Raw genomic sequence first — 87,627 nt, forward strand, 5'->3', positions numbered from 1 at the left:
CCATGTAGGCGCACGGAAATAGCAACAGTCCCGACCACCCGATGAATACAAATCGATCTCTTTTTAGCCAGTCATCAACGACGTCGAACCATCCTCGACTCGTTGCCTGTCCTACTGCTATTGTCATTGAACTATAATCCTCGCGGTCTACTAAAAATTGCAACTCATTTGAGGAATTAAATTTTTGACACTTTTCACTACGCTAAGTAGCAAAAATTTATGAGAAAATACCTGTAAACTTACGTTTACTCATATTCCTCATTGGCTTCGTCAAACAGCCCTTACCACTTTCTGGTTATCCAGTCTATGGTTCTTAATCTTTCTTAACTTATCACATTATTCACGCTCTGTAACCAGTCCAGCTATATGGGATTATGGTTTTAGCATTAGCTTCTTAATATAATAGATATCAGAAATTTTACAATTTGACACAAGTTTTCTCAGTAATGTAGGCAATTTGGCAAAATCTAATAACTTAACGTTTATTAAAGTTTTAGAATCAGCAGGGTAGATTAATGACTTTATCATCAACCAAGAATACGGGTGACTTTGCACAAGACAACTCTGCTTCTCAGGTTCTTTATCAAAAAGTTTTAGGTTCAAGGCGTTTTAGTAACTACTGGTGGGCAGTGGTTGTTTCGTTGGGTGCGACCGGCTTTTTACTGGCTGGGCTGTCGAGTTATCTCAAAATTAACTTACTGCCGTTTACTAGCCCTGAGGATATTATGTTTGTTCCCCAAGGTTTGGCGATGACTTTTTACGGTGCTACAGGCTTGCTACTAGCACTGTATCTTTGGCTTGTCGTCATTTTAGATGTGGGAGGCGGTTACAACGAATTCAACAAAGAAACAGGCAAAGTCCGCATCTTTCGTTGGGGATTTTTAGGAAAAAATCGACGAATTGAAATTGATTTTCCGACACAAGACGTGCAAGCAGTGCGGGTAGAAGTCAAAGAAGGGTTAAATCCACGTCGGGCTTTGTACTTGCGAGTAAAAGGTCGGAGAAACGTACCGCTCACGCGTGTAGGACAACCAATATCTTTACAAAAGCTGGAAACCGAAGGCGCACAACTCGCGCAGTTTTTAGGCGTACCGCTCGAAGGTTTATAATCAAATTTTGCAATGATGATGAAACACTCAAGTTGAGTGAATAGCATAATGCATCGAAAAATTCAGTTGTTGTTTGTTGTGTTACTAGTGAGTGGGTTAATGCTAGGAGGATGCACCCCCGATCAAGCTTCTGTATCTTCGCCAACTCCTCCAGCAACGCAGACAACATCGCCTACTACACCTACTACTCCAACGAGTAGTCCACAAATGAAATCACCTATATTAGAAGGAACTGCCACCGTTGTGATGACGGTTAATGGCTCGCCAATTACGATCGAAGTCGATGGAAACAATGCCCCAGTCACGGCGGGAAATTTTGTTGACCTCGTGCAGCGCGGTGTTTATAACGGATTAGTTTTCCATCGCGTTGTCCGACAGCCCGAACCCTTTGTCGTTCAAGGTGGCGATCCGCAAAGTAGAAACCCGAACTTTCCACCACAGCGCCTAGGGACTGGTGGATTTGTCGATCCGAACACAGGTAGCGAGCGCTTTATTCCTTTAGAAATCAAGCCAGAAGGCGCGGCTGAACCAGTTTACAGTCAAACTTTTGAAAGCGCTGGTATTTCAGCCCAACCACAACTACGTCATACACGCGGTGCAGTAGCGATGGCGCGATCGCAGCAGCCAGATTCTGCCTCGTCGCAATTCTACTTTGCTTTAGCTGATTTGCCGTTTTTAGACGGTAGTTATGCAGTGTTCGGTTATGTCACTGATGGGATGGATGTTGTCGATCAAATTCAGCAAGGCGATCGCATCGAATCAGCGCAAGTCACCCAGGGAGCAGAAAACTTACGCGGTGGTCAATAGAAAGAAGCTAAGGAGCGTTGAGTGTTAAATTTTGACTTTTAATTTCCTACTCACCCCTAAGTTGTGGATGTTGTTGTTACTGGTATTGGTTTAGTCTCGTCCTTGGGTGAAAGCCTAGAGGCAAGTTGGCAAAATCTCCTAGCCGGTCAATCTAGCGTTCGAGTACAACAACCGTTTATAGAACAAAAACCACGACCACTAGCACTGATTGCACAACAGCCAGCTGAGTTAGAAAATCTGACTCGGTTGGCGATCGCATCAGTAATCAAAGATGCAGGATTAGAGTTACCACTACCCGATTGTGGAGTCGTAGTTAGCTCAAGTCGCAGTCATCAAGCGGCATGGGAAAACTTTGCACGGCACATGCATGCAAAGAAAAGTCAAAGTGACATCGCACAACCGTGGCTGGCAACATTACCACACGCACCTGCAATCGCTGCAGCACGTCAAATTGGCGCAAAGAATTCAGTTTTAGCACCAATGGCAGCGTGTGCCACGGGTATTTGGACGCTGGCGCAGGCTTATGAACTGATTCAAACAGGGCAGTGTCAACGTGCAATCGCTGGTGCCGTTGAAGCACCAATAACACCACTGACATTGGCTGGTTTTCAGCAAATGGGGGCATTGGCACGAACAGGGGCTTATCCTTTCGATCGCGATCGCGAAGGACTCGCTTTAGGAGAAGGTGCGGCGATGTTTGTGTTAGAAACCGCCAAGCAAGCAAACGAACGTCAGGCAAAAATTTACGGGCAAATTCTCGGCTTTGGTTTGACGTGTGATGCCTACCACGCGAATACACCCGAACCCCAAAGTCGAAGCGCGATCGCTGCGGTCAAGCAATGTTTAGAACGTAGTAAACTATCTCCAACGGACATTGACTATATCCACGCGCACGGTACAGCAACTAAGCTCAACGATCAAAACGAAGCGAATTTACTCCAAATCTTGTTTCCACATGGCGTTGCTGTCAGTTCTACCAAGGGAGCCACAGGACACACTTTAGGTGCTTCTGGCGCGTTGGGTACTGCTTTTTGCTTAATGGCATTGCGCGACCGACTTTTACCACCGTGTGTCGGCTTACAAACACCAGAGTTTAATTTAGATTTTGTCACTACAGCACGCCGCAGTGACATTCGTACGGTTCTTTGTTTTAGTTTTGGTTTTGGCGGACAAAATGCTGTAGTAGCATTGAAAAAATTCGATGAGTAGAGCGCGCGACTTCCTCAATATTCTCCCATGAGTCTTACTGAAGAAATTCTCTCGCAATTGCCTGGCGATATCCTCGGCAGTTTGCGTCGTACCGATCGCCTGTTAGCATCCATCAGAGAAGGTAACAATCCCGTACCCCTAGTCATTCGTCAAGAGCAGGAAGCTTTAGGGACAGTTGATTGGGATGTGGTTATCTGTGGTGGAACTCTGGGAATTTTGATTGGCTGTACTTTAGCACAATTAGGATGGCGTGTAGCACTGATTGAAAGAGGAATTTTGCGCGGTAGAGATCAAGAGTGGAATATTTCGCGCCAAGAGTTGGCAGTTTTCTTAGAACTGAACGTACTCACTGAAGCTGAGTTAGAGCAAGCGATCGCTACCGAATACAATCCTGCCCGCGTTAGCTTTCACGATGGTGTTGAAGTATGGGTACGCGATGTTTTAAACATTGGTGTCGATCCCGTTTATTTATTAGAAACGCTTAAATCAAAGTTTCTTGCGGCTGGAGGTAAATTATGCGAAAACACGCCCTTTGCCAGTGCTACGGTACATCCCAATGGTGTAGCTGTCAAAACAGGAAACGACGCGCCACTCAATACGCGCTTGCTACTTGATGCCATGGGGTACGGTTCTCCCATCGTTCAACAAGCCCGCCAAGGAAAAAAACCTGATGGCATTTGCTTAGTCGTAGGAAGTTGTGCTGCTGGCTTTTCCGAAAATAACACCGGAGATTTACTTGTCTCTTTTACTCCGTTACAAAACCAATGTCAGTACTTTTGGGAAGCTTTTCCCGCGCGCGACGGTAGAACAACGTATTTATTTACGTACATGGATGCTCACCCTAGTCGCCCTACTTTAGAAGATCTATTTGAAGATTATCTGCGCTTAATGCCAGAGTATCAAAATGTAGCTTTAAATCAATTACAGCTACAACGAGCGCTGTTTGGTTTTTTTCCTTCTTATCAGCAAAGTCCTTTACGTCTACCTTGGAATCGAATCTTACCGATTGGCGATAGTAGTAGTAGCCAGTCGCCTGTCAGCTTTGGTGGTTTTGGTGCCACGATCCGTCACCTCAAGCGTTTAACATTTGGTATTCATGAAGCGTTGAGTTGCGATTGCCTTTCTGCGCAAGCTTTAGCACTACTACAACCTTATCAACCAAATATCAGCGTGACTTGGCTATTTCAAAAAGCCATGAGTGTGGGTGTCAATCAAAAAGTTGCACCCGATCAAATTAATCAACTCTTGTCAGCTGTATTTCAAGAAATGAATTTGTTAGGAGACTCTGTATTAAAACCATTTCTGCAAGATGTTGTACAATTTCCGGCATTAACAAAAACACTATTGAAAACAGGATTTAAGCATCCAGCCTTAGTTGCTAAAGTGATTCCGCAGGTGGGATTAAATAACTTATTTACTTGGACGCTTCATTTTTTGAGTTTAGGTGTTTATTCAGGTTTATCTCAATTAACCGCGTTACAAACGTGGAGCAAAAATCTACCTACTGTGCCGAGGTACTACTGTCAAAGATTGCTTGATGCCTGGAAATATGGTTCTGGAAATGATTACGTTGCATGATACCGTTTTACCTAATTTAGGCTGGTATTGTAAGTTTGTAATATTCTATATACCATTGAATAAATTTGTGCATACCTTCTTCAATTGATGTATTTGGTTTGAATCCCACATCCGTCATTAAATCTTCTACATCTGCGTAAGTTGCAGGAACATCGCCAGGTTGCATTGGTAAGAAATTCTTTTGCGCTTTTTTGCCTAATGCAGTTTCAATAATTTCAATAAACTTCATTAACTCGACGGGACGATTGTTACCAATGTTGTAGACTTTGTATGGGGCAGTAGACTCTGGCTGCATGTCTGTGCTGAGATCTTGTGCAGGTTGCGGGGGGTTGTACATCACTCGAACCACGCCCTCAATGACATCGTCTATGTAGGTAAAATCGCGCTGCATCTTGCCAAAATTGTAGACATCGATGGGCTTGCCTGCGGCGATCGCCTGTACGAATTTGAAATAAGCCATGTCAGGTCTACCCCAAGGACCATAAACGGTAAAAAATCGCAGTCCTGTTGTAGGTAAGTTGTATAAATGACTATAAACGTGCGCTATTAGTTCGTTAGCTTTCTTACTTGCAGCGTAGAGGGAAATCGGGCGATCGACGTTATCAGTTACCGCAAACGGAACTTTCTTGTTCGCACCATAGACGGAACTTGAGGAAGCAAAAACTAAATGTTTAATATGACTGCGGCGACAAGCTTCTAGTAAGTTAACAAATCCTGACAAATTACTATCAACATAAGCAAACGGATTTTCCAGCGAATAACGTACTCCAGCTTGCGCAGCTAAGTTTACGACATAATCAAACTCAACGTTTTGAAATAACTCAAATAGTCCCTCGCGGTCAATTAGGTCGAGAAACTGAAACGAAAAATTGGAATAATAATTAATTAGAGCTAATCTATCTTTCTTGAGTTTGACATCGTAATACTCATTTAAATTATCGATTCCGTAAACTTGAATACCTTCATTTATTAGGCGTTGTGCTAGATGAAATCCAACAAATCCGGCAACTCCTGTCACTAAGACTTTCATGGGCATTTTCTCCGGTAACTAAAGGATATTTGTGTGGGAAATAGACAAGTTGATTGCTTGACTTACAGGTAAGCTGTCTTTCAATGGATAGTGAACGACACTTAAACAACCAGACTTTAATTGCAAGCGCCAAAAATTACTAGCATCAAGTCCTAATATTTGACCTATAATACACTTGATAATGGCACTACTAGCAATAACTAATCCAGTAACTAACGTATTAGTTGCCACAGAAGAACAGCGCGAATCAATCGTTTGTTGCCATGCTAGCGGGAAATTGTGTCGAGATACTTGCAACTGTACTGTTGTCGGATGATGTTGCAAAAGATATGCAGTCATCTCTTGGGAAGTGCATAATTCGCTGGTGAGGCTAAAGTCTATCGATATGGGTTTGAGAAATTCAGCTAATTGCTGCAATTGACTTAAAGCGATCGCATCGACAGGCAAGAGTAACAAGCGTAACCCGTGCTTTCCAGCCTTGAGTTTGGGCAGTTCACCTAAATGCGACGTCAGATTTAAAGCACTTAGCTTGGCTGACAGGCTATTTGCCGGGAAATTAAGAATACTCACGCCACAGTTTGATTGCTGAATGGTATGATATCGTGCTGGTGACAAATTGAGGGCGCTGCTAATTAAGGCACGATTTGTACCGCCGTGGCTGACTACTAATATTGTTTTACCTAAATGACGTGGTAAAACGCTTTGCCAAAACTGTTTTGCTTGTTCGTAAAGGTTCAGCACCGGACAGGGCTTGATGGCAGTTGCAGTATTGCGATGGTAGCCTGTACTGAGGGGGTCTTGATTAATAATTTGAAATTTATGCGGACGTTGTTGCCAACATTGATAGTCCGCAGCGAAGTTTTGGCGCACATCCTCAAAAGTTTTTCCTTGCCATAGAGAAAGATCGATCTCTGTAAGATTAGGGTTTGTATTGATTGGGATTAAGGATTTAGTACTGATACCAATACCGTCGATAATTTGATGCGCTGTAGCGATCGCGCGTTGCAAAGGGCTTGTATAGATCGCGTCGATGGCTATTTTCTGCAGAGCAACTCCCGTTTGATAAGCTGATTGATATCCTTTCGCAGTTAACACAGACTCATCACTACGACCTTGGTATTTTCCTTCAGCGTTGAAGGTACTTTGACCGTGACGGACTAGAATGACACGGGTAAAACCCACCTCAGTATTAGACTGCGAGTCCATTGAACTTTTCCTTTCGAGAGTTGTCGGTGCTAATTGTCATACAAAGCATCAAATATTCTTCTTTGCAAGACAATACAGATTTGTTCTGCTGAACAACAGCGTTTCTCATTTAAAACACAGTCATGTTGCTTGCAACTGTGATTTCAATCCCAGACAATTCAAAAGATTTAAGTTAAGTAAGCGGGCATTATGAGAGCTAATTTATAAACAAAATGTTAAGCAGCTAGTCGTTTTAGCAATAACCGCAGCATACCAGCGTCAATCAAAGACTCGCTCACTGCTAGCAGCAGTTCAGAATTTTGGCTTTACCGTCTGGGGAAGACTTCAAACCGATCGTTAATGCACTTGACTACTTCTGTTCGCCACCGTCTCCAGAATCTAGCCAAATTAGCTCTGACGATTTGGAGCGATCGCACTCGTGTCATAGCGCCACCGTTCGTTGCTCCTCAACTACTACACTCATGAGTAGTCCTTATATAGTTAAATAATAAAAATAAAGACGGCACAGTTACGGTAAATAGATGGTGTAATTCTACTCCTCATGAATCAAAAATGAAGAATTTATGAGAAAAATTTCATACTTTTAAAAATTAAGCTGAAGGTTAAGCGATAAGAAACTAGAATGATACCTACAGTGACGTTTGTACAAAAGATGTATTTGTAGTGTAAAGCTACTTAAAAGAATGTGTCCAAGCTTGATTAACCGCGCAAACGATAACCAACACCACGAACTGTTTCAATAAATTGATTTCCTAACTTCTTGCGCAAGTAGCCGACGTAGACATCTACAATATTTGAGCCAGGATCGTAATCGTAGCCCCAGACACGGTTAAGGAGTTGTTCGCGACTTAAAATTTGTCCAGGATGGCGTAAGAAAGTTTCTGCTAGGGTAAACTCTCTAGCGGGTAATTCTACTAAGCGATCGCCTATAGTCGCTTTTCGCGTACGTAAGTCTAGAGTAATATCTCCTACTTTGAGTACAATTTCTTCACTCACTTTTGGTAGTTGCTTATCCCGCAACCGCAACCGCACCCGTGCTAACAATTCTTCAAAGCGAAAAGGTTTAGTAACGTAGTCATCAGCACCGCCTTCTAGCCCAGCAACTTTATCGTTAATATCGTCACGAGCGCTGAGAATGATAATTGGTAGCTGCTCGCCTAAACCACGTATTTCTTCTAAAACTTGCCAACCATCTTTACCAGGAAGACCGATATCTAACAGTAAAAGGTCAAAGCGATCGCTTTGGATCATCTGGATAACTTCATTGCCATCATTTGCTACTGCAGTAGTGAAACCCGCTGCTTTGAGTCCTTTTTCTAGAAAAGAAGCAATTCGAGGTTCATCTTCAGCAATCAGAATATGGCTCATGAGTCACCAGGCTATCTATTTCAAAGACAATTTTCAACAGGTCAAATTAAAACTGTGTCACCTTATAACGGTAAAAAATATTGAGAGGCAATTTTTTCTTCATACAGCGAATAGAAGCTTTAGTAATATGTGCTGACTTAATTCAATGAGCTTCGTAATAGTTGGTGTGAGAGGCGGTATTCACTGTGGTCGTCAAATCTTCTTGAAAATGAAAACCTGTTGTAGTTTCATCATAACAATCTGAAATATCGTACGAACTTGGTAACCGATGAAGAGTACGATAAATGCAAACTTCATCTAGGTACGAATGTTGCATCAATTGACTACTATAAACAATGTTGATAATGCCTCTAGAAACTGGAATATTGACACCACTAAATAGTGCAAGTTTCCTAGTTAGCAGAAAACTGATGTTTTTTGTGATTTCATTAAGCATTGACTGCATAGATTTTACAAGCAAGTTTTGCTACTTCTTCGAAATCGCAATCATCAGGTTCTATATTTCTAAAAATGTTGCATCTGGAGGTACGGAGTCTCGTAAATGTGACTTGGTATGAGGTAATCTCTTCTCACTAGAGATACCTATACCTGTGTCAGAAAGTTCGCTATCGAAAGTAGCGCAATAATGGGTTTGTATAAAAAATAGCAGGTTTTCGCTGTAATGCAATAGCGATCTTTTATACAAAAGTAATAAAATCATGCTGCACGTTGTAGTCAATTAAGCAACAGGAGAATCTACAGGAATGATAAGTGTAAAAGTTGTGCCAACGCCTGGTTGGCTAGAAAGTTCTACTTGACCGCCGTGCGCAGTGGCGATCGCTTGTACAATCGCTAAACCCAAACCCGCACCTTCCGAACGACGACCATTTACACCGCGAGCAAAGCGTTTAAAAATGCGCATTTGATCGCTATAGGCAATTCCTTCACCTGTATCGCTCACCCAGAAACGCGCTTTTCCATTCCTGACAATTGAACCGAGGGCAATCATATCTCCAGGCTGTGTATGCTGTGTCGCATTCTGCGCCAAATTGACAATCGCTTGCGTCAGACGTTGGCGATCGGCAACAATTGAACCACGTCCTTTACTATCAAGTCGCCAGTTACGGACTGCGAGGGTTCGCGCTTTGTTATATATTTCCTCCGTTAAAGACCCGACATCCAGCGTTTCTAAGCATAAAAATTTGGGTTGTTCAGCTTTGGCAAGAATCAGCAAATCATCAACAAAACGACTCATGCGATCGAGTTCGTCAGTAATTAACTCGATTGTTTCCCGCCTTTCTTGCGGATCGTCGCTCATGAGTTCGAGGTGTCCGCGAATAATTGTGATGGGTGTTCGCAGTTCGTGACTTGCATCATTGATAAAATCACGTTGACTGGCAAAAGCCTCCTCTAGCCGATTCATCATTTCGTTAAACGTCAGCGTTAATTCTGCGATTTCATCAGTTCCTCGTACTGGGATACGCTGCGTCAAATCAGAGTTTTGACTGATGGAAAGTGCGGTTTTTGTCAGTAAGTGTAAAGGTGCTAAAATTCTTCCTGCAACTACCCAAGCAAGTACCGACGCGGCGATGGAAACAATAGTTGTGGTTTCAACAACAACCGCGATCGCTTCATCGACTTCTTCGCGCTCTCCAGTGGTAATATGGGCAACAACAAAAACTCCTTGGTCTTCCCCAGTGCTTGCGAGTGGTTCAGCCTGATACGTAATTTTAACTGGCTGGGCAAAGTACAGCAGTTCCCCTAGCGTTGTGTCTACTTGTCCGCGTTCCGGTTTAGTCAGTTTACCCCAGTGTTGAATCAGTGGTGAGTCAGGCTGCAGTGGTTCAGGCAACGCTCTGGGACTATACTTGTACAATTTACCATTTAATATGGTCAATAAAAACTCATCATCGTCAGGAATATTCCGCGACACAAATAAGTCAAACAGCGGGGCGATGTCATTACCTGTAAACGGTTGATTTGTCTCTGGATTAACACTAATAGCTAGTTTGCGAAACTCCTCGACTTCTTGCGTAAGCGATCGCTGCACTCGGTCTTGGACGCGTGCGAACAACGCTTGCCGAATGGCAAAAACGGTTACTACCGAAGAGGTAGCCATCAAAATAATGTACCAGGCTAAAATGCGCGTTCTGGCACTGAGTAAAAACCTATGCCATTTGCGATTCTTCAAGTGCATGACATTTGTGTCAGTCTTGCAGTGATTTGATTAACTGAGCGGCTGCATAAACTTTATATTTTCTACCAAGATAGTTTTCTAGTTTAGGATCAATTGTAAAATTTACTTGCCACTCTAACTACATAGCAACTTAAAAGTAGCTCGATCTTCCTGTGTATGACCTGCGATTTATGTATTAAATATTACCACATACCAAGTATTCAATCGTCTTTGTTACTATTAGTCAGCCATTAAAATCCTTATGGATTTCCCCTTAGCACGCCAATATTTCTGGCAAGAAATTCATCAACCCGACGCTCAAATCGACTTAGCCAAAGCCGCACTTTACATCGCGCAAGAAGAGTATCCACAACTTGATGTTGAAGAATACCTGAATGCACTTGATACAATGGCAGCCGAAGTACGAGAACAACTGCCCAACGAACGATACCCCTTGCGGATTATTCAGACTGTTAATCGCTACTTGTATGACGATCTCGGCTTTACTGGTAATACAACGAGTTACTACGACCCGCGAAACAGTTTTTTAAATGATGTCATCGAGCGGCGTACAGGAATTCCGATTACACTCTCTCTCGTTTACTTAGAAGTTACTAAACGCATTGATTTTCCGATGTTGGGAGTGGGAATGCCAGGACATTTCCTCATTCGCCCGAACATCCAACAAATGGAAATCTTTGTCGATCCTTTTAATCGTGGTGAGGTGTTGTTTCCGGAAGATTGTCAAGAAAAACTTAGCCAAATTTACGCTCAGCCAGTGCAGCTACAAAGTTCTTTTTTAGATGCTGTCACGCATCGGCAGTTTCTGGCACGAATGCTGACTAACCTCAAATTTGCCTATCTGCAAAAAGAAGAGTTAGCAAAAGCCCTTGCTGCGGTAGAGAGAATCTTACTATTATTTCCTGATATACCAGTAGAATTGCGCGATCGCGGTTTACTTTATTACCAACTTGGCGACTCGAAGGCAGCAATTAACGACCTGCAAGCGTATCTCGCAAAAGTTCCCCAAGCCTCTGACGCACCTGTTATTCGTCGTCTTCTTAACCAACTAGGAAACTCTTAAGCCGGAATGATTTATTCTCCTTTGCCCGGCGCTGCTATTTCCTCTGCTAAGCGCTTCAAGCGACGTAACTGATCTTGCATATCTTTTTGTGTCAAAGCCAAAGCAAAAATATTGAAGCCCCAGCGAACTACAGGATGAGGAATTTCAAACTCAAAATTGTTGACAAGATGCGTTATGCGATCGCGTGGTTGACATTCCCAGCGGTCGCGTCCCTGGAAAAAACCTTGAAACTCCCACACTACTAATCCAAGCGATCGCTCGATGACGATATTATGCAAGGTAGGTTTGACAAAGGGAATTTGAATAACAAAGCGACTGCGGCTGCCAACATCAGTACTCCAAGCACCAACTGGCTCGCAACGAAGCAATGGATTGAGCCAACGATGCATCAATGTTCGATCCGTGATGCAGCGATCGACGACCTCTATACTGGCATTGATATCAATTGACTGTTTTATTTGACTAACAGGCATAAACGAGCCAAAGTAGTAATGAACGCTTGTAATGAGAAATTAAGAACAACTTACCAAATCAGCATCTCAAGCAAAAGTAATTCAGACTCTCTTGTCCAGAACGTTAACTTAATTTAAGGCAACTCCTTTTCTATGCACTAAATTAGGTTATTTGCTGTATTATAAGTTACCATTATTCAACTTAATCAAACAGTTTTAATCAAGACTTGCGACTAATAAAGATGCGGTGTCGCAGTAACAGCATTTTCTAGTGTTGAACTTGGTCTTAATTGTTGTAATTAACTTCAGCTGTTGTACAGCCTATTAGATATCAACTCTACTCAGCCGGAAAACAATTTTATTTTAGTGTCTCTAGTCAGACCTTAACGGTATTTAATTCCATTAAAAAATGAGAAAAAATTGAATTTTTAGAGCTAATTACGCATAGAGGTAGATGCCAAACGTTAAACTTCAGCATCAGTCTAAATATTGACGTAATATTCTATTTTTCTAGGTGGTTTACTCGTATAATGCAAGCGAAACAACCAACTCAAATGTAGGATTATTTACTGTAACCTAAATTTTGCAAGGAAAATTCGTATTCTCTCCTCACACCTGACGTTTACTCTAAAAAACCATGAATGGAACTTGGCAAGGTATAGCAAATGGAGTAAAAGTGCCAATCCTCAGCAATGCAATCCTGGCACAATTTCAACAACAAGCTCCCGCGGGGCAACCCCTACAGCAAACAGGACAAGCTGTACAGGATACGGTAGGCTTCACGACCGGCTTGCTAGCAGGTCTATGGGCATTTTTACCAAATTTATTAGCGGCACTGCTAGTATTAATCGTTGGTTGGATTATTGCAGCGATCGCCAAAGCAATCACCAAAGGACTTCTTAGCCGCACTAATATAGACAACCGCATTGCCGCCGGCATTGTTGGGCGTACCGACTCGGGCGAGCTACCCCGCGTTGAAAACCTAATCGGCAACATTGTCTTCTGGATCATCATCATATTCACAGTTGTCGCCGTTCTGCAAGCACTCAACTTGCAAGCGGTATCGCAGCCACTAAACAACTTTCTCAATCTTGTTCTAGGCTTTATACCGCGAATCATTGGCGCAGCAATTTTGTTTGGTGTTGCGTGGATTATCGCAACAATCGTCAAATTAATTACAACACGAGGATTGCAAGCATTACGGCTCGATGAACGTTTAGATCAGCGCGCGCCCGACGAACCGCGCGAACCAAACCGCATGTCATTGAGCGAAACAATTGGTAATGCGCTGTACTGGTTCATCTTTTTGCTCTTTCTCATTCCGGTTCTCGATACTTTAGGGCTGCAACAAGCGCTGCTCCCAGTCCAGAACCTCGTCAATGAAATTCTCTTAATTCTGCCAAATATCTTGGCAGCAATTTTGATTGCGGCTGCAGGTTGGTTACTCGCAACAGTTGTCCGGCGAATTGTCACCAATTTGCTCGCGTCAACTGGATTAGATAGAATGGGCGAACGGTTTGGGTTGGGCAGAACTCGCACCAGTACGTCAACACAATCGCTATCAGGAATCATCGGTACAATCGTTTACGTACTGATTTTAATTCCGGTAGCAATTGCGGCATTGAATGCGCTGCGAATCGAAGCCATTTCCGTTCCGGCGATCGCGATGCTGCAGCAAATCCTCAACGCGCTACCGGCAATTTTCACGGCGGCATTAATTCTGATTTTAGGTTACTTCCTCGGTCGCTTTGTAGCAGATTTGGTAACAAACATTCTTTCTAGCTTGGGCTTTGATAACATTTTCTCCGTCATTGGGTTATCGGGCTTGCAACGCCGTCGCATTCCTACAGATATCAGAAGAACCGAAGAAGTATTTGTGATTCCGCCGCCTGGTAGCGAACAAGAAACCACATTACAACCTGAGCGCACGACAGCTGAAACCGCAGCCGCTGCAATCTCGACGCGCACGCCATCAGAAGTTGTCGGAATCATTACCTTAGTGGGAATTATGCTGTTTGCAACAGTAGCAGCTGTCAACATCTTAAATATTCCCGCACTGACCGCACTCGTAAGTGGTTTAATTGTTATCTTTGGGCGCATTTTGGCTGGCTTGATCGTGTTTGCGATCGGTTTATTCCTGGCTAATCTGGCGTATAGCTTGATTGTCAGTTCCTCTAGCAACCGTCAGGCACAGGTTTTAGGTCAAGTCGCAAGAGTTGCCATTATTGTCTTTGTCTCAGCCTTAGCACTGCAACAAATTGGCATTGCGACAGAAATCGTCAACTTAGCCTTTGGACTACTTCTAGGGGCAGTTGCTGTAGCAGTTGCGATCGCCTTCGGTTTAGGTGGACGCGATATTGCTGCGCAACAAGTGCGTAACCTGTTGAGTTCCTTCCAAGAACAACGCAATCAACCACCACGTCCTTAGAAGAAAGCAGAGGAGCAGAGGTACAGAGGAACTAGTGCGGTGCGGAGGTTCCCTCCGTTGTAGCAACTGGCGCGAGCAGAGGTGCAGAGGGAAGAATACGGTTTTCTATCTATTCAAAACTCACCACTCAGAACCAATCACTCGTCACTTATCTCTCATCTCTCGCTCCTCACCCCTAACTTACTGCGCAATTCATCTTTAATTCGATTGATAATTGATGCTTCATCAAGTGACGCTAGGATACTCTGTACTACGGCTTTCGGACCTTCAGGTCCCCAAGTTGCCCCATTGGCAAGGTAAGTTTTCGTAACTTGTCCGATACCATACGACGACACTCCAGCCACTCCAGCTTGTGTCAATGCCACAGAAACATAGGGACCTAGTGAAAGACCGCCAGTTGCTGTTGCAGAAACGCCTAGTAAAGATTTCAGCGAACTTAAGCCCAAGTTTGTCAGTAACTCGCTAATGCTGATTCCACCCATACTGATGGCAATTTTTTGTAACAGTCCAACGGCACCCGTTTGCGTCATCGGAATATCATAGAGTTTCGATAGACTGAGGATTAACGCAATATCAATAACCGCACCACTCATCAAATCAACGACGGTTAAGGGATTGAGTGCGATCGCGGTGGCTTTAGTCATCACAGCACGCCAAATTAACTGATTCGCACTGCGATCGCGCTCTTCAAGTTTTCGCTGCACTAATCGCTCGTTGACGCGATCGGCATAAAGCATACTGTTGAGTGCTAGCAAAGCCTTGCCCTCGCGGCGCAAAATTTCTAGAATTTTTAGCTTGAGTTCCTCAACTTGTGGCGTACTTGCCCGCAGTTGTACGCCTCGCGTTCCATCAGGGCGCTGCACCGCCGTTCTGACCAGTGGTGAAGCCGCCGCCATCACAATTTCGTCAGGTGAAAGCAACTCGCGGACGCGCTCATCGCGAATTTTCTGGTAAATCGCTAGGCGATCTGCTTGCGGATACTGGTCGATTTTGTTAAATACAAGCAAAATTGGCTTGCCAGCTTCGCGCAGTTGTGATAGCGCTGCGTGTTCTACCTGCGTTATATCGCCAGCCACAACAAATAAGATCAAATCAGCTTGTGCTGCGACTTGTGTTGCTAGTTCAGCGCGAGTTTCGCCATCAACTTCATCTAACCCTGGAGTATCAATCAGTTCAACTTGCGAATTGCCAGCACCTGTCAGTGTTGCTTTTTGATACGAATCGCCGTTGATGGTTTCTTCGCTGACACTCCAAGCCACTCGCGATGCTGTGCGCGTGACACCGTGCAGAGGACCGGTGACAAATACAGGTTCTCCTACTAAAGCATTAAGTAACGATGACTTGCCTCTCCCTACCATACCAAAGGCAGCAATTTGGAGGACTCGACGCTCTAAATTGCTGAGCATCGTTTCTAACTGCTGAATTTCTGCTTCTAAACCGTGACGCTCTTGAGGAGAAAGATTGAGTTTTGTAACTAAATTGTGGAGTGTATTTTTTGCTTGTTGATAATTTAGTTCGGCTTGAATCTCTGTGACGCTAGAAATTGCCCGCTCTAATTCTGCATCATCGCAATCCTCTAAAAGCGAAGCCAAGCTTTCGCCAAGCGATTCTGATGTTTGCTGGCGCTGCTCTAAACTTTGAGACAATTTGTTTCTATCAGCAGTGGGATCGGGCGATGCAAAAGTCAAGTGGCTTACCTCCAAGTATCGCAAGTATCAGCAGTTGCGGAATGCTTCATCTCGATCCTAATCATCTTTGAAAGCAAAAGGTTGTTCGGTTGTTTCACCTCCCTTAGGAGGTGTAGAAAAAGTTGATCTTTGATTCCTGATTTCGGCTTTCTCTAAAACGATCTACCCTAGGAAGTGATCTAAATTTATATCTTTGTATCTTTGTTGTGAGTTGTCACCTATAGGCAAAATGGAAAGTTAGTCATTTAATCGTTCTTGTCGAAGTTGGGAAGCAAAGGATTGTGAGTCGTAAGCGATTACCTGAAACTACTGCCCATGTTAGGATTACACGACAATCCTGGCAATTTGGCTACTTAGAAGGAGAAGTGCGAGCCGGCGATTTTGAATGGCAGTTTCAATGGTGCTTTCGGCGCGGAGAATTGTCTGTCAAACCTTCTCAAGGTCGCGCGCTTATCAAAGAACCGTTAGGACGTTTTCTAGAACAGAAAGATTATCAACTCGAACCAGGAGGAGATTACGCCTTTACGATTCGTGCAGAGCTTTAGGAGGGATAAGCAGAAAGTGATTAGTGACTAGTGGTTAGTGAATGGTTTTGAATTATAGAAAATTTTCTCGCTTTTTACTCTTGCTGGACATTGGGCACTTAAAACTTGTAACTTCACGACTCAAAATTCAAAACACTCATTGTGCTAACCGATTGAGATATCTTTCGATTAACAAAATGGCGACAATATCATCGATGGGTTTTGGTGGTTGACGTAAACCGCGTGGGATGAGTTGTTGCAATCCGCGGGGAGGAAACATTTGCCAGTAGCGATCGCGCGCTTCTAAGCTTGTATACCGTTCGTCAACCATGATAATTGATGGCGGTTCGGACAGTTCTTGCTCTAGTTGTTGTTTCCAGTTTTTAGCAGTAGTTTGATCCCCGATAACGATTAATGAAATAGGAAATTGTTGACGAAGTTGTTTAATTGTGGCGATCGCTGCTGTTGCCGAGATAACTTGATGATAGTACAGTTGACGGTCTAATCCCATCACTGCTATTCCACACTTGTCGCGCCCTGGATCAAACCCTAAAATAGCTGGCTGCATCGATAAAAACCTTCTTCTGAAAAGTCGAGAATCAGAGGTCTGAGGTTTGGAAATTAACAGTGTTTTAATTCATAAGGAAACGCGAACGACTTTTTTACCAACGCGCAGCAATCGAGACAATCATCTGCTTCCCGACCTCCAACCTCTTCTCTTAGGTACGAAATATGACTTGTCCATTTTGCGTTGCTAACAATTCAACTTTCAAAGGTCCAGCAGTGTAAGTCACCTCTGCTGCTACTGCTTGAATTTCAACGGCTTGATTGTATTGTTTGAGTTGCTCGATAAAACCAATCAATGTTTCAATTCGATTATCTCCAATTTGGATGGTATCGCCTAGAATACCTGCTCTTTGGGCGCGAAAATTAGAAGCTCCTAAAAGAAGTTCGACCCGCTGTCGAAGTTCAGTGTCTGACATAGTCGCAGGATTAGCAGAAATTGCGGCTAAGACATCACCAGGACGAAAAACAACTTGATTTTGAGCCGCATCAGCGATCACTTGTACGGATCTTTCTCCCAAAACATAATTACCTGCTGATATAATTCGAACAACGTAGTCACGTCCATCATTAATCTGCGCAATAAGTTGGTCAACTTGCGCAGGCGAGATATTGACGACTTGCTCATTGACGTGTTCGATACCAGGTTGAGTAAATCGCAGCGCTACTCGATTTGCTTCTCCCAAGAGTTGATCGACAGCTTGACGCGCAGCTTTGGGATCGACAATCCGCACAACTCCACCAGCTAAAACTTGACCGCGAAACAACGCCACATTTCCACGCCGCAGTACTTGTAGGTTTCTTTCAAGGTTTTGTGCTTCTTGTTCGAGATAGTTTTGTTGAATTTCTAATTGTTTAAGGCGGCTTTCGCGCTGGGCAATCACGCGATCGCGTTGCGTAATACTTTCATCAAGTTTAGCAATTTCGCGATCGCGCTGGCTAATTTGTGCTTTGAGTTGATCGCGTTGTTCGACTAATTGCTGTAATTCAGATTGTACTTGTTGAATTTCGGCGCGTAATTCGCGCGCGCGTTGCGAGACTGTTCTCAACCTTGCTTGCGCTTGCTGAAACTGTGCAGAAACTTGATTTAACTTTTCTTGGGTTTGATTGAGTCGGGCTTGTGTTTGCGACTGTTGGACTTGGGTGCGGTTAAGTTGCGCTTGCGTTTGTGCTTGTTGTGTTCGTGCGGCTTGTAGCGATTCATTGATGGCTTCTAAACGTTGTTGCGCTTCGGCTTCGCGTCGTTGAGCTTCTCGCTGCTCGGCTCTTCGTTCGGCTCTTGCTTGAGCGAGTTCCTGTTGAACTTGTGTTTTTTCTTGAGTTGTTGCTTCGAGTTGTTGACGCGTGGCTTCGAGTTCCTGGCGTCTGTCGCGCAGTTCGCTTTGAATTTCTTCGAGTTCAAACACGCCAGTACGCAGTCGTTCATCTGCTGCAAATAAGATTGCTAACGTCGAAGCTGAAATGATACTTCCTGTCAAAATCGTAATTAATACCGCGGTGTTACGCGGACGCAGATTAAATAAGCTTAAGCGTGCTTTACCAACTCGCGTACCAAGGCGATCGCCCACCGTTGCGATTACGCCTCCTAAAATCAAAATCGATGCAATTAAAATGTATCCGGTGGTCATTTTTAGCTTTTTGTTACCCCTCCAGATACAGCCTACTACCTTTTAGAAGTAAGTTAAGTTCAGTCAAGAATTTGAGAGAAAATTACAGTTGCTAGTGGCTAGTTACTAGCGCTACTAACCACTTTTCCAATCGCTCAACTAAACTGTTGACTTAGCGCTACTGGATTATGTACGGTAATTTTCTTCTTGTGTATAGAAATCATGTTTTCCTGACGCAAGTCTCCGAGCAGTCGCGTGACAGTGACGCGTGTTGAACCAATGGCTTCAGCGATCGCCTGATGCGATAGCTTCAAGTCGATTGTGATCCCGTCTGCATTGGGAACGCCAAAGTCGCGACACAAAATTAACAAAAAGCTGACTAAACGCGAACCCATATCGCGGTGTGCTAAGGTTTCAATCATCATTTCTGTTTGCAAGATCCTTGATGATAAGCCACGCAGCATCAACATTGATAATTCGGGATTATCTTTTAACGATTGCTCGACTTGTTCTATCGGTGCTGATAACAATTCGACGGGTGTAAACGCGACAGCGTGATAAAACCGATCGGAACGGTTCCCCGTCAGCAGTGACAAAACCCCAAAAACACTGTTCTCGCGCAGTAGCGCTACCGTGATTTCCTCTCCCGCTTCATAAACGCGCGAAAGCTTCACCGCACCTTTAATAAGAAAATAAACTCGTTCTGCTGGATCGCCAGGAAAAAATATCGTTTTACCTCGTTCAAAAGTTTCCACAACTGGTGGAAATGAGCCAGCGCCCACTTGACGAAATACAGCTGCTAACGGTCTATCTTGCGTCACGACCATATATCCTTGCCCTTACCGATGCTCGAAAGCCTACACCAATTCAACACATTCCACACGCGAGTTTGAGACTTTAAATCAATTAAGCCGACTTGCATTCGGGATTTTGTAGTCTAGTTTACATAAAATCTAAAATTACAAATTCCCTGTCTTAAATCAAGACTTTAGACTAATTTACATACAATTCGTTCAACTACTACTAGTTAGCATAACTTGTCAACCTCTTAAGTGAGAAACTAAGCTTTTACAAGGAAATGTGTGCCATTTTCTTTGTTCGTTACGGTGAATGCAAATCATCCGTGAAAGTTAGAGCTGTAAAAAAGCTCCTGAATTTTCCCACCTGTGAGAAACTAAAGTAGTTGGGAAGCTTTCTACCTCGTTCTCAATTCTGGAGGATGAAAACAAGGAGAATGTTTCTTTGAAGGGTTGAAAGGCAAATCTAAGCTTTTGAGGTTTGATATAAGCGATGTACGCACGAGCCATCGCCCTAAAAAAGCTTCCCAGATTCCAGTATCCTCAAGAAGGTTGCATAAGTTAACTACCATGCTAGATTTAACTGGAAAAAATGCTTTAGTAACGGGCATTGCTAACAATCGCTCGATCGCCTGGGGAATTGCTCAACAACTGCACAAAGCAGGAGCCAACATTGGTGTAAGTTACCTTCCGGATGAAAAGGGCAAGATGGAAAAAAAAGTAGCGGAACTTGTTGAACCGCTCAACCCTAGCTTATTTGTTCCCTGCGATGTCCAAAATGAGGCACAGATTCAGTCTACCTTTGCAGCAATTCAAGAAAAATGGGGCAAACTTGATATTTTGATTCATTGTCTGGCGTTTGCCAATAAAGAAGATTTAAGCGGAGAGTTTAGCAATACCTCGCGGGCTGGATTTGCCAAAGCTTTAGAAATTAGCACCTATTCGCTTATTCAGTTGAGCGCAGCTGCCAAGCCTTTGATGACAGAAGGTGGAAGTATTTTGACATTGACTTATTTAGGCGGCGATCGCGTTGTCCCCAACTACAACGTCATGGGAATTGCCAAAGCGGGATTAGAAATGAGTGTCCGCTATCTAGCATCAGAACTTGGTCCGCAAAATATTCGCGTCAATGCGATTTCTGCAGGTCCTATCCGAACGCTTGCTTCTTCAGCCGTTGGTGGTATTTTGGAGATGATTCACCATGTCGAAGAAGTTGCACCTTTGCGGCGTACCGTGACTCAATTAGAAGTCGGTAATGCAGCCGCTTTTTTGTGTAGCGACCTCGCAAGCGGGATCACCGGACAAATTTTGTATGTCGATGCAGGCTACGAAATTATGGGGATGTAGTTAAATTAGCATTGTGGGGAAGCAGGCATCTCGCCTGCCGTTCGCAAAATTGTAGCATGGTATTAGAGTTGTTCTTGTTAATTTTGACTCCATGCAGTTAAGCGATCCTCCAGAGCGGGGCGACACCCTACAACAAATCTCCAACATTGCCGTAGCGCGAACAGCTTCGATTCACCGCACTACCGGCGAAACGGATGTCCAAGTGAATTTAAATCTTGACGGTACAGGCAAGTGTACAGCAGCAACGGGCATACCGTTTCTTGACCATATGCTGCATCAAATCGCGTCACATGGTTTAATTGACTTAGATGTCCGCGCAACAGGCGATCTCGAAATTGACGATCACCATACCAACGAGGATGTTGGTATTACTCTGGGACAAGCGCTCAACAAAGCATTAGGCGATCGCAAAGGAATAGTTCGTTTTGGTAACTTTCTCGCGCCTTTAGATGAAGCTTTGGTACAAGTGGCGCTAGACTTCTCAGGACGCCCTCATCTCAGCTACGGCTTACAAATTCCAACTCAACGCGTAGGTACGTACGACACTCAACTCGTGCGGGAGTTTTTTGTGGCGATCGTCAACCACAGTCAAATGACACTCCACATTCGCCAACTTGATGGTATCAACTCGCACCATATCATCGAAGCTACATTTAAAGCTTTTGCCAGAGCAATGCGCATGGCGCTAGAAATTGATCCCCGACGTGCAGGAACAATTCCTAGTTCAAAAGGAGTTTTATGACGCTTAGTACCCTGATTGAATCGAGTGGAAGAGTGTAATTGAGGAGCGTCTTCACTCAACACTCACCATTGAGAAATTATAACTATCTATCTCCTCTGCACCTGAAGCTTCCTCTGCTTCTTCAACTCTCTGACTCCTTCTTTGACACGGGGGTTACACATCCTAGGGTAGATGGATACTATAGTAAGCATTGATATTTATTAAGAATTATCAATGTTTATTTCTCCTAGCGGTACGAGTTTGAAAAACTCCTTGACAAAAACACTGTTTTTTGGTCACGAACCCACTCCAGAGTTACTTGGCATCTTAGTGGTTTACTTTGTGCAAGGTATTCTGGGGTTATCGCGGTTAGCGGTGAGCTTTTTCCTCAAAGACGAGTTGGGCTTGAGTCCAGCAGAGGTATCAGCACTGTTTGGGATTGTGGCGTTACCTTGGATCGTTAAACCTCTGTTTGGGTTCATCTCCGATGGTTTGCCGATTCTCGGATACCGACGACGTCCTTACCTGATCTTGTCAGGAATCTTAGGCTCGCTTTCTTGGGCGGGGTTAGCAACAATCGTCCACACTTCTGCTGCTGCCACTTTAGCACTCGCAATTGGTTCGCTGTCAGTCGCGATCGGGGATGTGATTGTTGACTCGCTTGTCGTAGAACGCGCGCGCGCCGAATCACAAGGAGAAGTCGGCTCGTTACAATCGCTGTGTTGGGGTGCTTCAGCGTTCGGTGGCTTGATCACTGCGTATTTTAGTGGATTACTCCTCGAACTCTTTTCCACGCGCACCATCTTCTGGATTACGGCTTCTTTTCCGTTGATTGTCTCCATAGTCGCGTGGTTAATTAGCGAGTCTCCTGTTAGCGAAAAACCAGATCTATCGACTATTAAGCATCAACTGGGGGAATTACGTAAGGCGATTACACAAAAAGCCATTTGGTTACCCACCGCATTTGTCTTTATTTGGCAAGCAACTCCTACGGCTGATGCCGCTTTCTTTTTCTTCACAACGAATGAATTGGGATTTGAACCAGAGTTTTTAGGAAGAGTCCGCCTCGTTACGAGTATCGCTTCGCTTGTTGGCGTGTGGGTATTTCACCGCTTTTTGAAAAGTGTCCCGTTTCGCGTCATTTTTGGGTGGAGTACCGTACTCTCAGCGGTTCTAGGGATGAGTACGCTGCTACTTGTAACGCATACTAACCGGGCTTTGGGCATTGATGACCATTGGTTTAGCATTGGTGACAATCTGATCCTCACGGTGATGGGGCAGATTGCATATATGCCAGTTCTAGTGTTGGCAGCACGTTTATGCCCTCCAGGCGTGGAAGCAACCTTATTTGCACTGTTAATGTCAATTTCTAATTTAGGAGGTCTGCTTTCCTATCAATTAGGCGCCTTACTTATGCATTGGATGGGGATTACGCAAACTAACTTTCAAAACCTTTGGCTACTCGTTGTCATTGCCAACGTCAGCACATTGTTACCATTACCGTTTCTCAATTGGCTACCCGCAACTGAAATCACAACCCGGACAATTGAACCTAATGCAGAAACTGATGCTGATGCAACTTCTACCAAGCTTGGACAAGGACGATTACCAGAATTGATGTCTGAGTTAGTTCCGCAGTCACTCTTGCAACAGCCCGCCAAAGAACCCGCAGAGTAGATTTTAGCTTTATAGTCTTTAACCATTAGCCATTACAGCTATGCAACTTCACGAACGCGCATCTACAGTACCTATCCACTCCTATCAACGCCAAGACTGGCAAGGAGGATACAAGTCGCTCAAAACTGAATACGATTACTGGATTGACGACATTGAAGGGCAAATTCCACCAGAATTGCAGGGAACTTTGTTTCGCAATGGTCCAGGGTTATTAGATATTAACGGTATGCCAATCCACCATCCGTTCGACGGCGATGGTATGGTTAGCGCGATCGCCTTTAAAGATGGTCGCGCGCACTTCCGTAACCGTTTTGTCCGTACTGCTGCGTTCTTAGAAGAACAAAAAGCTGGCAAAATCCTCTATCGCGGTGTTTTCGGTACGCAAAAGCCTGGTGGTTGGCTAGCAAACGCCTTCGATCTGCGCTTGAAAAATATCGCCAATACCAACGTTGTCTATTGGGGCGGTAAACTTTTAGCATTATGGGAAGCTGCCGATCCCCACCGCCTCGATCCGGCAACGCTGGACACCTTAGGTAAAGACTCACTCAACGGTGTTTTAGCTGACGGCGAAGCTTTCGCTGCACATCCTCGTATCGATCCTCGGTGTAACCAAGATGGTGGCGCACCGTGCATGGTGAACTTCTCGATCAAGCCTGGTTTGTCTTCAACAATTACGATTTTTGAGTTAGATCCAGCGGGAAACGTAATTCGCCAACACGCGCACAATGTTCCTGGGTTCGCATTTATTCACGACTTTGCCATTACCGAAAATTACTGCATCTTCTTCCAAAATCCGATTGCATTTAATCCGATTCCTTTTGTTTTAGGTTTGCGCGGTGCGGGAGAATGCATTAAATTCCTTCCTAACCAACCAACCCGCATTGTTATCATTCCAAGACATAAATCGCGTCACGTACAAATTCTAGAAACGCAATCTGGTTTTGTTTTTCATCACGCGAATGCATTTGAGCAAGGCGATGAAATTTTTATCGACTCGATTTGTTACGAATCTTTTCCTGAAGTTGAAGCTGGAAGTGACTTCAAACAAGTTGATTTTGATGCGCTCAAACCAGGACAGCTCTGGCGCTTTCATGTCAACTTGCAACAGCAAACCGTAGCGCGAGAATTAATTGAACCACGTTGTTGTGAATTTCCGACGATGCATCCTGACAAAGTTGGACGTGCTTGTCGGTATTTGTATCTGGGGGCGGCGCATGCTGCGACTGGAAATGCACCTTTGCAAGCCATTCTCAAAATCGATTTAGAATCAGGGCAGCGACAATTGTGGAGTGCTGCACCGCGCGGTTTTATTAGCGAACCAGTTTTTGTCGAACGCCCTGGCGCTGAAAGTGAAGATGATGGCTGGATATTGGCGTTAGTTTATGATGCAGCGTATCATCGTTCCGATGTCGCGATCTTAGATGCACGTAATTTAGAGCAAGGTGCGATCGCGCGTCTCCACCTCAAGCACCATATTCCTTATGGATTGCACGGCAGTTTTACGCCGGAATTATTTATATCAAATGACTAAGTAACAACCACAAAAATAGAGCTTGCGTGCTTGCCTTTAATAAGTGCGCAAGTGCTTTTATTAAAACTTATAGTTAAAACTGAGTAAAAATAATTACTTTAATTGATATAAACTAACATCACGGCTGAGAAGCTATTTATATTTTTTCACTCACATCTAATACACATCATACATCTGCAGATAAAATAAGCTGAGGGTTACTAATACACTAGCTGCGTCATGCGCTCCAAAAATTAGTAGCCTTCTTTTTTTCAGTTTTAACGTTTAACTTGCTTTATGCCTTATTTTGCAGAAAGTAGGGTATTTACTATATCTTGAAGTAAGATGGCTCAAACAACCTAAGAAGGTGAAATCGCAATGCAACCAATGCAACTCAGTAATCAAGGATCAAATCAATGAATACACCCGAAGAAGAACACATTGCGTATGTAGTAGTAGAACAAATAAACACTAATCCAGCGCCGACTGTAAAAAGGATTAAATTGATGAACACGCCAGAAGAAGAACAAATTACATATATTGCAGTTGAACCGAATAAATCAAATACGATGCAAATACGATGCAAACAATGAAACCACAACTAACGGCTGGAGATAGTTCTGGTAATGGAAACTTAGAAAAAGTTAGGGATATTTTATTTGGAAATCAAATTCGGGAGTTTGATAAAAAGTTTAATCGGTTAGAAGAACGTTTCCTTAAAGAATGTACGAATTTACGTAATGATACAAAAAAACGGCTAGACTCCCTAGAGGCATATATTAAACAGGAAATAGAATCTCTGACTATAGAAATTAAAACTCAGCAAACTGCTAGCGAAGAAGCATTAAAAGAGCTAAATCAAAGTACCAAAGATATTACTAAATCTCTAGAAACAGAAACTAAAAAGCGTTTAGAATCTCTAGACTCTTAAATAAAGCAAGAATTTAATACATTAACTGAGCAAATTAAAAGCGAACATGCTGAGCGAGACGAAGCAATAGAAAAAGTAACACAACATATCCAGGATACAACAAAAAACTTAGAGAAAAGAATTGCTCAATTAGACGAGCAAACAGCACAAAAGCAACGAGAGATGCGCCAGCAAATTCTGGAACAAGCTAATAACTTTGATAATGAAATACAAGCGAAATATGCACAAATTGTTGCTTTAATTGAAAAGGAAGTTCAGGAAGTACGCAATGAAAAAATGGATCGAGTAACTTTAGCTAATTTACTTACACAAATGGCTATGCAACTAAATAATGAATTTGACGTGCTCGGAAATGATTAATTAAGTACGCTACTAAAGTTTAAATTATTATTAGTTTAGCCCAGAAGTTTAAGCTTTTGGGCTACCAGTGCATAACGATAAGCAGTATTTAAATTAGAAATTATGTAAGCGATGACTGAATTTTCTACGCACGAACCTACCACAAATTCGTTAGACACAAATGATGATTCAGAAATAGATGCGATCGCTGAATTGCGCAAGCTGTTAATTTCTCCTGAACAAGAGAAACTCGAACAAATACAGAAACGATTAGACGATCCGCAAATTCATGCAGAAGATATCAGCCGCGTTCTTCCAGAAGCTATTATTTTGCGATCGCTCCAAAACGACGAACAACTTACTCAAGCGTTATTACCTACTGTAGAAGAAGCAATTCAAGCTTCTGTCAAAAAAGATCTACACGTCTTAGCTAATGCTATTTTCCCTATTATTGGACCAGCAATTAGAAAATCTATTGCGACAACTTTAAGCACAATGCTCCAATCACTCAATCAAACATTGGAACATAGCTTTTCGATACAAAGTTTTAAATGGCGGTTAGAAGCCCGTCAAACAGGCAAATCCTTTGCGGAAGTAGTGCTGCTACGGACTCTCCTTTACCGCGTCGAACAAGTTTTTCTCATTCATAAAAAAACAGGCTTATTACTGCAACACGTGACTGCTGATTTAGTTGCTACTCAGGATGCAGATCTAGTATCAGCAATGCTAACAGCAATTCAAGATTTTATTCAAGATTCTTTTCCAGTGAAAGCTGGTGAAAATTTAGAAACTTTACAGTTTGGCGAGCTTACTATTTGGATCGAACAAGGTCCGCAAGCAGTATTGGCAGGTGTTATTCGTGGCAATGCACCTGAAGAGTTGAGGTTAGTATTTCAGCAAGTAATCGAAACCATACATAGAGAATTTCAACGAGAACTCAAGATATATGAAGGTGATGATTCTTTATTTGAATCTAGCCGAAAATATTTGGAAAGTTGCTTGCAATCTCAGTATTCTGTCAAAGAAGAGAAACATTCTCCAGTTTTATGGATTCTCCTCGGTTCGCTACTTTTTGCTACTGGTTTGTGGAGCTTTCTTTCTTGGCAAAGTAGACACCGTTGGCAAACTTATTTAACACGGCTAGAAGCACAACCTGGAATAGTTGTTATTACAACAGGAAGGCGCCATGGTAAGTATTTTGTTTCCGGATTACGCGATCCGTTGGCGATAAATCCTCTCACTCTTTTGCAAGAATCAAATATTCAGCCCCAAACAGTCGTTAGTCAGTGGGAACCTTATCTTTCTTTTGAATCAAACTTTATATTACAAAGAGCAAAACAGGTTTTACAACCTCCAGAAACTGGAACTTTAGCAATTAATGAAAATGGCGTACTTTCAGCCACGGGTTCAGCACCACAGCAATGGATTACTGAAGCTCAAAAATTGGTACGTACTATTCCAGGAATTACTCAATTACAAACAAAAAATTTAACTGAAACTGACTTTCAAGAATTAACACATAGCCAACAGCAGATTGAAAATCAAATTCTCCTTTTTGGAGAAAATAACACTGAACTTCTGCCAAGCCAAGATAACAAATTATCGATTCTCTTTAAAGAACTTCAAAATTTATCCAAATTAGCACCCTATTATCATAAGCAAATTTATCTTCAAATTATAGGGCGTACTGACGAGCAGGGTAATAATGAAAAAAACCTTGTGCTGAGTCAGGCACGAGCATATAAAGTTTTATCAATTTTAAATTCTCAGAACTATTCATCTATTAATATGAGTGCCGTAGGAATAGGAACAAAACAACCTTTATTTAATCAATATATGCAAAAAGAGCAAGCACTTAATCGCAGTGTATCTTTCAAAGTTTTTATTACTGACGACACCACCAGCAACAAGTCTTTATAGTTATGATTCAAAAGAAAATTTGTATGGTAGGTGCTTTTGCTACAGGAAAAACCAGCCTTGTAGCGCGATTTGTCAAAAGTATTTACTCTGACACTTACCACACTACAGTAGGGGTCAAAATAGATAAGAAGTTAGTGAATATTCAAGAGCAAAAAGTTAGCTTGATTATTTGGGATATTCACGGAGAAGACGACTTTCAAAAAATAAGAATGACTTATCTGCGAGGCGCTTCCGGTTATTTTTTAGTCGTTGATGGAACGCGACAGGAAACATTAGATAAAGCTTTATCTTTGCAAGAAAAAGTGGAAGAAACAGTTGGCAATATTCCTTTTATTATCATAGTTAATAAAGTAGATTTAATCAATGATTGGGAAATAGAAGATGCAGTCCTAGAGCAATTGCTCCAGAAGCCATGGACAGTAGTTAGAGGAAGCGCTAAAACCGGTGAAGGTGTTGAACAAGCCTTTTTTACCCTTGCTAAAAAGATGCTAAATTAAATGACATTTCCTATCCCAGTTCTCAATTATATCCAAGCATTCACTGTCGGAGAGCGCGATTTAGCGTACCTGTTAGTCAATAATCAGGGGTTAATAACACAGTGGGGAGGCAAGTTAGAAAATTATGGAATAAAAAATTTACAACAAGGAGATTGTCTGGAAGAAAAGGTCTTTTTTTTAGAAGGAATTCTGCCAATTGACAATTCTCCTATTTTTTTACCATGTGTTAAAACTGAATGCGGGGTTGCAGCAGATATTCATATCTTTTCGAGCGATGTAGGAAACTGGATTTTATTTCTTGATGCTTCTCAAGAAGAAAGCCAGCATTGGCTGAGCCAACAAATTAATAACGAGTTGAGTTTAGTATCTCAACGGCAAATAAAATTTCTCAAGCAAAGTTTAGTGAATCGAGAAAAAAGGTCAAATCATCTCAACTTTAAATCACTAGAGTATCAAAATAAAACTGTTTTATCTGCTAATATTCGCGATTACATTGCTTATATAGACAAATACCCTCCTGACACTATTTTTAGCACTTTCAATCTGTATCTCTTGACACTAACTAATTTAATCCTTGAGCACGGCGGACTAGTGAGCAATATATTTGGAGATACAGCGATCGCCTTGTTTGGTATTTTGCCCTCAACAAGTTCTCTATCCAAGCGTGCAATCGAGGCTGCATTGAGTATGATTAACGCAGTACAGAAACTCGGCAAAGCTCAACAAGCAAATAATTTACCAGTTTTGAGTATTGGTATTGGTATTGCCTCAGGTTCACTAATAATAAGTACAAATAACTATCAAAAATCGCAAAAATTCAACATATTAGGCTACCCTGTCTATGTAGCTGCAATATTAAAAGATCAAGCTTGTTCTGGAGAAATTTTAATAGATGAAAATACGTTTCACCGAATTGATCGACTTCAAAAGCATTTTTCATTAAGTTCATCAGAAATTAACGATACCACTAAACCTATTAAAGTTTATTCTTGTTTGCCGCACCATGATTGATGAATCTACTATTCTCGACTTATTTGCAGCTTTAAATGTTGTTGTACTCACACGCTTAGATAACAAAGCGTTTAAATTAATAGGAAATCCTCCAGCTTGGTTCTTACAATTCTATCCTGAAGTTGTACAAACAGAAAATTTAGTTTTAGAAGACAAATTCATATTTTTAGAGAATTTTTTATTTGATGCAGAAAAACACTGGCAAGAGCAGAATAAAGGAACTCTCAAGTCAGGTTTGTGGATAGAAACAGACGATTCTGGAAGCGAACACTACTTAGAAGCCGTAGCCGTAAACGCTTTGTCTCAAAAATTTCTACTGATTTCTTTAGGAGAACTTACTGTAAATGAAGAAAAGCAGTTATTAATACAACAAGCTAGAGAGAAAAGTTTAAATTATCAAGCTTTAATTAAAGAAACTCAAAAAAAAGAATTTCTCATTCATTGTATTATTCATGATTTAGCTGGACCTTTAACCGGAATAAGGTATTGCTTAGATCTTATAGAGCTACAAGATATAACAGACAAAGCTAAAGAATATCTAGAACTAGGTAAAATCCAAGCTCAACGGCAAGAATTTCTAATTCAAAATATTCTAGATACTTTTGCTGCGGAAGTTGAATCAATTCAATTCGCTTCAGATTCACACTTCCCCGATGCTCTTGAGTGCACTACTAAAATGATTAGTCTTTTGTCACCGCTATTCGTTTTCGGCAAAAAGCGTTTAGAACTGGATAGTAGAATCGATCCCCAACAAGATTGGAGAGTGATTGGTGACAAAGCTCGCTTAGAACGAGTGCTATCTAATTTAATAGAGAATGCGTGGCGACATACTCCGCCCAATACTGCAGTTACAGTGAATATTCAGTCACAGCCAGAATCGATTCTGTTTACTGTTGACGATCAAGGTCCTGGCGTCGCACCTGAGTTAGCAACAAGGTTATTTCAAAAATTTACTCAAGGTAAGCAAAACACCGGAAGAAGTGGTCTTGGTTTGTACTTTTGCCGAATTACAGTAGAACGTTGGGGTGGCAAGATTGGCTATCTTGCTCGTGTTGAAGGAGGTTCGCGATTTTGGTTTTCGTTACCTAAAGTCCTGGCAAGTAGAAAATAAATTTTGATTTACTTGTGTTTTTGTAACTTACAAATCGATTTTAGTGTTAAACGAATTAATGCCTATTTAAATGTCTTTTTAGATTCACGAATAGGTTGAAAAATCGATTATTTATTTGACTTCACCTATTCGTGCTTAAGCAATTAGTTAATAACTAATTAAGTGTAATATGTCGCGTAAAACGCTGTAGCCGGCTAAGTCCCAGAGTAGATATGCAAGAAAGCCAATCATGGCTAAGCGTCCGTTCCAAAGTTCAGCTTGTGGATTCCAGCCGAAAAGAAAAGCATTGCGATCTTTGCCGTTATATTCTTTAGCAACTGAAGGTAGATTTGTATTGCTATTGCTATCCATATTTTGCTCCTAAAAAATTTGCTGCTGCTTTTAACTGTATCGAGCTATTTCTGTGCTGCTTTCTATCTACAGATACAAACTTCAACCAGGTCTAAAGAGCGAGCATTGAGATATTTTTAAAAGTAGTAATTCTACCATTGGAGGGTGTAAGTCTTTAAAGATTTCAATAAAGTGTTACATCCTACCGTAGGTTAATAAAGTTAGAGTAAAGAAAGCAACTAGACTTTATTGATTTTTATGCTTACCTGCTTTTGTTTAGAAGACAGCTTTTCAGACCTTAGGGGGATGCTTTAGCCTATCCGATTCAAAGACTCTGAGCTAGAAAGTTGAGTATTGCTGAAGATACAGAGTTTTTTCTCATGTAATCTTATAATTTACCCTGATTTAGGCTTTGACGAAGGGATATCATGTTTGAGAATACGGAAATACTACTGGAGCCACACCGAGCATTATCTTGGATAGCGCAGGTGACACCAGTTCCTGCTCCAATCACACCAGCCGAAGCAGCATTAGTTTTCTCAGGTCCGAGATTTTTTGTTGCTTTAATTTCTGGTATTATTCTTGCCTTTGCCATTCAGTTGGTGCTAACAAACCTCTCGGTTGCTGCTGGCATTTCTTTCTTGGGGCGTTCCTCAGACTCAGACTCAGCGAGTAACGATGGTTCTGGTAGTGTCGGAGGGACGATTCGCAAGATTGGTACTGCGGTAGGAATTTGGACTTTAGTCACCGTAAGTGTTGCCTTATTCATCGCTTGTCTTTTGGCAGTGCAACTAAGTTTGCTAAATCTACCTATAGATGTAGGACTAGGAGCAATTCTCGGACTTGTCATTTGGGGAGCATATTTTTTACTGCTGTTTTGGTTTAGTTCTACTACTGTAGGTTCCCTAGTTGGCTCAGTTGTCAATACCGCAACATCAGGATTGCAAGCAATTATTGGCACAGCAACAGCTGCATTTGGGGCGAAGGCGGTAAATAACCAGGTTGTTGCTACAGCTGAAGCAGCGGCGGCGGCGGTACGTCGCGAACTTGGCAGCGCGATCGACCCGATGACAATTCGGGAAAATATCGAGGATTATCTGGATTCACTTCGTCCTCCCGAATTGAACTTGTCGAATATCCGTAAGGAGTTTGAAAATCTGTTGAACGATCCGCAGCTAAAAGAAATTGCGGGTACAGACGATCTGCGGAACATCGATCGCCAGAAATTTGTAGAGTTGGTCAGCAGTCGTACCGATCTTTCACGGCGCGATATTAATCGCATTGTCGATCAACTCGAAAGTGTGTGGCGACAAGTTGTATCGCAGCATGCTCCCCAAAAAGATCGCATGGGTGAGTTGATTGACTACCTCAAGTCGGTACAACCTGGGCAAGCCAAAACGGACGAATTAAGCGCCAAGATAGATCAGTTGATTGCAGAAGTCCGCGCGAGCAAGAGAAAGCAAGACTCAGATGCTGGAGGCGGAGGACCTTTCCAAATGTCGCTTCAACAAGGTTTGACAACCTTGATGGGACTTGTAATGGGAAGAGCGGATCTTTCCGATTTGGATGTTGAGAAAATCTTGAGTTCGCTTTCGCAAGCACGAGATAAAGCAACAGATCAAGCTGAAAAGGTTGCCGAGCAAGTAGGAATAAAAAGTGCAGCTGTACCGTACAATACGATTCGCGCAGATGTCGAAAACTACTTACTGAATACTTATTCTTGGCAGATTAACCGCGAAAAAGTTAATCAAGAATTTCGTGACGTTTTGTACGATCCTGCTGCCGATCCAGGAACTGTACGGCGTCAGCTTGAGCAGATTTCGCGCAAGGATTTTGCCGATCTGTTGCAACAACGCGGTGTCTTTACACAAGCCAAAATTCAAGAGATTGCCGACCAGCTAGAAAGCATTCGGCAAGAAGTGTTGACTATCGTGCGAGCCGAAGAAGAACGCGAAGCGGTTCAAGAGTTACAGCGACGTGTTGAAAGTTATCTACTCGTAACAAGTAAGGCAGATCTGACGCCTGAAAAGATGCAGCAAGATTTCAAGCCGTTGTTAGAGGATGAGGAAGCAGATCATGAATTACTCACCTTGCGCCTAGCGCGGTTGGAACGCGATTCTTTAAGACAAATTTTGCTACAACGTAACGACATTACACCAGAGGAAGCAGAGACGATCCTCAATTCAGTGGAAGAGGTACGCCAGCAAGTTTTGTTTGAATCGCAAAATGTTGCGGATCAAGCCAAACAACAAGCGGAAACGCTGTGGATTAATTTAGAGTCTTATCTGCGCAATACTGGTAAGGATGAACTTAATCCCGAAGGTATCAAGCGCGATTTGCAAAAACTGCTGGAAGATCCGCAAGCTGGAGCCGCCGCAGTTCGAGCGCGGCTGTCGCGTTTCGACCGCGATACATTAGTTCAGTTGTTAAATCAGCGTCAGGACTTATCGGAAGAACAGATTAACCAAATACTGCAACAAGTCGAAGGAACGTGGTACGATATCACGCACGCGCCGCAAATCATTGCAGACAAAGCCAAAGAGCAGTACGATTCGGTAACGCAGACGATCGCGGAATATCTGCGCAATACTGGTAAGGATGAACTTAATCCTGAAGGCATTCAGCGCGACTTTGCGCGTTTGTTTGAAAATCCGCAAGAAGGTGCGGCTGCACTCAGACGACGCCTCGCCCAGGTCGATCGCGATACGTTGGTGAAGCTGTTGAGTCAACGCCAAGACTTAAGCGAAGACCAAGTGAACCAAATTATCGATCAAATTCAAGTTTCCATCCGCAACATCATTCGCTCACCGCGCCGCTTGGCAGCACGCACGCAAGCGAGGGTGCAAAACTTCCAACAAACCTTGGAAGATTATTTGCGCAGTACGGGCAAAGACGAATTAAATCCTGAAGCGATTAAGCGCGAATTGTACCTGTTACTCAACGATCCGCGCGCCGGAGTAGAAAGTTTAAGCGAGCGCTTGTCACACTTTGACCGTTCGACGATTATTGCACTTCTACAAGCACGCGGTGATATGTCAGAAGAAGAAGCGGCGCGCACCGTCGATCAAGTTCTGGCGGTACGCGATCAGTTCGTCGAACAAGTACGGGCTATTCAACGCCGGATTCAAGACGTGATTGATGGCGTGTTTGGTAGAATCCGCAATTACTTAAATTCACTCGATCGTCCTGAACTCAACTACGATAGCATCAAAAAAGATGTGCGTAAGTTATTTGACGATCCGCAAGCAGGCTTTGAAGCGATTCGCGATCGCTTAGGGTCATTTAACCGCGACACGCTTGTTGCAATTTTAAGTTCGCGTGAGGATATTTCGGAAGCCGATGCTAACCGGATTATCGACCAAATTGAAGGTGCGCGTAACAACGTGCTGCAACGTGCAGAACGCATTCAACAAGAAGCGCAACGTCGGCTCGAACAAGTCAAAATGCAAGCACAACGACAAGCGGAAGAAACCCGCAAGGCAGCAGAAAGTGCAGCTTGGTGGCTATTTGCAACCGCAGTTGTTTCGGCAATTGCAGCCGCGATGGGTGGTGTCATTGCTGTTCTTATCTAGAAATTCATCAATCTTAATTAATTAACCGTAAAAACCTCTCAAATCGGGAGGTTTTTTCTATAGACACTCGCTTTTAGCGTTTGTTAGCATTGTTGGCTATCGCAGGGGCAGGGAAGTAGGTAATAATAATGTCTGACACTGATGTATTGTTGTCGCATCACGATCTAGGACTTGTCTTCCTGTTGATTGCGATCGCGATTGTTGCTTGTTACACGGCATTAAGCTTTGGAGGCTTTACCGTTGCGGTTGGACAAATTCGCAAATTTCGGTTGAGTGGTGGCGCGATCGCGATGGGGATCGGCATTTGGACAAGGTACGTCATTGCCATACCAACTGACAACCTCCTAGTGGCAATTGATTGTGACCTACCGAAGGTTTTCCTCTTGCTGGGAGTTGCGATCGCTGTTTCTAGCATGGCTTTATTTAAGGTAGTCCGCGATATTTTTTGTGCTGGCAACTATGCACATTGCTCAATAAATGATAGACCTAGGGTGATTCTCCTCGACCTCAAACTACCAAAAGTTGATAACTTAGAGGTTCTGCAAAAAATTAATTTTGATCCTCGCACGCGCCTGATTCCTATAGTAGTTCTGACATCTTCGCGCGAAGAACGCGACATCGTTGACAGTTATCAGCTAAGAGTCAATACCTACACCGTCAAACCTGTGGACTTCGAGCCGTTCGCAGAAGTTGGACGACAGTTAGGCTTTGGCGGCTACTGAATCAACCTCCGGTATCTTAAAAAAAGATTATGTCCACTTTGTTGCGGGTTTTGATTTTAGAAGATTCAGTGAGAGATACAGAACTTATACTGTACGAACTGCGCGCTTGCGGCATTAAGCCCAAATGGCAGCGTGTCGAAACCGAAGATGATTGTCGTGCGTGCTTAATAAATCAAGCATGGGATGTAATTCTTGCAGACTATGGAATGCCACAATTTGGCGCGCTACAAGCTTTACAGTTATTAAAGCAACAAAAACTAGACATTCCATTAATTGTTGTCACCGGTAGCGTCAGCGAAGAAGTTGCTGTTGAGTGCATGAAGCAGGGTGCAGCGGACTATTTACTGAAAGATCGTTTAGTTCGCCTAGGTGAAGCGATTAAACAAGCTATTGACAAAAAAAATCTCCGCGATCGAAAGCGCCAAGCCGAAATTGCTTTACAAGCGAGTGAAGAACGCTTCCGCCGCCTGGCAGATAATGCCCACGATATTCTTTACCGCTATTGCTTTGAGCCAACTCCAGGCTTTGATTATATTAGTTCTGCTGTTACTAAAATAACAGGTTATACACCGCAAGAGTATTACCGCAATCCTTTGTTAATCTCACAAATTGTGCATCCTGACGACCAGCAACTATGGCAGCGATCGCTTGCTGGCGAAATGCCCCAACCTCTTATGCTGCGTTGGATTCGCAAAGATGGGAAGATCGTCTGGACAGAACAAAGCAATGTAACGCTCTACAGCAATGGTGCTTTAACCGCAATTGAAGGTATTATCCGTAATGTCACTGCACGCAAGCAAGTCGAAATTCAAGTTCAGCAACAAGCCGAACGCGATCGCTTATTAAGTGCAATTGCGACGCGAATTCGTCAATCACTCAACTTAGATGAAATTCTCACGACAGCTGTTGCAGAAGTTCGGCAATTTTTAGACGCGGATCGCGTGATGATTTTTCGCTTTGAAGATAATCGTCATGGCAAAATTGTTGCTGAATCTGTAGCCGCTGATTGGCCTTTTGACTCTGAGATGAAAGTGCATGGTACCTGGTTACAAGAAACTCAGGCTGAATGTCGGCGCGGCTGCGTTCATTCAATTGATGATGTTGCGCAAGCCAATCTCAATCCTCAATTTGCCAAGATATTACAACGATTGCACGTCAAAGCACGGTTAGTTGTTCCGATTTTACAAGGTGACTGTGCTTGGGGATTGCTTGCCGTGCATCAATGTTCGCGATCGCGCCAATGGCAACTCAGCGAAGTTGATTTGATTGAGAAGTTAGCCACCCAAGTTGCGATCGCAATTCAACAAGGACAACTCTTTAACCAAGTCCAACAACAAGCTGCACGCGAACACTTACTCAACAATATCAGTCAATCGCTCAATTCTAGCCTCGATCCTGAACATATTTTGCAAGAAATTGTTAACCTTACAGGTCAAGGATTTGGTGTCGATCGCGTGATTATTTTTGCAATCGATACAACTCATATTCGCGTGATGAAAGAATGGAGAAAAAGCTCAAAAATAGTTTCCACGTTACACTTGCAGGTTCCTATATCCGATCATATAGAATTGCTGAATCCCACTTATTTTGCTTCTTACTATCAAGTTTTTCACGCCCCTGATTTTGCCAAGATTAATATCGATACCAAGCGAAAAACCCTCATCCAAAAAATACAAATGCGCTCTGAATTGCGCGTACCAATTTTTATCCGCGACCAGTTCTTTGGGGGATTATCATTACAGACAACAACAACGCAGCGAACTTTTACGCCAGAGGAAATTCAGCTATTACAACGCATTGCCAATCAAGCCGCGATCGCGCTTTATAATGCCCAAAGTTACGAACGCTTAGAACAACTAGTCAAAGAACGTACGCAAGAACTCGAACAAGAAAAATTACTTTCAGAAGCTGCGGATCGCGCCAAAACTGACTTTCTAGCAAATATGAGTCACGAACTCCGAACTCCGCTCACAGGAATAATTGGCTTCTCTAATCTTTTACTCAAACAGATTTTTGGAGAACTCAACGAGAAGCAACAACAATACATTGCGCTAATTCATTCTTCTGGACAACATTTATTAGACTTAATCAACGATCTTCTTGACTTATCAAAAATTGAGGCGGGAAAGGAAGAATTAAACCTTGAGACCTTGAGTGTCAAAGACATTTGCCAAGAATGTTTATCACTTGTTCAAGAAAAAGGACAAAAAAAAGAATTAGAATTTTCTTTGGTTATTCAAACAGAAACAATAACTTGTGTCGCCGATAAGCGCCGCCTTAAACAAATCTTATTTAACCTGCTCAATAATGCAGTAAAATTTACTTCCAAAGGAAAAATTATACTTCAAGTTAGTCAGAATTTAGACCACATCATGTTTGCTATTATCGATACTGGAATTGGCATCGCTGCCGAAGATTTACCAAATTTATTTCAACCATTTCAGCAACTTGATAGCGGCTTGAATCGTAAATATGAAGGAACTGGCTTAGGTTTAGCGCTATCGCGTAAACTAGCGCGGTTACACGGAGGAGATATCACCGTGACTTCCGAACTAGGACGTGGTAGCTGCTTTACAGTTTGCCTACCAGTAAATTTATTAGATAAATTACAGGCATCCTTGATTTGATGGTAATAGGTAATCAAAATTACCCATTACCAATACTATTAAAGATTAAATATTGAGCTCATTTAGAAGCCACGTTCTGCTGAAATTAAGTGCATTGCGGCTCGAAGTAGTCTATCTGCAGCACGGTTTTGTGCTAAGTAAGCAAAATTAGCATTATTTGCGATTGGTGTTGTCGCGCTTGCGGTTGTTGATGTTGGAGCATTAGCGACAAGCGATCGCGCGCGGTCAAGTAATTGTCTTACCGTGTTGTCGTTTGAACGGTAATATTGAATTTCCGCCTCGGTTCTAGCAATGCGTTCTTGTGCGCGTTGGGGCGCTTCAATGTAGCTTCTGGAAGGACCGCTAGGACCTTTTTTCCCTATTACGTAACCTAGCTCACTTTCATAGAGGTTCTCAGCAGCCTCGTATATAGCAGCTGCAGCTTTTGCTTGCTCAGATGCTTCAAAGTACTGACCACCTCTAAAGTTAGATTCTGCTCTTTCCATGATTTGTTGAGCGATGGGTAGTAATTCGTTGGCTTGCGAAGATGAAACCTGACTAGCAAGATACGATATGCGATATGAATCTTCTCGCGCTCTAGCAAGGTCACGTCCTGCACGTTCCACTTGTCGATACTCAAGGCTTGCTTGAGAACCACGACCAGATGGTAAAACAACTCCTTGTTGTGCGGGGGCTGTAGGGGTTGCAGGACGTGGTTTTTGGCGTGATTGGGTCATTCCTGGGGTCGCGATCGCGCTTAAGCCAGAAATCGCTAAAAGCGTTGCTAATACTATCGTTTTCCTCATCGATCTTCTGTTAAAATTTATTGCAAAAGTGGTAAAACACGAACAAGGATAACCAGATTGTGGTACTTAATCTCCTGTCTGTAGATAGAAATTGTTGAGAATAACATCTCCTTAACCGCGAACAAGAAGGCAACGCTAAAATCATTAAGCAATGGTTTTTCCTCTGCCTCATGTCTTCTTTTGCTGAAACTTTAGACACGCTGGATGCAAACGGGAATCGTCCCCTGAGTGTGAATCGCGCTAGTCAGAATACAATCCGTATCCGTGGGGCTAGACAGCATAATCTCAAGAATATTGATTTAGAGTTACCGCGCGATCGCTTGATCGTGTTTACTGGTGTATCCGGTTCGGGTAAATCTTCTTTAGCGTTTGATACAATTTTTGCCGAGGGACAGCGGCGCTATGTAGAATCTCTCAGTGCTTACGCTAGGCAGTTTTTAGGACAACTTGATAAACCTGATGTCGAAGCAATTGAAGGCTTAAGTCCGGCAATTTCGATCGATCAAAAATCAACTTCGCACAATCCGCGTTCTACAGTTGGTACTGTAACAGAAATTTACGATTACTTGCGGTTATTGTTCGGACGTGCTGGGAAACCGCATTGCCCAATTTGCGATCGCTCGATTGCACCGCAAACAATCGACGAGATGAGCGATCGCATTATGGAATTACCCGATCGCACCCGCTTTCAGATTCTCGCCCCTGTGGTACGCGGAAAAAAAGGAACGCACCGCAAACTCCTATCTAGCCTTGCTTCCGAAGGATTCGCCCGCGTTAGAATTGATGGAGAAGTCCGCGAACTGAGTGACTCGATTGAACTCGATAAAAATCAAACGCACAACATTGAAGTTGTCATCGATCGCTTAATTAAAAAACCAGGAATTCAAGAACGTCTCACAGATTCGCTAACAACTTGTTTGCGGCGATCGGAAGGAATTGCTGTGATTGAGATTCTCGATCGCGCTGAGGCTGATAATAATGTTGTGATGAAAGCCGCAGAGGATGGAACTACCTACGTTACGTCACCCTTAGAAAAAGAAATCGTCTTCTCCGAAAACTTTGCGTGTCCCGAACATGGTGCGGTGATGGAAGAACTGTCACCACGCTTATTTTCCTTTAATTCGCCGTATGGTGCGTGTCCGCACTGTCATGGATTGGGAAGTTTGCGGACATTTTCACCAGAGTTAGTCGTTCCCGATCCTGCACAGCCAGTTTATGCGGCGATCGCACCCTGGTCAGAAAAAGACAATTCTTACTATCTTTCCTTACTTTATAGTGTCGGGCAAGCTTTTGGGTTTGAACTTAAAACGCTGTGGAAACATCTAACACCCGAACAGCAACACGTGATTTTGCACGGTGCAGAACAACCGATTTGGAACCACGATCGCAATGACTATCGCCGTTACGCAGGTGTCATTCCAATTTTACAGCGACAATATAATGATGCTTCCGAACTGATTAAACAAAAACTCGAACAGTATCTTGTCTATCAACCGTGCGAAGTTTGTCAAGGACAACGCTTAAAACCCGAAGCGCTGGCGGTGCGTTTAGGACAATACCGCATTCTCGATCTTACCGGAGTTTCGATTCGCGACTGTCAGCAGCGGATTCATCATTTAAAACTCAGCGATCGCCAAATGCAAATTGCAGATTTGGTATTGCGCGAAATCAAAGCACGGTTGCAGTTTCTTTTGGATGTAGGGTTAGACTACCTCACTTTAGACCGTCCAGCAATGACGCTTTCAGGTGGAGAAGCGCAACGCATTCGCTTAGCAACACAAATTGGTTCCGGACTTACAGGCGTACTTTATGTTTTAGACGAACCAAGCATCGGATTGCATCAACGCGACAACGGACGCTTGCTACGGACTTTAACGCGATTGCGTGATTTGGGAAATACCTTAATTGTTGTCGAACACGATGAAGAAACCATCCGCGCGGCGGATCACGTTGTTGATATTGGTCCTGGTGCGGGAATTCATGGTGGTAGTATCATCGCGCAAGGTGACTTGCAAGCATTACTAGAAGCAAAAGATTCGCTAACAGGTGCGTATTTATCAGGGCGCAAGGCGATCGCAACACCCGCACAACGACGGGAAGGTAACGGGCGATCGCTGGTGATGAAAAACGCCCACCGCAATAACTTAAAAAATATTGATGTTGAAATTCCCCTTGGTAAACTTGTCTGCGTAACTGGAGTTTCAGGTTCCGGTAAATCAACACTTATTAACGAACTACTTTATCCGGCTTTACAACATCACCTGACGCGCAAAGTGCCATTTCCGCAACACATCGAGGCGGTGGAAGGATTGGACGCAGTTGATAAAGCGATCGTCATCGATCAATCTCCCATCGGACGAACGCCGCGTTCTAACCCCGCTACCTACACGGGGGTTTTTGATGCCATTCGCGACGTTTTTAGTCAAACAATTGAAGCAAAAGCCAGAGGTTATAAGCCAGGACAATTTTCATTTAATGTCAAAGGCGGACGGTGCGAAGCGTGTGGCGGACAAGGTGTCAATGTTATTGAAATGAACTTTCTTCCTGATGTTTACGTGCAGTGTGAAGTCTGTAAAGGTGCGCGGTATAATCGCGAAACACTGCAAGTGAAATATAAAGGAAAATCCATCGCTGATGTTCTTGATATGACAGTAGAGGAAAGCTTAGAGCTTTTCCAAAATATTCCCAAAGCTTTTACGCGATTGCAAACACTAGTCGATGTTGGATTAGGTTATATTAAACTCGGTCAACCGGCAACAACACTATCAGGTGGTGAAGCGCAACGGGTAAAATTAGCAACAGAGTTATCGCGCCGCGCTACAGGAAAAACTTTGTATTTGATTGACGAACCAACAACAGGTTTATCGTTCTATGACGTGCATAAATTATTAGATGTATTGCAACGTTTAGTGGATAAAGGTAATTCAATTTTGGTAATTGAACACAATTTAGATGTGATTCGTTGTAGCGATTGGATTATTGATTTAGGTCCTGAAGGTGGCGATAAAGGTGGTGAATTAGTTGCAGCCGGTACGCCAGAAGCAGTAGCAGAAAATTCACAGTCGTATACAGGGCAATATATTAAGCAGGTTTTACAACAGTATCCAGCTAAGTAAAGAGAAGATAAATATATATGGGAGAGGTTTTTCGTGCTGGGTATCAACCGCAATCGAGGGATACTCATCCTGACGTTGATAAATTTTTAATGCGGGCTTTTCGGAATATGCCTGTTTGGAAGAAAGCGCATCTTGTTGATGAAGCAACGAAGGGAATTCAACAATGGGCGCTGATTGGTATTCGCCATCAATTTCCTAATATAAGTCAAACAGAAATTAAGTTTCAATTAGCAGTTAGATGGTTAGGTGCTAAATTAGCGAATCATTTGTATAAAAATAATCAAGGAAATATTGTAGACGCTGAATCTATACAATTAGCGTTAAAAATTGCAGATATTTTTGATAGTTTAGAAATTCCTTACTTAATTGGTAGTTCGATTGCCAGCTCTATTCTGGGCGAACCTCGCGCTACTTTGGATATAGATTTTGTTGCAGATTTGCAGCTTACTCATGTGCCATCATTACTAACATTAATGAGTGAAGAGTTTTTTATTGAGGAAACAATGGTGACAGAAGCCATTGAGCGTCAGTCGTCATTTAATATTATTCATCTTGAAAGTCTGCTAAAAGTAGATATTTTTCTAGTATCAAATCAACCTTTGGTTCAGTCTGAAATGCAACGACGCCAGCAGCTAATTCTTACTGAAAATCCTCAAAAACTAGCTTGGCTACCTTCTGCTGAAGATATCATTTTACAAAAACTTATTTGGTATCGTATGAGTGGTGAAGTGTCAGACAGGCAATGGCGTGTCGTTTTAGGAGTACTAAAAGTTCAAGCTGATAAACTTGATATTAATTATTTAACTCAATGGGCTGAGAGTTTAAATTTAACAGGGATATTGACAAAAGCATTACAACAAGCTGGAGTCACTATCTAATAGACATTTCTCCTTATCTTCCTTTGTGTTCTTTGTGCCTTTGTGGTTCGTTTAATCACATCATTTTTTGCAAAAATGCGCTAATATTACATAATGTAAAATATCTGTTACACCAAACTATCAACTTAAAAAACTATGGCTGAAATGTCAGACCGTCAAAAAAGGATTATGGAGCATATCGCTCGCAGTAAAGGAGATTTTATCAAAACTCCGATCTATTCAGATCAGCGCAAGCAACAAATTATGGAACACATCCGCTTGAGTCGGGGAAAATAGATGAGGTACTAACTTATACCTTTACTTTTCCCGCTTTGAAAAAACTGTTGTAAGATTTCGCTGGGTTTGCGATCCCAGCGATCTACGTGTTCGTAGATTAAACCTGCTTCACTGAGTTTGTAGGTTGAGTAACCATTAAAGAAAATATGGGCTTTCCACGGTACGCGCAATATACCCCGTACTGTCCAATTAGCAATAATAGTATCTGTTTGTGCTTGATACACGTCGTGCAGATCGAAGTGAATCTCAGTGAAAAATAATTGACCGTGAAATCGTAAAGTCCAAAAAATGATTCGGTAGTTTAGTTTACCCTTAAACTTATTAACTGGATCTTGAAAGTAGATATCTTGAGTGTAAATATCGTAAGAAATATCTTGCTTAAAAAGTGTGGGTAAATCCTCTTTAAGCGTGGCAATGACTTTTTCGATCTGCGATTGATATTCTACGTTCATTGCACCTTAAAAGCGATTTTGGAGGAAGCGAAAAAAGCCATGAATTCCTCGATTTAAATTTGATACAGATTGTCCGCTGTCATTATTATACGGAAGTAACTGCAACACTTTCCCTAAAGCATCCCGATCTTCGCGCAACCCTTCATAAAAGAAGAACACTTCACCGGAAATACCACGACTGCGATTGTAGGCGATCGCCTGTCGCAAGTGTTCGGCACTTATGCGATAAGAACCCAATTTAATCAAGATTCCTGGCGATAATTTTGCTAACTGTTCGCGATTCAACTGCTGCGTGACGCGGTCGACAACTTGTTTGTAACTTGCAAAGTCGCGGCGATAAATTTGCGGATGGATGATATCAACTAAACCGCGATCTAACCAAGTTTTGGAATCTTGAAGGTATTCTTTGAGTCCCCAGTCATAAATATTTGGCGACATTGATACGATCAAATCGGAGTTAATCGCCTTGACTTCTTGATAAAGACGTGCTAAGAAATTTGTTAAAATGTTAGCCCGCCATTGTAGCCATTGAGGATCTTTTGGATTCTGGGATGGATAACAATTAAAAGTTTGCCGATAACGCTCTACAGTACTTGCATCATAACCACCCTCACAAGGCAATGCAGGTAAGCGATCGTCGCCTTGAACGCCATCAACATCATAGTTTCTGACAACTTCTAGCACTAAACTTAACATAAACTCTTGCACTTGTGGATCGAGCGCATTCATCCACTCAAAGCCATTCTTCTTGAGTAAGTTGCCGTTAATATCCCGCGCCGCCCATCCTGGTTTCTTGGCTAAAATCATTCCGCCATTAGAATTGTAAGAACTCGCAAAACCATATTCAAACCACGGAATAACTTTAATTCCAACCCGCCGCGCCTCGACAATAATTTCTGCTAAGGGATCTCTACCTTGATACCGTGGGTCGATTTCTACATCAAACAGCGATCGCATAATTGGACTAGGGTAAAGCGTAAACCCCTTATTCCAAACATCAGGAAACACAACATTAATCCCTGTCTGTGCCAAAAACGCCATTGCTTCAGCAATATTTTGCCGCGAATGCAGTACCCGACTATCAGTATTAGTTATCCAAACACCGCGAATTGCCATCAGTAAATAATTAGGTTATTGGTCATTGGTAACTGGTAATTGGTCATTGGAAAAGCGATTTATCAACACCCCCATTACCCATTGTCCAATCTCACGTAGTTCATTGAAAAAACCGATCTATGTACACAACTGACTGGAAACACGAATACATTACTACCAACGGCATCAAACTGCACTACGTCACTCAAGGAGATGGTCCTTTAATGTTAATGTTGCATGGGTTCCCAGAATTTTGGTACTCATGGCGGCATCAAATTCCAGAGTTTGCTAAAGATTATAAAGTTGTTGCCTTAGACTTGCGCGGTTACAACGATAGCGACAAACCAAAACAACAGTCAGCGTATGTAATGCGCGAATTTCTGCAAGATGTTCAAGGCGTCATTACCGGACTGGGATACGACAAGTGTATTTTAGTCGGACACGATTGGGGAGGTGCGATCGCGTGGAGTTTTGCCCACACTTACCCAGAAATGGTAGAACGTCTCATAGTCATGAACATACCTCATCCTGCCAAATTTGCTGAGGGACTGCGTACGCCACAACAACTCATGCGTAGTTCGTATATGTTTCTCTTTCAGCTACCCTGGCTACCAGAAATGCTGCTGCAAGCTTCAGACTACCAAGCAATTGAGACAGCTTTCAAAGGAATGGCAGTCAATAAAAGTGCTTTTACCCAAGCGGACATAGACGCCTACAAAGACGCAGCCAGCAAACGCGGTGCATTAACTGCTGCACTCAATTATTACCGTAACGTATGGCAACAAGGATTACTCAAGCATAACTGGGATGTTTTAGAAGTTCCAACGTTACTCATTTGGGGTGAAAACGATACTGCACTTGGTAAAGAACTCACCTACGGTACAGATAAATATGTCAGGAACTTACAAATCAAATATATTCCCAACTGTAGCCACTGGGTACAGCAAGAAAAACCACAGTTAGTTAATCAATATATGCGCGAGTTTCTAGCAACATAGACAGCGTTTGATAAAATCAAGTCATTCTCACAGCATTTTCTGTCATATGCGCGATCCTCTGCGAAGTTTGAAGTTTTTACCTTGGCGATCGCTGCTACAAGTTGCGCTGCTAGTTGCTGTCATTGTCATCGTTTTAGACTTTCTTCTCGCCTTGGGGTACATTCAATCAAATGTATTCCAACGTTTACTCATGTTGGTATACGCCCCACCGTTAGGAATCATCATCTCTTTAGCCATATCCTTAGGAATTGGGGCGCTAGGAGTTTATTTATTAGAGCGCTATTATCGCCTAGTCTCAATCAACACAGGTTCCTTATGGGCATTAGTTCTGTGTTTAGCGGTCATTCTATTTCTCAAATCTCTTCTACCACTACCAGCCGTTCTCTTTAACCTCAACCAAGCAACTTTAATCGGAATTATTATTGGTGTCTTCTGGAAAGGACGCCCCTACTGGCGTTAATTTATCATTATCTCCTTATTTCTTTTTTCTGCGTCTCTGTGTTCCTTAAAAAAGGACTAAATTAATGAAAGTAGGATTTCTCGGTACTGGACTCATGGGGCTTCCCATGGCACAAAGATTACTAAATGCCAATCTTGAACTCATTGCCTACAACCGTACTACAGAAAAACTGATACCACTCAAAGAAGCTGGTGCAGAAATTGCAACACATCCGCAAGTAGTCATACAAGCCGCAGAATGTATCATTTTAATGCTGACAGATGCTGCCGCGATCCACAGCGTACTTTTTTCTGACTCCTCTCAAGAACTAGCCGGAAAAACAATAATTCAAATGGGAACAATTTCCCCTACCGATAGCAAAGAACTTCGCGACAACGTTGTTGCAGCCAAAGGCGAATACTTAGAAGCACCTGTTTTGGGTAGTATCCCCGAAGCAACCGCAGGCAAATTAATTGTTATGGTAGGTGCAACCAAAGAACAATTTCAACAGTGGTTGCCATTATTGCAAAACTTTGGTTCTGAACCTCTACACATAGGTGAAGTTGGTACGGCTGCGGCGGTAAAACTCGCCCTCAATCAACTTATTGCTTCGCTAACAACGGCTTTTGCGCAAAGTTTGGCATTAATCCAGCATCAGGGAATTGATGTGGAATTGTTTATGCAGATTCTGCGCAACAGTGCATTATACGCGCCGACTTTTGATAAAAAATTGTCAAGAATGGTCGAGCGTAATTACGATCGTCCCAATTTTCCCACAAAACACTTACTCAAAGACATCAATTTATTCATTGCTGAAGCGCAAGCTGCTGGCTTAAATGTAAGTGGAGCAGAAGGTGTTAGACAAATTATTGAAGCTGCAACGAGTCAAGGTTTTGCTGACGCAGATTATTCCGCGCTATTTTCTGCTGTCAATCCTAAGTAGTTTGGTAGAGGTCAACGATTGGAGGTCAGAGTTGAAAGCGAATTAAATCAACCTAAACCTCGTGTAGAGGTATCCTCTATTGAGGGAAGTTATCAAGATAATAGTTTTGAACTTGTATACTGTCCTAACTTTTCCCTCAATTGTTATATAAAACAAATTCAGGAACCTAAGTGACAACTCATAAGAAAGTGAATCGCAGCTTTTTTGATTAAGCTTGGCATTCCACTAGGGCGCGCTGTATTATAACATCTTTATCAATCATCGCCTCAATTTCCTCTGGCTCCAACACTCCTTCAAATATTTCCAAAGAAGCAGAGTTAAGCGCAACCGCAAAAACGCTTTCAAAACATTCTTTTAACTCTTCAGAGTTAAGATAATGCCCGCCTGCCTTTCGGCGTTTATTTAATTCCTTAATTTTGAACGCTGAGTTGCGAATAGAAACATTCCACGACTTTGTTGTTCGCTTTTCTGCATATTGCTTAATTAAGTGCTTAAGCAAAACAACAGCATAACTCTGGATGTTATTGATTTTATCGTCGCGGCTCATTTCTTCTAGTTCGTCAACGATCGCCAAGGCAGACGAAAGATCGCCGCGTAGTATTTTTTCCCTAAGTTCTGCTAGCTCTTCCATGCACGACGATACTCCTGCAGTACTTTCCAGTTTTGAGTGTACTGCTTATATATCAGCTAACGCTAGATACCGAGAAGGCGACAAAAATGACTCCACTGACTAAGACGGCGGCTAGAACTCCCCAGATGACAAAATTGCGCTGCTGTGCTTTAGTTGGGGGTTCTGCTGTGTACATCTTTGGTTCTTTGGCAAAATTGTTAAGACGTCCGCCTTCTTCTGTGGTATAGGGCATGAGTGTAATCCTTTTTTTTCTGCTTATTTTAACTAAGCGTAATCACGACTAGTATATATACTCTACCACCTTAGCAACAAATCTTTACAAGGAAAATGCTGTGAGTGGATAGCGGCTAGTGACTAGTATGTAGTACAAGAACCACTCATCTAAATTTTCCCTAGCTGGTAATCTTACCTGAAAGCGGCGAACTAGCGCTAGCATAACTCTTGACAGGAATTCTGCCCGCGAGAAAAGCAAGTCGTCCTGCGATCGCTGCCATACTCATCGCGCGTGCCATTGCGGGTGGGTTTTGGGCTTGGGCGATCGCGGTATTAATTAACAAAGCATCTGCACCTAATTCCATTGCTTGTGCGGCTTCGCTGGGAGTTCCGATTCCCGCATCTACGACAACTGGAACATTGGCATTTTCGATGATAATTTGAATATTTGCGGTGGTTTTCAATCCTTGACCCGAACCAATCGGTGAAGCTAATGGCATTACAGTAGCGCACCCAACTTCTTCTAACCGCTTAGCTAGCATCGGATCGGCATTAATATAGGGAAGTACAGCAAAGCCTTCTTGGACTAACTTTTCCGCAGCTTCTAATGTGCCAATCGGATCGGGAAGTAAATACTTTGGATCGGGAATAACTTCTAATTTGACAAAGTTATTTTCTTCTTGTCCTAACAACTTCGCCATTTCTCGCCCTAACCGCGCGACGCGAATCGCCTCTTCTGCTGTTTGACAACCCGCAGTATTGGGTAGCATCCAGATTTTATTCCAATCTAAGGCTTCTGCTAAACCTTCGTGCCCTGGTGCATTCGTTTGAACGCGACGTACTGCAACGGTGACAATTTCGCAACCGCTGGCGACGACACTCTGCTGCATTTGTTCGATGCTGCGATACTTTCCTGTACCCGTCATCAAGCGCGAGTTGAATTTACGTCCTGCAATTATTAAAGGAGTATCAATGTCTACTGATGATGCTATTGGTTTTGCGATCGTTTGCATTTTTGCTGAAGGTGATAAAAATTGTATTGGCGATGATTTTGGCAACGCCGGAGTCAGTTTATTTTCTGGGTAAAACCGCGAGAAATGAAAGTGTTCTAACAAAGGATGCGATTTTTGTTGCCAAATGTACTGGGCAATTAACTTTGCCGTAACGGGTGCTAATAAAATACCATTGCGATAATGTCCAGTCGCCAGCGTCAAATTCTGGCAAAGGCTAGAACCGAGAATTGGTAATTCATCAGGTGTTGCAGGACGAAATCCCCACCATAATTCATCAATCGGATATTGCTGTAATTGTGGTAGTAAGCGCGTTGCATTTTGTAACAAAGTTTGAATTCCTTGTGGGGTATTGTATGGTGTCAATCCCACATCTTCACTTGTTGCGCCAATAACAATTCGGCGATCGCGACGCGGCACAATATACGTGTCTTGTCCATACAAAACTCGCTGTAGCGGTAATTCATAATGACTTTCAGGAACTCGCAGCGATAACATTTGTCCTTTTTTTGGGCGTACCGCAATCGGTAATAATTCGTTTGACCAAGCACCCGCAGCTAGCACATAATGTTCAGCACGATAGACACCTGCCGAAGTTTGCACGCCAATGACACGCCGCTGCTGTTGTTGAATTGCTTGTACAGTGACGTTATCTTGTAAATCGACACCTAACGCCTCAGCCGCTGTCCACAGCGATCGCATCAACGCCCGATTATCTACTTGTCCATCTTCGGGATACCACCAACCGCCAACGACATCGCGACTCAATCCTGGTTGATATAAGTGAATCGCATCTCGATCTAGCCAGTAAGCAACCGCATCATCTTCTGCTGTATGAGTGGGTTCTTGATACACAGGGGCTAAAATTCCACAAGCCCAATATCCTGTCGTCACACCAGAAAGTTGTTCGAGTTTATCGACCCATTCAGGATACAGCGATCGCGATTCTAAGCATAAGTCGCGCATTGCCCCAGAAGGAAGTTTCTCCGCCTGCGGTGCTAGCATTCCCGCTGCTGCATGACTTGCTGCTGCGCGAAAATCGCGACTCAGTACCGTCACCGAGGCGCCACAAAGTTTCAGTTCAACTGCGATCGCTAAACCGACAACGCCGCCACCAATAATTAAAATGTCACTTGTCGTCATTGCTAAAAAGCAGACTTCCCTCTACTGCGGATCGAATTCAAAAGTTCACGCGCCTATCTCTAGACTAACGCTAATCGAGTAGCGAGTGGAATGAACGAAGCCCACTATTATAGTATTTCTCCTCTGCCCACGCCAGTCGCCTCAACGGGGGAAACCCCCGCACGGCGCAGGCTCCTCTGCCCCTCTGCTCCCTCTGCCTTATTCCTCTACTGTCCACACAATATCCGTACCTTGTCCCCAAAAACCGTTAAATTTTGTCACTTTCACATCACCTAATACTTGAGTTTGACAAGCCAAACGTAAGTTTCTTGTAGGATCGTGGGGAGGAAGCGATCGCCGTGCTTTGTCACGCCAGTTAGTTTCTGATACTTCTCCTTCAACAAAGACAGCGCAGGTACCACAAGTACCTATTCCGCGACAGTTAATGATTGTGGCGTTGCCATTGTGGGGGTTGACTTCATTTTGGAGCAAAACTTGACGCAAATTAGCGCCGCGATCGCATACGATTGTTTTTCTTTGGGCTAGCACTTTTACCATAGGTGTGAGTAGATGGAAATTTCAAGTTTGGTAATAGGTAATGTATTGATGAATTTTCTTGCCAATTACCAATGACCTGTTACCAATTTTTAAGTTACGTTTATTTTCACCGATTAACTTACCTTCTTTAGTGGCATTTTTCTAAAATACTCTTCTCCAGGTTTCAACTTTTGTCCCGTTTCTACCTATGAATGCAAATTCCTCCAATCGACTTTGGATTTATGACACGACATTACGCGATGGTACTCAGCGCGAGGGACTATCTGTGTCAATTGAAGACAAACTACGAATTGCCCGTAGGTTAGATCAATTAGGGATACCCTTTATTGAAGGCGGTTGGCCTGGAGCCAATCCCAAGGATGTACAATTTTTCTGGCAATTGCAAGAAGAACCGCTTCAGCAAGCAGAAATTGTGGCGTTTTGTTCGACTCGTCGTCCGCATATTCCCGCTTCTGAAGATCCACTTTTACAAGCAATTCTCTCAGCCGGAACGCGCTGGGTGACTATTTTTGGTAAATCGTGGGATTTGCACGTTACCGAAGGCTTAAAAACTAGCCTCAACGAAAACTTGGTAATGATTCAGGATACAATTGCGTACCTGCGCAGCCAAGGACGCCGCGTCATTTACGATGCTGAACATTGGTTTGATGGCTTTAAGTACAATCGCGAATATGCTTTAGAAACTTTGCGTACGGCGATCGCAGCTGGTGCGGAATGGCTTGTCTTATGCGATACGAATGGCGGTACTTTACCACACGAAGTCGGCGCAATCGTTAAAGATGTTGTGGAAGTCATCGGCGATCGCAACTCACCTCAAATCGGTATCCATACCCACAATGATTCTGATACTGCGGTAGCAAATGCGATCGCGGGTGTCCTCGAAGGCGCGAGAATGGTACAAGGCACGATGAATGGTTATGGCGAACGTTGCGGTAATGCTAACTTGTGTTCGCTGATTCCCAACTTACAACTAAAGTTAGGCTACTCGTGTATTCAAGCCGAACAACTTGCCCAACTCGCCCAAACAAGCCGTTTCATTAGCGAAGTCGTCAATCTTGCACCAGACGATCACGCACCGTTTGTTGGACGTTCAGCGTTTGCCCATAAAGGCGGTATTCATGTTTCTGCGGTTGAACGCAATCCTTTAACTTACGAACACATTCAACCCGAACAAGTTGGTAACAGTCGCCGTATTGTGATTTCCGATCAAGCAGGATTAAGTAATGTCATTGCCAAAGCACGCACTTTTGGTATCGAACTTGATAAGCAAAACCCCGCTGCTCGTCAAATTTTACAGCACCTCAAAAACCTGGAAAGCCAAGGTTATCAATTTGAAGCTGCTGAAGCTAGCTTTGACTTATTAATGCGCGAAGCTTTAGGAAAACGCCAGCAGTTTTTTACTATTAAAGGCTTTCAAGTTCACTGCGATTTAGTATCAGGAATTGACCAACAAAATAGTGGGGCATTAGCAACAGTCAAAGTCACAGTCAACGGTCAAGATATTCTAGAAGCCGCAGAAGGTAATGGTCCAGTAGCCGCGTTAGATGCAGCACTACGCAAAGCGTTAGTCAACTTTTATCCACAAATTGCCGAATTTGAACTCTCCGACTACAAAGTACGAATCCTCGACGAACATAGCGGCACTTCAGCAAAAACTCGCGTCTTAGTAGAATCACGCAGTCAACAGCAACGTTGGACAACTGTCGGTGTTTCTACGAATATTTTAGTAGCCTCTTATCAAGCAGTAGTAGAAGGATTAGAATATGGCTTGTTATTACATTCATCTACGGAGGTGGCATTAAGTACGCACCAATAAAATGGTAATAGGTAATCGGTAATGGGTAATATAATTTTGAGTTTTGAATTGAAAAGACCAATGACTAATTAGCGACTACCAAGTTTTAAATTACATTAATTTCACTCGCTCGCTAGTTGTTACGAACTTCTGTTTATATTAATCTGTACAGACTCAAGATGTTGACTGCATTACGGAGATACCAAGAACCAATAGCTGCATCTATTGCCGTAATTTTGTGCGTATTTGGAGTGGTTGCGCTACAAATACCTCAATTAAATCAGTTAAATACACGTAAAACGCTTACTAAAGAAGCACTTATAAGAGAAACTGAAGCTGAAAAAGTTCGACTTAATTTGTTAAGACAACTCCCTAGTTTTGGCTTTGATAATCTCGTAGCTAACTGGGTATTTTTAAATTTTCTTCAATATTTTGGCGATGATGAAGTTCGTCCACAAACAGGCTATAGCCTAAGCCCTGAATATTTTGAAATCATCTTAGACCGCGATCCGCGTTTTTTACAAGCATACTTATTTCTTTCTTCTAGTACCTCACTTTATGCAGGAATGCCAGAGCGAGCGATCGCATTAATGAATCGAAATTTAAAACTTCTTTCTCCGACTGTACCGCAAAGATCTTATTATATTTGGCGTTACAAAGGAATTGATGAATTGTTGTTTCTAGGAGATTCTGTCGCAGCACAGCAATCGTTTACAACCGCAGCCGAGTGGGCGAGTGTTTACGCTGATGAAGAAAGCAAACAAGTCGCTGCAATTTCCCAAAAAACAGCAGAATTTCTTTCTCGTAACCCCAACAGTAAATCAGCACAAGTGGGTGCTTGGACAATGGTTCTCAGCAATCCAGTTGATGCAGCAACGCGTGATTTGGCAATTCGTCGCATTCAAGCGCTTGGGGGTGAAGTTTCCATTTCTCCTGAAGGAGTTGTACAAGTAAAACCACCACAAGAAGATTAAGAAAGCTTGGCGAATGCATTCGCGGCTTAAAGACAAAGTTCACCCGCGTGGACTAAGTGTATAGGAGGCAAAGTAATATCTATTGGTACAACGGTCAACTAATTTTAAGTAACACTTTAGAAATTGCAGTTGACGAGCCTGGTTTATTGTATGGAGCTACTGTATTTACAACGCTGCGAGTTTATCATCAATCACTCGCGCATCCTTTAACTAATTGGCAAGCCCATTGCGATCGCCTCCGTTACAGCATTGAAACCTTTGGCTGGCGATCGCCAAATTGGGCGCAAATCGCGCAAGGTGCAATAAATTTAATACCGCACTTTCCCGTTCTCAGAATAACTATCTTCCCTGATGGCAGCGAATTAATTACCGGAAGACAGCTACCTCCAGACTTGACAAATAAACAAAAATATGGCGTAAAAGCTTGGGTGACCGCAGAATTTGCGCGATCGCTACCAATGCATAAAACAGGTAACTATCTATCGGCGTGGTTAGCGAGATTAGCAGCACAGCAACACTCAGCAGAGGAAGCAATTTTAGTTGACGAACAGGGAAATTGGTTAGAGACGAGTACGGGCAATTTATGGGGGTGGCGCGATAACTGTTGGTGGACGCCGCCATTATCAGCAGGAATACTACCAGGAGTTGCGCGATCGCAACTATTAGAATGGATAAAACAGTATTGTCGAGTTCAAGAGGAACCTTGGTTTGCAGATACAGTCGATACGTTTGAGGCGATCGCCTACTCTAATAGCGTTGTCGAAGTGATTCCGATCCATACAGCGATCGAACAGCATGGAGAAGTCATCCAAAAGACGTACGATCCCTACCACTCTAGTCTCAAGCTATTGCGACAACTTTACATAGCATGACAACTAGTCAAAAATTAATGTAGATTAAGAATAGTTAACAATTCCCATAAAAGCGCCCTCGCACATTAAATTAGGAGGATTGACCTCGGTGAATAAACGGTGGAGAAACGCGGGGCTGTACGCACTGCTTGCTGTTGTTGTCGTTGCGCTAGGAACAGCGTTCTTCGATAGACAACCTCAAAGTCGAGAAACATGGCGTTACAGTCAATTTATTCAAGAAGTAGAACAAGGCAGAGTTGAGCGAGTTAGCTTAAGTGCAGACCGCACTAGAGCCTTAGTCACGCCCTTAGACGGTGAAAAACGAGTCGTAAACTTACCAAACGACCCTGACTTAATCAATATTCTGACTAGAAATCAAGTAGATATCTCTGTTTTGCCACAAACCGATGATGGTTTTTGGTTTAGAGCATTAAGCAGTTTATTTGTACCAGCACTACTTTTAGTTGGTTTATTTTTCTTACTGCGGCGCGCGCAAAATGGTCCTGGTAGTCAGGCGATGAACTTTGGTAAATCCAAAGCCAGAGTCCAGATGGAACCGCAAACCCAAGTAACCTTTGGTGACGTTGCAGGTATCGACCAAGCCAAGCTAGAACTCAACGAAGTTGTAGACTTTCTGAAAAACGCTGACCGCTTCACCGCAGTCGGGGCAAAAATTCCTAAAGGCGTGCTGCTAGTTGGACCTCCAGGAACGGGTAAAACGTTACTCGCGCGTGCAGTTGCGGGAGAAGCAGGCGTTCCGTTCTTCTCGATCTCAGGTTCAGAATTCGTCGAAATGTTCGTGGGTGTTGGTGCTTCCCGCGTGCGTGACTTGTTTGAACAAGCAAAAGCTAATGCACCTTGTATCGTGTTCATCGATGAAATTGACGCCGTTGGTCGTCAGCGTGGTGCTGGCTTAGGCGGTGGTAACGACGAACGCGAACAAACCCTCAACCAGTTACTAACCGAAATGGATGGTTTTGAGGGTAATACGGGTATTATCATCATCGCGGCGACGAACCGTCCTGACGTCCTTGATGCTGCATTATTGCGCCCAGGTCGTTTTGACCGTCAAGTTGTTGTCGATCGTCCTGACTACGCAGGAAGAGTCGAAATTCTCAAAGTTCACGCGCGTGGTAAAACCTTAGCGAAAGATGTTGACGTTGAAAAGATTGCGCGTCGCACTCCTGGCTTTACAGGTGCAGATTTATCAAACTTGTTGAACGAAGCTGCGATTTTAGCCGCACGCCGAAATTTAACGGAAATTTCCATGGATGAAGTCAACGATGCGATCGATCGCGTTTTGGCAGGTCCAGAGAAGAAAGACCGCGTGATGAGCGAAAAGCGCAAAACTTTAGTAGCCTACCACGAAGCTGGTCACGCTTTAGTTGGTGCGTTAATGCCTGACTACGACCCTGTACAGAAAATTAGCATTATTCCGCGCGGTCGCGCCGGTGGTTTAACTTGGTTTACTCCAAGCGAAGACCGCATGGAAACAGGGCTTTACAGCCGTTCCTACCTAGAAAACCAAATGGCGGTAGCTTTGGGCGGTCGTATTGCTGAAGAAATCATCTTTGGCGAAGAAGAAGTGACAACAGGTGCTTCTAACGACTTACAGCAAGTGGCTCGCGTAGCACGTCAAATGGTAACGCGTTTTGGAATGAGCGATCGCTTAGGTCCTGTAGCGTTAGGTCGCCAACAAGGGAATATGTTCCTTGGTCGCGATATCGTTGCTGAACGCGATTTCTCCGAAGAAACAGCAGCAGCAATTGATGACGAAGTTCGTGAATTAGTAGAAGTTGCTTATCGCCGCGCAAAAGAAGTTCTTGTCAGCAACCGTCACATTCTCGATCAGCTAGCACAAATGTTGATTGATAAAGAAACAGTAGACGCAGAAGAACTGCAAGAACTGCTAGCAAATAGCGATGTTAAAACTGCTGCTTTTGCTTAATTTGCAGTGGCTACAGCGGTTAACAAGCTAAAAACTTAAACACCTAGGGTAATTTTAGTGAGTGCTAAAATTACCCTTATTTTTTCTCTACATAATGTCCTTTAAAACAGGACGGTAATTGGTTTCAGGAAAACCCTGCTTTTTTACTGGTTCATATAAAGTGCAAGTCACCAATTTTGGAGATTTAGGGTGCGAGTAGAGTAGGTGTAATACCTATCAACATTATCTTACGAGCAATAGAAGATTTCGCACAAAAATAGGACAAGATGTACATCCTGTCCCGTCTAAATTAATGGTTTAAAATAGCCTATGAAGCTTCAACTTTAGGTTTACCCGAAGCCCGCTCGAACCATTCTTGATAGGTTTTTTGACGTTCAGCATCTTCAACAACAATTTCGACGCGGACTTTTTTACACCCTTGACGGCGTTCGAGTGCGATCGCATTTAATAACAAGCTAGCAATTTTAGGTGAATCAAATTCCCCACTTACTGTTAAACCATTAGCCGATCCTATTCTCGTACCAAACGATTGTGTTGATTGGTTGGCGTCTCCTTCACGCAACTCAATTCCGGTAAGTTCCTCTTGTCCTAGTTCGATTTCAGCAAGTTGTTTGTGCTCTGGACTTACTTGTTCAACAATCAGTTTTTCCCGTCTTACGGGAATTTCCACCATCCGAGTTTCTATTTCTTTACGGACAATAACCTCGCCTACTTTGCGTTTGTTGCGGTCAACAATGATTCTTTCTCCAAGCAAGCGCACAATTTCATCTGCTAATCCTTCTGAGTTACTTGATTTAGATTCTACAGCTATTGCATCTTCAGAAGGTTCGCTGCTACTAGGGGTCATAGCCGTATATTCTGTTGTATTAGCAGGTGGTACGGGGTTATTATTTTCTGGATATTCCATTGTCGATCTTCCTGTAGCTATACATTGCGGTAAATTTTTACTTTCTATTGGACTGATATTTACCAAAACAGTCTTATTTATCGGATCTATTTTCTGAACCAACTTACTAACTAATAAAACTGGCTCAGTTGTTTGTAAATCTTCTAACAATAAAACTAAATTAATTTGTTTATTCTTATCTAGTTTTACATCGATTACTGTAGCAAATGTTTTGCCCTGGTTATCCAAGACAACGAAGTTACTTAACTTGCTTTTGAGTTTTTCTAATAGTGCATCTATACGGTTATGGATTGGTATAGATTCATCTCTTAGCAAAAACTTTTGACTGTTCATTTTATTTCACAACATAGCTTACTTTTACTATTGCGCAAAACTGATTATCTTATTTATTTTTATTATTTATAAAATAAAAGTAGGGGATGTTAATGTATTTTTACCCCTACTTTTCCACCGCTTAAACTTTAAAAAGCGCAAAGCGTCAAAGTGAAACTTTATCTATACGCGGTCATTTGGTAGACGGTCTTTGTTTTCAACAACGGTACCTTCGTTATGAATGTCTAACTCTTCACGACGAATAGTTTCTTGAGCCTGAACTGTTTCTTGATCTACTTCTTTTCTAACTCGAACTTCTTCACGAACAAAGGCTTCCTTGCGTACTTCTGGAGTTTCTTCGTAAAGTTCTACGCGAGTTGTTTCACCTTCACCAAATCTAACTTGGCTGGGATCGACAGCTTTTCCAGCATCAGTAGGAGATACTCTCTCAATAACTACACGCTCTTTTTCAATGGGAATAGAAACCTGCGCAGTTTCTGTTTCTACACGCTTACCGATAGAAACTTCCCCAGCTTTTCTGCGAACTTTGTTAGCGACGAGACGCTCTTGATAAAGCTTAAGATTTTGATTTGTATCCTCTTTCAAACCGTACAAATCTTCATCATACTTATAATCATAGGTATCGCGAGTGTAATTTTGTCTGGGAGCAGGAGCCGCCATACCAACAGTTGATGCTGTATCTAACGGTGCGCCTTCTAGCGGCATCTCAGCAGTTGCTGTTTGACCGCGATATACACCACGAACACGCTCTTCATAGTCGTAATCGACTGTCATGCTTTCATCAAATTCTGGCAAGTTTTCTGCCTGTTCTCTTGTCATTCCTACTGCGTATACGCGGTCTGCACCGTAGTCGATCCGCGAACGACCAACAGGCATTAATACTTTCTTACCAAAAATCCAGAAACCTAGATCTACAATAAAATAACGAAAATTTCCTTCTTCGTCTACTAAAACGTCGCTTACTGTACCAATTTTTTCATCCGTTCCTTGCGCGTATACGCTCATTCCCTTGACGTCATTACCATCAAAAGCTTCGCGATAATCGGGGTCAAAATCACTAATTTTTAGAAGTGCCATACAAATGATTCCTCAACCTTGCATTACATAGCTTCTACTTTAGGAAATTCCTAATAGTTATCCATCTTCCTATCGAATGAAATAGAATTTATAAAAAGCTAACTACTGATAGATATTTTTTAAGCTAAATATTTATGAATGAAAGAAAACAAAGGTTGTCACTTATTAGTTTTTGTTTTTGGTGTTAAGCGCAGAGAATAGCTGCATATTCTCTAACTTTCGGATATCTTTTAGTATTCCTTACGGAGGAATAGTAACAATTTCTCATTCATCGTTTTCAGTTCATGATGAAACTACAAATGACTCCAAATCTCCTAACTATTAGGAAACTTGGAGGCAACTTTAAGCTTAGCAAGGTACAAACCAGTAAAATTCTTGGTTTAATTCCACACCGACTAGTTTAGATATTCTCGTTAAAAATTTTATTCGTTTGGTTAATCTCCGGCTGACCTTGGGTGTCAATGTCCAATTCTTCGCGACGAATTGTTTCTTCAGCTTCTACTGTATTTTGTTCGACAATTTTTCTAATTCTAACTTCTTCCCGAACGAAGGCTTCTTTGTGGATCTCTGGCGTTTCCTCGTACACTTCAATACGTGCAATTTCACCTTCCTGAAAGTCTAGTTCTCCTGGAGTTATTGTCTCGTCTGTAGTAGGTACGCGCTCAATGACAATACGCTCTTTTTCTATGGGAATTGCTACTTTTGCGGTTTCAGTCTCAATGCGTTTACCAACGGCAACCTCGCCTGTCTTCACGCGGTTTTTACTTGCTATTAATCTTTCTTCATATAGCTTTAATGTTTGATGATTCTGCTCGTTTAAGTTGTAGAGTGAAGAGTCATGTTCATAGCTATATGAGTCGCGATTGTAGGTAGGAGAATTCATTAGATCGTGAGTTTGTCCAGCGGCAACCAAAGGACGATAGACTTCTCTTACTTGCTCCTCGTAGTCATATTCTACCGTTGAGTGTTCGTCGTATTCTGGCAAGCCTTCGACTTGTACTTTGGTTAATCCATCTACTGTAACGCGGTTTGTATTGTAGTCGATCCGAGAAAGTCCTATAGGTAGTAGAATTTTCTTGCCCATAGCCTCGAAGCCCGTAGCAATCACTAAATATCGAAAACGACCTTCTCCATCGACCAAGGCAGTTGAGACGGTTCCAATTTCTTCTCCGCCTTCGGTATAAAGCTTCAAATTTCTAATGTCATCACCACCGAAGGTTTCTCGATAATTTGGGTCGAAGTCTTCGAGTTTGTACAACGGCATACTATTAATTACCTATTACTCTATATCACGTAATACCTAGACTAAAAATATCTTTGGTTTACTCCATCCTTCTGGCGACTGACTTAACGCCGTTTCAAGGCTTAAATATCCGTTAACACTAAAGATGTATTGTCTTGATATTTAAGATTTCTAAATTTTATGAGAAGATTTTCAACAAAGATTTATATGTAGTCGCGCTATGGTATCAGAGAAAAATAATTAAAGACAAAAACAACATATTGCGTGTCGAAAGCATGAATTTTATTTATGATTGAGGCTTGGTTAAATTTGCTGCAACAGAATCGGGCGATCGCAGTTATTCGTGCGACTCAACACGAACAGGGCTATCAAATGGCAAAAGCCGTAGCCGTAGGTGGAATCAAGCTTATTGAAGTTGCGTGGAATAGCGATCGCAGTGCAGATTTAATCGCGCGGCTACAAGCCGAATTACCCCAATGCACGATTGGTACGGGTACATTGCTAGATTTAGCACAACTCAACGATGCGATCGCTGCCAAAGCAAAATTTCTGTTCAGCCCGCATTGCGACACCGCGATGATTCGCGCAGCAGTGCAACAAAACATACCAATAATTCCTGGTGCGCTATCACCAACAGAAATTATGACGGCTTACACTGCTGGAGCAAGTTGCGTCAAAGTCTTTCCAATCCAAGCTGTAGGAGGCGCAAGCTACATTAAAAGTTTGCAAGAACCACTCGGACATATACCATTAATCCCTACAGGGGGAGTGACGATCGCGAATGCGTCTGATTTTATTGCAGCCGGAGCGATCGCGGTAGGTTTAGCCAGCGAACTATTTCCTAAACATTTAGTTGCTGCCGAAAATTGGCAAGCAATTAGTCAACAAGCAAAAACCTTAGTGGAAAAACTGCATCAAATTCAGTGACTCACTACCGGTGGTACGATCGCCCAACTGAGATCGACATTGTTCATTTCTACTTGCGATAGTTTGGCATCGAGTAAATTGGCTCCCCGCAGGATTGCTGCATTGAGATTTACATCTGTGAGAACCGCACGCTGCAAATCGGCTCCACTCAAGTTTGTCTTACTCAAGTTTGCCCAACTCAAATCTGCTTCAGTTAAATTGGCAGTAGTCAGTTCTGCTTGCTCCAAATTAGCTCCTCGTAGATTTGCCAAAATTGCTTTAGCGGCGATTAGATTAGCACGATGTAAATTGACTCCTGTTAAGTTCGCGCCACTCAAATTTGCTTGCGATAAGTTAGCTTCACTGAGATTCGCGCCTTCTAAATTCGTTCTACTCAAATCGGCGGCGGTTAAGTCACTGGCAATTAACTCGGCGCGTTCTAGCTGTGTACCACACAAGTGCGATCGCATCAACTTTGTTGCTGTAAGATTGGCGCGATTTAAATTAGCATCAACTATTACGGCTTCGGTTAAATTTGCTTGATTTAATTGAACTCCACTTAAATTCGCTTTGCTCAAGTCTGCTTGTGCTAGATTCGCCTCGTGTAAATTCGCACGGCTTAAGTTAGCTTCACACAATATTGCTTTGTTGAGGTTGGCACGCCACAAATTGACACCACTGAGATCTGCACCTGTTAAATTGGCAGCAGTTAAATCTACTCCAACCAAATGACTGCCGTTAAAGCGAGTCGCCACCATATTAGCTTGCTTGAGGATAACGCCATTCAAGTCGGCTCCTACTAAAATTGACCGACTCAAATCTGTAGCCTCTAAGATTGCTCGTTTGAGGACTATGCCACTTAAATTGACTTCCTGCAAGGATGCGTGACTCAGATCGACATTAGGAAAGTAGCGTTCTCCTGCGGCGTATCGCTTCAGGAGTTCTTTAGCTTCCATGAATTTTTACCTGCACATATTGCTCAACAATGCGCACTGAATAAGTACGCAACGGTTCAAGCTGTTGACGTAAATGTGGTAGAGCTTCTAAAGGATAGACGCATCGCGGATAAACGTTTTCTCCAGTCCGAATATCGTATTGAAAATGATGCCAGGGACAGTCGATCAATCCTTGCCATACGGTTGCTTTTGCCAGCGATCGTTGTTGGTGTCCGCACAAGCCTTGTAAGGCGTAAAATTGACCGCGATCGTTGACGATCAAAATTGGTAAGTTTTCTACTTGTACGAGTTTTGTTGTCCCTGGCGGGATGTCATCTATTTTGGCAACACTGATATAGCACACAGCTAGTTATGTAGCTTTGAGCTACTTGCCATTGTGGTTGTGAGGTACGACTAAGAACCTAGAAGTATAAGGCGACTCTCCTGGCGCACTTCGCCGGAAGTGTCCTGATGGCCCTTCTCCTAAGAACTCGCTAAACCAAGCTTCGTGTTCAATTTCTTCGTTGAGAATCGCCAGCGATAACTCGTACGTGCGGTGGTCTTTGCCAAAGGTCATGTTGCAGATGTCAGTATAAACGCGAATCGCACACCGCTCTGCCTCCACTAATACTTGCAATAGTGGTCGAAGATCGCCTTGTTCTACTGCCTGTTTAGCTTCGAGGACTGCGGTTTGTGACTCTTCGCTACCGCCACTTGTAAACCCAACGCGGGGTGTAGCATCGTCATTATTTTGACGACGATCGGGGAGATAAGCGTCTGGGCAAGCTGCTTGGTTTGCGAAGTCGCGAATATCACGCGGTAACTCGCCGCCTAACTCATAAATGCGGGGAACGAGGGCTTCAAAATGGTTGCGATCTTCTAGTCGCGCGTCTTCAATAATTTCTTTGAGACCTTCGCCTTCAAAACCGATCGCATTCGCGCGCAAAATTGTGTAGTAATAGTAGGTGGTAAACTCTGCTGATGCGGCGCGAACTAACTTATCTAAAAGTTCTTTGACATCAATTCCCGCTTGTTCCACCATCTGTAGTGCTACTTTACCCATGGGGAACCTCCTTGTAGGATTTAATCGATTTTTAAATGTTTTTTTTAAAACTCAATGCAATAGAATTGACTGTTGCGTACCCAAGCCAAAAAAAATCGCATAATTGAGTGTAGCTGCCACCTGCACTCCAGTTCACACCTTATTTTTATTTAGTGGCAAACTACACTTTAAGCAGTAAATTTGTGAGATGTGGCTTTATGAGTAGAATTTCTACTGCATATTGCCTACATTTTCGATCTTGCCTAAATAGATCGCAAACGTGTTGACTTCGATAAAAAAGTTAAAGTAATTGTTGACTTAACTTAATTGAGCAACAAGTTGATTTTGCAACAAGATTTGATTTGTGAATAAGTCCTCAACTGTAATGCGTAAAAATCGCTGCTGATCGACTTGAAATAATACTTTAATGCGATCGCTTCCTGGGTAACCAGGCGGTGTTAGTTGAGCAATTGATCGCGCACCATCTCGGTCGTTGAGTGGTTTGACTTGACTTTGCCCGCTATCAAGACGACGCGTTATTAAGCGATCGCCATCAAAATAAACTTCAGTTCCGCCCGTTTCTTGCCCTAATTCGCCGATAATTAATTCAATACTCGGCTGATTTTCTACGGAAGCACCTAATACAAGTTCTACTGGCTCGCTCATCGGATAAGGTTGTCCAGCTTTAATCAGAGGATGCCACTTGTGAGTATTTTGCCGTCGATCCCAATAGCGCACGCCGTAGCTATGATAAAGAAAATCTTTAATTTCTATTCCTTGACTGAGTTGTAAAGCACCGTGAGCGATCGCTTCAAAAGGCTTTTCACAGCGAATTTTTGCCGCATCAAAGTACTGTTGTATCCACGTTTGTACGGCTGGCATTTGTGCTGTACCGCCGACGAGTAATACGGCATTAATATCAGCAACTTCTAGCCCTTGTCGTCGTGCTTGTTGCAAAAGTTGCGTCATTGATTCATCTAATCGCTCAAAAAATGCGTGTTCTTGCAAAATATTTTCTAAACTTGCGCGGTCTAACTCTAGTTGATAACTTTCAAAGGTTTCATCATTAAAATAAACCTCACTTGCTTGGGGTTGCGTTGATAATTGAATCTTCAATTTTTCTGCAAGTCGCGTCGTTAAGGAATTGACAACTAAACCTTGCGTTGCGGCAAAATAATCAACCAACCAATTATCAATATCAGAACCACCAAGATTTTGCCCTGCTTTGGCAAGTACCCGCGCCGTCTTAGGTTTTTGCCCTGATTTCTCGCTAAATAACTTATCGCCCCATTTCAGCACAAAGCCTAGTGGTTTTTTCCCTGGTTGTGTACCACTATCGAGCTTTACTAAAGATAGATCAAGAGTTCCACCGCCAAAGTCAACAACGAGCAAATTCTCTCGATCGGCTAAACCATAACCTAAAGCAGCAGCGGTTGGTTCGTCAATTAGCCGCACTTGTTCGACTGCTAGCGATTGACAAACGGCTCCTAACCAGTGACGATAAGCTTCAAAGCTATCGACAGGTACAGTCAATACGAGAGAATTAGCAACATCCGGAGTTTCGGCATTGAGTGTTGTAATAATTTGCGTGAGAAACCATTGTCCTACTTGCTCAAACGTGATAACTTCGCCATCAAGTTCAGGGAGAAATCCTTGAATATCTGTTCCAATTCCGCGTTTGAAGCTACGGAAAAATCGCGGGTTACTTGTAAGATCAAGTCCGCGATCGCGTACTGCTTGCCCGACAATCACCTTTTTTTGGGCTGCATCTTCCACATACACCAAACTCGGAACCAAAGGCGGATTTAACCCTTGTTGTACCGAAAGCCCTGCTAAACTAACTGTTTCTGGCTTTTGCGTTATGGGATTCCAACGCGCTATACAAGTGTTACTCGTACCAAAATCGATTGCGATCGCCATTCAACTATCTACTATGCTTTAATTCCTCATCTTATTCATACTATTTACTGTAAGTACAGGAACATTTAAATTAGTTGGTCAGAGGTGGTAATGGGTAATGGGTAATAGGTATGGTTTTGATATTGAGAAGTCTTAACTAGCCACTAGCCACTCTTGTTGTAATAAGGCAATCGCTTCTTCTTTGGCTTTGGCTTCAATTTCAATCCAGGGGGCTTCGCGGTAGACGCTGGGCATTGTTGTAATTAGGTTACTGTGCTTGCGATCGTTAAAAGCGGTTTCACCGTTGGAAATATGCACCAATTGCCAATCTGGATTTTCCCAAGTGTCGCGCGCTGCATAAAACATTTCTGCAACCGAGGGATCTTCGTAGCTACTTAATTTTTCGTGACAGATATGATGATGCGCGTCAAACACCATTGGTATAGCTGTCTTTTGACACACTTCTAAAATTTCCTTGGCGCTATAAGCATATTCATCGTTCTCAAACGTTAAACGACTTTTAATTTCTACTGGTAATTCGTTCACAACTTGAATCAGTTGTTCTGGACGTTGCGCTTTACCACCATGAATATTCATTAAAGACCAATGCGATCGCGGTAATCCCAATAAGTCTAAATCTTGGGAATGGCGTTGCAAAATTTGAATACTCGATTGCACAACGCTAGGGGAATCGGAACTTAATACAACGTACTGATCGGGATGCAGCACGATCCGAATTCCTAATTCTGCGGCGCGTTGTCCGATTTTACCCAACTCATCGCGCATTTGTTCTAAGACTTGTGCGCCGATTTGATCTTCCCAATCGTTCAAAGGAAATAAACTTGAGGAGGCGCGATACAGCTTGATGTCGCGTTGCTGACAAAACGAAAGCGCTTTGTGGAGGCGACTGAGATTATCGGTGTAAATATCTTTGAGCGTGCTTTCCCGTTGGCTATCACTCAGTGTGAGATATCGCGTACGCGTAATTGTGCGGAAGCGGACTTCTTTAGAAAAGGTGACACACACTAAACCAAGATGCGGTTGCGGCGATCGCACTGCTGAAGCTGTCTTAGGCAAATTATTTAGCTCAATTGCTGCCATTTATTATTTTTTGTTAACTACATTCTTATTCAACTAAGCTTTGCACAGGAAAAGTAGTACCTCCAGGAAGAATCGGCTGCGATCGCAACTATGTTAGGTATTGGCGATAGCAATTGTTTATCTTTCTGTTGATAGAAGACAATTTTTGTCATCTACCTTTCTATGTATTTATTAAAAATAGTAAATCCCCCTCAAAGTGTGTTGCTTTGTGTCACAAACCTTGCGTTTTTAACTGAGTGAGGCTTTAGGAACGCCTATTTGTATGACTTTATCCCAGTTTGTCAATAAAGCTACAAAGTGTCTTTTTGTCAAGTATCTGAAATACTTCTTTAGGCTAATGGCGGACAAATGAAATATTTCTTAACCTGGGGAGGCAAAGCGAGTAACGAGGATCACAATCCTGCTGACTCCTGAACTATGCAATTACAGCGTTACTTGACCGCAAGGCGTCAAACTTATGAACAATCAGCAATCAGCAGATGCTGCGATCTTTTTAGGAAACCTCAAAAATGGAATATGGCTGTTGGGGATATCTTCGTGGCTATTTGGTATCACAGATAGAACCATTGCTTCTTTTTCGGATGGTTACTTGTCTGCAATAGATATTATTCAGTTATTTACTGCATCATTCTTTTTCGTCAGTTGGCTATTTCTCAAGCCAACATCAAAAATCCAGACTCGATAGCATTACCTTTAACTTACTTGTGTCATCGAAACTAGAAAGCGCTTATTTGTCGATGGAATGTTACGATGTAAAATCTCTGTAAGACTTTGAGTGTCTTGAATGATTTTCATCCCAATCGGAGAGAAGGTTTTTTCGTTAAACACGTTCTCTGCAAGTAAAGGATTCGTCAAGGCTTGCGAAAAGGCATCAATGCCCACCAGTCTACCAATCAAAGGAGACAAAGCAGAATTTGGGCGTGTATCTTCAGCAAACAGTCCTACATAGTATTCAATATTATCAACATGACCGTATAAAGCTTTCAGATCCTTTTGCGTGCCTTCATCTTCCGTAATTTGATTGAAGTCGGTCACTCTCGGAAACTTGCACATTTCTCTGTAATCGTTGTAGCTTGCTAACTGGGTATCGCGTCCTAATTGAATACTGTTGATGTCGGTGTTAAGAATAAATTGAGGAGTGTTATGCAAGCCGATATCACCAGCAGGTTGCTTAGAAGCTGCGTCGAATAGTATTCCTAAGCCTTTATTGGTAATTAAATCATTATTCCATTGTGTTTTTGCTATAGGAATTTCTGTATCATCGAGCACAACTTTGTCTGGTACAAGACTGTGCCAGCGATACAATAAGTTGAACTCTACTGTCATCCAATTTTGGCGATACCACTTTTCGTTTGTAAATGCAGTTGGATCGAGAATGAACTTGAAGTGATACGGAGTAATGTGATTAATATACTCTTCAATGACAATTTTAATTAGCAAGACAATGACGATATTTCTCGCGGTTTGAAAGAGTCGTTCGTCATCCCAATCTTTGTACGCTTGTGCTAAGACATCACAAATTCGGTTATGTTCCCTTAGAAACAGGGTATTCATCATCACATAGCCAATCTGGACGTTACCGCGTTCGTTACCCATGGCAAATAGGTGGTTCTTTTGCTCTGGAGTCGTCCATTCTTCCCGAAAAATTGGTGGAGGTAATTCTTTAAATTCTTCCCTGACTTGTCCGTTTTCAAAGTAGTAAGGAGGATAGTCTTCACCATTGATTGTTTGATAGCGTAACTTGCCTTTCTGGTGTAATCTTAGAATATTAGTAATATCTTTATTTAAGCCATACAAGGGGCTAATATCGATTTCGTGATTAGAAGTATTTTTTAAGTTATTATTTCTATCAGTCCGTAAAAAACCATCGGTAAACCACTGCGCAAAGTAGGAAAACAACAGCGTAGATTTGGGAGATAAAATTGCGTTGCCTTTACGCAAAAATAAGTTTTCGGCGATCGCTTCAGGTGTTGGTAATTTCGTGTAATCTCGCGCAACTGGGGGTAGATGTCGTCCGCTGTATCTTCTATCGGTTAAGGAATCCCATGATGTATAAGGTGCCATTGTGCTGAAGGGATACGGACGAGTTGGAATTTTATAAATGGCGTTGTTGATGAGGAATTTATTAATTTTGCGTTTGAGGTACTCATTTTTTTGCACTAAGTTCCAAAACCACTTGAAGTGCGTTAAAATATAGTACTCAATATTATTTCTCAAGCCGTCCTTTGCGGTACTCCTTCTCTTCATAGCAGCGCTCACTTGTTGAGTATGATCCCTATTGCTGATGCTGGCAAAGACGCAATACGAACGTGAATTCGACAGCCTAGCGATTAAAATCGCCGCTAGAGAAACTAAGTCCACTTAAACCAAGTGGTCTCAACTGCTAGCTTTTCTTCGTCGAACTGACGTTATATCAACGGTAAGGAGTAACTACAGAAGAACTAGGAAAATTCCTGAAAAGTTGCGACGTGTCTTATCGACGAGAAGATACTGATTCTCTTTCAACCTGAGCGTGACGATGGCGACGTTGCTGCCAAACTCGCAAGCTGAGAATACACGCAACTAACCACACTGCTCCTGCTGCGTAACCTCCGATGACGTCAGTAGGCCAATGCACTCCTAAGTATATGCGACTAAACCCGATCGCAAAAACTAATAAAACTGTAATGCTCGTAATTAATTTCTGTCGTTGCGGAAAGTAACCTGTAAGTATATAACTAATTAAACCGTAGACAACGAGTGACATCAGCGCATGACCGCTAGGAAAGCTGTAGTCTCTCAAAAGAATAAATTGCTCCCATAACGCTGGTCTTTCGCGGGTAAAGACTGGTTTGAGAACAAACTGAAGTAACAGCGCGCCGAGGTAAGCGATCGCTAATGTATTTGCAGCCGATCGCCGCTGATGTCTGTACAACCACACTCCCAACACCAGACAGATAATAAACAGTATGGTTGGATCGCCCAAAAATGTTGTTCCCATCATTGCCTGGTCGAATAATGGGTTATGAATACCTCGCATTGCCAGCATAATTGCTGTATCAAAGGCATTCGTTTGTTGTTGTAAAACTCGTCGCGCTAGTCGCGCAAATATCCATAGCGATAATACTGAAACGAGTATCCCAATAACTCTAATGCGGAATACTCGTAAAGAAAGTTTTGCCAGCTTGGAACGCATTCATATCAACTTAGACAACTAATTCAAGTTTAAGGGAAACTTTCCCAAGCTTGGGCAACTACATCACTTAACCAGCGTCGTTGTTGGATATCGAGTAAACTATCGTCGGCTAACACTTGAGCCGTTAATTGTTCTAGGGATTGACCTTGAGCGCGGACAATTTTAATGACGCCAGCGATCGCCGCTGCGACTAATTCTTCGTCTACGGGTTTTTGGCGCAGTTCGGCAATTTCTTCAGGACTAGCAGGAATGGGATAATGCATAGCGGACTTTTACACAAATAGGGACTACTTTATTAAACTTAGTTAGATTGTAAACTTTCTTAAAAAAATTCTCAGTTAACTGTATGGGGAAGTTTAGCGCAAATTGTGATTTTGTCAACTCTATCTGCATAAATAATTAACTCGGAGTTAAGATCAGCAAAATGAGAGAACTTGTTTACATAGAAATTCCCACACCAGAGACAGCGGCTGTCCGTGGCTGGCTGCAAACGGCATGGGTACCGGAAAAAGGAGAAAAAATTCTCACTCCTGACGGGGTACGTCTAAGAATGCCTGAAACAGCATCTCCGGTAACGTCTATTTCAGATTCTTCAGAAGAGCAACTACCTTCTGAACTCTCTGCTTTTGTTTGGTCTGTGCAGCGAACAACGTATCTGAAAGTATTTCGCTGGGGCGATCGCGTCCCGAATGAAAAGCAAATTCTCCACAGCCTCATAGCTGAACTACGAGTTCAATTTCCGCACAATTACCCAGAACCCCCCGAAATTGGCGAGCAGTCAATTTTTGCTGCCCTAGCTCCTTATTATCCTCTAACTGTCAAGTTTTTTCAGAAATTTCCCCAAGGAGAGTATGACTTGACACGCGCTTATTGGTGGGAGAAACGATGGCGCGAAGGCGTGCGCAATCCCCAACAGCCACAGCAAGTTATCTTCCAGCAAGTTAGTACCAAGCAACAGCCCGCAACACCCACTTATGACTTAATTTATGTAGGTGGTGCATTAGGCGTCATTCATGCGGCTGTGATGGCGCGGTTAGGGTACAAAGTTTTGTTAATTGAGCGCCTACCCTTCGGGCGAATGAATCGCGAGTGGAACATTTCCCGCGCCGAACTCCAAAGCTTCATTAACTTGGGCTTGTTTACCGCAGTTGAATGTGAAAGTTTGATTGCGCGCGAGTATAAAGACGGATTCAATAAGTTTTTTGACGGTAATAACCCAGATCGTCTAAGAGCGCCTGTCTTACACACTCCTACAGTATTAAACGTGGCACTCGATGCGGAAAAGCTGCTGCGGATGTGTGGCGACAAGCTACAAGCGGCTGGGGGAGAAATTTGGGATGAAACAGAATTTCTCAACGCAGTGATAGCAGATACACATCTAACGGTAAAAGTCAAGCTATCTACACAACAAGAGCGCGAAGCAACAGGACGTTTACTTGTGGATGCCATGGGAACCGCATCCCCGATCGCGTGGCAGTTAAATGGCGGACGAGCGTTTGATAGCGTCTGTCCGACTGTCGGGGCGGTAATTTCTGGCGGTTTCGCCCCAGAGGTGTGGGATCCGCAGTACGGCGATGTTTTAAATAGTCACGGCGATATCTCGCGCGGACGACAGCTCATTTGGGAATTGTTTCCAGGTGCCGGCGACGACATTGCCATTTATCTATTTCATTACCATCAGGTCAATGCAACAAATCCTGGTTCGCTACTCGAAATGTATGAAGACTTTTTTACAATTCTGCCAGAGTACCGCCGCTGCGACATGGATCGGCTGGTATGGAAAAAAGCAACGTTTGGTTACATACCAGGACACTTTAGTACGAGTAGCCGCGATCGCACGGTTGCCTTTGACCGACTGATTGCGATCGGGGATGCCGCATCACTACAATCACCTTTAGTCTTTACTGGCTTCGGTTCTTTAGTCCGCAATCTAGAACGTTTGACAACGCTACTCGATACAGCACTCAAGCACGACTTACTTAAGTTTCACCACCTCAATCAAATTCGTGCTTATCAAAGCAATGTTGCTGTCACGTGGTTATTTTCCAAAGGCATGATGGTTCCCACAGGTAGATTTTTACCACCGCAGCGTATCAACTCAATGCTGAACACTTTCTTTGGCTTATTGACCGACGAACCGCAAGAAGTTGCTGACACTTTTATTAAAGACCGAGTGGACTGGCTAACTTTTAATCGTTTAGCGTTGAAAGCTGCCAGAAAAAATCCTTCTCAAGTACTGTGGATTTGGGACTTAGCTGGAGCAAAAGACCTATGGCGATGGCTGGGGAACTACCTCAACTTTGGCTTGGTTGCCTTAATCAGTGCTTTACTCGGTAGTTGGTTTCCTCGCGTGCTGCATCAAGTACAACCTTGGTTAGAGTCTCGCTATCCAGCTTTGTGGTTAAAGCTTCTAGCATATAACTACGAGCTGACAGCTGGTTTAGGTCGTTCCTATCATGCCACTGGGCGTGTAAAACGAGAAAACCTTCAGTCAAGTAGTCAAATCGAAGTGAGAAGTTAGTTAAAATCGCAACTTGAAATTGCTGCCCCTCAACCCACGCCGGTTTCTACAACAGAACAACCACCAAGGGCAAAGTGAATCCTCAATTTTGGGAGCCTTTTAGACTACTCTTTTTTACTCAAGGTTCTTTATAATCGTCAGGGACGTCGGGGACTTATCATTCACTATCTAGTGTGTGCAAAATTGGGTAATTCGATCGCTGCTAAAGTCTTACGCTTTTTAGCAATCCGCGATGGATTGACTATAGGTGAAGGCCAGTTGGGATTTGCAAAAAATTCAGTTTCTTCCCAAGCAAGTAGCTCATCTAAATCAGTTGTTGGTTCTGTTACTGATGCGGAGTCTGATTCAGTATCGCTTTCCCTATTCAGTTCTATTGTCTGGCTGCGATCGCAACCAATCGCACTAGACGATTCTAAATCTTCGGTAGACGATCGATTTTCTCCACTAAGAGTCTCGCAGTCCAAGGCTTCTGTTGCTGCGGCACGCTTCTGAGATGTGGTATCCGTATCAGTATCGCTGAGTAAGTTCAAAACAGCATCATGTTGTGCTTCGACAGTTTCCCCTAAACTGGCGATTGCTTCTGGAAACTGTTCGATGAAGGTTTCAACTAAAGTTTCATCTACAGGTGTTTCTGTAATGTTCTTCAAGGATTGTGCGCTAAATACTTCTGTCTCTGGCTTTGGTTGAGAAGCTACTTCTGCGTGCACTGACCAAGGCGGAATTGGTTGCGCTTGTGCAAATATTACTTGATTTGGAGGCGACTCGATATCAGGTTCGCGAGCTGTATAAGTAAAAATGCGATCGCTATCAGTGTCAGTATGAGATTTGGTGCTAGATTGCTCTAAGCATTTATCTAACGCTGCTTGCAGTTGCCTTCTGCGATCTTGCTCGCGCAGCAAACGAGTCCGTAGTTCTTGACAGGTGCTTTCGCTTTGTCGCAGTTGATACGTTTGTTCGTTGTAAGTTGCTTGAGTTAACAACCACTCGTGCTCAATTTGGTTAACTCGTTCTTGGCTCGCTTGTAGCTGAACTGTTAAGCCTTCTATTAAGATTTGTTGCTGCTGAGTTGTTTCTTGGTACGTTTGTTGTTCTTGCTTGAGTTGCTTGATTTGTTCTTGCGCTGTTTCTAGATCTTGAATTTTCTGCGCTACCTGCGTCTGTAAAACTTGCGATCGCTCGCGTTCAATTTGTAAATTTTTTCTCAACTCTACTAGTGCTTGTTCTAACTGCGTCACCCGCTGATGTAGCTTTTGGTTTGTCGAGCGTAATGCTTGACTGACAATAGCTATTTCATTTTCAAAACTTACAGGGGTGTTTAGCAGATCTTCTATTACTTCCACGCGGCTGGAAGTCACAATCTCTGCTACATCATTTTCTCTTTGAGTCAATTCCATATTCATAGGCAATTTGCCCTCAGCAAGCGCATTAGCATAGATTACTCGTTCAGTTGCAGCTGAGTGAGTATTGTTGACGTTTGAGGAAATACTTAACTAGTTAATTTATCAGCTTTGTTCATAGCACATCGCTTGATGAAAGGATGCTATGTTCAATGCAACTCTTTTGTCTGTGACGTTAATCACAATTTATTCAGTGGTCTTGGTTCAGTAGGAATAAAAATGCAATCGCGAATACTTAAATAACTCAGATTGATACCATAATGTGCAGCAATACACAAAGTTGGCGTGTTCAATTAGATGGACATGATATTCGGTCTTAGTTCAGAAAACAAGAGGGCACAATCAAAGTATTTACATAACTCAACTGACAATGACTCATCCAAACGTCTCGAAGGCAGACTACTCAACAATTAGGCTATTTGCTCCTTGAGGCGATCGCATAGTAAAGTTTTGTATTATTGATTGAGCAACAAAGTAATCTAGCAAACATAAACGCAAATTCAAATCTTGCGATTAGCTTTTTTTAACTAAGTAAGTGAATGAAAGAACGCGCAATATTTGTCGAGCAACAGGTAAGGCGTACTAGGTACTTTGGCGTTGACTGATTGCCAGTTACCAATCCTCAAGTTACCAATTTTCAGCACTCACTTAAGGTAGCCAACGGGGATGAAAACCCGGTAAAGGCAATTGTTCTGGTTGCATGAGCTGTGGAGACGATGTAGAAGATAGAATCGGCAGTAACCATAACCGACTCGTTGCGATCGCCTCACCGTCACTCGTGCGCGGCGCTGATAGTGTTGGATTTGCTGTATCTGTGACAACTTGGTCAAACAACACTGCCAAACCATCAGGTGCTAAACTTATTTGGACATCGCGTTGGTCGGGTAGAAGGACTAAAGGCTTTTGATCGCCCGTTTTCAGGTCAATTGCGACTAAATACGGTTGTTCTTCGTACTCTTCTTTCTCTAGCAACTGCGTGAGCAGACAATAAAGATTTTGGCGCAGAGGATCGAACTGACAACTTTTAATGGAACCTGTTGTCCGCACAAGTTCTTTGGGTTCGCCTTGAGTAGTTACCAAAAACAGCGATCGCGTGTAATCAGAGTTAAATTTCACCATCGTCGCTTGAGTACCGTCGCGCGAAAAACTCAGCACCATGCCATACTCTGGAAGAAAATCGAGCGGTTTTTCTGCGTCGGGTTGTAATGGTAAAATTCCAACACCTTCGCCTTGTGCAACCGCGACTGAGTTACTATCAGGGGTAATCACAAAATCACCTCCAGGTTGACTGTTCAAGCGCTGCGGTTTTTCGTTATTACGCAGTAACCACAAGCCAAATTCGCCAGGATTTTGTTGATTCACGCGTTGCACAATAATCTTTTGTCCGTCCGCAGACAAATCAAATTTTAAGTTTTGATAATTTTTGTTATCTAATATCAGGTCAATCTTACCTGCTGGTTCGGGATTAGCCGTATTGCGCATAAATGGTAAGCGCAAGCCCAGAAAAGTGCGATTGCTTTGATTTCTCAGGTCAAAATTTATCCCCGTAGTCACTGTGTAAAGTTGGGAAGCGAGCAAATCATGGCTATTTGTGCGCTCAGTAGCAGAGAACAAAACCTTTTTTCCATCGGGATATGGCTTGAAGTCAACGACAACTAAATTTCTCGGCGTGAGAATCGTCTTCTGCTGTTGTGAAAGGTTATAAAGTATCAAACGTCCTTGTTCGTCTCCTTCAACTCCGAGATAAACAAAAGCGCGATCGCGCGTGCGAAATTGACTGCTAAACGGCTGCATCACTTTTGGAGAATTTTCAGCGACAGAAAGACGATCCTTAGCGCTGTGTAAATTAATTTGATAAGAATTTCCATACGGCGCAGGTTTCAGCAGCGTATAAGCCATGCGTCGCCCCGCCCAACTAATTTTTCCTGGTAGCGGCGGATCGATTTGCAAGTTCTCCTCAACGCTTACTGTATCCATCGGACGGCTAAAGTTCAAAATAAAAGCCGTGTCTTCTGCTCCAATTGCTTTACCATCCCAGCTAAAATCTCGTACTTGCGGTGCGACACCATCTCCTCGCAATAGTAGCAGTCCAATTAAAACACTCAACACCAGCATTAAGGTGAGTGCGACGCGATCGAGTGGTTGCAGAAATTTATGACTGACAGACATAAGCAGGGAGGAAAGCAGAGGTAGCAGAGGAGCCAGTCCGTTACGGGGGATCCCCCATTGTAGGAACTAGCGCGAGCAGAGAAGAATACTGTGTCTTTATAAATTCAAAACTCAAAACTTAAAACTCATCACTCAAAATTCATAACCAGTTACTAGCCGGTTTAACTAGTATTCATAGGGGTTTTCGGGTTCAGCAATTGGTTTTAGAGAAGTTGCTTGAATTGTTAACTGACGTTTACCGACTAGCGTGTCAGTCGCCATTGTTCCTTCAACTTCTAACCAGGTATCGGGTGGATAAGCTTGGCGCGAGGCACTTAGTTTCACAGGTAATCCTACAGGATAAGCATCAGCAGCACAGCAAGTAATCACAAACCGCGAAATTAAAATGTAGTCAGGTGGCAATTCCGGAGGATGAATGACAAATCCTTGTACCCTAGCACGCTGTCCAGCATAAGCATCAGGTTCAGGATAAACATTTAAAGTTCTCACCCAGTCTAAAAGCGATCGCTCTTCAGGATTGCGCGCACTTCGAAAAGCCTGCGGTTGTGCCCGCGTTGCACCTAAAGAATCAGTTACACCGCGATCGAGCGCAGTTTGGCTGGCAAAAACGCGGGGCGTAAATGTTAACCCAATAATTGCAGTGATTAACAATATGCTACTACTCAACCCAGGAGGAAACAACGTCACGTGCTGTACGACCGCACCTTTAGTTGAACGACGTTGCCGCAACAGCTGCCATGCTTTACTGCTAGCGATAATTAGTAAACCAATTCCTCCTGAAATCACGAGCCAAAAATAATCAGGATGAATGAGCAAGTTCAGCTTACCGGTTAACCAATACCGCAGCATTAAAATCCCCCAAGCGCCAATTGCTAGTACATCCAACCACGTGAAAAACCAAGCTCTCCTGTTGGCTTGACTTGGACTTAATTTCGCTTGTTTACGCTTGGATTTACTACCAATCATAGAAGCACTTAAATAATCTGCAAGTTGATGAATAAAGTAAATAAAAACGTTAATTGAGCCGCTAAAGCAAACAAGTAAATGACAGCTTTAGCCTTGAAAATTGAGAGCATTAACCCGATTGCTTTTAAATCAATCATTGGTCCAAAGATTAGAAATGCAAGCAGCGAGCCGCTAGTAAATGTCGAAGAAAAAGAAAGTGCAAAAAAAGAATCAACTGTTGAACAAATCGACACAACCGCTGCCAAAATCATCATGGCAATAATTGATGTAACTGGACCATAACCTAGATTTAAAATCACTTCACGCGGTACGGCGACTTGAATAAACGCAGCGATCGCACTCCCAAACACCAGAACTGCACCTAACTCCCGCAGTTCCTGTATCGTATTGTCTACCAATAATCGCAGGCGGTCAGACAACGGCTTTGTTGGTGCAGTAGCGGCTAAGCTTGCCTGAAGTACAGTAGCATCCATGCGCACCATTTGACCAGGCTGATTGAGTAAAAATGTTCCTGATTGTAATAGCGGTGATTGTGTTGATGTTTTAAGATCTTGCTTCGGGCTAAAGTTATATTCCCAACTTTTAGCAATTGCGGGTTGCAGCAACGGTTTGAGGTCTTTTTGAACGCTAAAAACCCACCCGACAATCGTCGCAATTGTTAATGAAAGCGCAATTCTCAGCACCACAATTTCCGGTTGATCGCGAAATGCTGTCCAAGTTGCCCAAATAACGATTGGATTCACAGTTGGTGCTGCTAACAAAAACCCGATTGCTACTGGCGTAGGGACTCCCTGCATCAACAACCGCCGCGCCACTGGCACATTACCGCATTCGCATACAGGAAATAAAAAACCTACCATGCTACCAACCAAAGCACCTAGTAACGGATTTTTGGGAAGTCTGGCGATTAACTTTTGCTCATCAATAAATAATAACAGCACGCTAGACAACAACACCCCCAATAACAAAAAGGGCATTGCCTCTACTAGCAAACTTAAAAACAGAGTGAAGGCGTTGTTGAGTTGAGTCATGCGTTTGACTGTGAGGATCGACGATCTACAAGCGTCTGCCAAGCCATTTTATAAGGAGACTGGAAGAAGACAAAATATAGACATTCGGACATATATTCCCACTTCGACATGACTTGAACGCATAAAATCATAAGTGACGAAATCATCAGATAACAGTTCCAATTGTTTCTGCGATCGCGTAGTCTGTTTAGATTTACACTCAGTACAGTCTTGTCTTAGGTTGTTATAAATTTATCAAAGATTACAACATTTAGAACTCTATTTCTAGAATTTCACAATAAGAGGTGTACCAATACTTACCAATCAAGGTTAGTCGGAGGTCACTGGTAATTGGTAAGAATATTGAGTAGCTTCCCGAGACTTATTACCTGAACTCAATAAGTATGCGATTTAATTACGTCCGCCTACTGAGCTTGATTTTTCATCGGCAAGCACTTATGCAGAATTCTTTCACGAATTATTTTGGTAAAGTCCTATGAAAAACCGAGAACCAGGCTGAGCTGCGCTCGGTCAACACCTTGTCTACTGGAATTATTTTTAGTTATATTGACGTACATAAGCGCAATTATATTGCATAATTATAAATTTAAAATTCTGCTTAAAATAGTGGCAATGTTCCTACTTTCAATAACAATATAGATGGGGTTATACTATTTTGATTTAGATTGACACGGTGTTGGTATATTACTATAACTAAAATTGAAAATTTTACTTTATAGTTATAAAATGTATTTGTTAAGTATATGCTGAATATCTACAAAGACGAGACCTGATTCTCATGCAGCAATTTTATAAACGGCAACGATCAATCCGCGTTTTTCACCATCAAGTACGGCAATTTCAGGTAAATGTCCCTTTGGCTCAAACCCAAGTTTCTCAAACATTCGCCGACTTACATCATTGTGGTCAAAATACATGGCTAGCAACGTAGTCACTCCCACACAAGGGCAATAATCGATCATCCGGCGGACTAACATTGTGCCATAGCCTTTACTTTGATGCTGTGGTGCAATATAAATGCTCACTTCCGCAGTAGCGTTATAAGCCGGACGTCCGCCATAGAATGAAGTTAGACCAATCCACGCCACGACTTCGCGCTCGATTTCTAGTACCCATAGCGGGCGCGACTTGTTGTGTTTCGCAAACCAATCTAAACGACTCTCCACACTAATCGGTTCAGTATCTGCAGTTGCTTTGCGCGTAGGAATCGATGCATTGTAAATGCTGATAATGTCTGGCAAGTCCGAAATCAGTGCATTGCGGATTTTCATACCTGATATATTAAATTTCCATCAACCCAGGTGGCGGAGTAATTTCTACGCAACGCGCCTGCAAATCTACCACAGGAACAATCTCCTTCACAAACGGAATCAAAACCGTCCGAGAATTGTTATCTGCATTCGGTTCTTGATATAACTTTACTTCTAATAAATCATTTCCCGCAGGAATGACATCAACGACAGCACCAATCTTCGCTTGAGTTTCCTGCATGATGACTTCCAAACCAACCAAGTCCAATACGTGGTATTCATCTTCGCCTAAAGCAGGGCGATCGCTTTCGGGAACCAACAACTTACACCCGCGCAAAGCCTCCGCCTGATCGCGGTTTTCTACTCCTAAAAATTCCACCACATACAAATTCTTACCAGCCAGATACCGCCCACTCAACAATTCAATTGGGCGTGGTTCCGCGTCTTGAGAACACAATACCCATCGCGTTCCTGGTTGTTCAAACCTTTCCGGAAAATCAGTATCAGGATAAACGCGCACCTCACCATTTAACCCTTGAGGAGCAACAATTCTCCCAATCTCCAACCACCCCGAATCTTTTTCTAATTCCTTCGCGTTCTTTGTGTCTTTGTGGTTCGCCATCAACTCGATTACGCACTCACAGTTGCACGTTGATAAACCTGTTCAATCACCTTCGCCAAACGCTGCATTCCCGTTGCAATCTCTGCATCACTTGCAGTTAGACTAATGCGCAAACACTGCTGCTTATGCAACCAACTTTCGCGCAAACCAGGGAAGAACGTACTACCAGGGACAACAATCACACCCACTTGCTTTAACTGTTGATACAACTCCCAGTCAGTAACTGGCAAATCTTTCAACCACAGCCAAGCAAAAATTGCTCCTTCACCGCGATGTAAAAACCAAGGTAAATCTTGCGGCATCGCTGCATTGAGTGTACTTTCTAGAACAGTAAATTTATTTTGGTAGAAAGGTCGAATCACTCGTTCAGCAATTTCCGCCAACGCCCCAGAGTTGATTGCTTGTGCCGCGATCGCCTGTCCATAGCGCGACGGGTGGATGCACATATTCGTTTGGAAAGACTCTAGCACTTGAATCAACTTCGCATCACCAATTGCTACCCCAATGCGTTCTCCTGGCAATCCAGCTTTTGATAAACTCATACAATGCAGAATATTACTGCCAAACACCGGCGCCATTTCTGTAAAATTTAATGCTGGAAACGGTGGTGCATACGCCGAATCAATCAATACTGGAACATCATACGGCGCAGCTAAAGCCGCAATTTTCTTGACTTCCTCATCCGTCATGACATTTCCGGTAGGATTACACGGACGCGAGAAGATGACACAGCCAGTGTTTGCGGTAATTGTCAACTGGCTAAAGTCGGGGCGATATTTAAAGCGGTGCGCAGCAGTATCAATATCGAGAGTGGGCTTGTAGGCGATCAACGCCTCTGGAACCAAGCTAACACCCCCATACCCCGTATAATCTGGGCTGAGGGGTAGAACGATTTGTTTTAAGTCTCCAGCACTCGTGTACCCGCCGAAAGCATTCGCGGCATAAAAATACAGTGACTGACTTCCAGGAGTAATTAAGATATTGCGATCGCTCAACTCTAAGTTGTAGCGTCGATTAAAATCGTTAGCGATCGCGCTAATTAATGGTCCATAACCTTGACTCGAACCGTAGCGACAGACCACCTCACCGTAATCTTTGCTTGCTAAAAGCTCTGCCGTACAGTCTCGCCACAGCTGCTCTACCTCAGGCAAAATGAGCGGATTTCCCGCACTCAAATTAATGAATTCCCGACCTGAGCCAGCTTGTAGCGTTTCAATAATATCCTTCATAATCGCCCTGACACCTGTCAGGTTGGACATTTGGTCGCCAATTTGAGTCAGGGCAGGATTCATAAGTCGTCATTCATTACTTAGTGGACAATTTGTAAGCAAGTGTTCTATTTAGTACTTGTGCTTACCGAATTAACTAAACATACACTTCTAACAGCGCTAGACGTTGATTCTACTGCGTACAGCCGCTGTAAGCTGGTCATTTTTAAAATAGCTTAACTCTTAATTTATACATAAAATTTTACAAATGGAAAGGTTTTGCAGATAAAGCAAAAATATATTTGCATAAAAAGCGTGTAAAGTTGCCCACACTGCACCCACTTGTAGAATATGCTAGCTAGCAGGAAACCAGTTGTTTTTCAGAAGCTTAGTCCCAGAACGCTGATATCCCTGAGAAACAGTGAACGACGTGACATGGTTTCTAACCGACGAGAATCAAGCATAAATCCTAGAACTCTATGACGAATAACGGTGCATTAACCTCTGCGCAACAGCTTAGTAAAAAATTACCTCAAACGCTGCAAAGATTAGCAGACTTGGCGTATAACTACTGGTGGAGTTGGACAACCGACCGAGTTTTTTTATTTCGTAATATCGATCCTGAAGAATGGGAAAACTGCGGACACAATCCCGTAGCGATTTTAGAGTCTGCATCTTACGAACGCCTAACGCAACTTGCCGAAGATCCTTTTTACCTCAAGCAACTGCAATCCTTAGTTGCTGAATTTGACCAGTACATGGCGCAGCAAGATACATGGGTCAGCCGCGTTGCACCACAAACTTCAGCAGAACATCCGATCGCTTACTTTTGTGCAGAATTTGGCATTCACGAATCTTTACCGATTTACTCTGGCGGTCTAGGAATTCTTGCTGGAGATCACCTTAAGTCAGCTTCCGATTTAGGAGTTCCCATGGTCGGGATCGGCTTGCTGTATCGTCAAGGCTATTTCCGTCAACGCTTAAATCGTAGTGGTTGGCAAGAAGATTACTACGTTGACAATCCTTTCTCTAAAATGCCTTTGGAGTTAATCAGAAACGACCAAGGCGAACCCCTGACGATCGAACTCGAAATTCGCCAGCGCTGCGTTAAAGTGCAAATTTGGCGCACTCAAGTTGGGCGCGTTAGCCTTTACCTATTAGACACCGATCGCGAAGATAACGACCCGATTGACCGGTGGTTAACTGGACACCTTTATGGGGGTAACCAAGACACGCGCATTGCGCAAGAAGTTGTACTTGGAATTGGTGGCGTTCGCGCACTTTCAGCATTAGGTATTGTACCGTCGGTGTATCATCTCAACGAAGGTCATGCGGCATTTTGCACCTTAGAAGTAGCGCGACAAGAAATGGAACGCACAGGTAAATCGTTTTATGACGTTGAAGCCAGCGTTCGCGATCGCTGCGTTTTCACAACACATACTCCCGTTCCCGCTGGTCACGATGTCTTCTCTGGCGACTTAATGGACTCTTACTTCGCGCACTACTGGGTGCAAATGAAACTGTCGCGCGAGCAATTTATGGCTTTGGGTGCAAGACGTTTGGGCGATCCTTGGGAACCTTTTGGCATGACAGTGCTAGCATTGCGGATGTGTCGTGCAGCAAACGGTGTAAGCGAACTTCACGGTCATGTTTCGCGTAAAATGTGGACAATTTTATATCCCGACCGTTCCGAAGACAAAGTACCCATCGGTCACATTACAAATGGAGTTCACGCACCTACATGGACTGCACCCCTAATGGCAGACTTGTATGCGAAATATTTGGGTGAAGATTGGAAAACCCGCGTTACTAGCCAAGAAATGTGGGCAAAAGTCGATGATATTCCTGATGAAGAATTGTGGTGGCGCCACCAAGTTCTCAAAGAAAGACTCATCGCCCACACGCGCTTTCGCGTTAGAAAAGCACGAGAACAACGCGGCGAAAGCTACGAACACATTCAAGCAACTGAAACGCTATTGGACCCCAATGTACTGACGATCGGGTTTGCGCGACGCTTTAGCCCATACAAGCGCGGCGATCTTATTTTGCGCGACGCGCAGCGGGCAATCAAGATTTTTGGTAACGCTGAACGTCCAGTACAAATTGTCTTTGCTGGTAAAGCGCATCCTGCAGATGAAGAAGGTAAGCGAATTATTCAACGCATTATGGAATGGTGTCGCAACAACGCAATTCAAAACCGCGTGGCGTTGATTGAAGACTACGATATTTACACGGGTCAAAAACTTGTACAAGGTGTCGATGTCTGGCTGAATAATCCGCGTCGTCCTCTAGAAGCATCTGGTACGAGTGGACAAAAAGTTTGCTTCAACGGTGGAATTAATTGTAGCGTACTTGATGGTTGGTGGTGTGAAGGCTACCAAACTGGACCTGATGGTAAAGGGCTGAATGGTTGGGCAATTGGCGAAGATGCGCATACCAGTGACCAAGAAGTGCAGGATCGTATTGATTCGCAATCGCTATACCAGTTACTGGAAGAAGAAATCGTCCCGCTGTACTACGATCGCGATGCGCATGGTATTCCTCGCCGCTGGATTCAGATGATGAAAGCATCAATTAAAACGAATGCGCCGTTATTCAACACCGACCGCATGATCTCCGATTACGTATCGCAAGTCTATGTGCCAGAAATTGCTACGAGTGTGGCACCAATTCTTGCCAAGGTGATGGTGTAGTCAGCTTTTCTGCGTACAATTTAGAAATGATGGCTCATTGCTAATCGCTAATGGCTCAAATCGTTTGGCAAGCTGATTTTTATCGCCGTCCGTTGCGGGATGCAGCTGGACAAACTTTGTGGGAGTTACTCGTTTGTGACTCGAATCGCACAATTGAATTTGTCGCGCTGTGTCCCCAATCGCAAGTTAACGCACATTGGCTTGTGGAACAATTGCAGCTTGTTGCGGATAAAATGCCAGATGTCATCCAGGTGTTTCGTCCGCAGTCACTTAGTCTCATTACCGCTGCTGGAGAACAACTCGGAATTAAGGTTGAAGCAACGCGAAGAACAGATGCTTTAAAACAATGGTTGCAGGAGCGATCGCCCCTTTACCGCAACATGGATAATTACACAGGGGAAGCTTACGACCTTTTAACAATTGAAAAGCCACCACCAACACCACTACCTGAAAAACTTTGGGGCGAACAGTGGCGTTTTGCTGCGCTGAGTGCCAAAGATGTGGAAGAAGCGTTTCAAGAACGCCCTATCCCAATTTTGAGTATGCCATCCAAACTCATGCCATTACAGTTAGGATTGGCTTCTCATATCGCTGTACCAGGTGTCATTATCTATGGCGGACGGCAATCGATGCGTTTAGCTCGTTGGTTACAAGAGGCAAATCCTGTAGCACTCAACTATATCACTGGCTCTCCTGATGGTTTAGTGTTAGAAGCAGGTTTAGTAGAACGGTGGATTGTAGCAACGTTTGAGGATAGAGAAGTGGCGACGGCTGCTCAAAATTACGAACAGCGCAAACAACACAGCAAAGGATTGCATTTTTTGCTCGTGCAGCCTGATGATTCTGATATTACATTTAGTGGTTTTTGGCTACTACGCCAGGACTAAACTTGGCGATCGAGCGTTGTACATAACATTCATTTATTAATATTTATTACGGCTTCTAAAGGGCTTAAGACTGAAGATAGATGCAGCAATATAAGCTAGGTTTTAGCATAAAAAACTAATAAACATAAATCTTTTTTGAGGCAGAATTCATGGAAAATGAAGCACGTTCTAAAGAAAAAGTAACGAGAAATGAAGAGTTAGAAACTTCAACCGCAGATCGCGGTATTATTCCAGCAGAAGTAGCCGCACGTATGGATCGTGAAGGTAGTGATTATCGTACTACTGCCGACGAACAAGCTGATCCTGAGAGCATTGATGTAACTGGGGGCGCAACGGTAGACCAAGAAGGTTTAGCAAATAATTACGCAATTGAACCTGAGATGTACTACGAAACTCCAGGAGATGCTAGTCAAGAAGCTGCGCAAGATAAAGCTCACCGCGCAGAAGAACTTGCTGAAGCTAATCAAGATAAGCAGGGCGAATTGACAATGGAAGAAGATAATCGTGGTAGAGGACCGGGAGCAGTTTAAGAAAAAGATACAAAAACCAAGGCAACCGCTCAGAAAGTATTAAAGCAATCTTGAGCGGTTTTTTTGCATTTAAAACTAAGTATTTATCTAGATTGTCAGCTTATTATAGGCTACCACATAGGCGCAGACTTTTCATAAGATAGAACTCAAAGTAATCGAAGAAAAAACAAAAAGAGATTTTTACGAAAGAATTAAGATTACTATTGTTGAATTGTTGTAATAATTCTTTTGGTATTGTTTCGTGCTTTTTTATTGGTTATTTATCTGTAAAATAGCTTGATAGTCGTAGTATTGCACTGATTAAAGATGGCTCAAGCTCAAATAGGAATTATTGGTGGTAGCGGTCTATATAAAATGGATGCGCTTAAAGATATTGAAGAAGTACAATTATCGACGCCATTTGGTTCGCCTTCGGATGCTGTAATATTGGGAACTTTAGAGAATACCAGAGTTGCTTTTTTAGCGCGCCACGGTCGCAATCATACTTTGCTACCATCGGAACTACCTTTTCGGGCAAATATTTATGCAATGAAGCAATTGGGAGTTGAGTATTTGATTTCTGCTTCGGCGGTTGGTTCGTTAAAAGAGGAAGTCAAGCCGCTTGATATGGTAGTACCAAATCAATTTATTGACCGAACAAAAAATCGAATTTCGACCTTTTTTGGTGAAGGAATCGTGGCGCATATTGCGTTTGGCGATCCTGTGTGTCATCAACTTGCCGGAATTTTAGCAGAGGCGATCGCATCTCTCAACTTACCTGATGTCACACTTCATCATGGTGGAACTTATGTCTGCATGGAAGGTCCTGCATTTTCGACGAAAGCAGAATCGCATCTTTACCGTAGCTGGGGCGCTACTGTCATTGGCATGACAAATCTACCCGAAGCAAAATTAGCACGCGAAGCAGAAATCGCTTACGCAACTCTAGCACTCGTCACAGATTACGACTGTTGGCATCCAGATCATGACAGCGTTACGGTGGAAATGGTGATTGCTAACTTGCAACGCAACGCAACCAATGCCCAAAAAGTTATTCAAGAAACCGTACGCCGCTTAAGTCAAAATCCACCACAATCAGAAGCGCATTCGGCATTAAAATATGCAATCTTGACTCGACTCGATCAAGCACCCACAGCAACAAAAGAGAAATTACATTTGTTATTGCAGAAGTATTTGTAAAACGTGAAGTGCAAAATTTTTACTGAGTGGGATTCAGTTGTTCTATACGCAAACTGACTCTTTACAAATCAAGTGGACTGCGAACAGCCTTACCACCACGATTAAGAACATGCGTATAAATCATCGTTGTTTTGACATCTTTATGTCCCAGTAACTCTTGTACAGTACGGATGTCATACCCGTTTTGCAACAGGTGAGTGGCGAAGCTGTGGCGAAAGGTGTGGCAACCAACGCGCTTCTCAATACCCGCAGCACGAACAGCCTGCTTGATGGCTCGATTTAAACCGCTCTCGTGCAGATGGTGACGACGGGTAATGCCACTGCGTGGGTCGCGGGAAAAGCGATCGGACGGAAACACAAACTGCCAGATCCAGGCGCGATCCGCATTGGGGTACTTGCGTTCTAGGGCAAACGGTAAGTAGACTGAGCCGTATCCTTTGTCTAAATCCTGCTGATGCAGGCGCTTGACACCCTGTAGATGGTCTTTCAAAGCATCCATGACGCTGGCAGGTAGCATTGTCACTCGACTTTCTCCGCCCTTTGCATCACGCACCACGAGTTGCTGCTGAGCAAAGTCCACATCCTTGACCCTTAGCTGGAGTGCCTCCGTCAGCCGCAGTCCACTTCCATACAGCAGCTTCACCACAAGCTGATACACCCCAGACATCTGCCGGATAACAGCAATCGCCTCTTCCTGAGTCAGCACTGTTGGTAAATAGCGAGACCGCTTGGCTCTCACAGACTCAATTTGTATACCTAAATCCTGCTTCAAAACTTCCCGATAGAGAAATACTATCGCATTCAATGCCTGATTCTGAGTCGATGCTGCGACGTGTTCCTCTACTGCTAGGTGTGTCAGGAATGCTTCTAACTCGGCACCGCCCATTTCTCGTGGATGTCGCTTTTGATGAAACAGAATGTAACGGCGAATCCAGTAAACGTAGCTCTCTTCCGTGCGATATGAGTAATGTTTAACACGAATTATATCTCGAACTTGATCGAGAAGCTTCCTAGGGCGCGCTTCCATAGTAAGTATAGCTAAGTAATATTGTATTATTTTTATCTAAACTACTCTGAAAAGCCTTCAGTAGTTTACCGGAAAATATATGGAAATTTTCCATGTAATCGCCTTGATCGGCATAATATATGGATAGCTTGCAATGTATTTGCCCTTAAAAGGGAAATACTTTGCGAACTCGCAATATAGTTCATCTTATCTGGGTGCTATGTGGAAAAAGTCAATCTAATAAATAGTTATGCTGCTTCATCCCTTAGTGGGGACAGTATCTTAAGGATTATCGTTTGCCTTTAATATTTGCAATATTTGGTAGCTAAAAGATCGTTGTTCAGGCGTGTTCATAATTGAGAGACATTACATGGCTACAGAGCAACAGACCAGTAAAGCTCATTTAATAACTCACGGAGCGGCGGCAAGTGCAGCAGCGGCATCAGGTGCGATGGCACAGGGGCTGCTTTCGGGGCTGATACAGTCGTCTTAACAACAATTCATGTTGGAATGGTGTTAGCTTTATGAAAGCTTTTCGGTCAAAGTCTTGATAAGCAGGCTGCAATGGCAATACTTGGAACGGCTGCTGGCGCTGGTGTTAGCGTTTTTGGAGCTAAGGCTATACTTGGTTTTTCCCCGGCATAGGAAATATAGCGAATGCAATCATTTCCGGTAGCTATACAGAGGCTCTCGGTTGGTGGTGCTTCAATTACTTCGATGAAGGCAATTAATTTAGGTATCGCCTAGTAGCTACCATTGTCAGTTATGGTCAATGGCATTCCTTCCAAATAATACAATAGTTAAATGGACACGCTGATTGTAGAAATACGTTGTAAATTTGCTGAAGAGCAGTTTGAGTTTTCTAAACATGCTGTTGACCAATCCATCTTGCGGCAAATTCGAGTTCAAGAAATTAGGGAGGCAATTGCGAACGGTCAAGTAATTGAAGACTACCCAGAAGACAAGTATGGACCGAGTTGCCTAATTTGCGGTTTGACACAAGCACAACGTCCTATTCATGTTCAGTGTAGTTATCCCTCTCGTTCACTCATCAAAATCATTACAGTGTACGAACCTGATACCCAAAGATGGAATAACGACTTTACTCAAAGGAGACGTAGTGACAATGACAACTGATTGGCAAGAGACATTGGTTGAGAAGCAGGTAACATATACCTTAAATCTGAACGGTAAAATTGTTCTAATTGAGAACGTACCTGCCCGTGTAAATGAGGAAACAGGCGAGCAATTTTTCTCCCCATCAACCGTAGAGCGCTTACAACAGACAATTCTAGATAGAAAAGAACCTGATCATTTTATTCAGGTTCCTGTGTACAACTATTCAAACAGCGCAGCATAACAATTCAAATGCAGCGGACGGACGAAAGCCGCTAGTGGGGTGGTAAAGGGGATCTGCCGCCGCTGATTGGGGACGTTCGACTGCTTTGATTGCAGGTTAGAGCAGCAACTTGAGTTTCTGGATAAGATGCAGATGTCATGCATTGTGAAAATTAGGAGTGACCAATTGTGTACGGAGCAGATCCA

Annotated in this window: 77 protein-coding genes and 3 pseudogenes; 41 read left to right on the forward strand and 39 right to left on the reverse strand. The window is 43.0% G+C overall.

Annotation, left to right across the window (positions count from 1 at the left end; genetic code table 11):
* A pseudogene (locus B1A85_RS22535) lies at positions 1-127 on the reverse strand (photosystem II D2 protein (photosystem q(a) protein)); the annotation flags it as partial.
* A 388-nt stretch (positions 128-515) separates the two neighbouring features.
* Here B1A85_RS22535 and B1A85_RS22540 point away from each other — a divergent pair.
* From B1A85_RS22540 to B1A85_RS22555, 4 genes are all read left to right on the forward strand, one after another.
* A complete protein-coding gene (locus B1A85_RS22540; protein WP_104548965.1) occupies positions 516-1,109 on the forward strand; it encodes a photosystem I assembly protein Ycf4 in 594 nt (197 codons plus the stop codon).
* 48 nt (positions 1,110-1,157) lie between these two features.
* Entirely contained in the window at positions 1,158-1,916 is a 759-nt protein-coding gene (locus tag B1A85_RS22545; protein WP_104548966.1) for a peptidylprolyl isomerase, read from the forward strand.
* 63 nt (positions 1,917-1,979) lie between these two features.
* Positions 1,980-3,125: a beta-ketoacyl-ACP synthase gene (locus B1A85_RS22550; RefSeq protein ID WP_104548967.1), complete on the forward strand. Its 1,146-nt coding sequence runs from the start codon at positions 1,980-1,982 to the stop codon at positions 3,123-3,125.
* A gap of 27 nt (positions 3,126-3,152) precedes the next feature.
* Complete coding sequence (locus B1A85_RS22555; RefSeq protein WP_104548968.1) at positions 3,153-4,703, forward strand: NAD(P)/FAD-dependent oxidoreductase; 1,551 nt, start codon at positions 3,153-3,155, stop codon at positions 4,701-4,703.
* Positions 4,704-4,719: 16 nt separating this feature from the next.
* On the opposite strand, the gene B1A85_RS22560 is transcribed toward B1A85_RS22555, so the two are convergent.
* Both B1A85_RS22560 and B1A85_RS22565 read right to left on the reverse strand, forming a co-directional pair.
* Complete coding sequence (locus tag B1A85_RS22560) at positions 4,720-5,733, reverse strand: NAD-dependent epimerase (RefSeq protein ID WP_104548969.1); 1,014 nt, start codon at positions 5,731-5,733, stop codon at positions 4,720-4,722.
* Positions 5,734-5,751: 18 nt separating this feature from the next.
* Positions 5,752-6,939 (reverse strand): histidine phosphatase family protein, encoded by a 1,188-nt coding sequence (locus tag B1A85_RS22565; protein ID WP_104548970.1) that lies wholly within the window; start codon positions 6,937-6,939, stop codon positions 5,752-5,754.
* 299 nt (positions 6,940-7,238) lie between these two features.
* On the opposite strand from B1A85_RS22565, the gene B1A85_RS23720 reads away from it, so the two are divergent.
* Positions 7,239-7,427 (forward strand): hypothetical protein, encoded by a 189-nt coding sequence (locus tag B1A85_RS23720; protein WP_146087209.1) that lies wholly within the window; start codon positions 7,239-7,241, stop codon positions 7,425-7,427.
* 211 nt (positions 7,428-7,638) lie between these two features.
* On the opposite strand, the gene B1A85_RS22570 is transcribed toward B1A85_RS23720, so the two are convergent.
* From B1A85_RS22570 to B1A85_RS22580, 3 genes are all read right to left on the reverse strand, one after another.
* Positions 7,639-8,307: a response regulator transcription factor gene (locus B1A85_RS22570; protein ID WP_104548971.1), complete on the reverse strand. Its 669-nt coding sequence runs from the start codon at positions 8,305-8,307 to the stop codon at positions 7,639-7,641.
* A 142-nt stretch (positions 8,308-8,449) separates the two neighbouring features.
* On the reverse strand, positions 8,450-8,743 hold the full coding sequence (locus B1A85_RS22575) for a hypothetical protein (RefSeq protein ID WP_146087210.1): 294 nt from the start codon (positions 8,741-8,743) through the stop codon (positions 8,450-8,452).
* 282 nt (positions 8,744-9,025) lie between these two features.
* On the reverse strand, positions 9,026-10,483 hold the full coding sequence (locus B1A85_RS22580; RefSeq protein WP_104548973.1) for an ATP-binding protein: 1,458 nt from the start codon (positions 10,481-10,483) through the stop codon (positions 9,026-9,028).
* A gap of 241 nt (positions 10,484-10,724) precedes the next feature.
* Between B1A85_RS22580 and B1A85_RS22585 the strand changes: the two genes are divergently transcribed.
* The gene (locus B1A85_RS22585; RefSeq protein WP_104548974.1) at positions 10,725-11,546 is read left to right on the forward strand and encodes a SirB1 family protein; all 822 of its coding nucleotides are present in this window, start codon (positions 10,725-10,727) and stop codon (positions 11,544-11,546) included.
* A gap of 11 nt (positions 11,547-11,557) precedes the next feature.
* Here B1A85_RS22585 and B1A85_RS22590 read toward each other — a convergent pair whose 3' ends face one another.
* On the reverse strand, positions 11,558-12,019 hold the full coding sequence (locus B1A85_RS22590; protein ID WP_104548975.1) for an SRPBCC family protein: 462 nt from the start codon (positions 12,017-12,019) through the stop codon (positions 11,558-11,560).
* Positions 12,020-12,635: 616 nt separating this feature from the next.
* On the opposite strand from B1A85_RS22590, the gene B1A85_RS22595 reads away from it, so the two are divergent.
* A complete protein-coding gene (locus B1A85_RS22595; RefSeq protein ID WP_210404687.1) occupies positions 12,636-14,426 on the forward strand; it encodes a mechanosensitive ion channel in 1,791 nt (596 codons plus the stop codon).
* Positions 14,427-14,581: 155 nt separating this feature from the next.
* Here the strand turns inward: B1A85_RS22595 and B1A85_RS22600 are convergent, their stop codons facing one another.
* Entirely contained in the window at positions 14,582-16,018 is a 1,437-nt protein-coding gene (locus tag B1A85_RS22600; RefSeq protein WP_104549033.1) for a GTP-binding protein, read from the reverse strand.
* 377 nt (positions 16,019-16,395) lie between these two features.
* Here B1A85_RS22600 and B1A85_RS22605 point away from each other — a divergent pair, with 377 nt between their 5' ends.
* Positions 16,396-16,659, forward strand: a complete 264-nt coding sequence (locus B1A85_RS22605) for a DUF3146 family protein (protein ID WP_015188609.1) — start codon at positions 16,396-16,398, stop codon at positions 16,657-16,659.
* Positions 16,660-16,795: 136 nt separating this feature from the next.
* Here the strand turns inward: B1A85_RS22605 and B1A85_RS22610 are convergent, their stop codons facing one another.
* From B1A85_RS22610 to ntcA, 3 genes are all read right to left on the reverse strand, one after another.
* The gene (locus B1A85_RS22610) at positions 16,796-17,206 is read right to left on the reverse strand and encodes a pre-16S rRNA-processing nuclease YqgF (RefSeq protein WP_104548976.1); all 411 of its coding nucleotides are present in this window, start codon (positions 17,204-17,206) and stop codon (positions 16,796-16,798) included.
* Between the two features lie 151 nt (positions 17,207-17,357).
* Entirely contained in the window at positions 17,358-18,830 is a 1,473-nt protein-coding gene (locus B1A85_RS22615) for a DUF3084 domain-containing protein (RefSeq protein ID WP_104548977.1), read from the reverse strand.
* A gap of 134 nt (positions 18,831-18,964) precedes the next feature.
* On the reverse strand, positions 18,965-19,636 hold the full coding sequence (gene ntcA / locus B1A85_RS22620; protein ID WP_015188606.1) for a global nitrogen regulator NtcA: 672 nt from the start codon (positions 19,634-19,636) through the stop codon (positions 18,965-18,967).
* A gap of 540 nt (positions 19,637-20,176) precedes the next feature.
* Between ntcA and fabI the strand changes: the two genes are divergently transcribed.
* From fabI to B1A85_RS22670, 11 genes are all read left to right on the forward strand, one after another.
* Positions 20,177-20,953, forward strand: coding sequence for an enoyl-ACP reductase FabI (gene fabI, locus B1A85_RS22625; RefSeq protein ID WP_104548978.1), 777 nt, complete (start codon positions 20,177-20,179; stop codon positions 20,951-20,953).
* Positions 20,954-21,044: 91 nt separating this feature from the next.
* Positions 21,045-21,695, forward strand: coding sequence for an imidazoleglycerol-phosphate dehydratase HisB (hisB, locus tag B1A85_RS22630; RefSeq protein WP_104548979.1), 651 nt, complete (start codon positions 21,045-21,047; stop codon positions 21,693-21,695).
* A 213-nt stretch (positions 21,696-21,908) separates the two neighbouring features.
* The gene (locus B1A85_RS22635) at positions 21,909-23,351 is read left to right on the forward strand and encodes a folate/biopterin family MFS transporter (RefSeq protein ID WP_104548980.1); all 1,443 of its coding nucleotides are present in this window, start codon (positions 21,909-21,911) and stop codon (positions 23,349-23,351) included.
* 40 nt (positions 23,352-23,391) lie between these two features.
* Positions 23,392-24,882 (forward strand): carotenoid oxygenase family protein, encoded by a 1,491-nt coding sequence (locus B1A85_RS22640; protein WP_104548981.1) that lies wholly within the window; start codon positions 23,392-23,394, stop codon positions 24,880-24,882.
* A 395-nt stretch (positions 24,883-25,277) separates the two neighbouring features.
* Complete coding sequence (locus B1A85_RS24110) at positions 25,278-25,454, forward strand: hypothetical protein (protein ID WP_168192465.1); 177 nt, start codon at positions 25,278-25,280, stop codon at positions 25,452-25,454.
* Positions 25,451-25,792 (forward strand): hypothetical protein, encoded by a 342-nt coding sequence (locus tag B1A85_RS22645; protein ID WP_104548982.1) that lies wholly within the window; start codon positions 25,451-25,453, stop codon positions 25,790-25,792. Before B1A85_RS24110 ends, B1A85_RS22645 begins: the two co-directional genes overlap by 4 nt.
* A 162-nt stretch (positions 25,793-25,954) precedes the next feature.
* Entirely contained in the window at positions 25,955-26,152 is a 198-nt protein-coding gene (locus B1A85_RS22650; protein ID WP_104548983.1) for a hypothetical protein, read from the forward strand.
* 111 nt (positions 26,153-26,263) lie between these two features.
* Entirely contained in the window at positions 26,264-28,051 is a 1,788-nt protein-coding gene (locus B1A85_RS22655) for an OmpA family protein (RefSeq protein WP_104548984.1), read from the forward strand.
* A gap of 2 nt (positions 28,052-28,053) precedes the next feature.
* Positions 28,054-28,548, forward strand: coding sequence for a Rab family GTPase (locus B1A85_RS22660; protein ID WP_104548985.1), 495 nt, complete (start codon positions 28,054-28,056; stop codon positions 28,546-28,548).
* Positions 28,549-29,559 carry an adenylate/guanylate cyclase domain-containing protein gene (locus B1A85_RS24115; protein WP_168192466.1) on the forward strand — a complete coding sequence of 337 codons (1,011 nt, stop codon included), beginning with the start codon at positions 28,549-28,551 and terminating at the stop codon, positions 29,557-29,559.
* A complete protein-coding gene (locus B1A85_RS22670; RefSeq protein ID WP_104548986.1) occupies positions 29,552-30,670 on the forward strand; it encodes a sensor histidine kinase KdpD in 1,119 nt (372 codons plus the stop codon). Before B1A85_RS24115 ends, B1A85_RS22670 begins: the two co-directional genes overlap by 8 nt.
* A 147-nt stretch (positions 30,671-30,817) precedes the next feature.
* On the opposite strand, the gene B1A85_RS22675 is transcribed toward B1A85_RS22670, so the two are convergent.
* Positions 30,818-31,021 carry a chlorophyll a/b-binding protein gene (locus B1A85_RS22675; RefSeq protein ID WP_104548987.1) on the reverse strand — a complete coding sequence of 68 codons (204 nt, stop codon included), beginning with the start codon at positions 31,019-31,021 and terminating at the stop codon, positions 30,818-30,820.
* 407 nt (positions 31,022-31,428) lie between these two features.
* On the opposite strand from B1A85_RS22675, the gene B1A85_RS22680 reads away from it, so the two are divergent.
* The 3 genes from B1A85_RS22680 to B1A85_RS22690 all read left to right on the forward strand — a co-directional run bounded on the left by B1A85_RS22680 (position 31,429) and on the right by B1A85_RS22690 (position 37,921).
* Positions 31,429-34,572 (forward strand): hypothetical protein, encoded by a 3,144-nt coding sequence (locus B1A85_RS22680; RefSeq protein ID WP_104548988.1) that lies wholly within the window; start codon positions 31,429-31,431, stop codon positions 34,570-34,572.
* A 128-nt stretch (positions 34,573-34,700) separates the two neighbouring features.
* Entirely contained in the window at positions 34,701-35,294 is a 594-nt protein-coding gene (locus B1A85_RS25000; RefSeq protein ID WP_210404688.1) for a response regulator, read from the forward strand.
* 29 nt (positions 35,295-35,323) lie between these two features.
* A complete protein-coding gene (locus B1A85_RS22690; RefSeq protein ID WP_104548989.1) occupies positions 35,324-37,921 on the forward strand; it encodes a GAF domain-containing protein in 2,598 nt (865 codons plus the stop codon).
* A gap of 62 nt (positions 37,922-37,983) precedes the next feature.
* Here B1A85_RS22690 and B1A85_RS22695 read toward each other — a convergent pair whose 3' ends face one another.
* A complete protein-coding gene (locus tag B1A85_RS22695) occupies positions 37,984-38,706 on the reverse strand; it encodes a hypothetical protein (protein WP_104548990.1) in 723 nt (240 codons plus the stop codon).
* A 170-nt stretch (positions 38,707-38,876) separates the two neighbouring features.
* Between B1A85_RS22695 and uvrA the strand changes: the two genes are divergently transcribed.
* The 3 genes from uvrA to B1A85_RS25005 all read left to right on the forward strand — a co-directional run bounded on the left by uvrA (position 38,877) and on the right by B1A85_RS25005 (position 42,976).
* Positions 38,877-41,822, forward strand: a complete 2,946-nt coding sequence (gene uvrA, locus B1A85_RS22700; RefSeq protein WP_104548991.1) for an excinuclease ABC subunit UvrA — start codon at positions 38,877-38,879, stop codon at positions 41,820-41,822.
* A 17-nt stretch (positions 41,823-41,839) separates the two neighbouring features.
* Positions 41,840-42,700, forward strand: coding sequence for a hypothetical protein (locus B1A85_RS22705; RefSeq protein WP_104548992.1), 861 nt, complete (start codon positions 41,840-41,842; stop codon positions 42,698-42,700).
* A gap of 135 nt (positions 42,701-42,835) precedes the next feature.
* Complete coding sequence (locus tag B1A85_RS25005; protein ID WP_210404689.1) at positions 42,836-42,976, forward strand: hypothetical protein; 141 nt, start codon at positions 42,836-42,838, stop codon at positions 42,974-42,976.
* Positions 42,977-42,984: 8 nt separating this feature from the next.
* Here the strand turns inward: B1A85_RS25005 and B1A85_RS22710 are convergent, their stop codons facing one another.
* Both B1A85_RS22710 and B1A85_RS22715 read right to left on the reverse strand, forming a co-directional pair.
* Positions 42,985-43,428, reverse strand: coding sequence for a DUF2358 domain-containing protein (locus B1A85_RS22710; protein ID WP_104548993.1), 444 nt, complete (start codon positions 43,426-43,428; stop codon positions 42,985-42,987).
* Between the two features lie 6 nt (positions 43,429-43,434).
* Positions 43,435-44,544 (reverse strand): glycoside hydrolase family 10 protein, encoded by a 1,110-nt coding sequence (locus B1A85_RS22715; protein ID WP_104548994.1) that lies wholly within the window; start codon positions 44,542-44,544, stop codon positions 43,435-43,437.
* Positions 44,545-44,663: 119 nt separating this feature from the next.
* Between B1A85_RS22715 and B1A85_RS22720 the strand changes: the two genes are divergently transcribed.
* From B1A85_RS22720 to B1A85_RS22730, 3 genes are all read left to right on the forward strand, one after another.
* Positions 44,664-45,521 carry an alpha/beta fold hydrolase gene (locus B1A85_RS22720; RefSeq protein WP_104548995.1) on the forward strand — a complete coding sequence of 286 codons (858 nt, stop codon included), beginning with the start codon at positions 44,664-44,666 and terminating at the stop codon, positions 45,519-45,521.
* Positions 45,522-45,567: 46 nt separating this feature from the next.
* The gene (locus B1A85_RS22725; protein WP_104548996.1) at positions 45,568-45,981 is read left to right on the forward strand and encodes a peptide chain release factor 1; all 414 of its coding nucleotides are present in this window, start codon (positions 45,568-45,570) and stop codon (positions 45,979-45,981) included.
* Positions 45,982-46,045: 64 nt separating this feature from the next.
* Positions 46,046-46,903, forward strand: a complete 858-nt coding sequence (locus tag B1A85_RS22730) for an NAD(P)-dependent oxidoreductase (RefSeq protein WP_104548997.1) — start codon at positions 46,046-46,048, stop codon at positions 46,901-46,903.
* A gap of 208 nt (positions 46,904-47,111) precedes the next feature.
* On the opposite strand, the gene B1A85_RS22735 is transcribed toward B1A85_RS22730, so the two are convergent.
* The 5 genes and pseudogenes from B1A85_RS22735 to B1A85_RS22750 form a co-directional block, all read right to left on the reverse strand.
* Complete coding sequence (locus tag B1A85_RS22735; RefSeq protein ID WP_104548998.1) at positions 47,112-47,534, reverse strand: DUF29 family protein; 423 nt, start codon at positions 47,532-47,534, stop codon at positions 47,112-47,114.
* Positions 47,535-47,586: 52 nt separating this feature from the next.
* Positions 47,587-47,766: a photosystem II assembly protein Psb34 gene (psb34, locus tag B1A85_RS22740; RefSeq protein WP_104548999.1), complete on the reverse strand. Its 180-nt coding sequence runs from the start codon at positions 47,764-47,766 to the stop codon at positions 47,587-47,589.
* 160 nt (positions 47,767-47,926) lie between these two features.
* A pseudogene (locus B1A85_RS26390) lies at positions 47,927-48,718 on the reverse strand (thiazole synthase); the annotation flags it as partial.
* A 116-nt stretch (positions 48,719-48,834) separates the two neighbouring features.
* Positions 48,835-49,900: pseudogene (thiO, locus tag B1A85_RS26395) on the reverse strand (glycine oxidase ThiO); the annotation flags it as partial.
* Positions 49,901-50,098: 198 nt separating this feature from the next.
* A complete protein-coding gene (locus B1A85_RS22750) occupies positions 50,099-50,437 on the reverse strand; it encodes a 2Fe-2S iron-sulfur cluster-binding protein (protein WP_104549001.1) in 339 nt (112 codons plus the stop codon).
* Between the two features lie 187 nt (positions 50,438-50,624).
* On the opposite strand from B1A85_RS22750, the gene cimA reads away from it, so the two are divergent.
* From cimA to ftsH3, 4 genes are all read left to right on the forward strand, one after another.
* Positions 50,625-52,253 (forward strand): citramalate synthase, encoded by a 1,629-nt coding sequence (gene cimA, locus B1A85_RS22755; protein ID WP_104549002.1) that lies wholly within the window; start codon positions 50,625-50,627, stop codon positions 52,251-52,253.
* Between the two features lie 158 nt (positions 52,254-52,411).
* Entirely contained in the window at positions 52,412-53,206 is a 795-nt protein-coding gene (locus tag B1A85_RS22760; protein ID WP_104549003.1) for a hypothetical protein, read from the forward strand.
* 56 nt (positions 53,207-53,262) lie between these two features.
* Positions 53,263-54,078 (forward strand): aminotransferase class IV, encoded by an 816-nt coding sequence (locus tag B1A85_RS22765; RefSeq protein WP_168192467.1) that lies wholly within the window; start codon positions 53,263-53,265, stop codon positions 54,076-54,078.
* 88 nt (positions 54,079-54,166) lie between these two features.
* Positions 54,167-56,005, forward strand: a complete 1,839-nt coding sequence (ftsH3, locus tag B1A85_RS22770) for an ATP-dependent zinc metalloprotease FtsH3 (protein ID WP_015188582.1) — start codon at positions 54,167-54,169, stop codon at positions 56,003-56,005.
* A 307-nt stretch (positions 56,006-56,312) separates the two neighbouring features.
* Here the strand turns inward: ftsH3 and B1A85_RS22775 are convergent, their stop codons facing one another.
* From B1A85_RS22775 to B1A85_RS22785, 3 genes are all read right to left on the reverse strand, one after another.
* Positions 56,313-57,245 (reverse strand): DUF2382 domain-containing protein, encoded by a 933-nt coding sequence (locus tag B1A85_RS22775; protein ID WP_104549004.1) that lies wholly within the window; start codon positions 57,243-57,245, stop codon positions 56,313-56,315.
* Positions 57,246-57,407: 162 nt separating this feature from the next.
* Positions 57,408-58,322, reverse strand: a complete 915-nt coding sequence (locus B1A85_RS22780; protein ID WP_104549005.1) for a DUF2382 domain-containing protein — start codon at positions 58,320-58,322, stop codon at positions 57,408-57,410.
* 400 nt (positions 58,323-58,722) lie between these two features.
* Complete coding sequence (locus B1A85_RS22785) at positions 58,723-59,586, reverse strand: DUF2382 domain-containing protein (protein WP_104549006.1); 864 nt, start codon at positions 59,584-59,586, stop codon at positions 58,723-58,725.
* 267 nt (positions 59,587-59,853) lie between these two features.
* On the opposite strand from B1A85_RS22785, the gene B1A85_RS22790 reads away from it, so the two are divergent.
* On the forward strand, positions 59,854-60,492 hold the full coding sequence (locus tag B1A85_RS22790) for a bifunctional 4-hydroxy-2-oxoglutarate aldolase/2-dehydro-3-deoxy-phosphogluconate aldolase (RefSeq protein WP_104549007.1): 639 nt from the start codon (positions 59,854-59,856) through the stop codon (positions 60,490-60,492).
* On the opposite strand, the gene B1A85_RS22795 is transcribed toward B1A85_RS22790, so the two are convergent.
* From B1A85_RS22795 to uvsE, 5 genes are all read right to left on the reverse strand, one after another.
* Positions 60,486-61,427: a pentapeptide repeat-containing protein gene (locus tag B1A85_RS22795; RefSeq protein WP_104549008.1), complete on the reverse strand. Its 942-nt coding sequence runs from the start codon at positions 61,425-61,427 to the stop codon at positions 60,486-60,488. The genes B1A85_RS22790 and B1A85_RS22795 overlap by 7 nt on opposite strands.
* Positions 61,417-61,770 (reverse strand): Rieske 2Fe-2S domain-containing protein, encoded by a 354-nt coding sequence (locus B1A85_RS22800; RefSeq protein WP_104549009.1) that lies wholly within the window; start codon positions 61,768-61,770, stop codon positions 61,417-61,419. Before B1A85_RS22800 ends, B1A85_RS22795 begins: the two co-directional genes overlap by 11 nt.
* 21 nt (positions 61,771-61,791) lie before the next feature.
* Positions 61,792-62,469 (reverse strand): ferritin-like domain-containing protein, encoded by a 678-nt coding sequence (locus tag B1A85_RS22805; protein WP_104549010.1) that lies wholly within the window; start codon positions 62,467-62,469, stop codon positions 61,792-61,794.
* 297 nt (positions 62,470-62,766) lie between these two features.
* Positions 62,767-64,368: an Hsp70 family protein gene (locus tag B1A85_RS22810; protein ID WP_104549011.1), complete on the reverse strand. Its 1,602-nt coding sequence runs from the start codon at positions 64,366-64,368 to the stop codon at positions 62,767-62,769.
* Positions 64,369-64,500: 132 nt separating this feature from the next.
* Positions 64,501-65,448 (reverse strand): UV DNA damage repair endonuclease UvsE, encoded by a 948-nt coding sequence (uvsE, locus tag B1A85_RS22815; RefSeq protein ID WP_104549012.1) that lies wholly within the window; start codon positions 65,446-65,448, stop codon positions 64,501-64,503.
* A 457-nt stretch (positions 65,449-65,905) separates the two neighbouring features.
* Here uvsE and B1A85_RS22820 point away from each other — a divergent pair, with 457 nt between their 5' ends.
* Positions 65,906-66,133, forward strand: a complete 228-nt coding sequence (locus B1A85_RS22820; protein WP_104549013.1) for a hypothetical protein — start codon at positions 65,906-65,908, stop codon at positions 66,131-66,133.
* 8 nt (positions 66,134-66,141) lie between these two features.
* Here the strand turns inward: B1A85_RS22820 and B1A85_RS22825 are convergent, their stop codons facing one another.
* From B1A85_RS22825 to B1A85_RS22835, 3 genes are all read right to left on the reverse strand, one after another.
* Positions 66,142-67,695 (reverse strand): peroxidase family protein, encoded by a 1,554-nt coding sequence (locus B1A85_RS22825; RefSeq protein ID WP_104549014.1) that lies wholly within the window; start codon positions 67,693-67,695, stop codon positions 66,142-66,144.
* A 226-nt stretch (positions 67,696-67,921) separates the two neighbouring features.
* A complete protein-coding gene (locus B1A85_RS22830; RefSeq protein ID WP_104549015.1) occupies positions 67,922-68,623 on the reverse strand; it encodes a phosphatase PAP2 family protein in 702 nt (233 codons plus the stop codon).
* A gap of 29 nt (positions 68,624-68,652) precedes the next feature.
* Complete coding sequence (locus tag B1A85_RS22835; RefSeq protein ID WP_104549016.1) at positions 68,653-68,886, reverse strand: hypothetical protein; 234 nt, start codon at positions 68,884-68,886, stop codon at positions 68,653-68,655.
* 161 nt (positions 68,887-69,047) lie between these two features.
* On the opposite strand from B1A85_RS22835, the gene B1A85_RS22840 reads away from it, so the two are divergent.
* Complete coding sequence (locus B1A85_RS22840) at positions 69,048-71,144, forward strand: NAD(P)/FAD-dependent oxidoreductase (RefSeq protein ID WP_104549017.1); 2,097 nt, start codon at positions 69,048-69,050, stop codon at positions 71,142-71,144.
* A 164-nt stretch (positions 71,145-71,308) separates the two neighbouring features.
* Here the strand turns inward: B1A85_RS22840 and B1A85_RS22845 are convergent, their stop codons facing one another.
* From B1A85_RS22845 to B1A85_RS22875, 7 genes are all read right to left on the reverse strand, one after another.
* Positions 71,309-72,544 (reverse strand): hypothetical protein, encoded by a 1,236-nt coding sequence (locus B1A85_RS22845; protein WP_146087211.1) that lies wholly within the window; start codon positions 72,542-72,544, stop codon positions 71,309-71,311.
* Positions 72,545-73,189: 645 nt separating this feature from the next.
* Positions 73,190-74,710 (reverse strand): hypothetical protein, encoded by a 1,521-nt coding sequence (locus tag B1A85_RS22850; RefSeq protein WP_104549019.1) that lies wholly within the window; start codon positions 74,708-74,710, stop codon positions 73,190-73,192.
* 165 nt (positions 74,711-74,875) lie between these two features.
* The gene (locus B1A85_RS22855; protein WP_104549020.1) at positions 74,876-75,676 is read right to left on the reverse strand and encodes a TIGR03943 family protein; all 801 of its coding nucleotides are present in this window, start codon (positions 75,674-75,676) and stop codon (positions 74,876-74,878) included.
* Between the two features lie 8 nt (positions 75,677-75,684).
* Complete coding sequence (locus B1A85_RS22860) at positions 75,685-76,707, reverse strand: permease (RefSeq protein ID WP_104549021.1); 1,023 nt, start codon at positions 76,705-76,707, stop codon at positions 75,685-75,687.
* Between the two features lie 776 nt (positions 76,708-77,483).
* Positions 77,484-77,978 carry a GNAT family N-acetyltransferase gene (locus B1A85_RS22865; protein ID WP_104549022.1) on the reverse strand — a complete coding sequence of 165 codons (495 nt, stop codon included), beginning with the start codon at positions 77,976-77,978 and terminating at the stop codon, positions 77,484-77,486.
* 10 nt (positions 77,979-77,988) lie between these two features.
* A complete protein-coding gene (rimM, locus tag B1A85_RS22870; protein WP_104549023.1) occupies positions 77,989-78,579 on the reverse strand; it encodes a ribosome maturation factor RimM in 591 nt (196 codons plus the stop codon).
* Between the two features lie 8 nt (positions 78,580-78,587).
* Positions 78,588-79,871, reverse strand: coding sequence for a valine--pyruvate transaminase (locus B1A85_RS22875; protein WP_104549024.1), 1,284 nt, complete (start codon positions 79,869-79,871; stop codon positions 78,588-78,590).
* Between the two features lie 395 nt (positions 79,872-80,266).
* Here B1A85_RS22875 and glgP point away from each other — a divergent pair, with 395 nt between their 5' ends.
* The 4 genes from glgP (at position 80,267) to B1A85_RS22895 (ending at position 85,076) form a co-directional block, all read left to right on the forward strand.
* Positions 80,267-82,480, forward strand: a complete 2,214-nt coding sequence (glgP, locus tag B1A85_RS22880; RefSeq protein WP_104549025.1) for an alpha-glucan family phosphorylase — start codon at positions 80,267-80,269, stop codon at positions 82,478-82,480.
* A 50-nt stretch (positions 82,481-82,530) separates the two neighbouring features.
* Positions 82,531-83,367 carry a Tab2/Atab2 family RNA-binding protein gene (locus B1A85_RS22885; protein ID WP_104549026.1) on the forward strand — a complete coding sequence of 279 codons (837 nt, stop codon included), beginning with the start codon at positions 82,531-82,533 and terminating at the stop codon, positions 83,365-83,367.
* Between the two features lie 149 nt (positions 83,368-83,516).
* A complete protein-coding gene (locus B1A85_RS22890; RefSeq protein ID WP_104549027.1) occupies positions 83,517-83,897 on the forward strand; it encodes a hypothetical protein in 381 nt (126 codons plus the stop codon).
* Between the two features lie 306 nt (positions 83,898-84,203).
* Entirely contained in the window at positions 84,204-85,076 is an 873-nt protein-coding gene (locus B1A85_RS22895) for an S-methyl-5'-thioadenosine phosphorylase (protein WP_104549028.1), read from the forward strand.
* A gap of 61 nt (positions 85,077-85,137) precedes the next feature.
* On the opposite strand, the gene B1A85_RS22900 is transcribed toward B1A85_RS22895, so the two are convergent.
* Positions 85,138-86,103 carry an integron integrase gene (locus B1A85_RS22900; protein ID WP_104549029.1) on the reverse strand — a complete coding sequence of 322 codons (966 nt, stop codon included), beginning with the start codon at positions 86,101-86,103 and terminating at the stop codon, positions 85,138-85,140.
* 783 nt (positions 86,104-86,886) lie between these two features.
* Between B1A85_RS22900 and B1A85_RS22905 the strand changes: the two genes are divergently transcribed.
* Together B1A85_RS22905 and B1A85_RS22910 are read left to right on the forward strand one after the other, a co-directional pair.
* Positions 86,887-87,219: a DUF4258 domain-containing protein gene (locus B1A85_RS22905; protein ID WP_104549030.1), complete on the forward strand. Its 333-nt coding sequence runs from the start codon at positions 86,887-86,889 to the stop codon at positions 87,217-87,219.
* Positions 87,209-87,442, forward strand: coding sequence for a YgiT-type zinc finger protein (locus B1A85_RS22910; protein WP_104549031.1), 234 nt, complete (start codon positions 87,209-87,211; stop codon positions 87,440-87,442). Before B1A85_RS22905 ends, B1A85_RS22910 begins: the two co-directional genes overlap by 11 nt.
* The last annotated feature ends 185 nt before the right edge of the window (positions 87,443-87,627 follow it).

Origin of the sequence: Chroococcidiopsis sp. TS-821 (assembly GCF_002939305.1) — a bacterium.
Classification (GTDB): Bacteria; Cyanobacteriota; Cyanobacteriia; order Cyanobacteriales; family Chroococcidiopsidaceae; genus Chroogloeocystis.

What these genes read in the sequence shown, in the direction of transcription:
- rimM (WP_104549023.1), bottom strand. Translation starts at nt 78,579, where the DNA reads ATGGCGAACCACAAAGACACAAAGAACGCGAAGGAATTAGAAAAAGAT.
- B1A85_RS22810 (WP_104549011.1), bottom strand. Translation starts at nt 64,368, where the DNA reads ATGGCGATCGCAATCGATTTTGGTACGAGTAACACTTGTATAGCGCGT.
- B1A85_RS22540 (WP_104548965.1), top strand. Translation starts at nt 516, where the DNA reads ATGACTTTATCATCAACCAAGAATACGGGTGACTTTGCACAAGACAAC.
- B1A85_RS22910 (WP_104549031.1), top strand. Translation starts at nt 87,209, where the DNA reads ATGACAACTGATTGGCAAGAGACATTGGTTGAGAAGCAGGTAACATAT.
- B1A85_RS22850 (WP_104549019.1), bottom strand. Translation starts at nt 74,710, where the DNA reads ATGTCTGTCAGTCATAAATTTCTGCAACCACTCGATCGCGTCGCACTC.
- B1A85_RS22640 (WP_104548981.1), top strand. Translation starts at nt 23,392, where the DNA reads ATGCAACTTCACGAACGCGCATCTACAGTACCTATCCACTCCTATCAA.
- B1A85_RS22725 (WP_104548996.1), top strand. Translation starts at nt 45,568, where the DNA reads ATGCGCGATCCTCTGCGAAGTTTGAAGTTTTTACCTTGGCGATCGCTG.
- B1A85_RS22730 (WP_104548997.1), top strand. Translation starts at nt 46,046, where the DNA reads ATGAAAGTAGGATTTCTCGGTACTGGACTCATGGGGCTTCCCATGGCA.
- glgP (WP_104549025.1), top strand. Translation starts at nt 80,267, where the DNA reads ATGACGAATAACGGTGCATTAACCTCTGCGCAACAGCTTAGTAAAAAA.
- B1A85_RS22855 (WP_104549020.1), bottom strand. Translation starts at nt 75,676, where the DNA reads ATGATTGGTAGTAAATCCAAGCGTAAACAAGCGAAATTAAGTCCAAGT.
- B1A85_RS22845 (WP_146087211.1), bottom strand. Translation starts at nt 72,544, where the DNA reads ATGAATATGGAATTGACTCAAAGAGAAAATGATGTAGCAGAGATTGTG.
- B1A85_RS22750 (WP_104549001.1), bottom strand. Translation starts at nt 50,437, where the DNA reads ATGGTAAAAGTGCTAGCCCAAAGAAAAACAATCGTATGCGATCGCGGC.
- B1A85_RS22610 (WP_104548976.1), bottom strand. Translation starts at nt 17,206, where the DNA reads ATGCAGCCAGCTATTTTAGGGTTTGATCCAGGGCGCGACAAGTGTGGA.
- B1A85_RS22710 (WP_104548993.1), bottom strand. Translation starts at nt 43,428, where the DNA reads ATGAACGTAGAATATCAATCGCAGATCGAAAAAGTCATTGCCACGCTT.
- B1A85_RS22565 (WP_104548970.1), bottom strand. Translation starts at nt 6,939, where the DNA reads ATGGACTCGCAGTCTAATACTGAGGTGGGTTTTACCCGTGTCATTCTA.
- B1A85_RS22760 (WP_104549003.1), top strand. Translation starts at nt 52,412, where the DNA reads ATGTTGACTGCATTACGGAGATACCAAGAACCAATAGCTGCATCTATT.
- B1A85_RS22580 (WP_104548973.1), bottom strand. Translation starts at nt 10,483, where the DNA reads ATGCACTTGAAGAATCGCAAATGGCATAGGTTTTTACTCAGTGCCAGA.
- psb34 (WP_104548999.1), bottom strand. Translation starts at nt 47,766, where the DNA reads ATGCCCTATACCACAGAAGAAGGCGGACGTCTTAACAATTTTGCCAAA.
- B1A85_RS25005 (WP_210404689.1), top strand. Translation starts at nt 42,836, where the DNA reads ATGGCTGAAATGTCAGACCGTCAAAAAAGGATTATGGAGCATATCGCT.
- B1A85_RS22595 (WP_210404687.1), top strand. Translation starts at nt 12,636, where the DNA reads ATGAATGGAACTTGGCAAGGTATAGCAAATGGAGTAAAAGTGCCAATC.
- B1A85_RS22825 (WP_104549014.1), bottom strand. Translation starts at nt 67,695, where the DNA reads ATGAAGAGAAGGAGTACCGCAAAGGACGGCTTGAGAAATAATATTGAG.
- B1A85_RS22785 (WP_104549006.1), bottom strand. Translation starts at nt 59,586, where the DNA reads ATGCCGTTGTACAAACTCGAAGACTTCGACCCAAATTATCGAGAAACC.
- B1A85_RS22555 (WP_104548968.1), top strand. Translation starts at nt 3,153, where the DNA reads ATGAGTCTTACTGAAGAAATTCTCTCGCAATTGCCTGGCGATATCCTC.
- B1A85_RS22735 (WP_104548998.1), bottom strand. Translation starts at nt 47,534, where the DNA reads ATGGAAGAGCTAGCAGAACTTAGGGAAAAAATACTACGCGGCGATCTT.
- B1A85_RS22820 (WP_104549013.1), top strand. Translation starts at nt 65,906, where the DNA reads ATGAACAATCAGCAATCAGCAGATGCTGCGATCTTTTTAGGAAACCTC.
- B1A85_RS22645 (WP_104548982.1), top strand. Translation starts at nt 25,451, where the DNA reads ATGAAACCACAACTAACGGCTGGAGATAGTTCTGGTAATGGAAACTTA.
- B1A85_RS22695 (WP_104548990.1), bottom strand. Translation starts at nt 38,706, where the DNA reads ATGAGGAAAACGATAGTATTAGCAACGCTTTTAGCGATTTCTGGCTTA.
- B1A85_RS22720 (WP_104548995.1), top strand. Translation starts at nt 44,664, where the DNA reads ATGTACACAACTGACTGGAAACACGAATACATTACTACCAACGGCATC.
- B1A85_RS22830 (WP_104549015.1), bottom strand. Translation starts at nt 68,623, where the DNA reads ATGCGTTCCAAGCTGGCAAAACTTTCTTTACGAGTATTCCGCATTAGA.
- B1A85_RS22875 (WP_104549024.1), bottom strand. Translation starts at nt 79,871, where the DNA reads ATGAATCCTGCCCTGACTCAAATTGGCGACCAAATGTCCAACCTGACA.
- hisB (WP_104548979.1), top strand. Translation starts at nt 21,045, where the DNA reads ATGCAGTTAAGCGATCCTCCAGAGCGGGGCGACACCCTACAACAAATC.
- B1A85_RS22585 (WP_104548974.1), top strand. Translation starts at nt 10,725, where the DNA reads ATGGATTTCCCCTTAGCACGCCAATATTTCTGGCAAGAAATTCATCAA.
- B1A85_RS25000 (WP_210404688.1), top strand. Translation starts at nt 34,701, where the DNA reads ATGTCTGACACTGATGTATTGTTGTCGCATCACGATCTAGGACTTGTC.
- B1A85_RS22885 (WP_104549026.1), top strand. Translation starts at nt 82,531, where the DNA reads ATGGCTCAAATCGTTTGGCAAGCTGATTTTTATCGCCGTCCGTTGCGG.
- B1A85_RS22790 (WP_104549007.1), top strand. Translation starts at nt 59,854, where the DNA reads ATGATTGAGGCTTGGTTAAATTTGCTGCAACAGAATCGGGCGATCGCA.
- fabI (WP_104548978.1), top strand. Translation starts at nt 20,177, where the DNA reads ATGCTAGATTTAACTGGAAAAAATGCTTTAGTAACGGGCATTGCTAAC.
- ntcA (WP_015188606.1), bottom strand. Translation starts at nt 19,636, where the DNA reads ATGGTCGTGACGCAAGATAGACCGTTAGCAGCTGTATTTCGTCAAGTG.
- B1A85_RS22615 (WP_104548977.1), bottom strand. Translation starts at nt 18,830, where the DNA reads ATGACCACCGGATACATTTTAATTGCATCGATTTTGATTTTAGGAGGC.
- cimA (WP_104549002.1), top strand. Translation starts at nt 50,625, where the DNA reads ATGAATGCAAATTCCTCCAATCGACTTTGGATTTATGACACGACATTA.
- uvrA (WP_104548991.1), top strand. Translation starts at nt 38,877, where the DNA reads ATGTCTTCTTTTGCTGAAACTTTAGACACGCTGGATGCAAACGGGAAT.
- B1A85_RS22690 (WP_104548989.1), top strand. Translation starts at nt 35,324, where the DNA reads ATGTCCACTTTGTTGCGGGTTTTGATTTTAGAAGATTCAGTGAGAGAT.
- B1A85_RS22570 (WP_104548971.1), bottom strand. Translation starts at nt 8,307, where the DNA reads ATGAGCCATATTCTGATTGCTGAAGATGAACCTCGAATTGCTTCTTTT.
- B1A85_RS24115 (WP_168192466.1), top strand. Translation starts at nt 28,549, where the DNA reads ATGACATTTCCTATCCCAGTTCTCAATTATATCCAAGCATTCACTGTC.
- B1A85_RS22650 (WP_104548983.1), top strand. Translation starts at nt 25,955, where the DNA reads ATGCGCCAGCAAATTCTGGAACAAGCTAATAACTTTGATAATGAAATA.
- B1A85_RS22835 (WP_104549016.1), bottom strand. Translation starts at nt 68,886, where the DNA reads ATGCATTATCCCATTCCTGCTAGTCCTGAAGAAATTGCCGAACTGCGC.
- B1A85_RS22705 (WP_104548992.1), top strand. Translation starts at nt 41,840, where the DNA reads ATGGGAGAGGTTTTTCGTGCTGGGTATCAACCGCAATCGAGGGATACT.
- B1A85_RS22680 (WP_104548988.1), top strand. Translation starts at nt 31,429, where the DNA reads ATGTTTGAGAATACGGAAATACTACTGGAGCCACACCGAGCATTATCT.
- B1A85_RS22865 (WP_104549022.1), bottom strand. Translation starts at nt 77,978, where the DNA reads ATGAAAATCCGCAATGCACTGATTTCGGACTTGCCAGACATTATCAGC.
- B1A85_RS22575 (WP_146087210.1), bottom strand. Translation starts at nt 8,743, where the DNA reads ATGCTTAATGAAATCACAAAAAACATCAGTTTTCTGCTAACTAGGAAA.
- B1A85_RS22660 (WP_104548985.1), top strand. Translation starts at nt 28,054, where the DNA reads ATGATTCAAAAGAAAATTTGTATGGTAGGTGCTTTTGCTACAGGAAAA.
- B1A85_RS22715 (WP_104548994.1), bottom strand. Translation starts at nt 44,544, where the DNA reads ATGGCAATTCGCGGTGTTTGGATAACTAATACTGATAGTCGGGTACTG.
- B1A85_RS22675 (WP_104548987.1), bottom strand. Translation starts at nt 31,021, where the DNA reads ATGGATAGCAATAGCAATACAAATCTACCTTCAGTTGCTAAAGAATAT.
- B1A85_RS22780 (WP_104549005.1), bottom strand. Translation starts at nt 58,322, where the DNA reads ATGGCACTTCTAAAAATTAGTGATTTTGACCCCGATTATCGCGAAGCT.
- B1A85_RS22635 (WP_104548980.1), top strand. Translation starts at nt 21,909, where the DNA reads ATGTTTATTTCTCCTAGCGGTACGAGTTTGAAAAACTCCTTGACAAAA.
- B1A85_RS22545 (WP_104548966.1), top strand. Translation starts at nt 1,158, where the DNA reads ATGCATCGAAAAATTCAGTTGTTGTTTGTTGTGTTACTAGTGAGTGGG.
- B1A85_RS22890 (WP_104549027.1), top strand. Translation starts at nt 83,517, where the DNA reads ATGGAAAATGAAGCACGTTCTAAAGAAAAAGTAACGAGAAATGAAGAG.
- B1A85_RS22900 (WP_104549029.1), bottom strand. Translation starts at nt 86,103, where the DNA reads ATGGAAGCGCGCCCTAGGAAGCTTCTCGATCAAGTTCGAGATATAATT.
- B1A85_RS22840 (WP_104549017.1), top strand. Translation starts at nt 69,048, where the DNA reads ATGAGAGAACTTGTTTACATAGAAATTCCCACACCAGAGACAGCGGCT.
- B1A85_RS22795 (WP_104549008.1), bottom strand. Translation starts at nt 61,427, where the DNA reads ATGGAAGCTAAAGAACTCCTGAAGCGATACGCCGCAGGAGAACGCTAC.
- B1A85_RS22670 (WP_104548986.1), top strand. Translation starts at nt 29,552, where the DNA reads ATGATTGATGAATCTACTATTCTCGACTTATTTGCAGCTTTAAATGTT.
- uvsE (WP_104549012.1), bottom strand. Translation starts at nt 65,448, where the DNA reads ATGGCAGCAATTGAGCTAAATAATTTGCCTAAGACAGCTTCAGCAGTG.
- B1A85_RS22590 (WP_104548975.1), bottom strand. Translation starts at nt 12,019, where the DNA reads ATGCCTGTTAGTCAAATAAAACAGTCAATTGATATCAATGCCAGTATA.
- B1A85_RS22655 (WP_104548984.1), top strand. Translation starts at nt 26,264, where the DNA reads ATGACTGAATTTTCTACGCACGAACCTACCACAAATTCGTTAGACACA.
- B1A85_RS22560 (WP_104548969.1), bottom strand. Translation starts at nt 5,733, where the DNA reads ATGAAAGTCTTAGTGACAGGAGTTGCCGGATTTGTTGGATTTCATCTA.
- B1A85_RS22805 (WP_104549010.1), bottom strand. Translation starts at nt 62,469, where the DNA reads ATGGGTAAAGTAGCACTACAGATGGTGGAACAAGCGGGAATTGATGTC.
- B1A85_RS22905 (WP_104549030.1), top strand. Translation starts at nt 86,887, where the DNA reads ATGGACACGCTGATTGTAGAAATACGTTGTAAATTTGCTGAAGAGCAG.
- B1A85_RS22895 (WP_104549028.1), top strand. Translation starts at nt 84,204, where the DNA reads ATGGCTCAAGCTCAAATAGGAATTATTGGTGGTAGCGGTCTATATAAA.
- B1A85_RS22860 (WP_104549021.1), bottom strand. Translation starts at nt 76,707, where the DNA reads ATGACTCAACTCAACAACGCCTTCACTCTGTTTTTAAGTTTGCTAGTA.
- B1A85_RS22775 (WP_104549004.1), bottom strand. Translation starts at nt 57,245, where the DNA reads ATGAACAGTCAAAAGTTTTTGCTAAGAGATGAATCTATACCAATCCAT.
- B1A85_RS24110 (WP_168192465.1), top strand. Translation starts at nt 25,278, where the DNA reads ATGAATACACCCGAAGAAGAACACATTGCGTATGTAGTAGTAGAACAA.